This is a genomic window from Pedobacter jejuensis (genome assembly GCF_003725795.1).
In the GTDB taxonomy this organism is placed as follows: Bacteria; Bacteroidota; Bacteroidia; order Sphingobacteriales; family Sphingobacteriaceae; genus Pedobacter; species Pedobacter jejuensis.
This window is the reverse complement of record NZ_RBEE01000006.1, coordinates 1-89,050: the sequence shown is the minus strand read 5'-3', so window position 1 is coordinate 89,050 and position 89,050 is coordinate 1. Positions and strand designations below refer to the sequence as shown.

General features: G+C 34.9%; 60 protein-coding genes and 1 tRNA gene. 25 read left to right on the top strand and 36 right to left on the bottom strand.

Annotated features, from left to right (window positions below; all coding sequences use genetic code 11):
- Window positions 1–269 precede the first annotated feature (269 nt).
- Window positions 270–2,030 (top strand): S8 family peptidase, encoded by a 1,761-nt coding sequence (locus D7004_RS04920; protein WP_123204765.1) that lies wholly within the window; start codon window positions 270–272, stop codon window positions 2,028–2,030.
- Between the two features lie 51 nt (window positions 2,031–2,081).
- Here the strand turns inward: D7004_RS04920 and D7004_RS04915 are convergent, their stop codons facing one another.
- From D7004_RS04915 to D7004_RS04895, 5 genes are all read right to left on the bottom strand, one after another.
- Entirely contained in the window at window positions 2,082–2,858 is a 777-nt protein-coding gene (locus D7004_RS04915; protein ID WP_123204760.1) for a polysaccharide deacetylase family protein, read from the bottom strand.
- Window positions 2,858–3,790, bottom strand: a complete 933-nt coding sequence (locus D7004_RS04910) for a glycosyltransferase family 2 protein (protein WP_123204759.1) — start codon at window positions 3,788–3,790, stop codon at window positions 2,858–2,860. Before D7004_RS04910 ends, D7004_RS04915 begins: the two co-directional genes overlap by 1 nt.
- Window positions 3,791–4,063: 273 nt before the next feature.
- Window positions 4,064–5,275 carry a bifunctional 3,4-dihydroxy-2-butanone-4-phosphate synthase/GTP cyclohydrolase II gene (locus D7004_RS04905; RefSeq protein ID WP_123204758.1) on the bottom strand — a complete coding sequence of 404 codons (1,212 nt, stop codon included), beginning with the start codon at window positions 5,273–5,275 and terminating at the stop codon, window positions 4,064–4,066.
- 127 nt (window positions 5,276–5,402) lie between these two features.
- Window positions 5,403–6,827, bottom strand: coding sequence for an LptF/LptG family permease (locus tag D7004_RS04900; RefSeq protein WP_123204757.1), 1,425 nt, complete (start codon window positions 6,825–6,827; stop codon window positions 5,403–5,405).
- Window positions 6,828–6,857: 30 nt separating this feature from the next.
- On the bottom strand, window positions 6,858–7,238 hold the full coding sequence (locus D7004_RS04895; RefSeq protein WP_123204756.1) for an START-like domain-containing protein: 381 nt from the start codon (window positions 7,236–7,238) through the stop codon (window positions 6,858–6,860).
- A gap of 136 nt (window positions 7,239–7,374) precedes the next feature.
- Between D7004_RS04895 and D7004_RS04890 the strand changes: the two genes are divergently transcribed.
- Window positions 7,375–7,451 (top strand) — tRNA-Met (locus tag D7004_RS04890).
- Here the strand turns inward: D7004_RS04890 and D7004_RS04885 are convergent.
- Together D7004_RS04885 and D7004_RS20565 are read right to left on the bottom strand one after the other, a co-directional pair.
- The gene (locus tag D7004_RS04885; protein WP_123204764.1) at window positions 7,408–8,961 is read right to left on the bottom strand and encodes a recombinase family protein; all 1,554 of its coding nucleotides are present in this window, start codon (window positions 8,959–8,961) and stop codon (window positions 7,408–7,410) included. The two genes, D7004_RS04890 and D7004_RS04885, sit on opposite strands and share 44 nt — an antisense overlap.
- On the bottom strand, window positions 8,958–9,113 hold the full coding sequence (locus D7004_RS20565; protein ID WP_167459416.1) for a hypothetical protein: 156 nt from the start codon (window positions 9,111–9,113) through the stop codon (window positions 8,958–8,960). Before D7004_RS20565 ends, D7004_RS04885 begins: the two co-directional genes overlap by 4 nt.
- A 1,139-nt stretch (window positions 9,114–10,252) precedes the next feature.
- Here D7004_RS20565 and D7004_RS04880 point away from each other — a divergent pair.
- The 9 genes from D7004_RS04880 to D7004_RS04835 all read left to right on the top strand — a co-directional run bounded on the left by D7004_RS04880 (window position 10,253) and on the right by D7004_RS04835 (window position 25,536).
- Window positions 10,253–11,020 carry a hypothetical protein gene (locus D7004_RS04880; protein ID WP_123204755.1) on the top strand — a complete coding sequence of 256 codons (768 nt, stop codon included), beginning with the start codon at window positions 10,253–10,255 and terminating at the stop codon, window positions 11,018–11,020.
- Between the two features lie 995 nt (window positions 11,021–12,015).
- Window positions 12,016–13,578: a vitamin K epoxide reductase family protein gene (locus tag D7004_RS04870; RefSeq protein WP_123204753.1), complete on the top strand. Its 1,563-nt coding sequence runs from the start codon at window positions 12,016–12,018 to the stop codon at window positions 13,576–13,578.
- Between the two features lie 24 nt (window positions 13,579–13,602).
- Window positions 13,603–16,062: a TonB-dependent receptor plug domain-containing protein gene (locus tag D7004_RS04865; protein ID WP_123204752.1), complete on the top strand. Its 2,460-nt coding sequence runs from the start codon at window positions 13,603–13,605 to the stop codon at window positions 16,060–16,062.
- 117 nt (window positions 16,063–16,179) lie between these two features.
- The gene (locus D7004_RS20560; RefSeq protein WP_123204751.1) at window positions 16,180–16,401 is read left to right on the top strand and encodes a hypothetical protein; all 222 of its coding nucleotides are present in this window, start codon (window positions 16,180–16,182) and stop codon (window positions 16,399–16,401) included.
- Between the two features lie 709 nt (window positions 16,402–17,110).
- A complete protein-coding gene (locus D7004_RS04855) occupies window positions 17,111–18,187 on the top strand; it encodes a glycosyltransferase family A protein (protein WP_123204750.1) in 1,077 nt (358 codons plus the stop codon).
- 6 nt (window positions 18,188–18,193) lie between these two features.
- On the top strand, window positions 18,194–19,021 hold the full coding sequence (locus D7004_RS04850) for a hypothetical protein (protein WP_148042760.1): 828 nt from the start codon (window positions 18,194–18,196) through the stop codon (window positions 19,019–19,021).
- 550 nt (window positions 19,022–19,571) lie between these two features.
- Window positions 19,572–21,425 (top strand): glycosyltransferase family 2 protein, encoded by a 1,854-nt coding sequence (locus D7004_RS04845; RefSeq protein ID WP_123204748.1) that lies wholly within the window; start codon window positions 19,572–19,574, stop codon window positions 21,423–21,425.
- Between the two features lie 627 nt (window positions 21,426–22,052).
- The gene (locus D7004_RS04840) at window positions 22,053–24,242 is read left to right on the top strand and encodes a peptidase domain-containing ABC transporter (RefSeq protein WP_123204747.1); all 2,190 of its coding nucleotides are present in this window, start codon (window positions 22,053–22,055) and stop codon (window positions 24,240–24,242) included.
- Window position 24,243: 1 nt separating this feature from the next.
- On the top strand, window positions 24,244–25,536 hold the full coding sequence (locus D7004_RS04835; protein ID WP_123204746.1) for an HlyD family secretion protein: 1,293 nt from the start codon (window positions 24,244–24,246) through the stop codon (window positions 25,534–25,536).
- Between the two features lie 300 nt (window positions 25,537–25,836).
- Here the strand turns inward: D7004_RS04835 and D7004_RS04830 are convergent, their stop codons facing one another.
- The 3 genes from D7004_RS04830 to D7004_RS04815 form a co-directional block, all read right to left on the bottom strand.
- Window positions 25,837–26,484 carry a glycosyltransferase gene (locus D7004_RS04830; RefSeq protein ID WP_123204745.1) on the bottom strand — a complete coding sequence of 216 codons (648 nt, stop codon included), beginning with the start codon at window positions 26,482–26,484 and terminating at the stop codon, window positions 25,837–25,839.
- A gap of 2 nt (window positions 26,485–26,486) precedes the next feature.
- On the bottom strand, window positions 26,487–27,620 hold the full coding sequence (locus D7004_RS04825) for a TlpA disulfide reductase family protein (RefSeq protein ID WP_123204744.1): 1,134 nt from the start codon (window positions 27,618–27,620) through the stop codon (window positions 26,487–26,489).
- A 453-nt stretch (window positions 27,621–28,073) separates the two neighbouring features.
- Window positions 28,074–29,663 carry a cysteine peptidase family C39 domain-containing protein gene (locus D7004_RS04815; protein WP_123204742.1) on the bottom strand — a complete coding sequence of 530 codons (1,590 nt, stop codon included), beginning with the start codon at window positions 29,661–29,663 and terminating at the stop codon, window positions 28,074–28,076.
- 234 nt (window positions 29,664–29,897) lie between these two features.
- On the opposite strand from D7004_RS04815, the gene D7004_RS04810 reads away from it, so the two are divergent.
- Window positions 29,898–30,608, top strand: coding sequence for a LytR/AlgR family response regulator transcription factor (locus D7004_RS04810; RefSeq protein WP_123204741.1), 711 nt, complete (start codon window positions 29,898–29,900; stop codon window positions 30,606–30,608).
- Window positions 30,609–31,536: 928 nt separating this feature from the next.
- Here D7004_RS04810 and D7004_RS04805 read toward each other — a convergent pair.
- Window positions 31,537–32,487, bottom strand: a complete 951-nt coding sequence (locus D7004_RS04805) for a hypothetical protein (protein WP_123204740.1) — start codon at window positions 32,485–32,487, stop codon at window positions 31,537–31,539.
- 207 nt (window positions 32,488–32,694) lie between these two features.
- Here D7004_RS04805 and D7004_RS04800 point away from each other — a divergent pair, with 207 nt between their 5' ends.
- Window positions 32,695–33,120: a MarR family winged helix-turn-helix transcriptional regulator gene (locus D7004_RS04800; RefSeq protein ID WP_123204739.1), complete on the top strand. Its 426-nt coding sequence runs from the start codon at window positions 32,695–32,697 to the stop codon at window positions 33,118–33,120.
- A 12-nt stretch (window positions 33,121–33,132) separates the two neighbouring features.
- A complete protein-coding gene (locus D7004_RS04795; RefSeq protein ID WP_123204738.1) occupies window positions 33,133–33,588 on the top strand; it encodes an organic hydroperoxide resistance protein in 456 nt (151 codons plus the stop codon).
- A gap of 97 nt (window positions 33,589–33,685) precedes the next feature.
- Here D7004_RS04795 and D7004_RS04790 read toward each other — a convergent pair whose 3' ends face one another.
- A complete protein-coding gene (locus tag D7004_RS04790) occupies window positions 33,686–36,226 on the bottom strand; it encodes a membrane or secreted protein (protein ID WP_123204737.1) in 2,541 nt (846 codons plus the stop codon).
- 174 nt (window positions 36,227–36,400) lie between these two features.
- On the opposite strand from D7004_RS04790, the gene pta reads away from it, so the two are divergent.
- Both pta and D7004_RS04780 read left to right on the top strand, forming a co-directional pair.
- A complete protein-coding gene (gene pta / locus D7004_RS04785; RefSeq protein WP_123204736.1) occupies window positions 36,401–38,488 on the top strand; it encodes a phosphate acetyltransferase in 2,088 nt (695 codons plus the stop codon).
- Between the two features lie 8 nt (window positions 38,489–38,496).
- Window positions 38,497–39,696, top strand: coding sequence for an acetate/propionate family kinase (locus D7004_RS04780; RefSeq protein WP_123204735.1), 1,200 nt, complete (start codon window positions 38,497–38,499; stop codon window positions 39,694–39,696).
- A 29-nt stretch (window positions 39,697–39,725) separates the two neighbouring features.
- Here D7004_RS04780 and D7004_RS04775 read toward each other — a convergent pair whose 3' ends face one another.
- Window positions 39,726–44,147, bottom strand: a complete 4,422-nt coding sequence (locus D7004_RS04775) for a translocation/assembly module TamB domain-containing protein (protein ID WP_244214247.1) — start codon at window positions 44,145–44,147, stop codon at window positions 39,726–39,728.
- 77 nt (window positions 44,148–44,224) lie between these two features.
- On the opposite strand from D7004_RS04775, the gene tsaD reads away from it, so the two are divergent.
- Both tsaD and D7004_RS04765 read left to right on the top strand, forming a co-directional pair.
- Window positions 44,225–45,226 (top strand): tRNA (adenosine(37)-N6)-threonylcarbamoyltransferase complex transferase subunit TsaD, encoded by a 1,002-nt coding sequence (gene tsaD / locus D7004_RS04770; protein ID WP_123204733.1) that lies wholly within the window; start codon window positions 44,225–44,227, stop codon window positions 45,224–45,226.
- Between the two features lie 103 nt (window positions 45,227–45,329).
- Window positions 45,330–45,533 (top strand): hypothetical protein, encoded by a 204-nt coding sequence (locus D7004_RS04765; RefSeq protein ID WP_123204732.1) that lies wholly within the window; start codon window positions 45,330–45,332, stop codon window positions 45,531–45,533.
- A gap of 614 nt (window positions 45,534–46,147) precedes the next feature.
- Here the strand turns inward: D7004_RS04765 and recA are convergent.
- The 5 genes from recA to D7004_RS04740 all read right to left on the bottom strand — a co-directional run bounded on the left by recA (window position 46,148) and on the right by D7004_RS04740 (window position 51,571).
- Entirely contained in the window at window positions 46,148–47,161 is a 1,014-nt protein-coding gene (gene recA, locus D7004_RS04760; protein ID WP_123204763.1) for a recombinase RecA, read from the bottom strand.
- 303 nt (window positions 47,162–47,464) lie between these two features.
- Entirely contained in the window at window positions 47,465–48,130 is a 666-nt protein-coding gene (gene nth / locus D7004_RS04755; RefSeq protein ID WP_123204731.1) for an endonuclease III, read from the bottom strand.
- A gap of 1,257 nt (window positions 48,131–49,387) precedes the next feature.
- Window positions 49,388–50,572, bottom strand: a complete 1,185-nt coding sequence (locus D7004_RS04750) for an MFS transporter (RefSeq protein ID WP_123204730.1) — start codon at window positions 50,570–50,572, stop codon at window positions 49,388–49,390.
- Window positions 50,573–50,704: 132 nt separating this feature from the next.
- Window positions 50,705–50,848, bottom strand: coding sequence for a hypothetical protein (locus tag D7004_RS04745; RefSeq protein WP_167459415.1), 144 nt, complete (start codon window positions 50,846–50,848; stop codon window positions 50,705–50,707).
- Window positions 50,849–50,986: 138 nt separating this feature from the next.
- Window positions 50,987–51,571, bottom strand: a complete 585-nt coding sequence (locus D7004_RS04740) for an RNA polymerase sigma factor (RefSeq protein WP_123204728.1) — start codon at window positions 51,569–51,571, stop codon at window positions 50,987–50,989.
- A gap of 260 nt (window positions 51,572–51,831) precedes the next feature.
- Between D7004_RS04740 and uvrA the strand changes: the two genes are divergently transcribed.
- Both uvrA and D7004_RS04730 read left to right on the top strand, forming a co-directional pair.
- A complete protein-coding gene (gene uvrA, locus D7004_RS04735) occupies window positions 51,832–54,645 on the top strand; it encodes an excinuclease ABC subunit UvrA (RefSeq protein WP_123204727.1) in 2,814 nt (937 codons plus the stop codon).
- Between the two features lie 8 nt (window positions 54,646–54,653).
- On the top strand, window positions 54,654–55,307 hold the full coding sequence (locus D7004_RS04730; RefSeq protein WP_123204726.1) for a LysE family transporter: 654 nt from the start codon (window positions 54,654–54,656) through the stop codon (window positions 55,305–55,307).
- On the opposite strand, the gene D7004_RS04725 is transcribed toward D7004_RS04730, so the two are convergent.
- From D7004_RS04725 to D7004_RS04690, 9 genes are all read right to left on the bottom strand, one after another.
- Window positions 55,299–56,333 (bottom strand): DUF2157 domain-containing protein, encoded by a 1,035-nt coding sequence (locus tag D7004_RS04725; RefSeq protein ID WP_123204725.1) that lies wholly within the window; start codon window positions 56,331–56,333, stop codon window positions 55,299–55,301. The genes D7004_RS04730 and D7004_RS04725 overlap by 9 nt on opposite strands.
- A 295-nt stretch (window positions 56,334–56,628) precedes the next feature.
- Complete coding sequence (locus tag D7004_RS20945) at window positions 56,629–56,781, bottom strand: cation:proton antiporter regulatory subunit (protein ID WP_244214246.1); 153 nt, start codon at window positions 56,779–56,781, stop codon at window positions 56,629–56,631.
- Window positions 56,720–58,843, bottom strand: a complete 2,124-nt coding sequence (locus tag D7004_RS04720) for a cation:proton antiporter (protein WP_244214245.1) — start codon at window positions 58,841–58,843, stop codon at window positions 56,720–56,722. The genes D7004_RS20945 and D7004_RS04720 overlap by 62 nt, the downstream gene beginning before the upstream one ends.
- A gap of 206 nt (window positions 58,844–59,049) precedes the next feature.
- Complete coding sequence (locus D7004_RS04715; RefSeq protein ID WP_123204724.1) at window positions 59,050–60,051, bottom strand: bifunctional riboflavin kinase/FAD synthetase; 1,002 nt, start codon at window positions 60,049–60,051, stop codon at window positions 59,050–59,052.
- A 183-nt stretch (window positions 60,052–60,234) separates the two neighbouring features.
- Window positions 60,235–61,095, bottom strand: a complete 861-nt coding sequence (locus tag D7004_RS04710) for a YitT family protein (protein WP_123204723.1) — start codon at window positions 61,093–61,095, stop codon at window positions 60,235–60,237.
- The gene (truB, locus tag D7004_RS04705; RefSeq protein ID WP_123204722.1) at window positions 61,092–61,823 is read right to left on the bottom strand and encodes a tRNA pseudouridine(55) synthase TruB; all 732 of its coding nucleotides are present in this window, start codon (window positions 61,821–61,823) and stop codon (window positions 61,092–61,094) included. Before truB ends, D7004_RS04710 begins: the two co-directional genes overlap by 4 nt.
- A gap of 26 nt (window positions 61,824–61,849) precedes the next feature.
- Window positions 61,850–62,644, bottom strand: coding sequence for an undecaprenyl-diphosphate phosphatase (locus D7004_RS04700; protein ID WP_123204721.1), 795 nt, complete (start codon window positions 62,642–62,644; stop codon window positions 61,850–61,852).
- Between the two features lie 78 nt (window positions 62,645–62,722).
- Window positions 62,723–62,950: a DUF3098 domain-containing protein gene (locus D7004_RS04695; protein WP_123204720.1), complete on the bottom strand. Its 228-nt coding sequence runs from the start codon at window positions 62,948–62,950 to the stop codon at window positions 62,723–62,725.
- Complete coding sequence (locus D7004_RS04690) at window positions 62,950–63,828, bottom strand: cell division protein FtsX (RefSeq protein ID WP_123204762.1); 879 nt, start codon at window positions 63,826–63,828, stop codon at window positions 62,950–62,952. The genes D7004_RS04695 and D7004_RS04690 overlap by 1 nt, the downstream gene beginning before the upstream one ends.
- Before the next feature lie 200 nt (window positions 63,829–64,028).
- On the opposite strand from D7004_RS04690, the gene D7004_RS04685 reads away from it, so the two are divergent.
- Both D7004_RS04685 and D7004_RS20940 read left to right on the top strand, forming a co-directional pair.
- Window positions 64,029–64,433, top strand: coding sequence for a hypothetical protein (locus D7004_RS04685; protein WP_123204719.1), 405 nt, complete (start codon window positions 64,029–64,031; stop codon window positions 64,431–64,433).
- Window positions 64,434–65,097: 664 nt separating this feature from the next.
- A complete protein-coding gene (locus tag D7004_RS20940) occupies window positions 65,098–68,331 on the top strand; it encodes a leucine--tRNA ligase (RefSeq protein WP_244214244.1) in 3,234 nt (1,077 codons plus the stop codon).
- 664 nt (window positions 68,332–68,995) lie between these two features.
- Here the strand turns inward: D7004_RS20940 and D7004_RS04665 are convergent.
- Window positions 68,996–70,297, bottom strand: a complete 1,302-nt coding sequence (locus D7004_RS04665; protein ID WP_123204718.1) for a DEAD/DEAH box helicase — start codon at window positions 70,295–70,297, stop codon at window positions 68,996–68,998.
- 535 nt (window positions 70,298–70,832) lie between these two features.
- Between D7004_RS04665 and D7004_RS04660 the strand changes: the two genes are divergently transcribed.
- Together D7004_RS04660 and D7004_RS04655 are read left to right on the top strand one after the other, a co-directional pair.
- On the top strand, window positions 70,833–74,063 hold the full coding sequence (locus D7004_RS04660) for a SusC/RagA family TonB-linked outer membrane protein (RefSeq protein ID WP_123204717.1): 3,231 nt from the start codon (window positions 70,833–70,835) through the stop codon (window positions 74,061–74,063).
- A 15-nt stretch (window positions 74,064–74,078) separates the two neighbouring features.
- Window positions 74,079–75,791: a RagB/SusD family nutrient uptake outer membrane protein gene (locus D7004_RS04655; RefSeq protein WP_123204716.1), complete on the top strand. Its 1,713-nt coding sequence runs from the start codon at window positions 74,079–74,081 to the stop codon at window positions 75,789–75,791.
- Window positions 75,792–76,023: 232 nt separating this feature from the next.
- Here D7004_RS04655 and D7004_RS04650 read toward each other — a convergent pair whose 3' ends face one another.
- A complete protein-coding gene (locus tag D7004_RS04650; protein ID WP_123204715.1) occupies window positions 76,024–77,358 on the bottom strand; it encodes an MFS transporter in 1,335 nt (444 codons plus the stop codon).
- Between the two features lie 502 nt (window positions 77,359–77,860).
- Here D7004_RS04650 and dnaK point away from each other — a divergent pair.
- Complete coding sequence (gene dnaK / locus D7004_RS04645; RefSeq protein ID WP_123204714.1) at window positions 77,861–79,774, top strand: molecular chaperone DnaK; 1,914 nt, start codon at window positions 77,861–77,863, stop codon at window positions 79,772–79,774.
- A gap of 169 nt (window positions 79,775–79,943) precedes the next feature.
- Here dnaK and D7004_RS04640 read toward each other — a convergent pair whose 3' ends face one another.
- The 7 genes from D7004_RS04640 to D7004_RS04610 form a co-directional block, all read right to left on the bottom strand.
- Window positions 79,944–80,534, bottom strand: a complete 591-nt coding sequence (locus D7004_RS04640) for a fasciclin domain-containing protein (protein WP_123204761.1) — start codon at window positions 80,532–80,534, stop codon at window positions 79,944–79,946.
- 191 nt (window positions 80,535–80,725) lie between these two features.
- Window positions 80,726–81,799: a phosphotransferase enzyme family protein gene (locus D7004_RS04635; protein ID WP_123204713.1), complete on the bottom strand. Its 1,074-nt coding sequence runs from the start codon at window positions 81,797–81,799 to the stop codon at window positions 80,726–80,728.
- Window positions 81,790–82,689 carry a nucleotidyltransferase family protein gene (locus D7004_RS04630; protein WP_123204712.1) on the bottom strand — a complete coding sequence of 300 codons (900 nt, stop codon included), beginning with the start codon at window positions 82,687–82,689 and terminating at the stop codon, window positions 81,790–81,792. The genes D7004_RS04635 and D7004_RS04630 overlap by 10 nt, the downstream gene beginning before the upstream one ends.
- Window positions 82,690–82,964: 275 nt before the next feature.
- Entirely contained in the window at window positions 82,965–84,539 is a 1,575-nt protein-coding gene (locus tag D7004_RS04625; protein ID WP_123204711.1) for a helicase HerA-like domain-containing protein, read from the bottom strand.
- 147 nt (window positions 84,540–84,686) lie between these two features.
- Window positions 84,687–85,568, bottom strand: coding sequence for a DnaJ C-terminal domain-containing protein (locus tag D7004_RS04620; protein ID WP_123204710.1), 882 nt, complete (start codon window positions 85,566–85,568; stop codon window positions 84,687–84,689).
- A gap of 133 nt (window positions 85,569–85,701) precedes the next feature.
- Complete coding sequence (locus D7004_RS04615) at window positions 85,702–88,119, bottom strand: alpha/beta hydrolase family protein (RefSeq protein ID WP_123204709.1); 2,418 nt, start codon at window positions 88,117–88,119, stop codon at window positions 85,702–85,704.
- 173 nt (window positions 88,120–88,292) lie between these two features.
- Complete coding sequence (locus tag D7004_RS04610) at window positions 88,293–88,838, bottom strand: REP-associated tyrosine transposase (protein ID WP_123204708.1); 546 nt, start codon at window positions 88,836–88,838, stop codon at window positions 88,293–88,295.
- Between the last annotated feature and the right edge of the window lie 212 nt (window positions 88,839–89,050).

Here is an 89,050-nt window from a genome sequence, read left to right as displayed (position 1 = left end):
CAACAAAAAGATTGTAGTGAAGAGCAGGATAGGAGGATTTATGAAATGCTCACACTCATTTACAAATCAATATTAAACTTTATAGAAGTATTTATTATTTTATCTTATGCAAAAGGAATGTAATTAGTAGCAGCATAGACAATTCTTTTTAACAAGTTTAGGCAAAAAATTACATTAAAAATCATATTGTTAATTTATGTGAAAATGCATCCTCTAGCCACAATAAAACCGTAATATTGCATTATTTCGTAAGTATAGATATGATGATTATGAACTTGAAAAGGTTGCTGTTATTTTGTTCGTTGATATGTGTTAATACATTAAGTTTTGCACAAAGTAAGAATGTAAAATTACCTGCAAACTGGTTTAACTTAGATTTAGCAGAGAGCGGCTATTTCGGCATCAGTACTGAAAGAGCTTACAAAGAAATTTTAAAAGATAAAAAGCCTAAGGAGAAAATTATTGTAGCAGTAATTGATGGAGGTGTTGATGTAAATCATCAGGATTTGAAAGATGTATTGTGGACTAATAAAAATGAAATTCCGGGTAATGGAATTGACGACGATGGGAATGGCTACATAGATGATGTTCATGGTTGGAACTTCATTGGCTCTAAGAAAGGTAATTTGGAATTTGATAATTTAGAACTTATTCGATTATATCGTATTTATCATCCTAAATATCAATCTACCACTAATTTAACCCCATTAGATAGTGCGCAAAAAGAAGAGTTTAAGATTTATAAGAAGGTAGCGGGAGATTTTGGCAAGAAATATAATGATGCCAGTGAAACATTTTCTGTACTGCTTGCTATAAATAAGGTATTAGATTCCGTATCGAAAACCACAGGCAAAGAGATTCCAGTTTATCAAGATATAGAAAATTACAAAGCGGATGATGAGATAGAGGAACAGGTTAAAACTATTATAAGGAAAGGTTCGAAGGAAGAGGGTAGTTTTGAAAAGTTTTACAAAAGTATCAAGGATGCTTACAAGCAATATGATGCAATGTTAAAATATAATCTAAATCCTAAATATGATAAAAGGGCAGAATTAGTAGGCGACGATTATTCCAATTCGTACCAAAGAAACTATGGAAATAGTGATGTAAAAGGACCTGATGCATTGCATGGAACACATGTTTCTGGTATCATTGGTGCAAATAGACAAAACACGTTGGGAATTTTAGGTGTAGCCAATAATGTGGAGATTATGGCTATAAGAGTAGTGCCAACTGGTGATGAACGAGATAAAGATGTAGCAAATGGGATTCGGTATGCAGTTGATAACGGAGCAAAAGTTATTAATATGAGTTTTGGTAAAGCATACAAATGGGATAAAAAAGTAGTTGATGAGGCTGTTAAGTATGCTGAACTTAAAGGTGTATTATTAGTTCATGCAGCTGGAAACGACAATCAAAATAATGATGTGATAGAAAATTATCCAAACAAATTTTATGAAAGTAAGGAAGCGGAGGCTTATAAACAACAACATAAAAAGCCAAATCCAGATGATTTTACACCACCTAAACCAGTTATGCAAAATAATGGAATGGGAATGCGCCCATCGATTGGCAGACCTGCTACAATTAAACCAATTGCTATTGATTCTACGAAATTTCAACTTCCTCATGCATCCAATTGGATTGAAGTTGGCGCCAGTGCTTACAAAGATGACGATAACTTAAAGGCTGATTTTTCTAATTATGGAAAGTATAATGTTGATGTTTTTGCACCCGGTTTCTTAATAAACTCTACGGTACCAGATAATAAATATGAAGATTTGGACGGTACAAGTATGGCATCCCCTGTGGTTTCTGGCTTAGCAGCTTTAATTTTAAGTTATTATCCTAATTTAAAACCGGAACAGGTTCGGGAGATAATCATTAAATCTGTAACGAAAGTTGAACATAAAGTAAAGTATAAAAATGAAAAGGGCGACAACGTTAGGGTTCCTTTTAGTGAGATTTGTGTTAGCGGAGGAATTGTTAATGCATACAACGCATTAAAATTAGCTGAAAGCTACCAATAGTTTCTAAGTTTATATTTGACTTGTTTGATACTGAAAAATTAGCTTAGCTTTTTATTTGATGCCTTTAATGAATTCTTTAAAAGTTCCGAATCGATAGTTCTTGAATTTTATCCATAAAATTAGATTTTCCATTCTGTTAATCATTTTTTCTCCTGTATTTTTCCTGATGTAAGCTGGAAAACCAAATCGCTCAAAATCGTCTAAATTGGTAAATTCCCAAGGGTGGAAATAAATATTAAGGTATTTATCTTTTCTATAAGTCCAACTTACAAGCATTTTATAAATGCTCAAGGGCAGGTTGTGAAAGGATAGCCAAAATAATGGAAATCTTATTAATGGACTAACTGAGGCTGGAATTTGTAAAACGTTTTCTTTAGTAAAGAATGTTCTTGAAATATTAAAATTATTATATCTGCCAGGGAGGTAGGTTGGGTTGATAGATGTATTGTAAACGTAACCTGCTTTTTCAATTTCCTTTTCATCTACAGGCATCATTCTGGCCATTCGATAGCCTACAATTTCTGCACCCGAAAGTTCTTCGAGCTTTAATTTTGATTGAAGAAGATGTTCTGGCTTGAAATTAGAATGGTAGTATCCGTGAGAAGCCAATTCATGGCCATTATCAATTATGCTTTTAATTAAATCTGGTATGTTTTCTGCAAAAGTTACCGTACAAAAAAATGTTGCTTTTATTTCATATTTATCCAAAATGTCGAGAATCGCAATTGTTCCTGCTCTCGAAATGGCAATTTGGTCTTTAAAGGAGATATCTTTTCCATACTCAAACGGCATATCAAATTCTTCAATATCGAAACTTAAAAGCACCATTATTTTACAGGAATATTAGTTGAACGGATAATATAATTTGGTCGGTTTTTTACTTGCATAAACATTTTACCAACGTAAATGCCAATAATGCCTAATATAATTAATTGCAGGCCACCGAAAAAGACAATAGTCATAATTACAGAAGCCCATCCAGAAACCTCTACATTATTAACAAAAGCATAAATAATATATGGAACATACAGTATTGAAGCGAAAGATAAAATAAAGCCTAAATAAACTGCTGAATATAATGGTTTGATGCTGAACGATGTAACGCCATGCAATGCCAACCTAAACATTTTTTTGAAGGTATATTTGCTTTCACCAGAAAACCTAGCACCAGGATTATATTTTATGGCATATTGTTTAAAGCCTAACCACTTCACTAAGCCACGTAGAAATGGCTCGTTTTCGTTAAAGCTTCTAAATACATTAACTACTTTTTTATCTAATAAACGAAAATCGGCAGCACCAGGTTCCAATTCAATGTCTGATAGCCAATTTAAAATTTTATAAAATAAACCAGATGATTTTCTCTTTCCTTTGGAAAGATTTTTATCGTCTTCTCTAACGGTGTAAACAACTTCAAAACCTTCTTCCCATTTATTTAACATATCAGGAATAAGGTCTGGTGGATGTTGCATATCACAATCCATCGATATCACACAATCACCAAAGGCATTATCCATACCTGCTTTTACAGCTAATTGGTGGCCGAAATTTTTGGAGAATTCGAGAAAAAAAATATTTTCGGATGACGAAGCAAAATTGCGAATGTTTTGAAGCGTATTATCAGCACTTCCATCATCTATTAGTATGATTTCGTAATCATAATTTAGTGTAGAAAATACTTTTTTTATGCTTTCTAAAATTACAAAAATGTTATCAGCTTCATTGTAAGCAGGGATGACAATCGATACTAACTTTTTCATTTATCCGCAACAGAGTGAGATTCAAAATCCTCTTAATCATCACCTGATAAACCATTATAATCAAATGATAGCACAAGATAAAGCTTTGAGTGAATATAGACGAATAATTCTTTAATAGCCTTTTGGGTAATCTATGTTTGAGATATATTTAAAAATGATTATCCATTTGGTTTATCGTGAATAAACCGTGGTTACTAAGTAATTGGAATATATGGCAAATCAAACCACTCAAAAAACTATATTCCTTTACCAAAAATAAATATTGGGGATTGTTTATCCCTTCATAATGGAATGACCCATTTTATCTCTTTTAGTTTTAAGATAGCGTTCGTTGTGTATATTGCTTTCAATTTCGATGGGAATATTTTCTACGATTTCTAATCCGTAGCCAATTAAGCCAGCTCTTTTGGTTGGGTTATTACTCATTAAACGCATTTTAGTTACTCCTTGCGATCTTAGAATTTGGGCTCCAACACCATAATCACGTTCATCGCCCTTAAATCCTAATTTTATGTTGGCTTCAACGGTATCAAAACCGGCATCCTGTAAGTTGTAAGAGCGAAGTTTGTTAATTAACCCAATTCCACGACCTTCTTGATTCATATATACAACTATACCTTTTCCTTCTTTCTCTATCATTTCGAAAGCTTTATGTAGTTGTGGTCCGCAATCGCAGCGGCAAGATCCAAAAATATCTCCTGTTACGCATGAGCTATGAACACGAGCAAGAATAGGCTCATCAGCACCCCATTCACCTTTATAAATGGCAAGATGGGTTGCATTATTATCCAATTGGGTATACGCAGTCATTTTGAAATCTCCCCATTCGGTCGGTAAATCTATGGTTACCTCTTGTTTAACCAGGCTATCAATGCCTAATCTGTAAGCAATTAAATCTTCAATAGAAATAATTTTAAGCTGATGCTGTTCCGCAATTTTAAACAAATCGGGTAAACGAGCCATTTCACCATCTTCTTTTAAAATTTCAACTAAAACACCGGCAGGTTTCATTCCTGCAAGTCTGGCTAAATCTACTGATGCTTCCGTATGGCCTGCTCTTCTGATTACACCACCATCTTTAGCCCTAAGTGGAAAAATATGACCAGGTCTCCCGAGTTCTTCAGGGTTGGTGTTAGGATCAACTAAAGCCATCATGGTTTTTGAGCGATCGCTTGCCGAAATACCAGTTGTGCAACCATGCCCAATTAAATCAACAGAAACTGTAAAATTGGTTTCATGAGTAGCGGTATTTTTGCCAACCATCAAGTTCAGATTTAATTCATCACAGCGTTCTTCAGTTAATGATGCACAAATTAAACCTCGCCCATAAGTTGCCATAAAGTTTATAACCTCGGGTGTTGCATTCTCTGCGGCAGTTAAAAAATCGCCTTCATTTTCCCTATCTTCATCATCTACAACGATAACAACTTTTCCAGCTTTGATATCATCAATAGCTTCTTGTATGGTGTTTAATTTTGTTTGCATTTTAACTTAATTACAATATGATTTAAACATGCTAAATGATGCTTATTAAACCATTAATACAAAGGTACAACCTTATTGAGCATTTTTATTTAAGTATATATCATTTAGAAGTAAAGGAAAACAGCGATTATCGTTGCTTAATTTTCAGCAACTTTATAAACAACTGTTTATAATAATTCACGTCGAACAAGGCAGAATCTACGGTAGCTTTATAAGTTAAAAAAACTGCCAATGGTGTGAGTAGAATGAATGCAATCCACATTCCAAATATTGGATTTATTGAACCTTCACGAGCAGATTTTTCCGCTACAGTTGTTATAATATGATAAATTAAAAAAAAGACAATTGCTATAACAACCGGTAAGCCCATTCCACCTTTTCTTATAATTGCTCCAAGTGGTGCGCCGATAAAAAACAACAAAATGCATGAAGCAGCTAAAGTAAATTTTCGTTGATATTCTACACTGGTAAATACAATTTCGCCTCTCAGATCTTCCTGCCTTGGTGCGCCATTAGCTAGATTCTGAGTAATAACTGATATTGTATTTGCTGCATTTTGCATGCTTTGTAATCGCGAACCGTTCGGGATATCCTTTAAAATATTATCGTTTATCGTTTTCGGGGTGGTTTTAATTTTTGAATATCCAACAGCAATATTGTTTTGCTTAAAATTGTTGCTTAAAGTTCTGGTTGTGTTGATGTGCAGCGTATCCATCTGCTTCTGCAAAGAGTCGCGTTTTCTTTCGATGCCTTTTAGGTTGAGCATTACTGTGCTATTTCCAAATGCATTTTGATCGGTTTTACTCAAATCAAAAGATTTCATGTCAAATTTTGGCTTAGTTTCTTTAAACCTACTGCGTAGCATTACTTGTCGAGGGTTATAAATTCCGCTACTACTGGCTTGTTCTTCGTAAGTTACCCCATCTTTTAAATTAAATACTAAGAATTTTCCGTCGGATGATTTAACCATTTCACCTTCTTTTGCCATAATTACCTTGGGGATTCCATTAGTTCCTTTATGGTCGTAAATCATTATTCCATTCATTTTCCCGCTTTCATCTTTACTATCAACACGTATGGAATAATCAGGAATACTGTTGTTAAAAACACCGGGCTTGATTAGAAACGCCAATTTTTTATTCCTCATATCGTACATTAAAGAATAAAATTTGAGGTTGGCTTTAGGTAAAATGAAATTTGAGAATATGAATGAACCAACGGTAAGCAGCAGAATCAGAACCACAAGTGGTCTCATGGCTTTTTGAAGGGATATTCCTGCTGATTTGATGGCTACCAATTCATAATTTTCACCAAGTGTGCCGAAAGTCATGATGGAAGAAAGCAAAACCGAAAGGGGTAGTGCCATAGAAATTTGAACCATCGATTGGTAGTACATTAATTCTAAAATCGTGTACCATTCGAAGCCTTTGCCAATAAGATCATCTACATATTTAAAAAGAAAAAACATTAAAAGGATAAACATTACTACGAAGAATGTAGCAATAAATGGCCTTATGAATGTTTTAATTACTAAAAGATGTATTTTTTTCACCTAACAAAGGTAAACAAAGCATAATAAATATTACGCACCTAAAACGCTAATGAGGTAATCAATCTGGTTATCCCAAATTAATCTTTTTTCTGCAAGTAACTCATCAGTAGAAAAATCGGTGATGGCAAGCGCAACATCGTTAGTTAATTCATCCTGAACGATTTCCATTTCAAAGTAGCATTGAGGTTCGTCATCAAGCCATTTAAACTTAACGAGTTTATTTTCTTTTATAGAAACAAGCTTAGCTTTTTGCTCTTCATCATCCCATGTAAAAGTATAAACCTGATCGCGAAAATTAACATCATCGGCAAACCACTGCGAAAGGCCATTGGGCTCACTTATAAAACTATACAGTATCCTCGGTGACGATTTAACTTCGTATTCGAGCGTGAATTTTTTCTTATCTGCCATGTCAATTCAAAACCGGTTTAAATTTCCGGACTACTTTTTTTATTTTATTTTTCTAAAGAAAGGTAATTTATTCTATATTTGCAACTCGAAAAAATAACCAAACGAATATTTGTAATATAAGCAAATATTTTTACCCGGCGGGGTAGCTCAGATGGTTAGAGCGCAGGATTCATAACCCTGAGGTCGGCAGTTCGATCCTGCTCCCCGCTACCATAGTGGGCAAATCAAATTTTTCTTTGATTTGCCCCTTTTTTTTGCCCTCGAAAACGGCCTTTAAAGTACCTAGAACGCGTACAGCTTCATTCATTCGAACAGTTCGATGTTGTGTTCCGTCAAAAGTGAGCTTTTGGGGATAGATCGAACTAATTAATCTCCTTTTTCCCTCAGAATCCGCCTCTATATATGTTTCATGAAGGTTTTTGAGCAATCCAGTTGCTTTCCCGATTAATTCACCAATATTCTCTCTGCCCCTGGATAAATCGATGAGTCTATTTTCAAGAATAAGGATATTTCTTTCACAGTCTGATTTTATTTTCCTGTACTCAAAATCAAGAATTACATCATTAAGCATTTTATCCCTAGCCTTCGAAATTCTAATATTAAACTCATCCAGCTGTTTTTTTACATTTGACAATTCATTATTATCTTCACTTGCAAAAGCTTGATAAACCTGCTTCAAAATCATCACATAGGCCTCATGCAACAGTGGATCTATAGTGTATTTTTTTAACTCTTCCACGAAAAGTTTATTGACTTTGTCCGCGTTATATCTCACACCACATTTTGAAAAGCAATGGTAATAGTGATAGTGCTTGCTGTACCCTTTTGAAGCACTACCTGAGAGCATGTAGCCGCACTTTGGACATACCAGAAAGCCACGCAAGGGAAGCGCATCAGGAGATGATATAGTCGTCTTTCTTGGTTTGTTTCTGCCGTTCAAAACATCCATAGCTTTATAAAAGATTCTTTCCGAAACTATCGCTTTATGTTGCCCTATAACTGTATGGGCTTCCTCGTCCTTATATTTCGCAATGGGTATCCTACCGCAGTAAATGGGATTTCTAATAATCTGCCAAAAATTTTTTCTACCTGTCTTCAGCCCTTTATCCGATGCTGCCTTCCAGATTTGATCAATGAACCACTTACCTGTAGATAATTCTTCATATACCCATTTCATTATTGAAGCTTGGGGCTCTATAGGACAAATATACTTACGCCCGTCTTCGGTAACCTTGTTAGTATAACCTATGGGAGCAGGCCCCATCCATCGCCCTTCTTTCCTTGCTCGTCTCATTCCATGAAAAGTATTGAGCGCTCTTCTGTCATTCTCAACCTCTGGAGCAGCGAGATAGAAAGCCAGCATCATTTTATTTTCTGGAATGGAAATATCAAGTGGTTGCTCAATGGCCTGAGGCTCTATACCGAGATCGGCCAAAATTTTTATCAGCTGATAGGCATCACCTGCATTTCTGCTGAATCTGTCCCATTTGGTAAAAAGTACCAAATTCGTTTGTCCTCTCTTCTTTTTTAGATCAGCCAATAATTTTTGCCATGCGGGCCGCACGAAGCTTTTAGCGGAATGGTCTTCGAAAACAACTTTCCTAACTTTGATATCTCTGGAGAAACAATATTTCTGTAGAACCTCCTCCTGGTTGCGCTGCGAATATCCCTTATCAGCCTGTTCATCAGTACTTACTCGAATGTATAAATCTGCTGTAATCATCTTTTTAAAACTTGCTCTACTTCCAAAATAGCTAAAATATATAGCAAATCCAAGATTTCCTTTGTTTGATTTATAGACATTTTTACACCTTTTTTCTTTAGCATTTCCATTAATTTCTCAGGGGTAATTCGCTCTATCGGAAGATGTCTCATATGCTGTGGGTAAACCTAAAATTAATTACACGTTAAATGATCACTTGTATACTACGTTCGGGATCCCGTGCTTTTTTTTGCCATATGTACTACTTTGGAATTATGCAATTTGGATTTACACCTTTTCTTCCACAATAGTGGTTCGGATATTTTTTGAAATGAAAATTTTTCGGTATAAGCAAATTAGTATTACGCTATGGTGGGGTCCACAAGCCACAGATGAGCACTGGCCATTCTAATTTGCTCGAAACTTAGATAACTCCCGACTTTGAAAAGGTTTTTACTACTACCCTTATAATTATAGGGTAAAAAAATCATTTCTATTTTTAGCTTTCTTCGCACTGCATTAGGGATATCTTTCTTATCGATATAAACCTCACATATTCGTAGTGTTCAAAAATGTCTTCCATTTAGTATATCCTAGATTATTGTTTTTTTAGGATGCATTACCAATTTCATATTGCAGATTTTTTGGATGATTTATTAGTGTCATAAGTATTTCCGAGTTCCGAGGAAATACCCGACCTCAAGGGCGCAAGATTTTTTTGTGTATACAAAAATACATCTTGCAAAACACCCTCGTGGTTAAAGTATTTCTAGAGGTAAACTCAAAATGGTAGTTTTGAACTTAAACTTTTTTCTGGACAAAGAGGCTTCTTAGTGACTCAACTAGGTACTAGGATCGAAGCGATAATACGGAGAAGATTTATTTGCAGTTGCCGATAGTAAATGGAAAAGCCGGGTTTAATACTCCTTCTATTTTTCTTTTGAGTGTCCATAGCAAATGCTTTAATAACAAATCTCATTAATAACATTGTAGTATATTGCAACGACCGAACGTAATCTGATTTTTTTTAAACGAGTTAATTATCTAAATTACTGTCCCAATGGACTTCGTTTAAAGAAAAGCCTTAAAATGATAAAAAATGACCAAACAGCAAAAGAAAGTTTTTGTAATTTACGAAACTATTATTAAACGAGTTAATGATAAACAAAGAATTTGTCAATCTCCAGGTTGCTCAGATTATACAATTAACTCACATTTAATGCAGCGTAATGGTGTGCTGTCGCACATTACTGAAAATTCGCATCTAATATAAATAAAACCAAACGATTTTTTTAAGATTGAAAAGAGTGGAATGGTGGATTTTCAAAAAGTAGGAATTAATAAGGTGACCAGTTACCCACTCTTTTGCAACTTTCACGATACCACCATTTTTAAGGAGGTTGAGGGTGTTAACATAGATTTTTTTGATTATAGAACACAGCTTTTATTTTCATACCGTTCTTTATGTGCGGAATTGAGGAAAAAAGAGAAAAATATCGATATTGCTAAATCTATTTTAAATTCGAACACTCTCAAATTGGAACTTGATAGGAGTTTTTTCGAAAATGAAGAGATCAATATTAAAGGCAACGAGATTGCTTTCAACGATCTTAGCATGTATAAGGATGCCTTTGAAGCAGAACTATTGGCGAGCAATAACCTTTTTTATTTCAAAACAATTAAACTTCCAAAATACAAGGTTTGTATTTCAGCACTTTTCAGTTATGTTGATAGTTTTCAAAATATCGTTAAAAGATATAATGATACCGAGCCTTTAAACTCAATTTTTACCAATGCCATACCTCAGGAAGATTGCTTATACGTTTTAGTAGGATATAAAAAAGATAAAGTCGATTCTTGGATGCTGAATTATTTAAAACAATGGGAAGAATCTAATGAAGACTCTTTTGCAAGGTTGTTGTCAGATTTGGCAACAAGAGTTGAAACGTGGACAATGGCAGAAAGTCTCTACTCAAGTTTAGATTATAAAACCATAAAGTCGTTTAAGGACTATTTTCTCGGTTCGATAAAATCCGGCATAGATAACCCAGATTTATATCCGTATCGTTTCTTTGAGTAATCTAATTTCATGATAGACGAATGTCGCCTTTTAGCAGCGAAAAAAAAGCGCAAATGCTAGAAGTTCTATTCTGGATTTAATAGTAAGTCTATCAAATATGTTGTGCTTATACCACCTAGTCCGGTAACCACTCATTTAGAAATATACCACTATAATACAAGTAGTCTAGAGAGCTCAATGTTTCAAAAAAAAAGTTGTATTATAAGATTCTTAAATCTGTTTTGGATTGAACTATATCTTAAAAGCTCTGGTACCAAAAGCCCGTATCACAAAACAAAGTCTATCAAAGTTATCAAGAAAGATTTTAGTGATACAAAAAGAAGATCGAATTCGCGAGAGTCCCTACCAAAGAGCAAATTTTGGTTACGCAAATTAAAGCAATCGCAAAAGCGGGACGTCAATCATTTTAGGGAAACAATTTTCAGAGCATAACGATAGCAGCATCTTGCCGCTACGCTAAAATTCTAGATTCACACATCAATTAGGAAATAAGGAAACCAAAGAGAAAAAACAAACAATTGATATTATAAAAGAGAACTATGGAAACAATTCTGATCATCATACAAATAAATGTTGCTAGCTCAAAGATTATGAGTTTTAAAATAAAATGGATCGGATTGCCTTCCATTTAGATTGGGGTTTTGTTGTTCATCTGGTAAATACTTTTACTGAAATACACACTTTAAGAGATTTTTGCAATTGCACTTTGATGTCGATTAAAAATATAATCTTTTGGTTATTATATTATTATTTGTTGAAATAATTTTTATAAAAATTTACTATATTGCCTATTATAAGGTACCAACTTTTATTAACCAAATATACAATGTCTATAGCTCTCAAATTTTCCAAACTGGAACAATTGTATCCATCATTTTTAAATCCATATTTAGGTAAAAAAAAATTAGCTAATTGTGCTTTTTTTATAGTTGACAAACTTTAAGATTGCTCAAATACAAATCCTCGAATTTTGACCAAATATTGTTTGATAAAACATGGATAAAAACATAGTGCAAGTGTTATTAGGTCTTTTGAAAGCCCTGAAGATATCTGTAACACGTAAATCAGTGATTGAGGAAGTTGCTAATCATCCTGATTCGCCAAGTATTTCAACAATAAGCGATCTTTTTGACAAGTGGCAGATACCAAATGGTGCTTATCAACTCACTGTTGAAGATTTGGTCGAATTTCCTATCCCTTTTATTGCACATCTTAACATTAATAATGGTGAATTTGCTTTAATTACTGCTATAGAAAAAGATTATATTGTTGCTTCAAATGAGAGATGGGAAAATCACAAAATATATATTGACAAGTTCAAAGAAATATTTTCCGGCACTGCATTATTGGCTCAACGTGAAGACAACTCAGGAGAAATCGACTATAAATCTAAACGGGCTGAGCAACGGCTTGATAGTTTAAGACTCCCTGCTTTAATATTAGCAATTATTTTTGTTGTTATGCTTGCACTTAAGAATGGAACTTTGTTATTTCCATCTTTTATCATCTTGTTGATATTAAAGATAGTAGGCATTTTCGTATCCATTTTACTACTTATTCAGCACTTTGATGTCAAAAATCCCTTTATAAGATCATTATGTAAAACGGGAAGGAAAGTTGATTGCAATATGATTCTTTCTTCTAAACAATCTAAACTTTTTGGACTTATCAGTTGGGCGGAGCTCGGGTTTTTTTATTTCACCTCCACTTGGCTTTTTTTGATTTCTGATGTCAACCAATCATCATTTTCTATACTTGCCGTCGTGACCATGGTCACTCTTCCTTATACATTTTATTCAATTTACTTTCAAGCATTTATTGCGAAAAAATGGTGTGTATTGTGCTGTATTATCCAGATTGTGTTTTGGCTAGAACTTTTGGTCACAATCAGTGAAGTATCATTTAAAAATGAAATCCCGATAACCTCCATTATCAGGCTTTCACTTTATTTTTTTCTTGTGATAACCTCCTGGTTATTTATCAAACCTCTTTTGATTAGCGCGCAACAGTTTCCGCTAATTAAATCGCAACTTTTCCATACAAAATATAACCCTGTTTATTTTTGGGCGCTACTTGAAAAGCAGAACAAGGTATCGTTACTTGAACAAAAACAAGCTTTAATAATTGGTAATGCAGAATCAGAATATACTGTAACCATGGCCGCAAATATTAATTGTACTCCATGTGCAGATGCACATAAAATACTGGAAGAATGGTGTATGGAAAAAGATAGTTTTAAGTTGCAAATCGTATTTGTTACGAGTGATTCTATTAAAGATTCAAGAAAAAACGTGGCTGCACACCTAATGGCGTTATATAGGAATGACCGGGATACGATGCGTCATGCGCTCAATGATTGGTATAATAGGATGGATAAAAATTACGAAACTTGGTCTTTGCAGTTTCCAGTGGAAATAATGAATGAAGATTTTAAAGCAGTGGAAATTCAAAATTCATGGTCTCAACTTGCGAAAATTGAATTCACACCAACCTTATTCATTAATGGTAGTAAAGTGCCACCGAATTTTAAAGTTCAAGAGTTGAAATATTTTATATAAAATTACCCTTAGGGTTGCGATATTATGTCTTTACAAATTAGGCTTTTATACTTTGTGATTTTTATAGGCTACAGTTGTTCTGTTTTTGGACAGGCTAAATCTGTTTCAAATCCCCTCATTGACAACCTGAATAATCGTAGCAAGATTCTTCCTCAGGAAAAAGTTCATTTACATTTTGACCGTTCGTTTTATGCCTCAGGTGATACAATCCGTTTTGCTTCATATTTGGTTAATGCCTCAAAAAATATCCCCAGTGATCTTAGTCATATTCTATATGTAGAGTTCATTGGTAAAAATACAAAGGTTATAAAATCATCATCCCATCAATTGATTGCAGGATTTGGTTCAGGTAATTTTGCTTTGCCCGACACTCTTTCAGCTGGTGTGTATCAGGTTCGTGCTTACACAAACTGGATGCGGAATTTTGATCCTGAGTTTTACTTTTCAAAAGAGATCTATGTAATCAATCCTTTTACGAAATATGGAAAAGGAGAATATGGCATAACAGCAGTTGAGAATAAAAGTATAACCAATGCCTCTTCCCAAAATTATGAGGTGAGTTTTTACCCTGAAGGTGGGCAGCTGGTAAATGGCCTTAATTCCAAAGTTGGTTTTAAAATGGTAGCGTCAAATGGAAAGGGTGTTGTAGGAACTGGATCTGTTGTAGATGATACAGGAAAGCATATTCTGAGATTTGCAACCGGGCACGGTGGGCTTGGCGCTTTTAACTTTCTACCGCAGAAAGGTAAAAGTTACACCGCAATTATAAACTTTGCTGATGGCTCAAAACAAACTATTATGATTCCTAAAGCCCAGCAAAGTGGTTATGTGATTGATGCAGATAATAGCAATTCAGATACCCTGTTTGTGAAATTACAGGCTTCAGAAGATTTACTAGGGAAAGAGAAAATGAACTTCATACCGATTTCCAACGGCTCACCTTTGTTTTATATGGAGACGACTTTCCCTAATCAGCAAATTAATGTCAGTATCCCAAAAGATAGAATTCCAGGTGGAATCATACAGTTGAGCTTGCTGAATGCACACAATCAGCCAATATCTGAAAGACTTATATTCAACCAATATACTGATGAGGTAAAATTGGTAATTAATGGACTAAAACCAACATATCAGAAAGGCGAGCAAATTGAACTTGAATTGCAGGCAACAGACCGTTTAGGGAAACCTGTTGTTGCGAGCTTGTCGATGTCTGTTACTACAGGAAACTCGCCCACAGACGGGGATTCAGAGAATACTATATATAGTAATCTCCTGCTAACCTCGGATTTAAAAGGTTACATTGAACAGCCTAATTATTATTTTAGCGATAGGTCTGAGATCAGGGTAAAAGCACTGGATGATCTGATGCTCACTCATGGCTGGAGAAGGTATAGCTGGAAGGAAATTGCTACAAATCAGATTGAACAGACTCTATTTACAGCAGAAAATAAATTAAAGATAAGTGGAAGAATACAAGCAAGTTCTAGAAATTCTAGCATTAAAAATATCCCTGTAACGCTTCTTGCCGGAGAACTCGGCTCTGGGATGTTAATTGATACACTAACTGATAGTGTTGGACGGTTTACTTTCCTTCTCCCTGATTCTATGGGCTATTTCTCATTAAGGATTCAAGCCAAACCAAAGAATGGAGCGAAGTATATTATTACACTAGATGAACACCCCATTCCAGAAATTTTAGATATTTCGGTTGACCATACCAAGCGCGACCTTTTAGAAGCATTCAATATTAGTAAAGAGTACAGTAATTATGCAACTCACCTTAAAGCATCTAGAGAAGGGGATTTTACTTTTAGTGGTACCAATAAGTTGAAAGAGGTGACCATTAAGGATTACAATCCCAAACCTAAAATAAATAATTCACATTCTGCAAACCTAAATGGGCCTGGGAAGGCAGATGTTATTATTCTTTCAGAAACTTTAGATAAAATGACGGATCTAACTTCTCTAGATTTATTATTGCCTGGAGTAAGAGCAATTGGAACTTCAGGCTACAGATTGAACTCTTCAGTTGGGATTTCTAACCTTCCAAATATTCTTGTGTTGGTAGATGGGGTTGATGGTATTTTTAGGGATTTAAGAGAGGTGTCAATAAGAGATATTGAAAGTATAGAGCTTTTGAAGAATCCAGCCTATACAGGAATATATGGAATTAGGGGTGCAGGCGGAGTGATTTTAATTACTACAAAAAAAGGGGGCAATAGTAAAACATCGACCTCATCAATTTCTACTAATACCATTATAATTGACCCAGTTTTTTCACTTAAAAAAGAAACTTACACGGTTAGAAATGATCATTACAAAGAGTTAGGTATAGAACAAACAATCTTTTGGAAACCTGATTTAGTAACGGACAAAAACGGAAAACTCAAAATTTTATATCCTGCAGCGCAAAATAACCAATTGATAATTATTGAAGGAATTAGTCTAAAAGGAAATTTAATACATTTTAATAAATATCAATAATAAGAGCCGAATTATGAAAAAAATATTGTCTTAGCGACAGTGAGGTCCTGACTCTGATATCAGGCGAAGATTGACCTAACTTCGGAATTTTAGGTTATTTACATTTAAAAATTTAAAATGAAAAATTTTAATTTAAAAATCGGCGGCATCAAGGAAATGCTTAGCAAAGACCAGATGAAAAAAATTAGTGGAGGCTACACGGGCTGTGAAAATCAGTCATTCGAAGGCGCTCAGCATTGCTCATCAATGGGAGGAGTTTGGCAAAGGTGCTATAACGATTTGTGTGGTGTATATTACCAGTGTTTAGGACCTAGTAGTAATTCAGGTAATTGCTATTGATTTACTAAGGTCCCAAGAAGCATGCTTTTGCTTCTTGGGACTTTAAACTATTGTAAATTTCAGCTAAAAAATTTGTATCTTAAACATACAATTTTCACTACTATGCAGCTAAATGTCTTTCTCCGAATTTATGTTGATAAGATATTTTTTACTTATTACAGAAAGTAGTCTTCAGATTTTAAATTATCAGATCTTAATCAAGTAAATAATAAACTTTATTTTAAAAATTTTAAGTATAATCAACCAAATGATTAGCAAAGACCACATTCAACAAACTACTTGTTGCCTAATGGCCGTTAAATTCATATGATAGTATTAAGTTTTATTTTGAGCAGATATGGGTAAAAGCAGATTTCTCATAAAAGTTAGCTATTTATAGCCTGAAATTGGTATTACTCACATGGCTTACCTCGCTAGGATAACTGTTGGAAAGGCGATTGCCAACTGTCAAAACTTTTGGTTATGCTTTTCATTCTTTTATTTTGATGTATAAACATTGATGTTATGCCTCACATAATTAAAATGATCAATGCTGCAATTAGTAGCAAGGGATTAATTTTTTCGACATTGCTCAATATGAACTAAACAAAAATCTTTGCATAACTTTTGGTCTTATTAGACTTGTTAATGAAACTGTTGGTTTGTTAGACCTATTCACATTTTAAAAAGTTAGATGAGCTATTAATTGTCATTAATAAAAACATAAGATATGGAAACAAAATATCTAATTTCATTTTGTACTGTCTCAATGAATAGGCTTCATCATCTTAAGCATACCCTTGAAAGGAATATTCTGGCAAATCTAAGCTATAGTAATCTTGAATATATTTTGCTCGATTATAACTCTTCAGATGGGACAAAAACTTGGGTTATGAATAATATGAAAAAATATCTCAAATCAGGTATCCTTAAATATTACCATAACGCTCAACCAATTCAATTTGATAGAAGCCATTCCAGAAATATGGCATTTAGGCTGGCAACTGGTGATCTTTTATGCAATGTTGATGCAGACAACTTTTTGGGTGTCAATTTTGCTCAATTTATAAATCAAAATTTTCAGCACAATAATGAAATCTTTTTAACACCGCAATTCTATTATCGGGATGTTATTGGGCGATTGGTAATAAAAGCAACTGATTTTAAGAAATCTAGGGGTTATCATGAATCCATGTCGGGTTATGGTTTTGAAGATATTGAGTTGTATAGGAGACTATCAATTCGTAAGTTAAAGCATGTTCGTTTTTTTAATAAGGCTTTCTTGGAAGTCATACATCATTCTAACCAAGAACGTTTTGCAAATGAGCACATAGGGCAGAACTGTAAAGATATTTACCTTCGATATATCCAACCCGATAAAACAGAAGTCCTGTACTTTTATATAGACGGAACCTTCGAAATGGGCTGTTTCTTAGATAATGAAGAAAAAAAACAAACTGAATTACAAAATGAATTTGATAATAAAATCTCTCTTGAAAGAGAATGGACTAAAGGGTATTGGAAGCAGCTGCTCAATGGTATTGCGCTTAAAATAGGCGCCGAAAAGAATAAAAATTTTCACAATTACAAAAATAAAGGAGGTTTCTATCATTCAGCTTCGAATAAGCGATATTTTAAGGTAGGAAATATTGAACTTCAGAACCATCTGAAATTACTCAAAAGCGAAATGGAGAACCGATCCCGGCTAAAACAGTTTCTTACTCAGCCGATGGACCATGTGAATGTTGATGGCTACGGCAAAGGGGTGGTGACATTAAACTTTATAGAAACGATTTATTTAAAATAAATGGAGATGAGAACATTACATTTAACTATAAGTTATTCATCTTTGAAATGGCCTATCTTGGTTGCATATATTAGGTCTCTATTAATAAAATTTTCAGTTTTGGATAAACTGTTATTTTTCAATACAGAAAAAGGAGATGTTATCAAGCTTATCTTATTTATTCCAAACAACAATAAAAATTTTGAAACTTATATTGTGAATGAATTAAGTGAATTTTTAAAAAAAAATCCCTCAAAAAGAAACAAATCTAATTTAAAGCCTGGTGAATCTTTGTGGATGAATTATCCCAATAATCAGGTGTTTTTAAGTGATTTTAATGAAGAACGATATTTAATATCAAATGTTGATGATAGAAACATTATATTTTCTTTTGCCTCTCTAATTTCTTCATGGCTGATGAAAAACCCGCCAGCAAAGAAGGAATTAATTTCCGCATTTATGCAATTGATAATTTTATTTAATCGATTATTTATTTTAGAAGATATTCTCAGCAAAATTTGTGTAGTAATTGAGTCTATTGAGGAAAAGTTTGAGCTTAGACAGCAACCAGAGGTTCATATCGAAATTTATAAGCACGTTGATCAAGATTTAGAAACAAATGTGAAGGCTATAAAACAACTAATATTTTGTGATAATTTGTTAGAGTTCTATGATCATAGATTTTTAGAATTTGATTATTCGTTAAGACTTCTACCTTTTAAAACAGAGAGCTTCATGATTTTTTACCCTCAGCTAATTAATCAGATTATTTTACATTTTGGCGTTGATTATCGAGTTCAACTTTACGTCTTGTTGCTAGTTAAAAAATGTTCAATGGAAGTTTCGGTAAGCTAGTTCAGTCTATTCTAAAATGATACTCGTAAACTTCTTTATTAAAAAATCTAAATGATTTAACCTAACAGCCTTTAAAATTTAAATATTATAAACAATTATATTGACGTGACCTAACTTTTCTCCAAATGGTATTAAAGCACAATCGTAAATATTACTAGATGCAAACCTTAAGAAGCTCTTCTTATATTAATTGGGTTAGAAATTCAATGGCAGGATGAAGTAAGTAAGCTGAAAGACTGATTATTAAAACGACTGGATCAAAACTAACACCAGACCAATTGAAAAATATTGCCCCTCTAACTACATTTCATTGGAAAGATAATCATTTTTTGTATCGCTTTTCAAGATCAAAAAAGAAGTTTTCTATATCGCTAATCTAGGGAAAGAATTATTAGAGTGTAAACATGTAGATATTTTAAAGCATGGTTGAGCGGTCATAGAGGAAAAAAACCTTAATAAAATTACCCGGTTTTGGATTTTATAACGATATCAAGCGTTTTTTTAACTATTTTGTACATAACATTATTGCTGTAATTTATAGTCTTAAAAGATGAAAAAAAAATTCTTATGTGCAGTTTCGGTAATAAAGGACGAAGAAAAATTTGTGGATGAATGGTTAGTATATCATAAGTTAATAGGAGTAGAACATTTTTTTTTATTTGACGATCAGGTTGATTCGCCATTAGTCGGATATATAAAAGCTCATGAGAATTATTGCACAGTTATACCGTGGTCTGAGATAAATAAGATTGAGCAAAATAGACAAATTTTAGCATTCAGATATGCGGCCATAAATCTCATTAAAAACTATGAATGGGTTATTTTCCTTGATGTGGATGAGTTTGTGGTTTTAAGACAAGATAAAAATATCCGTCTGTTTCTTTCCCGCTTTCCACATGCCGCAGCAGTTTCCTTAAATTGGCACTTGTTTGGTCATAATGGTTTTTTAAATGATCCAGAAAGACTAATCACCACAAGTTTAACTAAAAGAAAACTGATTCCACATCATGAGGAAAAAACTTTCTCTAGAACTGATTTAATTATAGGTATAAATTCTCCACACTTTTGCACAATGAAGATTGGGGAGAGGGTGGACACCAATGGAAAAAAATTCACTGGTAAAGTTTCCCCCGACAAAACATTGATAGCCCATATTAATCACTACCAATGCCGTTCTTTTTCCAGGTGGATGAAAAGAAAGGATCGTGGAGACGTAAATTATATCGAAAGCACCTGCCCGAATTCAGAGCGGTGGAGGGTAGATGAACAATCACTGTTTGAAAAATTTATCTCAGATATCGCTCGTAATAATAATGAACTGGAAGACTCTTTTTTAAGTAAATACAAATATAAAATTCAAAATGGGTTAAATGACATTCAGCGAAAAAGGATGAACACTAAACTCAATCCACTTTTCAAGGAAAACATTAATCACTTTTTAAAACATGGTATAGAAGTAACAAAAATTTCAGATGAATTGACAACAGGCTTTAGTGACGCAAATGGGCTTATGGCGGTAATCTTTTTATTTCATTATGCAAAATATACAAATGATATCAGATATAAAAATCTTGCTAACAGCATTTTAACAAAAATCATTCATCAGCTTGAACATATTAGTTTTGACAAGCATTTTGATTATTTTCTTGACTTTGGAATTTCAATCGAGTATTTGGTTAAGAACTGTTTTTTGAAAAAGAATACAAATAGTTTTCTATACCAGATTGATCTGATTGCATCCCATAGGCTAATCCAATCGATGGATGTTCCTTTAAATCAAAATAGTATTGTCAAACTATTAAATTATTACATTTCTCGTTTGACCAATCCATTTAATGATCAACATCACCCACAAGAAGTATTGAATAAAGAAAACATAAATAGGCTATATTCTATGATTCGACCAGAAGAATTGAGTTTAAATGAATTAATTAAAGTACTGGAGCGACATACTGCGATAAAAAATAATTTTTTTTTAGATTTGGTACCTGAAGGCTTTTTAGATAGAATGCACAGTCTGGTCGATAGTGTCATTAATAAAAATGTCTTAAGAAATGTTGCCTTTGACAATGATACCAGAAAGAATCTTCTTTCTTTATTTAAGTATGCATCTGAAGAAAATCAAATACGGTTCGATCTGTTTAAAGTAATTTATTCCTTTGAATTAAAATTCAGTAAAAGTTACTTATTGGATAATACAATAAATAGAAATCTAAAGAGTTATTCGGAAAAAAACATCAGCGAACTTCGCAATGCAGGTGAAAAATTTGAATTTCTTCATGATTTTAATTTGTTGGATTTATCAAAAGATTCTAAGCTAGAGCAGGTTAGAATTTTTAGGCAATCTCTCTTTTTTTTAAAAGATTTAAATCAAGTAATAGATTTTCCATATGGTCTTTTTTAAATTCACTAAGATTATTATGTTAATATAATAAGGTCAGAATGAGTTTCATCAATATGCTTAGTTTTAAGGCTTCAAATTGACATCGAAATCTATCTACTTTTGCCAGACATGGTTCCATAGGTTTTGTGATCAGACAACTATTGGCTAGTGGAGCATAATACCTGCTAAAAACTGGAAGTGGTATTCTGCCTGATTCCCTGCCTCGTCTATGAAATCAGGATGTTTTCTGATCAGGGTCTCAAATGACATACGCCAGTTTTTAAGTAATTTCAACTTAATATTTAAGTCTCTTACAGATAGAAATGACAAACGATCCCACAATAAGCTGTTCGGTGGGTAGGCTTTTTAAAGATTTTATCAAACTGCTTGAATACATTGGAGATAATTTAAAGATTGGAGTTCATACTTCATACGCCAACAGTTTATGAAAAATACGAAAGGTAATTTTCTGAGTTTCATATTCGAGTAGTTATACATTTTAAGGGAAGCAGATTGGAAGGAAGAGTTTTTAAAAGAAATATATATAAACATAACAACAATATTTGTAATATTAGCTTTTGCAATTTTACTTGAGGTGCCGGTATGTCGCTTACAGTAAATAAGTGCTGAATTTTCCAATGCTAAATTATGATAAAATCTAAATTCATATTCTATAAACAACCGGATCAGATGGACTGTGGTCCTACCTGTCTTAGAATGGTTGCAAAGCATTATGGAAAAAACTTTAACCTGCAACGCTTAAGGGATATTTGTGGAATGAATAGAGAAGGCGTTTCACTCTTGGGAATTAGTGACGCCGCCGAAAAAATTGGTTTTCGGAGCATGGGCGCGAAGGTTACTATCTCTCAACTCAAAGAATTGGAATTACCAACTATTTTGCATTGGAACCAGAATCATTTTGTGATTCTTTATCGAATAAAGAAGTCTATATTTTATCTAGCCGACCCAGCTAAAGGCCTTATTGCATATAGTGAAAAAGAGTTTCTCCAAAAATGGTTAAGTATCTCCAAAGATGAACATTCAAAAGGAGTAGTACTAATCTTATCACCTACGCCATATTTCTATGAGCAAGAAGGCGATAAAAACAGGGGTCTTGACTGGGGCTATTTACTACGGTACATCTATCAATATAAACAACTGGTTATACAATTATTAGTTGGCTTAGGTGTAGGTAGTTTGTTGCAGTTGATTGTCCCCTTTCTTACTCAATCGATTGTTGATGTAGGGATAGGTACTAGAAACTTAAATTTTATTTACGTCATTCTCATTGCTCAAACTATGTTGTTTTTAGGTAGGATGAGCGTAGAATTTATTAGAAGTTGGATTTTCTTACACATCAGTACTCGCATCAATATATCTATTCTAACTGATTTCTTAATAAAACTCATGAAATTGCCAATGAGTTTTTTCGATACCAAAATGACTGGGGATATCATGCAAAGAATGAACGACCAGAAAAGGATTGAAAGTTTTTTAACGGGAAGTGCACTGAGTACTATATTTTCTTTATTTAACTTATTTATTTTTACCATATTATTGGCCTATTATAATCTGAATATTTTTTTTATTTTTTTAGCTAGCAGCGTATTATATTCGATTTGGATTATTGCCTTCCTTAAAACAAGAAGGAACTTAGATTTTAAACGTTTCGATATTTCATCTACAAACCAGAGTAGTATAGTGCAGTTGATTGGTGGCATGCAAGAAATAAAGCTAAACAACTGTGAGCAGCAAAAACGCTGGGAATGGGAAAATTTACAAGCTAGTTTGTTTAAATACAGCGTCAAAAGCTTGTCACTAGGACAAGTACAACAAGCAGGTGCATTCTTTATTAATGAGGGAAAAAACATTCTAATTACTTTTATCGTCTCGAAAGCTGTTATTGATGGAAACCTCACACTTGGTGGTATGATGGCAATCCAATACATTGTAGGTCAGGTTAACAGCCCGATAGAACAATTATTAGGTTTTATTCAACAATTACAAGACGCCAAAATCAGCCTAGAAAGACTCAATGAGATTCATAGGATGGAAGATGAAGAACCTGTCACACAAAATTTCGTAACGGAATTACCCAGCGATAAAAGCATCCTACTCCAAAATTTAAGTTTTACATACCCTGGTGCAGGAAACGAAGCAGTTCTTCGAGATATAAGCCTGAATATACCTGAAGGTAAAACTACTGCTATCGTGGGGATGAGTGGTAGCGGTAAAACAACGATTCTAAAGCTCTTGTTGCGATTCTACCTGCCGCAAAAAGGAGAGATTAAAGTAGGTGCAACCTCATTCGAGCAGATTGGCTATCGTTATTGGCGTGCCAAATGTGGGGTAGTGATGCAGGATGGATTTATATTTTCAGATACGATTGCTAAGAACATAGCTGTAGCAGATGAGTATCCCCATCCTGAAAAACTTAAGCATGCCATTAAAATGGCTAACATCGAAGATTTAATTGATGGCTTACCCTTAGGTTTGGGTACTAAAATTGGCGCGGAAGGCAATGGCATTAGTCAAGGGCAAAAACAACGCATCCTCATTGCCCGGGCGGTATATAAGGATCCAGAGTACATCTTTTTTGATGAAGCCACAAATGCATTAGATGCTAATAATGAGCGTATTATTATGCAGAATCTAGAAGAATTTTTCAAAGGTAAAACAGTTGTCGTAGTTGCTCACCGCTTAAGTACAGTTAAAAATGCTGATAACATAATAGTGATCGATAAAGGCGTAATTACTGAACAGGGCACACATGGTGAATTAACTACCAATAGAGGAGAGTATTATCAATTGGTAAAAAATCAGCTTGAATTAAATTGATATGGAAGAAGAAAATATTTCCCAAATTGAAACCCATAACGAAGCAATAACAGAAATAATTACCGCGGTACCTTCATGGATTTTGAGAAGGGGTATTACACTTATCTTTATTGTATTATTGATGATTGTTTTGCTTTCGGCATTTATTCGTTACCCAGATATTGTAAAAACTTCTCTAAGAGTTAATTCGCTCAATTCACCCAAACCTGTAATTGCACACCAACAAGGGAAGTTGGTAAAGATTTTAATCAAGGAGGGAGTTTTAGTGAAAGAAAAACAAGCTTTGGCATATATAGAAAGTACTGCAAAACACTCGGACGTAATTAGACTTGCAGAACAACTCCAAAAGCTACAGCAAAAGTTAAATACATCTCAAAGCATCGATCAAGGAGATTTTAAAACCTCCAGCCTTTATCTCGGGGAACTTCAAAGTAGTTACCAAACTTTTTATCAGGAATATTTAGCATTCAATAACACATTAACCGGGGGCTTTTACCTTAAACAACGAAGTTATTTACAACAAGATCTTATAGAAATTCAAAAACTACAAAAGCAAATTGAGCAGCAACAAATTATACAGAAGCAAGAGTATGCAAATGCTGAAGAAGAATATGCTGCCTACCAGAAACTGAAAAGTAAAAATGTAATCTCAAATAATGAATTTAAGCAACAACAAAACAAATATCTTGCAAGCAAGTATCCATTACAACAGTCTACCACTGCTCTACTCACCAACCACAGTAATTACATGGAGAAGCAAAAAGAGATAGCCACCTTGGAGCAAACAATGAAAGAGCAGCAGGCAAAATTTCGTCAAGCTTTAAAAAGCATCCAAAATGAAACCGAGGCTTGGATCATGAGGTATGTGATTACTGCTCCCCTTGAGGGTAGGGTTGGTTTCGCAGGAATAATACAAGAAAATCAGCAAGTTTCCTTGAATCAAGAACTCTTCATAGTCAACCCTGGTAACACAAATTTCTTTGGAGAAGTACAAATACCACAATATAACATGGGTAAAGTGAGCTTAGGGCAACGAACCTTGGTTAAGATGCGTAGTTTCCCTTTTGAAGAATACGGCATAATAGAAGGCAAAATTAGTTATATAACCGATGTTGCCCTAAAGGATAGTGTATTTGTCGCTAAAATTGATTTTACCAGATTCGAACAAAAAGATAAAGATCATCCAATTATACTCAAACCAGGTATGATGGCAGATGCCGAGATTGTTACACGAGAAAGCAGTTTGCTTCAGCGTTTTATGAGGAACATCATTAAAATGCTAAATAGTAATTGAAAAAAATTCTGATGTTTTTTATATAGAGGCGAGATTTAGTAGCTTCATTTAAATTTTCTTTCCTAAATAGAAGGATAGAAATTTAAGCAACGTTCGTTGCATTCTGATTTATTTATGAGTAAAGAAAGTATTTTATTTATAGAGGATAACGATAACCTTCAATTAATAATCTTATCTTAAATATCATCTTTTTAAACACATCATTGCCCAGAATACCGAGAACAGTATGAAAAAAGTATTTAAACAATCTTTTTAACCAGGGTTATATAGATTTAATCTTCGGTCAATTAAGGTAAAGTATTATTCACTTCTTTCAGCCAACCAAGAATGAAGCCAGTAATGAATCAAAGGCTTATCATTATTTCGTTCGGGCATTTTCTGAATTTCGCTGTAATCATAAAGAAATACTTCTTTTACGTCTATAATCGTTTGGCATGTAACAACTGCCTTATCTAAAACAGCTTTCATGCGGAAAGGACCGGAATAGAATAAAGTGTGCTTGCCCATAAACAATCTGTTATCAAATTGGTGCGATATATCCTCCACTAGCTCACTTAAATATTGTTCATTTCTGCAGGCAGAAAAACATTCTGAAGCAATACTTCCGTCCCTCGGGTCTCTCAAAAGAAATCCATTAGGATGGCGCTCCGCCAAGTTTAAAAATTTATCTTTATCTAACAGCTGAATATCCCAATCCATATAGTAACCACCATAATGAAATATAATTATATACCGAGCAATATCCGCAGCTTCAGCATGATTGCGAGCATTTAAAAACATAGGTAGATACCCTGGGTAATATTTTCCCAGAAAAATCTCTATATTTTGATCATTCCAGGTTAAGAACCGGAATTTGTGTCCACGTAATTGTTGCCAAGAAAGGAGGCAGCGATCGACAATCTTATTCGTCTTTGGGCCTACAATTTGATGAATAATATTAGGAACCATATCTATTGATCTTTGAGGCTGATAGTTTGCTCAACATATTTTTCAATCTTTGATAGGTCAGGATCCATGGTATCCGAATTATAGCTAATAATTCCATTTTGATTGACAAGAATATAGGTAGGAACAGCTGAGACATGATATAATTTTCCAATACGTCCCTTCTGGTATTCTGAAGCATCGGAAATATTTATCCATTCTTTTGGATTTTGACGGATGTGTTTCTTCCATTTTTCAAAATCTTTATCCAAAGAAATATATATAATTTTCAGGCCATTTTTGTTATACTTAGAATAAAGAGATTGCAATGCAGGGAGTTGCTTTTGACATGGGATGCACCAGGTTGCTGAGAAGACTATAAGATAAGGATATTTTGTAAATGAATTATTCGTAAACTCATAATTATTAACATCCAAAGCGGTGAATACAGGAGCTAAATGGCCTTCTATTGCGTTTAGTTTTGCCTTTATATCTCCTGTTTTATTGGCGATTAACTCTCTTCCTAAAGCAGAAGATTTAAGTTCAATTGAAAATTCGTTAAAGGTTTCAATAATTTCTTCAGGGTAATCATACATAATAGCAGATTTGCTCAAAATAAAGAGTGAAATAAGACTATAATAGTTATCAGGATATTTTTTTAGTAATGATAGTATTTCGACACATTGACGGTGATTTTCTTCTTTAGGCAGTGCAAAACCACCAGTAATGCCTTCTTTAGTGGCATAGTCCCGATAGCTTTTTCTTTTAATAGAGTCAATCTTATTCTTAATTGCATTGGAAACGGTTTCACTTTGCATAATTCCACGCGATCCTTCATCTATGTTATTCCAAACCGGTTTTATATTATTAATTCCCGAATCAAGAACAAAATCATAAGTATAACTCTTTTTTACTGTTTCTAATCTCAAGGTAGCATTTTGTGAGGGTTCAGAAAGCATGCCGCTAATCTTAAAGCTACCGTTTATAACCGCTGACGAGTCCTTATGTATTATTTTTCTTTGATCATTACTTTTAATTATCAGGTATGCTTTCTTAGCTCCTAACGCTGGTAATACAACTCCAGACACCCTAAAGCTATCTTGTGAATAAATATTTGTAAAGGCAAAGCTAAATATGATCAATAATAATTTTTTATTCATAAAAGTATATTTTGTTTCGGAGAATCAATGTTTCTCCGAAACAAGTTAAATTATCTAACGCAACTAGAGTCTGGAACACTAGATGACCTGTCAAAAGCAATACATCTGCATTGCGAGCCATTGTCAGAGCTACCGCATTCACCATTTACTTCAACTCCACTAGGGCCCATATACCAACAAATCCTGTCATCATATGTTCCGAAACAACGACCTGTGCCATAACCATAGGGATCATCCTCCCCACCTTTTATTTGTCTTAACTCCTCACGGGAAAAAATGTGACTTTTTAGCTGGTTCTCTTCTTGATTTCTTTTTTGGTCTTTCATAATAGTAAATTTTAAATTTTATAATTGATTTTTTTTAGAACAAAACTACCTGGTAGCCTATTCATCAGTTCGTCTAATGTCTTAACCTTCCCGTTATGGGGAAAGGATTATATTTTTTGATTATAATTTAATTAAGTAAATATTTTAGATCCTCAATCCGATAGGGTTCAGGTAATTTGTAGCCATTTATGAAAAAAGTAGGTGTAAAGGTAACATTTGCCAAATCACACCAATTATGTTGAAGCTTCGCTGTCTTTTCTGCCTCATTATCGATTGGGATGGGATATTGCTTAGCCAAAAAAGAATAGTTCTTTTCCGTTGCACTGTACCAGCTATTTAATGCTTGACCGATAGATTCATTCTCAGTTTTCATCAATGAAAATAAATGCTGAGTTATAAGCATTTTGTCACTTTTCTCCCATTCTCTTTTCTGTATAAAAACGATATTTATTCTAATATTAGTTCTTTCAGCTAATAAACTTTCAATTTTTTTATGGGCAGCTGCACATGGGCCACAAAAAGGATTACTAACCATCGTAATAATTGTCTCAGCATTAGGGTTCCCCAATACTATAGGTCTAAGCTCCTCCGAAATTGCGAAACGCGGTTGGTTGGTTAAAGCTTGCTGGAAAAGTTGATTGTTAAATTTAAACTTTTTAAGCTGATACTTTGCTAGGGGAAGTTCCGCTGCCTGAGAAAAAAAAGGTTTCAAAAATGACCACATAAGTATAGGGAAAGCTAAGCACAGAATGAGAATGCTTAAATTTGACAGGAGAGGATTGAACGTTAAATTGAAAACACCAAAGTATAAATTTGACACAAACTCAAGCACTAATAATATTTGCACCATGCAGCACAAAACACACCATTTCTTTACACTATACTGATAGCTAATAGAATAAATGACATACGGCAAAGCCAATGCATTAAGCCAGGCAAGTAAGACTAACGAGGATGAAACAGAAATTAAAGATAATAAAGTGCCCGAAAAATAAAATAAGCCCACCTCGCTCCAACTCAGCCATGAGGTTACCTTAGCTGCTTCCGACTTTAAGATAGCATTGCAATCATCTTTATTACCAGTTAGCCCGCATAAATTCTGTATAAAAGGATTATTTGAGTTTATACTCTGAATAATTAATAAGACACTAATAGATGTGCCGCAAATCTTTAAGAGACTTGATATAATGATTATGGAAGAGAAAGCTATTGTTGAGTAAAAGAGTAGGAAACTGGTAATGATAAAAATCAGAAATCCAGGAATCAATAAACTGTTCAAAATCGACTTCACTCTGTTTTTTTTATAATCCACTTCTCCACTTGTATCATTTTTCTCAGCATATAATACTACTCCGTTCCATCTTTTCAGAAATTCGGATTCCTTTAATTCGGATTTTTTATGGTTCTCATCAGAAAATCTAACAATCCCATTTTCAATGCTATTGATTAATACAAATCGCCCGCCCGCTTCTTGATAGTAGGCAATAAATGGAAAGAGTAGATCATTAACATTATATTCTTCCTTGCGAATGTGATATGTTTTGTTTTGGATATTCCAATCAGTAAGACAGTCACTTATGGATAGCATACTAGGAAAGTCAGGATGAGCTTTGAGGCACTCTGAAATACTTGGTGAAAGCACTTTGGCACTTAAAGCTTTGATTAAGTCATAAGTAACACTTTCTAGATTGGACGTCTTGGTTTTGAACAGGTTCATAGTATATTAATCATAATGCAGTAATTACATAAAAATAGGATTAAGTATCTGATTTACAGTTGTTAATTGTCCTGCCTTAAGCGCTACATGTGAAGTTAAGAAATTTATAATGACATATTAACTACAATTTATTTTTTTATTCGAATACCCCTCAATTTTTATGTGAACGAAAAAATTACAGTTCATAATTGAATTTTATATTTAAAATGGCTAAATCACGAAAAATCTATAACTATGAAACTTACGTGTATTGTAATCGCCAATGAACCGATTGGTAAATCAAAAATCTCTAATTACATCTCCTTGATGCCAGCATTAACGTTGTCTGAATATTACACAAACCCGCACCAAGCTGTAGATGATATCAATCAGTTAGAACACAAAATAGACTTTCTGTTTACAGAGATTGAAATGCCGGCATTGTCTGGATTAGAAGTTTGCAGACAGATTGGCTATAAAATAAGACACATAATATTAGTTAGTGCTATTTCTGAATATTGTATAGATGGTTATGGTGTGGATGCTCGCCGATTTTTGCATTCGCCGTTCACCTTTGAAATATTCGAAGCTAATTTGAAAGAATTAATTAATAGAATGGTGATTGAAGAACCATTTATAATGATAAAGCTAAATGGGAAAAAAAGTTTAATCAAAGTTCGGTTAAACGAAATAATTGCCGTTGAGGGCTATGGAAATTATATAAAGATCCATACTTTAAATGACATTTTGGTTCCATATTGTAAATTAAGTGAGATGGAAAATAGATTAAAGGATAATTCAATATTCAGTAGAATTAACCGTTCATTTATCATATCCGTTCGCCATATTGAAAAAATTGAAGGTAACAGGATCTTTTTATGTAATGGTGTTAATTCCGTTGTGAGTTCATTACATTGGCCTGCTTTAAAAAAAAGTATGGATGAGTTTTATTGCATCCTAAATTAATTGACAACAAATTTGACAATGGCTCTTAACACCAATCATTTATACCGACTAGATTTTCATAACTGTATGTAATCATCTGTCGGGCATATTCTTTAAATTATGATTTATTCACATTTTAAGTTCAGTTAATTTTTATGGATTATTGATTTCCTTCGATAGATATGATATTAATTGAAAGACCAAACACTATGAAACGTTCGTATCAACAGTACAATCTCGCAGCCAGTGGACAGCTCTGTAGGAAACCTTAATAATTAGCAGGTTATTCAAGCCCTTCTGTTTAGGGGAGATTAAAAATTAATAGTTTTTCAAATTTTATCTTTGGTTAAGAGAACTGAAATAAGCGATCAAAATTTTGGTTTTAATAAACTTCCTCATGTCAAAAAGTATACACGAAGCGATCAGTGATTCACAGGTTGTAAGTGACCTTTTAAATTTAAAATGTCACTTCGAATTAAAGCAAATACACGTCAAAATTGAATGGATTAAATTATATATTAGTTAGATCATATTTCATATAAAGATTGATTTTCTGGATATCGATCATTGCCTAATTTTAGTTCGAAAATTGTCTAAGGACGATCCTTTCAAGTTTTGAAATAGTTTGCAACTTTCGCCAATTCCTGCAAATCAGCCAAGAAAAAATTCGAAATCTGTCCATTAACGGCTACCATAGTGGGCAAATCAAATTTTTGTTTGATTTGCCCACTTTTTTTGCCCTAAGAAATCAACTTTAAGGTATCAATATTATCTTTCCCTCTTGATAAATCAATAAAACTGTCGTGCAAAATCAGGAAGGTGTACTCACATTGAGATTTTATTATTCTGCATTCAAAATCAAAGATTACATCATTAGCATTTTATCCCAGATTTCAAATTCTATCATTAACTTCTCAAACAGGCTTTCAACTCTGACAATCTTCTTCATTTACAGCTTACCAGATGAACGAACTCGCGAAGGCAACACCTGCTTTGAGGACGTGTTGGGAAGATTATAACGATATATTACTGCATTTTTTCCTTCGCTGATGCAGTAATAGGCTTTTCCGTCTGGGGTGAAACCAATAGCTTCTCCTTGTCGCTCTAGGATGTATGGAAGTTTTATTGGCATCCGCTTTAACGTTTGGGAAATTGATTCTTTACCGTTTCTCTGCCAATAATAAACGTTAGTATAAGTCTTTACTATAATCTGTCGCCCATCACGGGATATGTCGCCAGAGACAACATACTTTGCCAAACCCTTGCCTGGTAGGAAAAGGCTTCCCTGCTTTTTCATGGTAAGTGTATCTTTGTTTTTGAAGAAAAGAGCAGTTGAATATATTCCAACGGTATCCTGCCGTTTGGAAATGATAATCAATTCTTTCAAAATAGGATCAACCATTAAAGTTTCGGCATCCTGCGGACCATTTGGATATTTGAGGTGCACTGCCTCACTTTCTATCTGCATGGTACTGGAAAACTTGTTCGGCTCCTGGAAACGATATACTGTTACGTAAGGGCGGTTACTACCATTGTCTCCGATATCACCAAGATAAATGTAGCTTTTATCCTTTACAATGCCTGGGCCACCGGCTATATCTTCACAATCATTTACTCCAAAATGCTTTTGCGATGGATCTCCCTTGAAATATAATGTGGAAACCAAATTCCCTTTCACATCAATGGCAAAGAACCGTGAGGTGTCACCACTATCATTATGCACAAAAAGTAGATTATTTTTCGATGTAAATAAGCCTGATATTTCGCTAAGCTCAGCAGGAATGATTTTAACTACAGTATTTTGTGCAGATGCAATGCTACCGAAGCAGAGTAACAGAAAAGTGAAAAATACAATTCTGGCAGGGGGATAGCCTGTTAGTCTATTTGTGTCAATAGTCATTATGGTTCAAGGGTTTAATATTCGAGGGCTAATTTGAACATCCTTTTTGGAACGAACAAGTCAATTACCACAAAATTAAATAGTAAGAAGTTTAGAATTTTCTTCTAACCCTCCAATTTTCAACTCTGCAACAGAATTGTCAAAGAAATTAAATTGTATGCAATTTAATTTTATAAAATATATATTTGTTTTGTTAAATCAATTTCAATGGATTATTTAAAACTAGAGAACCAGGCGTGCTTTCCAATTTATGCTTTATCAAGAGTATTAACTGCTCATTACAAGCCTATTTTAGACGAAGTTGAGCTGACTTACCCTCAATATTTAGTGATGATGGTTTTGTGGGAGCATAAACAATTATCAGTTAAAGAAATTGGCGAAAAATTATTGCTCGACTCTGGAACTTTAACGCCATTGCTAAAGAAGCTGGCATCAAAAAAAATGATTCTACGTGAGCGAAGTAAAACTGATGAAAGAATTGTAAAGGTAAGTTTAACTGATATTGGTTTACAGTTAAAGAATAAGGCTAGTTCTATACCCGAAGCTTTCAAATGCAGTTTGGGTTTAACAACTGAAGAAATTACATCATTACGAACAAGCATAAATACTATATTAAATAAAACTAAAAAATAAATAAAAATTTTCATGTCAGTAAAAGCAATGTACACAGCAGTAGCAACTGCAACAGGCGGTAGAAACGGAAATGTTTCATCATCAGATAACGTTTTAAACCTTGAGGTTAGAATGCCAAAAGAATTAGGCGGTGCTGGTGGTGCGTATACAAACCCAGAGCAATTATTTGCAGCGGGTTATTCGGCTTGTTTTGATAGTGCACTTAATTTAGTAATCAAAAATACAAAAACCGAAACCGGAACAACTGCCGTTAGAGCGCATGTTGGCATCGGCTCAAACAACGCAGGTGGTTTTGCCCTAGTAGTAACTTTAGCAGTAAATATTCCGAATGTTGACCAGCAAACTGCAAATTCATTAGTTGAGAAAGCACATCAGGTTTGCCCTTATTCTAACGCAATTAATGGAAATGTTGATGTTGCGCTTACTACCACCATCCAAAGTGCAGAAGAATTTGCAGCAGCAAATTAACATTAAAAGAAAACACTTATTTACACTGTATCAATTCTTCACTTTAGAAGTTTTGATACAGTTTTTTTTGAATGAATTAATCGCTCTTCTTTAAAGTTTAATTAATTAAATAAATTGAAGCAATCTCCAGGCTAATTGATTTGTCAGTTTGATTTTTGCTTACGGTAACTTCAAGTTTTTCAGCTTTATTAAGTTGAAATGCTGATTGCTTTAATGATTGATAATACAAAGGTAAAAAACCTGGATATGGTCTCGGCAATACAAGTTGTGCATCTGCTTTTAAACTGTTTAAGGGAATTTCTATCAACTTAAAATCTTTACCTACCAATATATCGGTTGAAAAGAAGTTTGCATCGGTATCTATCAAACCTATTTTCATTTTTGCGTTTTCTAAATTTGATTTTACTTTAATTACTAAGGTTTTGAAAGAATTTATTTCAGAAGTTCTGCCTGATATTTCCTCCCTAAAAAAGTGCTGAAAACCCATAGAGGTATTCTTTGGTGCATCCATACTAAGCTTGATGTTTAAAGCCTTTGGGTTTTCATCTGATGTATAATCTATGCGATTATTTTCCCAATTTGGGTTATAAACATCGATTTTTTTGCCATCAATATTAGGATTAAAGATTTCTAAAATCGAACCTTTTTTCGCAACATAAGTTTGATAATAAGCAGATTCTAAACTATCCCAGGCATATGGATTTCCTCTTTTGTTGGCTGGAAATGTAAAATAATCGCCGTTTGCTTTTTTAATGATAACCTGATATTTAACTAAACCCGCCTCTACTAAATTTGCAGGTATTTCAGCAACATAATTATATTCCTTTGTCTTAATTAATGGAACGGTTTTCCATCGATTATAAGAATTACTTAATTGCACAAAGGCAGAATCTTTTGCCTGTAAACCAACAATTTCGGTATTTACTTTAAAAGCAACACCTTGTGATACAGTTTCATAAGCCTGATGCTTAACAAATATATCTTCAGTTGATGATTTCGGTGCAACATATTCTCCTAATAAAATACTTCCAAATTTATATTGAGCAACGAGGTTTGTTTTTTGATTTTGCTTAACCAATAAATAGGTACCTGGAGAGATGTTGAAATTGCCACTATTTGCTTTATCACTGTATGTATTGCCTTGATTTAATCCTTTAACGGTGAAATTACTACCTAAATCTGATAGATTGATATCCATTGATAAATCGGCCCGGTTTATTCTGGTTACTTCTTTCTCTGGTGATGCTTTTGCAAAAGGATCTCTGATTTGAATGGCATCAGGCATCACTTCAAGTCGCCAAACGCCTGCAGATATCTTATCTAAAAAATATGCGCCTTTTCCTTCATAAGCAACAATTTTAGAGCTGCCAACACCAGCTAAATGTATTAATTTCTCGGTGCTTAAAGGTTTCGACAACGTGTTGTTTGTATAATAAAATTCTTGCTCGGTATTCATTTCACTAAGCGAATTTTCATAATCAATGTTAAAAGGTCCGAAGGTATTTCCATTGGTGGCATCTAAACGCTTAGTATTGTGAAAAACCTTCGAAGCAATTAGCAAGCTGATGGCTTTAGATGGTGTAAAAGCAAGATTTAGATAATGCGTTTGATATTCTGTATTGGCATAAGCAGTAGCCATTGGGTCGTAGGCGAATTGTGTTGCCCATTGAAAACCAGCTGCTCTGAAACTTCTAGCCATTGCAGGATACATAATTGGTGCCATAACATCTCCGGCATCAAATTCGTAAACAATTTTTGCCCTATTTTTAAATTCGGGAATGCTATCAAAAGGAATTTCATATTTAGATACATTCGGTAGGTAATTCCCTTGCAAAGTATGCCCGGCTACTAAACCAGTGGGGTACCATTGAAAGCTATGGCCCTGAACGTTAGCTTTTACAACTGCATCTGCATATTTTGGAGATTCGCTAATGTTATAAAAAATGGGCTTAGTCCAGCCACTACTTTTTATAGCTGCAACCATGCGGTTAACGTATTCGGTGGTTCGCTCATTTGGACCGCTATGTTGTGGCTCGTTGTTTACTTCTGTTGCCAAAACATCTACATCTTGCTGGTAGGTAAGGCCTGTATATGGATTTTTGTGTTTGAAAAATTGTTTAAGGTAATTCTCCTGAGCCTTAAAAGCATCCTCATTTACCAATGCTTTTTGCTTTCCATATTTGCTAGAGAAACTTCCTGTGTTTTCATCTTTTTCTGGATAGCCATTGCCCCAGAAAGCAATAGGTGTAATTAATATCTTGATTTTTCTTTTCTTAAGTTCTGCAACTAAAAAATCAAAAAGGCGCAAATGTTCATTATCAATTAAATTACCTTGAGCATCAGAAATTTCAGTATCCCAAACATGCACACGAAAGGCATCTAAACCTAATCTGGACAAATGATAAACATCATCTTTAATGGCTTGTTCGGGCTCAACGCCCATTCTTTTTATTGCCCTATTGCCATAAGCAAACGGAGCAGTATAGTTTACGCCAAAAAAGGCAGCTTCTTTATTATCTTTTTCCCAGCGGATTACACCTTTGCTATCAACATAAATTCCTTGTATATTTTGTGCATTTGATGCAAATACCAGAAATATGAGTGTAGTGAAGACTGAAAATCTTAAAAATTTAAACATCAACAAAACTAAGATAGAAATTCGGTGGTTGCAACAATAGAATTCTTAATTCGTTTTGATATTTTATGAGCTCTGCTTTACTCGTAAAAATTCTATACCATTATTTAAACGGCTTATAAATTTTTCCAACTATATTTAAAGCGATTGATTTATTAAATAAATTATGCCCATTTTATGACTAAAAATATCTTCATAGCATCAGCCGAACCTTATACAGGGAAATCAGTAATTGCTTTTGGAATGATTAATATGCTACTGGCAAAAACTCAAAAAGTTGGGTATTTTAAGCCTATAATTGCACAAGATGATGCATCGAAAAAGGATCTTCATGTAGAAGCCATGCTCGATTATTTTTCGCTGCCAATAAAATATGAAGATGCATTTGCGTTTACCAGGCAAGACATGCTCCATCAATCTGAAAATAGTGGAGAGATCATCAACACCATCATCAGTAAATACAAAAAACTCGAAGATAATTATGATTTTACGGTTATCGAAGGAAGTGATTTTTTAGGTGAGGGTATTGCTTTTGAATTCGAATCGAATGCTTTGATGGCCAAAAATCTTGGTGCACCTGTTTTGATTGTGGTTTCTGGGAAAAATAAAACAGCAAGCCAACTATTTAAAACGGCAATAAATATTTACCGTAATTTTTTGCTTCGCGATGTACAGGTTTTAGGTGTTGTTGCAAATATGGTTAATCCTGATGAGGCCGAACGTATTAAGCAAGCCTTAACAAATCAATTGCCTGCAGAGTTGTTGATTGCGGTAATTCCGATAGAAAATGGTTTGCAAAGCCCAACCATGAAAGAAATTACGGAAGCCTTAGGTGCTGAAATTCTATTCGGTGCAGATTTAATGGATAATCAGGTGGATAATTTTGTTACCGGAGCAATGATGTTGCCCAACTTTTTGCGCCACATTAAAGATAATCTGTTAATCGTTACGCCTGGTGATAGAGGCGATATCATAATCGGTTCATTACAGGCAAATTTATCGGCAAATTATCCGAAGGTTGCGGGTATAGTTTTAACCGCAGGAACATTGCCTGATGAACCCATGATTAAATTAATTGAAGGTTTACAAACCATTATTCCAATTATAGCGGTTCAAAAAGGCACATTTGAAACCACAACCGCTATTGGGGCAATACATTCTAAAATCACAATTGATAATAAAAAGAAGATTGCGTTAGCGATAGAACTTTTCGAAAGATATGTTGATATTAAAGCATTAGACGATAAAATTATAACCTTTAATTACGAAGGCATTACTCCACACATGTTTCAATATCAATTGGTTAAATGGGCCAAAAGTAAAAAGAAGCATATTGTTTTGCCTGAAGGTAATGATGATAGGATTTTGAAAGCGGTAGAAAAGCTTATTGCTCAAGATATTGTTGATATAACGCTTTTGGGCGATCCGGTTGAAATCTCGACATCAATAAAAAGGTTAGGTTTAAATTTAGATTTAAATTCGATTCATATCCATAATCCTGCTCATTCAGCACATTATGATAATTATGTAGAAACTTTATATGATTTGCGTAAGGCAAAGAATGTAAATATGGAAATGGCTAGAGATATGATGACAGATGTTTCATATTTTGGAACCATGATGGTGTATAAAGGAGATGCCGACGGAATGGTTTCGGGAGCAGTGCATACTACCCAACATACCATAAGGCCTGCCTTGCAATTTGTAAAAACAAAACCTGGTGTTTCGGTTGTATCATCAATATTTTTTATGTGTTTGCCCGAGCGTGTTGCCATTTTTGGTGATTGTGCGGTAAACCCAAATCCTACGGCGCAACAGCTTGCAGAAATTGCCATATCATCTGCAGAAAGTAGTGCTAAATTTGGCATCGAACCCAGAATTGCGATGCTTTCGTATTCGTCAGGTACATCGGGAGAAGGTGAGGATGTAGAGCGTGTTCGTGAAGCAACTGCTATTGTTAAAATGAGGCATCCTGAATTGAAAATCGAAGGCCCAATACAATACGATGCTGCCGTAGATCCTTTGGTTGGTAAACAAAAACTACCAGGTTCTGAAGTAGCAGGCCGAGCAAGTGTGCTTATTTTCCCTGATTTAAATACCGGCAATAATACGTATAAAGCCGTTCAACGTGAAACCGGAGCTTTGGCCATCGGACCAATGTTGCAAGGTTTAAACAAACCAATTAATGATTTAAGTCGTGGTTGTACGGTTGACGATATTTTCAATACCGTTGTGATTACAGCCATTCAATGTCAAGATGTTTAATATATTTTATGAATATTTTAGTAATTAATTCAGGAAGTAGCTCGCTTAAATACCAGCTTTTTCAAATGCCATCAAAAAGCCCGGTTTGTAGTGGTTTGGCAGAACGCATTGGTATCGACGGCTCTTTTATAAAGCATACGGTTTATATTAAAGGTGAAAAACACATTACGGAGCAAACCTCCTTTATTGCCAACCATAGTGATGGATTAAAGCAAATTTTGCAATTGCTTACTGTAGGAGAATTTGCCGTTATTGCCTCACCGGATGATATTGCAGCCGTTGGTCATCGGGTTGTTCATGGTGGTGAGCATTTTTCTGGCGCAACCGTAATTGATAATGAAGTTAAAGCACAGATAAAAAAATTATTCTCTTTAGCGCCACTACATAATCCGGTAAATTATAAATGTATTGAAGTAGCCGAAGAAACCTTTCCAAGTGCTAAGCAAATTGCAGTTTTTGATACTGCTTTTCATCAATCCTTACCGGCAGAAGCATATCGATATGCTATTCCCGAATCTTATTATAAAGAACACGGAATTAGAGTTTACGGCTTCCATGGCACAAGCCATAAATATGTAAGTGAGCAGGCAATTGCTTATTTAAACAAGCCAGAATCAAAAATTATTACCATCCATTTGGGTAATGGTTGTAGCATGGCTGCCATTAAAAATGGTAAATCTATTGATGCCAGCATGGGCTTTGGTCCTTTAAGTGGCTTAATAATGGGAACACGTTCTGGAGACATCGATCCATCTGTAATTTTCCATTTGATGGAACATGCTGGCTTTACCTTAGAACAGTTAGGTGCTTTGCTAAATAAACAATCAGGTTTACTGGGTGTTGGAGGCTCCAGCGATATGCGGGATATCAGAAAATTGTTAGGTGAAGGAAACGATTCGGCCAAGCTTGCGTTAGAACTTTATGCATACAGAATTAAAAAGTTTATTGGCGCTTATGCTGCTGTTTTAAATGGAATTGATGCAATTGTTTTTACTGCCGGAGTAGGAGAAAATGACACAGCAATGCGACAAGCCGTTTGTAAAGACCTGAGTTATCTAGGTATAAGTATGGATGATGATAAAAATCTGAAATACAAAGGGGAAATTTTAGCGATAAATGAGCCTGATTCGCGTGTTAAAATTTTAGTGATTCCAACAAACGAAGAATACGAAATTTCTAGTCAGTGCTTTGAATTGCTTAAAGTTTAATAGCATAAAAATTAAAAATAATCTCCGTTTTAGCGGCGGGGATTATTTTTAGTTTCGTTAATAATTGCTTCTTTATTTATGGTTTTCTTAACAGGCTGTTCGGCTTGTTTTTTTCTCAAGTTTCTTCTGTAGGCACCAGTTAATTTCTGTAGAAATTCTTTAAAAGTATCAAACTGCTGCGTGTAAACTAATCCTAACGAGGTTACATTTGCTGTTGCACTAATACCGCTATTTAAGAAAATGCTTTGTTGTGTAGGAGGTTTATTAGCCAGTTTTCCGGTTAAACTTCCATCTTTTTTAATCAAAAATAAGGCTTCAACTTCGCTACCAACATTGTTTTTTGAGAAATCGATAACGGTAAAATCACTCAAACTATTTCTATCAACAATACCCGCATTGATGATAAGCCTATCGTTAAAGAATTTAAATGATGCATTGGCTTCACTTAAAGATTTTACGTTTAAATCAACAAAGTTTAAATTTAAAGATGAAAGTACATTATTAAATTGATTGAAAACCAATTCGGTAGCTGTACTTGAAACGCTTGAACCCAATTGTTTTCCTATTGATTCTCCACCATTTCCTGGCGCAAAACTCCGTCTGATAATTAAACTGAAAGCTTGTAAATTTAAGTTATTCTGATCGCTTAAATACGTTTGTAATTCTTCTTTAATCGCCGGGTTGGAAGGGAAATTTATATCCAATTTAATGTCTGGTTGTAAAAGTAAACCTGTTAAACCCATTTCAACCTCGGTATTAACCCTTTGATTTGCATTTGCACTGGCATCTCTGTTGGCAGCCTTAAACAATTCATTTAAACTTGCTCTCAAAGCATAAACTGCTTTCAAGTTTATTTGGGCAGCAGTCGGATTACCTGTCCACCTAATTGTTCCACCTTGCCTAATTTCGAATTTTTTATTAATTACTTCCTGAGCGGTAAAATCAAAACTTCCTGTTTCAATAATGTAATCACCAGACATTTCAAAATCACCTAAGCTATTAATGTTCAGGTTTAATTCTGCATTTCCTTTTCCACTTAAATTACCAAGGTTAGTAAAAATATTTGCAGTCGTATTTGGGTCGATTGTTAATTTAAAAGTTAACGTTAAACCATCGAAAGTGGTGGTTTTCTTTACTACTTTGGCAGAATCTAAGCTAATAAAATTAATAAAATCTTTATCAGAAACCGTTTCCGAGCTGTTTAGTGGTAAATTAAAAACGGTACCCTTTTCAGTTTTCGCTTTTATATCTATTTTCATTTTACTGGTCGGGCCAATAAATTTAAATACACCGGTTCCGTAGGCCTTTCCATAGTAAACAGAATTATCTTTTGCCGTGGTGTTTAAGGCCATGAAATTGTTGGCTTCGACAATAACATTTAGCGTTGGATCATCAATGTTGTTCAAATCAACTGAACCCCTTGCAACACCCTCATTGCCTTCTATATCAGCAAGTGTAAAGTCACCAAGTTCAATTACACTGTTAACAACATTCACCTCATCAGAAATAACGTATGTTGTTTTTAGGTAATTAACCATAAGTTGGCCTTTATCTAAAGAAAGTGTTCCGTTAATTTTGGGGTTATCCAATTTGCCTTTTACAGTTAAATCAGATGATACATTTCCTTTAAGATTCGAAACCAGTTTTTTGACAAAAGGTTCAAAAATAGTTAGTTTACTATCATCCATTTTAACGCTTAAATCAATATCTTTCTCTTTTAAATCTAGGTTTCCGGTTAATTTAAAGGTTTCAGAACCATCGGCCATTACATTGGTAAAAACATTTATCTTCCTTTCTTCACTACTAAATGACGAGGTATCTGTTAACGTACCAATGTAAATATCATTGAAATTTAGGGAGTCTATTTTTAGATTGTCATTAACTTTTGGCGCTTTCAAAATGCCATATAAATTCGTTTCTCCATTTACATTACCAGCTAGTTTTACACCAAATCCCTTGGTAAATGGATTGATTGTTTTTAAGCTAAAATCTTTAAAGCCTACTTTTAACAAATCTTTAGGATTATCTGATATTAGTCCATCAACGGTTAATTGCTGGTTTCCGTTAGTTAAATCGAAATTTTTAATTTCGGTTTTGCCATTGTTTAGTATAATGCGAACCTTCTCCTGAATGCGCCACTCTTCACTATTAATCTTTAAAATGGATGGTAAAATGCTCAACCTTGCAGTAGTATCCTGGTTTTTAGTAAATTCTACTAAACCGTTTAAATCGAGTTGATTTTCCTCCTGAGCGCTAGACATTTTTAAGTTAAACGCTAAACTGTCATTCCGTAGGATATTTGAAATGTTTACATCTTTTATAAACAAACTATCATTAATTTGAACCCTATCTGATGTGATATTAAGTTGCAATTGCTGCGGAGTGGTATTTTCATCAACAATAATATTATTAACAACAATACCCTGATATTTTAAATTCTTTACAAAACCATTTAGTGTAGCAGTATTATTTCTCGAATCAAAATTTCCAATAAAGTTAGCACCTTCGGCCATTTCCAAACCAGGTGAAACCAGTTGTGCAAGTGGTTCAAACTTCTTAATCTTCAGATTGAATTGAAAAATTTGTTCGTTAAATTTGATGATTTTCGTTTGAAAAGACGGCACATACGTTTTCGCGATGGCTTTGTAGTAAGAGCCGATAGAATTTAAATCATACTTACCATTAATGCTGGCATCTAAAATATCAGATTTGATGGTTAAATTTCTTGCTACACCAGTACCATTTGCTGTTAACTCAACTGAATCAATGCTATACGTACCTTTAGGGTTTTTTAAAGTAATTTCCTGAACAAGCAACCTGCCTTCGATATTGTTAAGGTTTGTGCCCGAAAAATTAGTGTTAAATTTCGCATCAACCCTTAACGAATCTTTCATCAGATTGAGTGCTTTTAGTCTTGCTCCGGTAATTGTTGCGTTAAAATTGAAAACCGGTAATTTCGGGTTTAAGTTTACACCTCCATCGAAAAGCAATTTTATGTTTTTATCATTAATGCTTAGTTTTCCATCAAAATATTTATTCTCAAAAGTACCATCAACTTTTACGTTTCTGTAGCGGTAATTGTTAAAATCGATGTAAGTAATATCACCGTTTAATTTTTCTGTTAAATGGTTTAATTCTGTTCCTCTACCTTTTACATAAAGTGAAGATGTGATTTTTCCTAAACTTTTTTCATCAATTAAATTGCCTAAATTAAAATCGTAAGTTTTTACATTTCCGGTGTACGATGGAATATTATTTTTATCGATTTTCATATTCACATCAGAAACGATTCTTCCGATTTTGGTTTTAAACTCTCCGTAAGCTATAAAGTCGTTTTGAAAGCCCGTGAAACTGCCATTAAAATTGATGTTTCCGAATTTGTTTACTATAACCGGAACCAGTTTCTTTTTACTTCCTGTAATGCCTGCAAGTACCTCATCTAAGTCCGTTTTATTGGTTCCGGCCATTTCGATGTTCAAGTCCATAAAGGTTTCTTTCCACTTAGGTAAACCTTTAATAATAAAATCGCCTTTTATGTAAGTGGCCTTACCCGCTTTAATGGATAGTTTCTTTGCTTTTAAATTATTAACTAAGCCTGTAATTTGCCCATCAACATCTATGTCAAGTGTCATAGAATTCATTTCTGGTGCAAAAAAAGCGATGTCTTTAGATGTGATGTGGCTATCTTTAAAAATCGCTTTCATCCGTACATTATCGATGTATTTGTTAAAATCCTTGAAGTTGTTAAACCTCATCTGAAAATAATTGGATAAACGACTTTGATTAGTAACCAGCATAAGCTGTTTAAGCTCAATGGCATTCGAATCTACAGTAGTTTCTGCGCTTAAATTTTTTAAATAAAAACCGCTTCGTTCTTTAAGGGTAAGGTTCTTAATATTGGTTTTGAACAAATGATTTTTTAAATCCAAGCCCTCTAAAATTACGCTGAGATCCTTAACATCAACGTTATCAAAATTTACACTCTTGCCTTGAGTTAAATCTTTTGCCTTAAAGTTTTTGTATTTAAAATTTAGTTTGTTAATGATAATTCTACCAAAATCAAGTTTGTAAGGTTTTTTCTTTGGATCTTTTACACTTGGCTTACCAGAATCAAAATAATTAATAATGAAATCAAGGTTGGATGAATTATCTTTGAATTCTTTAAAAAAGAACGTTCCATTATTAATTTGGACGGTATTAATATCAATAATTTTGTTTTTAATAGAGAGCTGGTTGATATCAACCATGAAGGTAGGAGCATTTAATAAAGTATCTTTTTGAAGATCTAAAACCAATAATTCTTCAAAAACAACAGATTTGAAAGGCTTTATGTAAAGGCTCTTAATTGAAACAGTTGTATTAAGCTCTTTTGATAAATATGCAGCTGCTCTTTGTGCAAAATAAGTTTGAACAGATTTAAATTGCAACGAAAAGACTAGTAGCGCTAGCAACAAAATTATTGATGCGATTACCCAAAGGAGTATTTTAAATAGTTTTTTAATAATTTTGCAGCTTAAATAAAAATAATTTGTCTGTTATACTTGCTATCGAGTCTTCTTGCGATGATACATCTGTCGCTATATGTAACAACGGCAAAATTACGTCCAATGTTATTGCAAACCAAACAATTCATGAAAATTATGGTGGTGTTATCCCCGAATTGGCTTCAAGGGTACATCAACAGAATATTGTTCCGGCAGTACATCAAGCTTTAATAAAAGCAAATGTTACAAAGCAAGACATAAATGCCGTTGCTTTTACACGCGGTCCAGGGTTATTGGGTTCACTTTTAGTCGGTGTTTCTTTTGCTAAATCTTTCGCATTGGCTTTAAATATACCGCTAATTTCTGTCAATCATATGCATGCACACATATTAGCACATTTTATTGATGACCCTAAACCAAGTTTTCCATTCCTGTGTTTAACGGTTTCTGGTGGTCACACTCAAATTGTTTTGGTGAGGGATTATTTTGACATGGAAATTGTAGGCGAAACTTTAGATGATGCAGCAGGAGAGGCCTTTGATAAGACCGCTAAAATTTTGCAACTGCCTTATCCCGGCGGACCATTAATTGATAAGCATGCACAATCCGGAAACCCAAAAGCGTTTAAATTTGCAGAACCCAAAATTGATGATTTAAATTTTAGTTTTAGTGGTTTTAAAACATCTATACTTTATTTTATCAGGAAGCAAGAACAGGAAAACGCTAATTTTATTGCCGAAAATTTAAATGATATCTGTGCTTCAGTTCAGTTTAGCATTATTCAGATTTTGATGAACAAATTGAAAAAAGCAGCTAAGCAGTTTGGAATTACAGAAATTGCAATTGCTGGTGGTGTTTCTGCTAACTCTGGTTTAAGAAACACATTACAAGAAACTGCTGTTGAATTAGGCTGGAAAGTTTATATTCCTGCTTTTCAATATTGTACAGATAATGCAGGAATGATTGCAATTGCAGGTTACCACAAATTTTTAAAACAAGACTTTGTAGGACAAGACGTTTCTCCAATGGCAAGAATGGAGTTTTAATTTTGGAAGATTGAAATGTTTTTAAGGTTGGACATTATTAGTTTCCGGAAAAACATTCAAAATGCAGGTTTAATTATTTAATTAGTGAAAATTTATAATTTATATGACAGGAGCATCATTACTATTTTGGATAGTTTGTGCAATTCCTTTGATGGGAATTTTGTACTATCTAATTAGGAAAGATAAAAATAAATTAAAAGGGAGTTGGGGGGTAATTGTTTTAGGTGTACTATTAATCGCCGCAGTTTTGGTAATTGTGTATGTAACCAAAGATTTTAATGCAATTTTCACTCAAGACACGAATTAAATTGAGTGAAAAAGTTCAATCGATTATTGTTTTGGAGATTGAAATTAATTGACAAATATTTTCTTCCGATTTAATATGTAGTCTATTCGAACACTTCTTTTTAGTAGTTGATTAGGCTTAATGTCATAAAATTCTTTTACAGAAAGGCTAATGGCTAAAAGCATACAATGTATCCTTTATGGTTTTGTAATAACCACTCTCTGGTTTAAGTGTTCCAAAGGATCACTTAAATCCCTTTTAAAAACCAAGGTCTCCAGACCGAAATGTACTACTGCATTTTCCGTTAAATGAATTGTTGCTATCGTTCAGTTTTTTATTTGTTGTGTAAGAGCTATATTACCAGACAAAATCTTCGTTTTCATTTTAGATTTAAGTGACCGCTGAAAAGCGAACACTTAAACCAGAGTGGGAAATCGATTGACAAATAATTTCTTCCGATTTAATATGTAGTCTATTCGAACACATCTTTTTAGTAGTTGATTAGCTTAAGAATATAAAATTCTTATACAGAAAGGCTAATGGCTAGAAGCATATAATGTATCATTTATGGTTTTGTAATAACCACAGATGATACATATTTAATTTTGAAGAACTTGTGCGGAAAAAATTTAGTACTACTTCTCTTCTAATTTATCAGCAGTTACTTCGGTTTTAATTTTAAGTTCTAATTCTTCTGCTAATTCTGGATTATCGTTTAAAAGTTGTTTTACAGCATCTCTACCTTGACCCAATTTTGTGTCTCCGTAAGAATACCATGAACCTGCTTTTTTAATAATTCCAAAATCCACACCTAAATCTACAATCTCTCCGTTTTTAGAAATACCTTCACCAAACATCACATCAAATTCTGCGATTCGGAAAGGTGGAGCGACTTTGTTTTTAACGATTTTAACTTTTACACGGTTACCAGAAACTTCGTCAGAATCTTTAATTTGAGAAATACGACGAATATCTAAACGAACTGAAGCATAAAATTTTAATGCATTACCACCTGTAGTCGTTTCAGGGTTACCAAACATTACGCCGATTTTATCACGCAACTGGTTAATAAAAATACAGCAACATCCGGTTTTAGAAATTGTTCCTGTTAATTTACGTAAGGCCTGGCTCATCAAACGGGCATGTAAACCCATTTTACTATCACCCATTTCGCCTTCGATTTCACTTTTTGGTACCAATGCAGCAACCGAGTCGATAACGATAACATCAATAGCGCCAGAGCGAATTAAATTATCTGCAATTTCTAATGCCTGCTCTCCATTATCTGGTTGAGAGATTAATAAATTGTCTGTATCAACACCTAATTTTTTTGCGTAAAATTGGTCAAAAGCATGCTCTGCATCAATAAATGCTGCAATGCCACCTTTTTTCTGTGCTTCTGCAATTATATGGGTAGCTAAAGTAGTTTTACCAGATGATTCTGGTCCGTAAATTTCTATTACTCTACCTTTTGGAACGCCACCAATACCTAAAGCGATATCTAAACTAATTGAGCCTGTAGAAATAAAATCTATAGGTTCAATGGCTGTATCGCCAAGTTTCATTATCGTTCCTTTGCCGTAAGATTTCTCTAATTTATCTAAAGTTAATTGTAGGGCTTTTAGTTTGTCAGGATTCGCAGTGCTCATATCTTTTTTCATTTTTTGATTGCGTAAATATAATTGATTATCGGCTAAAGTGCTCATGTGTTAATAATTTATGTTGCTAAAATATTTAGCTAAGTTAATTGTTTTTTAGCTAATATCAATAGTATGTTCATTTTTTTTACTTATTTTTTGCGAGTTACGAGTTATGGATTATGAGTTGCAAGTTGCGTTTACGAATTACAGGTTGTGTTTATCAGTTATCGAGGGTTGTGTTACATTAGCTCAAACTCAAACCTTCAATCTCAGTCTCAACCTTAACTTCAGCCTCAATCTTACCCTCAATCCTCAACCCTTCAATTTATCCCGTTCGTTTTGTGCCATTAGCCTTTCAAAGTATCGACACATATAAGTAATTTCGCATACAGCACATTTAGGATTTCTGGCAACGCAAACATATCTGCCATGTAAAATAAGCCAATGGTGCGCAATGTGGATATCATGTTTAGGTAGGTTTTTTACCAAATCTTTTTCTACAGCTAAAGGAGTTTTTCCATTGGTTAATCCAAGTCGATTGGCCACCCTAAACACATGCGTATCAACTGCCATTGCTGGAGCATTATAAATAACAGATGCAATTACATTCGCTGTTTTACGCCCGACACCAGGCATTTTCTGCAACTCATCAACATCGGATGGTACAACCTCATTAAATTGATTTACCAGAATGTTTGCCATTCCAACCAAATGTTTGGCTTTGTTGTTAGGGTAACTAATACTTTTTATATAATCAAAAACGATATCTGGAGTAACCTCGGCGAGTGCTTTAGCATTTGGGAAACGTTGAAACAAGGCAGGCGTAACCATGTTAATTCGCTTATCGGTACATTGGGCTGAAAGAATTACTGCCACTAAAAGTTGAAAAGGATTATTGTAATGTAACTCTGTTTCTGCATCAGGCTGCTTCGCCGAGAAATGTTCTACAAAAAGTTTATAACGTTCTTTTTTTAGCATCGGCAAATATAATAAGCAGAATTATAATGTTTCTAAAAATCTTCGCCACTATAAAGATTGTAAATGTTAATCAACGATATTTATCATTAATTTCAAACCTGACGGTAGCGGCAACCCTGAAGACCTCCATAAGTACTGCCCTTTCATTTCCAAAATAATTTCAAACTGAATTAAGATATTCCAGGCAGTTATAATTTTTAGTAGCGCAAGGCTTGTACAAGCAACTAAATTTGTTCCCGTTTTACGCTTTACTGCGCTAACAGCCGAAATGGCTGTTGCTACGTGTTCGCTTCAATCGGGGTTATTTTGCAAATGCGGCGTTCCATTTTAACGGTTTGCATGGTGCACAATCTTTGTTTGTAAACCTGATGGTAGCGGCAGCCCGAGCTTTTTTGCGAGGCTACAGCGAACAGCAGGACTGAATACCTCCATAAGAACTGCCCTTTCATTTCCAAAATAATTATCAAACTGGTTTAAAATATTTCAGGCGGTTATTTTTTTTAGCAGCGCAAGGCTTGTACAAGAAACTAAATTTGTTCCCGTTTTGCGCTTTACTCCGCTAACAGCCGAAATGGCTGTTGCTACGTGCTCGCTTCAACCAGGGCTAATTTGCAAATGTGGTATTCCATCTTAACGGTTTGCATGGTGCACAATCTTTTGTTTTTAAACCTGATGATAGCGACAGCCCGAGCTTTTTTGCGAGGCTATAGCGAACAGCAGAGCTGCAGACCTCCATAAGTACTGCCCTTTCATTTCCAAAATAATTTCAAATTGATTTAAAATTCCAGGCGGTTACTTTTTTTCGCAGCGCAAGGCTTGTGCAAGAAACTAAATTTGTTCCCGTTTTTCGCTTTACTCCGCTAACAGCCGAAATGGCTGTTGCTACGTGTTCGCTTCAACCGGGGCTAATTTGCAAGTGTAGTGTTTCGTTTTAACGGTTTGCATGGTGCAGAATCTTTTGTTTTTAAACCTGATGGTAGCGGCAGCCCGAGCTTTTTTGCGAGGCTACAGCGAACAGCAGGACTGAAGACCGCCACAATTACTGCCCTTTCATTTCCAAAATAATTTCAAATTGATTTAAAGTTCCAGGCGGTTATTTTTTTTAGCAGCGCAAGGCTTGTGTAAGCAACTAAATTTGTTCCCATTTTACGCTTTAATCGCTACGCAGCCGAAATGGCTATTGCTACGTGTCCGCTTCACCCGGGGCTAAATATTAAATGGTTTCATTAACTAGTTATAACTTTCGTTTTCAAAAAATTAATGAAATGAAGTTACCGGCATTTTAACCTCATCAGTTGTAGTTTGAGTGCTTTTAATTAACCAAAACGCAAAGAATGAACCAATTAATGCCATTGCGGCACCAACATAAGCAGGTGAAGTATAGTCAAAACCATAAACAAGCGGCAAACCGCCAAAAAATGCACCTAAGGCATTGCCAATATTAAAACTTGCCTGACTAGCAGATGCGGCCAACATTTCAGAACCTTTTGCGCTTTGTATCATTAACATTTGAATTGGGGCAGCCAAGGCAAAGGCAACAGCGCCAGTAATAAATGTCATTATTAACGCCAATGGCTGACTTGCAGATATAAAATGAACAATTGTAAGTGTTACGGCCATGGTGATTAATAGCGCAGCTGATGCTTTGGCTGGTGAAAATTTATCTGCAAGTATTCCGCCAATATAATTTCCAACCATCATACCTAAACCTGCAAGCATTAAAATATAGGTTACTGCATTTGGCGAAAATCCGGCTACGTCTGTCATTAAAGGTGCGATGTAACTATACCAGGTAAATAACCCACCTGTACCAATCGATATCATAAAGATAATTATCCAAGCTTCTCGTTTTTTGAAAAAACTTAGTTCTGCTTTTAAATCTCTGTTTTTTGTTGCTGCCAATGCAGGTAACCAAAGTTTCAGACTTAATAAAGTAACAAGACCAACAAAAACAACAACTGCAAAAGAAATTCGCCAAGAAAAATTATGACCAATAAATGTACCCAAAGGCACACCCACAATGTTAGCAATGGTTAAACCCATAAACATTAAAGATACTGCCTGGGCCGTTTTTCCTTTTTCAGCTATGCGACTAGCAACTACAGAGCCTACACCAAAAAAGGCACCATGTGGCAATCCTGATAGAAAGCGAGCAACAAATAGTGTATTAAAAGTAGGAGCAAAGGCAGAGAAGGCATTAAACACTGTGAACATAACCATTAAAGCAATTAATATCTTTTTGGGTGGATATTTTCCTGCAATCATGATTAGCAATGGTGCACCAATTACAACACCTAATGCATACGCAGAAATTAAATGCCCAGCCTGTGGAATGGTTACATTTAAGTCTTTTGCAATATCCGGTAGTAGGCCCATCATAACAAATTCTGTTATGCCAATGCCTAAACCGCCTAAAGTGAGTGGAAGTAAGTTCTTGTTCATAGCGATGCTTAGTGTTAAAATTACACTAAGCAAAGGTATAGCTTTTGAAAGAAGAATTTGTAATAAAAGTGTAAATGAAAGGCATAAAAAAAGCTGCTTCACTTTGTGAGGCAGCTTTTTAGCTCGTGTAAATTACTTCGTTTTGCTGTAGGCTAAGATTCTGCCTATAGATTCATCGGAAGGATTTTTAATTAATCCATCTAACTTACTTTTGATTTGTTCGTAAAATAAGTCGATTTCCGCATCAGATTCATTATCAATTGTTGACTGAAACATGTTTTGGGTAGGTAAATTTACATTTGTTTTTGATGTAGAGGTTTTTGTCATAAGCAACTAAATGTTATTGTTTTATAAACTTAACGATAGTTAGTATGCTTTATTTTAAAGCCTAAATTTTTTAATGTAAAATAAACGTTACCCTTTGTAGGTCATCTCTTTTGTTTTAAGCATCTTACGTAAATTGCTTAATGCATAACGCATTCTGCCTAAAGCTGTATTGATGCTTACATCAGTTAAATCTGCTATTTCTTTGAAACTCAAATCGGCATAATGACGCATTAAAAGCACTTCTTTTTGCTCATCTGGCAAAAGGTGAATCATTGCTTTTAAATCTTTATGGGTTTGGTCGCGAAGCATTTTTTCTTCCGCACTTTCATCATAAAAGTGTAGCATATTAAACACATCCATTCCATCAGAACTCATAATAATTGGAGTCCTTTTTTCCTTTCTGAAATAATCGATAACTAAATTATGCGCAATACGCATTACCCAAGGTAAGAACTTTCCTTCCTCGTTATATCTTCCAGAGCGCAGTGTGTTTATTACTTTTATAAAAGTATCTTGAAAAATATCTTCTGCTAAGTATTGGTCTTTAACCAACAAGTAGATAGAAGTATAAATTTTGCTTTTATGTCTTCGTAAAAGTTCCTGCAATCCATTCTCGTTCCCGGTAACGTATAACTTTACCAGGTCCTGGTCATTGTATGATTGTAAATTCATAGGTTTACCTACACTAAATCCCGTACTATTTGCTAAAAATTAATTTGTAGAAGTTTAATTTCTATAGCTGCTCTCCTATGTTTTTTGAATGTGTTAGTTTGGTTTTGAGGTCGTTAATGTTCAAAGAAAGTGTTTTTTTTATCAAAAAACAAAAAATAAAATGTTAAAAAATAAATTAACCATCTCAGTACCCTATTTTTGTATATTATTTAAAACCCGATAGTATCTGTTAGGGTTGTAATTCATATCTGTTACCATACATGAGCAAAAAAGAAGCCGAAAAAGATCCGCATAAAAATATAATTATAAAAGGAGCCCGCGTACATAATTTAAAGAACATAGATGTAGCTATTCCCAAAAATAAATTGGTGGTAATTACCGGTATGTCGGGTTCGGGCAAATCATCACTAGCTTTCGATACTTTGTATGCTGAAGGTCAGCGTCGTTACGTAGAAAGTTTATCATCGTATGCCCGCCAGTTTATGGGGCGAATGAATAAGCCTGATGTAGATTACATTAAAGGTATCGCTCCTGCAATTGCCATCGAGCAGAAGGTAATTACATCCAATCCCCGCTCTACGGTGGGTACATCAACAGAGATTTATGATTATTTGAAATTACTTTTTTCCCGTATTGGGAAAACAATTTCCCCAATTTCGGGGAAAGAAGTAAAAAAGGATTCGGTGAGTACTGTGGTAGATTATGTTAGTGCTTTACCTTTAGATACAACGGTTACCATTTTTTGTCCTTTATATCCACACAACAACCGCACAATTAAAGAAGAACTGGCCATTTTATTGCAAAAGGGATTTTTAAGGGTTCTTATTGATAATAAAATTGAAAAAATAGAATCTGTTTTGGATGATGCTGATTTCAAGGATGCAGAATTAACAGACGATAAAACCGTTCAGATATTAATCGATAGGATTGTAACCGATAACGAAGAAGAAACCCTTAGCCGATTGGCAGATTCAGTGCAAACCGCATTTTTTGAAGGAAAGGGCGATAGTTATGTGGAGGCGGAAGGTAAAACCAAGCATTTTACAGATAGGTTTGAACTTGATGGAATGCGGTTTGAAGAACCCACCCCAAATTTTTTCTCATTTAACAATCCTTATGGTGCATGCAAGCGCTGCGAAGGCTACGGAAATGTAATTGGTATTGATGAAGATTTGGTTATTCCGGATAAAAACAAAAGTGTTTACGATAATGCAATTGCGCCATGGCGGGGAGAAAAAATGAATGTTTGGTTGCAAAATTTTATTAAAGCGGCACCAAAATTTGATTTCCCGATACATCGCTCATACAGCGGATTAACAGAAAAAGAACAACAATTATTGTGGAGCGGTAACAAGCACTTCGCAGGTTTAAATGCTTTTTTTAAAGAGTTAGAAGAGCAAACGTATAAAATTCAATACCGCGTAATGCTATCTCGCTATCGCGGAAAAACCATATGTCCGGATTGTAAAGGCTCTCGGTTACGTAAAGATGCATCTTATGTAAAAATTGCCGAAAAATCTATCATTGATGTGGTATTAATGCCATTATCGAAAGCCTTGGTATTTTTTAATGAGTTGAAACTTAATGCAAATGATGCGAAGATTGCAAAACGTTTATTGGCAGAAATTGATAATCGCTTCCTTTATTTAAATAATGTTGGTTTGGGGTATCTTACTTTAAATCGTTTATCAAATACATTATCTGGTGGAGAATCGCAAAGAATTAACCTAGCCACATCGTTAGGGAGTAGTTTGGTTGGATCTATTTATGTTTTAGATGAACCAAGTATAGGTTTACATCCACGAGATACCAATAAACTGATTGAAGTTTTAATTTCCCTTCGTAACGTTGGTAATACGGTAATCGTTGTAGAGCATGAAGAGGAAATGATGCGAGCTGCCGATTATATTATTGATATCGGACCAGAAGCTGGAACCCACGGTGGAAACTTAGTGTTTAGTGGTGATTACGAAGAGATTTTAAAAGATACAAAAAGCTTAACCGGTAGGTATTTGGCGGGATTGGAGAAAATTGCCATTCCTGAAAAAAGGCGCAAGTGGAAAGACCATATTTTAATTAAGGGTGCAAGAGAAAACAACCTTCAAAATATCGATGTAAAATTTCCTCTCGGTGTTTTTACAGCTGTAAGTGGTGTTTCAGGCTCAGGAAAAACCAGTTTAGTGAAGAAGATTCTATATCCGGCTTTGCAGAAAGCAATCGGAAATTATGCTGGAGAACAAACGGGTAGTTACGACGGAATTTTTGGCAATACAGATTTAATCAGCCAGGTTGAAATGGTCGATCAGAATCCCATAGGTCGTTCAAGCCGCTCTAATCCGGTAACTTATGTAAAAGCATGGGATGATATCCGTGCCTTATTCTCGGGCTTGGCAGCTGCCAAAGCTGCTGGCTTAAAACCTGCAGCCTTTTCTTTTAACGTAGAAGGTGGCCGCTGTGATGTTTGTCAGGGTGAAGGTGAAGTTAAAATAGAGATGCAGTTTATGGCCGATATTTATCTGCCTTGCGAAGCCTGTAGCGGTAAACGATTTAAACAGCAGGTTTTGGATATTACCTACAAAGAAAAAAACGTATCCGAAATTTTGGAAATGACGATTGACGAGGCTGTCGATTTTTTCAAGGATGAGCAAAAAATCCTTAATAAATTAAACCCGTTGGTAGATGTTGGCTTAGGTTATGTCCATTTGGGTCAATCATCGAATACGTTATCAGGCGGAGAAGCGCAAAGAATTAAACTTGCATCGTTTTTAATTAAGGGTAACAATGCAAATAAAACCTTATTCATATTTGATGAACCTACTACCGGTTTACACTTTCACGATATTAAAAAACTATTAAAAGCACTGAATACATTAATCGAACAGGGCAATACCATTTTAGTTATCGAGCATAATATGGATATGATAAAATGTGCCGATTGGGTGATTGATATTGGCCCAGAAGGCGGAGATGGTGGTGGTAAATTGGTTTTTGAAGGTGTGCCAGAAGATTTGGTAAAAGCAAAAAATTCCTACACCGGAAAATATTTAGCATCGCATTTAAATTTTAATCCATAATTTTAACGATGTTTTTTATAACGTTCTTCTTAGGCATTATTGTTAATGCTATGGGCTATATTCCACCAGGGAATATTAATTTAACTGTAGCACAACTTGCCGTAAATAAAGGCATGCGCCAGGTTTGGTATTTTATCTTGTCATTTTCTTGTGTAGAAATTTGTTTCACATTTGGTATGATGCGTTTTGCCCGCTGGGCAATGAGCGACATTAACCCAAACTCTGCCGTAAGTGAAGTAAGATTAGGAACATTGGTAGAGGGTTTTATGATACTGATGTTTATTGTAATGGGTACCATAACCTGGAAAAATAGAAAAAAAGTGCCCAAAACAACTGCGAAAAAAGATGATAAGCGAAGTGGAAGTGTTTTATATGGATTAATACTGGGCGTTTTAAATCCTGTTCAAATTCCATTTTGGCTGTTTTTTGGCAACTATGTTATTTTACACGAATGGATAAAAACTGATTATTTATCGTTGATAATTTTTAGCGTTGGTTCGGGCTTTGGATCTGCCGGAGCATTATATTTATACGCACATTTCGCAACTTTTATTCAAGAGAAATTTGCGCTAAGTAGTCTAATAATTAACAAAGCTATCGCGATATTTTTATTTGCTTTAGCTGCTTACTTAATTGTGAAGCAATCGATTATCTTATTTTAGAAATTCTACGTTCCAGATTTTTTCTGCTTTCCTGCCAATTAACCAAAAAGATGCTGCTAAAACGGAAAAGAATAGAGCTTTATGCCAGCTATCCCAAAAGTATTCAAAATACCGTGTGTAGAGGTTAAGAAATAGAAAAGTTATTCCGAATTCTCGGGCAACGTCATCGTTGTATTTTAAACCAAATAACGTACTTGCTACGCAAACCGCGGCTGATATTAATGCCCAATAAAATAGACTCAGCTGCCTAACCGTGTACCATTCTTCTAAACTTGCAAAGTTGCCAAAAACGGATAATGCCCAAAGCGACACGAATAAATAAACCATTCCTGCAATATAAGTTACTTGAAAGAAGTGCTGGGTTTTAGGTAAAACTTTCATGATGAAAGAAGCTGCAGTTAATGCTGCGCCAAATATCACAAAACGTAATGGATAATTCATCCCTAGGAAATAGTAGTTCCAGCGACTTAAGTAACCAGTTTCTGTTCCGAACCAGGCACCCAACGATATTAAAGCGAAAATCCAGATTAACCTTGAATTAAAAACATAACCCAGAGTACCATAAATAAAAACTGAAATTAAGATTAAAATGGTGAAATTTCCGGAACCATTATCAATTGATTTCCCAAAATAAGCAACAGCATTTGCAGTAAGCAGAATTGCAGAAAATACGATTGCCTCGTTGCTAAATTTTAAATGGGAAAGCTTCTTTTTCCTTCGAAATCCTAATATGTATAACCAGCCCGCTAATCCTCCAGAAATAATAGCAATAACAATATTCGGTGTGTTGTAAACTCTTTTTAAATAATTTAGGATGGTATTATCAATCAGAAGCGAACCCAATGCGATGAAACCACATGCTAAAGCAACCCAGAAAGCATATTGAGCCAAACGAAGCCAATCGAAATTTTTAGCTACATAACTTTTCCTGAGTTTATTTCCAGTTTCTTCATTGATTAAGCCTTCGCTTTGCCATTGCTCAATCATATCATCTAAAAACTCACTCTTTTCTCTGTCAACTTTCATAGTTAGGCTTGTACACGAAGATATAAAATTAGTATCAAGATGTTGGTATCAAGTATTAGTGCGAATTTATTAACCTTCGATTATTTTCCTTCTCATTATTTATAAGCTACTTTTTTTTAGTTTGCGTCACCCTGAATTTATTTCAGGGTCTTATTTGCAGGCAAGATGCTGAAATAAATTAAGCAAGACGTGCCGTAAAAGCAATACGGTGATAAAACAGTAAAATATTAAGTTTAAAAATCGGACGAAAGTGATTAAATAAATCTTTTCAACTTCAGACGTCCAACCTCGTATATTAAATAACTTCTTTGATTTTTTTATTATTTCCTACAATCCAGATTACATCTCCACTATCAAAAACAAAATCAGATGATGGATTTAAAATTCTATCTGCACCGCGTTCTATTCCAACAATTAAAGCTTGTGCTTTTTCGCGAATACCCTGCATTTCTGATGCTCAAGCCATAAACCGGCGATTCTGAATGAACTACAACTTTTTGCAAAGACATTTCTTTATCCGGGAAACTTTTCTCTTGTTCAGTTTCTGGTAAATCTACCTCTAAAATGGCTTTTACAGCGGCTAGTTGGTCATCAGCGCCAATTAACAGCAATTTATCGTTAGGATACAACCGCTCTTCTCTGCCTGGAGTTGGTATCGCATTTCTGCCGCGTTCTATCATTGCAATATTAACACCATATTTTTCACGAATCATTAGTTCAGATAAGGTTTTGCCCACAACTTCCGATTCTGGCGATACCATTAGTTCTGCCAGGTGTGTATCCCAAGGTAAAATATCAGGTTTTTGATTTTCACGAGCATTTAAATTCAACATAAAACGCTTTTCGAGTTTATCATAAAATGATTGCAATCGTCGAGAGAAGATTACCATCCCCAAAATAATTAATACTAAGGCTATTACTGCTGCCGTCCACGTATCAAAAAACTCGTACATTAAAAATCCAACGAAAAATATTCCTAATGCAATTCTGAAAAATTCTATCGCAATTAATGGTCCGCGGGTGTATTTTTTATTTAGCCAAAGGTGAGAATATGCAGTTCGTTGGATTCTTCGAATGGATAACGCCCATAAAAAGGGAGCCATTAAGACAAAAGAGACCACAATGCTAATAATAATTGATGTTAAACTATTGGCAATGTTCTTAACAATAAAAGGCTGGATGTAGCGATACGTAAGAAAAATTATTGCAATGATAATAACAGAGTGAATTATGGTATTGAATATGTAGGAACGAAGCAATATCTTCCAGTCGCTTAACTTGGTAATTCCTTCTGTACTAGAGCTATATCTGTCTATTCCATCAAGCCATTTTTGTGGTAAAACACGTTTTAGAAATTCGTAGAATGGTTCAGAAAGTTTGATAAGATAAGGCGAAGTAAAGGTTGTTATGGCGGCAGCAGCAACCGCAATTGGGTAAAGAAAATCGCTGGTTACTTTTAATGTTAAGCCCAATGAAGCGATGATGAATGAAAACTCCCCAATTTGTGCCAAACTCATACCAGATTGAACGGAAGTTTTTAACGGCTGACCCGATAATAAAGCACCTAAAATGGTAAAAAGAATTTTGCCGAAGATAATTACTGCTGTTGATACCAATATCGGAACCGCGTATTTAACCAACATTGCCGGGTCGATAAGCATCCCAACGGAAACAAAAAATACTGCTGCGAATAAGTCTTTTACAGATTTGGTTAAATGTTCTATCCTTTCTGCTTGTGTAGTTTCTGCCAAGATAGAACCCATGATAAATGCACCAAGGGCAGGAGAGAAGCCCACTTTGTCGGCCAGTAGAACCATAACTAGACATAATCCTAATGAAACTACTAACATGGTTTCATCGTTCATTAGCTTTTTAGTTGCTTTTAAAAATGATGGGATAAGAAATATTCCACCTAGAAACCATAATACCAGGAAAAATGCAAGCTTTAAAATAGAAAAAAGCATTTCGGTTCCGGCAGATTGCTGACTTACCGCTAACGTTGAAAATAATACCAATAGTAAAATAGCTACTAAATCTTCAACGATTAAAACTCCAAAAACCAAGCCTGCAAATTTTTTATGCTTTAACCCAAGTTCTTCGAAAGCTTTAATGGCAATCATTGTTGATGATATGGATAGAATTCCACCGAAAAAAAGGCTGTCCATATCTTTCCAGCCCATCGCTTTACCAGCTAAATAGCCTGCCAAGATTATGAATAATACCTTAACGATAGCTGTGATGGATGCTGAACCACCAACTTTAACTAGCTTTTTGAAACTAAATTCTAATCCTAAACTAAAAAGAAGAAAGATAACGCCAATCTCACCCCAAATGTTAATGCTTTTGGTATCAGTAACTGATGGGAAAAAGCTTAAATGAGAGCCAACCAGCAAGCCAGCCAAAATATAACCTAATACAAGTGGCTGTTTAATTTTTTTGAATATGAGCGTGGTTATTCCTGCTGAGGCTAGGATTAACCCTAAATCGGCTATTAAATCGGGTAGGTGCATGTAGTAAAATTTGGTGCTGAGGTATTAATATACAAAACTATAGTTGAGCTATAGATTTTTTTTTGAGATAGATTCGTTACACCTCAATAAATAGTACTTAAATTTTACCAGACTGGATATTTTTAGATTTAAGCAAATTTATCACACCAAATTTAAAAACAGGTTTTATCTTAAATCATTTTGCAACAATATTATCTAAAAAGGATTTACTCTGATTCAAACGATTTGAAGTAGCCAAGCGTATTATTTTTGTCTTTCTGCAGTTGTAGTTTCAACGCATCCAAACCGGTAAATTTTACATCATGACGAAGAAACTTCAAAAAGTTCATCTTAATATCCTGACCATAAATTTCCTGATTAAAATCAAAAATATTAACCTCAATATTTCTGGTCATACCGTTTATTGTAGGTCGCTGGCCAATATAAGCCATACCTTTAAATGTTGACGAAGTATTTTTAATAGATGAAGCACTATTTTCTAAATCTGAATTTTTTTCCTCAGATTCGAAATTCATTGTTACAGTAACAGCATAAATTCCATCGCCTGGAATCAGTTTATAGGTTTCCTCTACAAAAATATTAGCAGTTGGAAAACCTATCGTTCTTCCAATTTTATCACCTTTAATAACTCTACCGAAAATAGAAAATGGGTAACCTAAATAATCAGCTGCTAAACTAACATCACCAGCCAAAAGTGCCTGGCGAATTTTTGATGAGCTTACCGCAACATCGTGAATATCCTGTTCCATAATTTCTTCTACCGTAAAACCAAAGTGTGATCCTGCAGCTTTTAAATCGCTTAAATCCCCTAAACGATCTTTCCCAAAACGATGATCGTAACCAATAATGATATGTTTTGTGCCGATGGTATTAACCAAAATATTTCTAATGTAATCTTCAGGCAGTTGATTTGAAAAATCTCTGGTAAAAGGTGTAATAATTAAATGATCTACGCCTAGGGTTTTTAAAATTTCGGCCTTTTCATTTATGGTACTAATCATTTTCAAGTCTTGATTTTCGGGGTCGATAATCATCCTTGGGTGTGGGAAAAATGTTAAAATAACACTTTCACCTCCATCAGCTTTCGCTTTTTCTACCAGTTGTTTTATAATTTTTTGATGACCAAAATGTACACCATCAAAAGTACCGATAGTTACAATGGCATTGTTTAATTTATTAAAATCGCTAAGGTTATGGTATATATTCAATGGTAATATTTTTTAATGAAATTTGGGTTTGTATGAGGGATGGAAGCGGTATCCCCGATTTAAGCATTGTTGTTTATTGTTTTGCGGCATGCTTGCATGTTTCACAGGTTTCATCGGGGATTTAGCGTACAGCCCGACCCCTTGCGTAGCTTGGGGGCATGCCTTGATTGTATAAATTATTTATTAATGTAATGCATGTCGTTTAACAACACCACCTTTAATATCGGCAATTTGCTGTTGTATTATAAACGCATCGGCATCAATTTGTCTTATTGCTGTTTGTAATTTACTCATTTCCAGTTTGGTAACAACCGTAAATACTATATCTATGTCTTTTTTATCACCATAACCGCCTTCACCCTTATAAATGGTTACACCACGTTTCATATCGGTAATTATGTAAGCTTTAATGGCTTCCTGATGTTCGGATATTATGGTTACACCTGTATATTGCTCGATACCATTTACTATAAAATCGATTGTGCTGGAGGCCGATAAATATGTTAAAATTGCATATAAAGCTGTTTCGATATTTAAAAAATAGGCGGCAAAAGCAAAAATTATGATGTTTAAAATAAGTATAATATTTCCTACTGTTAGAATGCTATTTTTACTGATGTAAAGTGCTAATACTTCAGTTCCGTCAATCACGCAGCCTCCCCGCATGGCAAGCCCGATGCCGCCACCAAGAAACAATCCGCCAAAAAATGCGATTAGTAATTTATCGTGTGTTATTGGTTGAAATGGTAATACAATTAAAGCGATTGAAAGGGCTGTAATGGCTATAGTGGTTTTAAAAGCAAAGCCTTTTCCAATTTGTTTATAACCTAAAAAAATAAATGGAATATTAATAATTACGATTAGGTAAGATAAATTCCACCCGGTTAAAGTACTTAACAATAAGGAAATTCCTGTAACACCTCCATCAATAAAATGGCTTGGCATTAAAAAACTCTTTAAACCGAAACAAGCAGAAGTAACACCAGCGATTATTAAGAAAATTTCTTTTATATACCTGGCATTTCTGTTTTTGATTTTGCTCATTCTTGTGTATGCGTTTTTGCTTCCTCTTTCTTACTGCGAATATAATTAACAAGTTCTAATACCTCAAACGCATTGCTTAGTAAAAAGTTTCCGCTGCGGGTTCTGGTGAGTTTAGAAAGATAGGCGCCACTATTTAATTGCTTTCCAAAATCAGAAATTATAGAACGGATGTAAGTTCCTTTACTGCAAACAATTTTAAAGTCAATTTCAGGTAATTCAATTCTGGTAATTTCAAATTCGGGTACGTTAACAAAGCGTTTCCTAAGCTCTACTTCTTCGCCTAACCTGGCCTTAACGTATAACCTTTCACCATTGATTTTGACAGCCGAATGTGCTGGCGGATATTGTTCTATATCGCCAGTGAAGGGTTTAGTAGCTGCATAAATTTCTGTTTCTGCTATTTTACTTATGTCGAATGTTTCATCAACCTCAGTTTCCATGTCAAATGATGGCGTGGTCGCACCTAATATCATGGTGCCGGTGTATTCTTTTTCTTCGGCTTGGAAGGTATCAATTTGCTTGGTTAATTTGCCTGTGCAAATAATTAATAAACCTGTGGCCAACGGATCTAATGTGCCGGCATGCCCAACTTTAAGCTTTAATGGTTTTAGAGAATTTCTGATTTTTCCAACCACATCAAATGAGGTCCATTTGTATGGTTTGTTAATTAATAGCAGTTCACCTTCTGCGAAATTGAAATCTTTAAATTTTGAATTTTCTGTACTCACAAATCTTTTTTGCGCAAAGATACAGATTATATAATTTGTAGGTTATGGCCAGATAATAACAGAATGATAATGATTAAACCCGCAGCAATTCTATAATATCCAAAAACCTTAAAACCATGTTTATTTAAATAACCAATAAAGCTTTTTATAGCCAAAAGCGCCACGATAAAAGCTACTACATTGCCTATAATCAATAAGTTAGTTTGTTCGTGTGTTATGGTATTTCCTTCTTTATAAAAATCGAATAATTTTTTTGCCGTAGCAGCAAACATCGTTGGAACTGCTAAAAAGAACGAGAATTCTGCAGCAACTTTTCTACTTAATTTTTGTGTCATACCGCCAACAATCGTTGCTCCTGAACGGGATACGCCAGGAATCATGGCAATGCATTGAAAAAAACCTATTTTTAAAGCAGTTAAATAAGTAATGTTTTCTTCTTCATTTATAGTCGGTTTATTAAACCATTTATCAACAAATAATAAAATTATACCGCCAACTAAAAGGGATATACCAACAGCCATCGGACTTTCTAAAAGCTCATCTATTTTCTTACTTAATAAAAGACCAAAAACAGCTGCGGGAATAAAAGCAACCAAAAGTTTGATGTAGAAATTAATAGATTTAAAGAACCTTTTAAAGTAGAGCACAACTACCGAAAGAATGGCACCCAATTGTATTGCAATGGTAAAAAGCTTAACAAAAGGATCTGCCGCTATACCCATAAAAGATGATGCGATAATCATGTGACCGGTGCTTGATACTGGCAAAAACTCGGTTAATCCTTCGATAATTGCTAGGATAATGGCTTCAAAAGAATTCATATTTGCTATGGAATGGTATAAAACGGAGAAAACGCTCAATTAAAATTAAAGCGTTCTCTTATAATCGTAGTGAAAAAACTATTTCTTTAAAATAGCATAAATGCCAAATGCAAAACCTGCCAACACAACAAGCGGTGCCAATAAAGTTCTTCTAGAATCGTAAATGTCTCCGGTTGTACCCATCATTAAAATGAACCCAACAGCAACTATTGCAATGCTGATTAATAACAATTGATAATTCTTTTTGGTAAAAACCAATTCACTTTTTACGTCCTTAACTATCGGACTTGTTTTTTTTTCTGCCATTATCTGTAAAGATGATAAGATTTTAAACGTAAATACCTACTTACTGCAAACCAAGTGCTTATGCCTGTTATAAAAATTCCGATGATTAATAAGCTTACAAATACAAATCCAAACTCTTTGTAATTATTAAGGATAATAATTTCAGGAACCTCTTTTCTAGCATAAATTAACGTAGCCAACAAGATAATAATTGCTATAAAAGCCGCTATTAAACCATGCAAAGCTGCAAATAATAAGAAAGGACGTCTGATAAAGTTTTTCGTTGCACCAACCAACTGCATACTTTTAATTAAAAAGCGTTGAGAGTAAATGGCTAGTCGTATTGTGTTGTTTATCAACGCGATAGAAATAACTAAAAGTACAACAGCAAAAGCTAAAATAATTAAGCCAATTGTACTAATGTTCTTGTTTACCATATCGATAAGGGAACTTTGATACACCACCTCTTTTACAACAGGGTTTTTAGATATATTTGCTTTCAAAGCATCTATGCCTTTGTTATTCGCATATTCTGCTTTTAAATACACGTCGAAGGTAGAAGTTAATGGGTTGTAACCTAAAAAGTTAACAAAATCCTCACCTAAGTCTTGAGTTAAGTTTCTAGCAGCAAGTTCTTTATTTACATATTGTGTTTGCTTAACTGCCGGATTAGCGTTAAGTTCTTTTTGGAAAACTAATATATCTGCCTCTTTTGCACCTTCATCAACAATAATATTTAGAACAATGTTCTCTTTAACGTAATTAGACAGGTTTTTGGCATGTACAAGTACCAACCCAAGTAGCCCCAGCATTAATAAAACCAATGCAATACTAAATATAGTAGAGATGTATACGGTTTTGGTTTTCTTAGATGCATCACTTACTTCGAATTCTTCCATGTATTTCAATTTTGTTTCTGCGAAAATATAAATTATACCTGATAAACACCAATATAAAGCTTTTCTAATCAATAATAACGCTCTAAAACTACATTTAGTTCGATATTTAAATTGCAAATAAAGCATCAGCATTTTCTTATTTGGTACCAAACTTAAAGAAGCTGCGTTTATAAACTGACTTAAAACTAAATCTACCTAAAATGAAAAGACAGATTACAACGCTTTGCCTAATCCTTATTTCGTCTATAATTCTATTTTCTTGCAAGAAAGATAATACATCAGTAAAAGCAAGAATTACCGGAAAATGGACTGTGAATAAAATCGAAGTTAGCGGCAATTCTAATGAAAGTTTAAATGGTACTTTCAATTATACTATTAACGATTATATGGATTTCAAAGCAAATAATGATGATCAGGTGGAGTTGGGTTTGAGTAACCAGCGTACAATTGGCTCGTATATAATATCATTAGGTTCTGAGTTTCAATTGGTATTTCCTGAAGGAACATATTATTGTACGGTAAGTACTCTGAGTGGTTCGCAGTTTCAGTTTACAGCAAAAATGGATAAAACTAACATTAGTAAAGTTTTTTATCTAACTAGATAGCAGCTTGAATTTAAAATCTTTGCTAAAGGTATTATCACATGTGCAAATTTTAAACTGAAGTTTCGTATCCTATTTACCTCACCCTATCAAAGTTTTTGGTTTGGCTCATATTGTGTTATCCCTCTCCTTGAAGAGAGGGATTTAATGGTTTGGTTGGTGAAACCAAATGGTTCAACGTACAATCTTACCTTTCTTTCTCCTTGAATAGAGAGATTTAATGGTTTGGTTGGTGAAACCCGATGGTTCAACATACAATCTTACCTTTCCCTCTCTTCAAGGAGAGGGATGCATTGTCTAACCAATAATCTGCGACTTTTATAGGGTGAGGTTAGGAATCAAAATATCTTTTATTTAGTATCCTATTTACCTCACCCTATCGAAGTTTTTGGTTTGGCTCATATTGTGTTTTTTCTTTCCTTGAAGAGAGAGATTTAATGTTTTGGTGAGTGAAACCCAATCGTTCAACGTACAATCTTACCTTTCCCTCTCTTCAAGGAGAGGGATGCAATGTCTATACAGTAACCTGCGACTTTCATAGGGTGAGGTTAGGTATCGAAATATTTATTTAACTGAAGCCCTAAAACCTGTATTTTACCAATAAATTATGTTTCACTAAACCCCTTAATTTCCGTAATTTCGCCCCTTTAAAAATTTAAAACCTGCAATGGATTACCAATTCAAAGAAATAGAACAAAAGTGGCAGAAATTTTGGGCCGATAATCAAACATTTAAAGCCGAAAGCAATTCTGATAAACCAAAATATTATGTGTTAGATATGTTTCCTTACCCATCGGGAGCAGGTTTACACGTTGGTCATCCACTAGGTTACATTGCTTCAGATATTTTTTCGAGATACAAACGCCTTAAAGGTTTTAACGTATTGCACCCAATGGGATACGATTCATTCGGATTACCTGCTGAGCAATATGCCATACAAACTGGTCAGCACCCGGCAATAACCACAGAAGCAAATATTGCAACTTATCGCAGCCAGTTAGATCAAATAGGTTTCTCTTTTGATTGGAGCCGAGAAGTAAGAACCAGCGAACCATCTTATTATAAATGGACGCAATGGATTTTTATGCAGTTGTTCAATTCCTGGTATAACATCGAAAATGATAAAGCGGAAGACATTTCTACTTTAATTGAGAAATTTAATACCGCCGGAACAGCCGATGTAAAAGCGGTTTGCGATGATGATGTAAAATCGTTTTTACCGAGCGATTGGGCAACTTTTACTGAGGAAGAGAAACAACAAGAATTATTAAAATATAGGTTAACTTATTTAAGAGAAAGCACGGTTAACTGGTGCCCTGCTTTGGGTACCGTTTTAGCTAACGATGAAGTAAAGGATGGTTTTTCTGAGCGTGGCGGTTTCCCTGTTGAGCAAAAGAAAATGATGCAGTGGAGCATGAGAATCACGGCTTATTCTGATCGGCTTTTGCAAGGATTGGACACTATCGACTGGCCTGAACCAATAAAAGAAATGCAACGCAACTGGATTGGTAAGAGCGTTGGTGCATCGGTCAAATTCCAGGTTGAAGGCAACGATAAACAAATTGAAGTTTTTACAACACGTGTTGATACCATTTTCGGTGTTTCGTATTTGGTATTGGCACCAGAGCACGAATGGGTTGCAGAATTAACAACGCCACAACAAAAACAAGACATTGAGAATTACATTGCTCAAACTAAAAAGAAATCGGAGTTAGACCGCATGGCGGATACAAAAACCGTTTCTGGTGCTTTTACAGGGACTTATGTAATTAACCCGATGAATGGCGAACGTGTTCAACTATGGATTGCAGATTACGTGCTTGCAGGTTATGGAACAGGTGCCGTTATGGGTGTACCAAGCGGCGACCAACGTGATTGGTTATTTGCAACACATTTCAATTTGCCTATTATCCAGATTTTGGATGGTCAGAAAGATATTGATATTCAAGCCGACCCAACAAAAGAAGGGAAATACATCAATTCAGGTTTCATTAATGGATTAACTTACAAAGAAGCTGTTCCATTTTTAAACAATTGGTTAGAAGAAGAGAAAGTTGGAAAAGCAAAAGTAAATTTCCGTCAGCGTGATGCGATTTTCGGTCGCCAGCGTTATTGGGGAGAACCAATTCCGATTTATTTTAAAGATGGCTTGCCGTACTTATTAAAAGAGGAAGAATTGCCTTTAATTTTGCCAGAAATTGATAAATATTTACCTACCGAAACTGGAGAACCTCCTTTGGCGAGAGCTGAAGGTTGGAGATATCAAGCCCCACCCCAACCCTCCCCAGAGGGGAGGGAGCTGAAAGACGCTTACCGTGCGAAAGCCGACCCAATGCTTTATGGAAGTTTAAAAGAAAATGCTAAGCAGCATCGTTCTGAGCCAACCGAGGCTGAAAATATTTTATGGCAATTTTTAAGAGATAATCAAACTGGTGTTAAATTTAGAAGACAACACCCGGTAGATAAATACATTGTTGATTTTATCTCACTTAAAAAAGGCTTAGTTATTGAAGTTGATGGGAAATATCATGAGGGAATAATTGAGGAAGATAAACAAAGAACAAAAGCTTTAGCGCTTTATAATTATGAAGTAATTCGATTTACAAACGAAGAAGTTATTGGAAATCCTGAGAGCGTTATAGCTCAAATCGAGCAGAAACTTGCCACACTGGAAGATACTAAAGTCCTCCCTACCGGGGAGGATTTAGGTGGGGCTGGATATTCTTACGAATTAAGCACCATGCCGGGCTGGGCAGGAAGTAGCTGGTATTGGTACCGTTATATGGATGCCAATAACGATAGTGATTTCGCATCTAAAGAAGCGGTTGAATATTGGAAAGACGTTGATTTATATATTGGTGGTTCTGAACATGCCACCGGACACTTATTATATAGCCGTTTCTGGAACAAGTTTTTGAAAGATTTGGGTTATACCAAAGAAGAAGAGCCTTTCAAAAAGCTGATAAACCAAGGCATGATTCAAGGCAGAAGTAATTTCGTTTATCGTGTTAACGATGAAAATGGAAAACCTACAAATACTTTTGTTTCGGCTGGTTTAAGAAAGGAATACAAAACTTCGGCATTACACGTTGATGTGAACATTGTAGAAAATGACACTCTAGATTTGAACAAATTCAAAGCCTGGAGAGAAGAATATGTTAACGCAGAATTCATTCTTGAAAGTGGAAAATATATCTGCGGCGTTGAGGTGGAAAAAATGTCGAAATCAAAATTCAATGTGGTTAACCCCGATGATTTGATTGAGCGTTACGGAGCAGACACTTTACGTATGTACGAAATGTTTTTGGGTCCTTTGGAGCAAAGTAAACCATGGAATACCAATGGCATTGAAGGTGTATTTAAATTCTTGCGTAAGTTTTGGCGGTTATTCCACAATGAGGCCTGGGAATTTACAGTTTCTGATGCCGAACCGACCAAAGCTGAATTGAAATCGTTGCACAAAATTATCAAGAAAGTTCAGGATGATATTGAGCGTTTTTCTTTCAATACTTCGGTTTCGAGTTTTATGATAGCCGTTAATGAATTGACAGATTTAAAATCGAATAAGCGCAGTATTTTGCAAGATATGGTGATTTTGCTTTCACCATATGCACCGCACATTTGTGAAGAACTTTGGGTGCAGTTGGGTAACGAAGCAGGAAGTTTATCATACACGAAATTTCCAACTTTCAATCCAGAACATTTGGTAGAAGATGAGTTTGCTTACCCGGTTTCCATCAATGGTAAAATGAAAATGAATTTGAATTTAAGTTTAAGCTTGGCTCAAGCAGAAGCAGAAGCTATTTTAATGGCTGATGAACAGTTCATAAAATATTTAGATGGGAAAGCACCTAAGAAAGTAATTTTTGTAAAAGGAAAGATTATAAATGTAGTGGTTTAAGTAAGGTTGAGGGTGGAAGGTATAAGGTATAGGGTCTTCCTTTCTCCTCTATAATAAAGATGCAAACCTTGAATTGATTTTCTCAATTCAGGGTTTTCCTTTTTGAAGCTATTTCATTTCCAATTTTATTAGGAATGACGACCGTTCTTGTAAAGCGTATCAGCATGAAAGATTCTGAAACAAGTTCAGAATGACGACCGTTCATAGATAGTGCGCTAAGCGATTCGCCTATTCATTGCCATCTGGCTCTAGCTTACGGATAATAGATAAGAATTAAGGGTTTTTGCTGTTTAAAGCTATAATCATTTCCAATTTTATTTGGAATAACGACCGTTCTTGTAAAGCGTATCAGCATGAAAGATTCTGAAACAAGTTCAGAATGACGACCGTTCATAGATAGTGCGCTAAGCAGTTTGCCTATTCATTGCCGTCTGGCTTTAGCTACTGTTTCATAGATATAGCACTAATCAATTCAGCCAATTCATTGCTGCCCAGCTTAATCAACTGTACATAGACAGTGTACTAAGCAGTTTGCCCATTCATTGCCGTCTGGCTTTAGCCGACGGAAAACAGAAAAAAACCCGAGATGTAATTTACAACTCGGGTTTTTTTAATATTAATAGCAAAGCTTTCGTATTTCTGCTTTGTTCTTTCAGCTTAAAAACTAAGCTTTTGCTTTATTTCTGTTTCCACCAAATCTGCGGTTATTGCTGGCATTACGAGGTTTGCCGCTCATATTTCCATCACTTCGTTTTGCGCCACCACCGCCACCTTTCGATTGAGCCTGTGGTTTACGTTTAATTTGGTTTTTAGCCATCATATTTTCCCAACTCAATGGATATGGATGATCATCAACAACGGGAAGCGTAATTTTTATCAGTTTCTGGATATCCAATAGATATTCATTTTCTTCTGCATCGCAAAAAGAAATCGCAATACCATTTGCACCAGCACGGCCTGTACGACCGATTCTGTGTACGTAAGATTCAGGGATGTTAGGCAGTTCGTAATTTACTACGTGAGATAATTGATCGATGTCGATACCACGGGCAGCAATATCTGTAGCTACTAAAACGCGTATTTTTCTATCCTTAAATTCGGTTAAAGCTCTTTGTCTTGCATTTTGAGATTTATTACCGTGTATTGCAGCAGCTTTAATACCGGCAAAGCCTAAATCTTTTACAATTCTATCTGCACCATGTTTGGTACGCGTAAAAACCAATGCCGTTTCAATTTTTTTATCATCCAAAAGATGGATCAATAATTTCTTTTTATCTGGTTTATCTACAAAATAAACCGATTGAACAATCGTTTCGGCAGTTGATGATATAGGTGTAACTTCTACTTTAGTTGGGTTTGATAAAATCGTGTTCGCTAACTTTTGAATTTCATCGGGCATGGTAGCTGAGAAAAACAAGGTTTGGCGTTTTGCTGGTAATTTAGCAACTACTCTTTTTACATCGTGGATAAAACCCATATCCAACATACGGTCGGCTTCATCTAAAACAAAAAGTTCGATGGTGTTTAAGCTGATAAAACCTTGATTCATCAAATCTAATAAGCGGCCGGGTGTAGCCACTAAAATATCAACACCTCTTCTTAAAGATTCTACCTGGTTGTGCTGACTAACACCACCAAAAATTACCAAATGGCGAAGATTTAGGTTGCGGCCATAGGCTTTGAAACTTTCTTCAATTTGAATGGCAAGTTCGCGGGTGGGCGTTAAAATTAAGGCTTTAATGTTTTTTGTAGCCTTGGTATTAATGTGTTTTTCGTGCAGGAGTTGCAGCATTGGTATTGCAAACGCGGCAGTTTTACCTGTACCGGTTTGTGCGCAACCTAATAAGTCTTTTCCTTTTAATATTGTTGGGATAGATTGCTCTTGTATTGGAGTGGGTTGTGTATAACCTTCGGTCTCAAGGGCCTTTAAAATTGGCTCAATGAGGTTTAATTCTTTGAATAACATGTATTTTTTTGTGTAATATTTATCGAAGAAGCTAGAACGATCATTTCATGAAGGACTAACTTGCGGAGAGAATATGCCATAAAGAATGGCAAGCCCTTATTCCTGCTTCGCTGCAAAGATACTATTATAATCGGGGAAATAAAAAAGGTAGGTAGTTTATCAATTTATATCAGCTAAAAATTACGTTCGTGCTTTAAAATTAAAAGCCTTTGAAATATTAAAAAATCACTTTGGTCAACAATTTTTTTATTTATCTAAAATATTTTATATATTTAATTTAATAATTAAGTATTATAATCTGCTTTAGGTCGGCTTGTAATTCTTAAATCATTCTAACCAAATTAACTATGAAGACCCAATCAAATCATTTTAAAAGATCGATTTCTCCCCACAACTGCGCAAAATTTAAAAAGGATTTAGTCCTCTAAATAGCCACTAATTTTCACCATTTTATATTAATGCAATACGCCTGTATTTAGTAATTAAACTTTGCTGAATTATAGGTTTATTAACAATCAATTCTAACCATCAACGTATGAAAAAAAATCTATCTTTTATCAAGAGGAGTTCTCTTCTCTTGTGCATGGGCTTGCTGTTTGCAATTTTTGCAAAGGCTCAAACGAAAGTTACCGGGAGGGTTACTTCCAGTGACGAAAAACTCCCGGTAATTGGCGCAACCATTAAAGTAAAAAATGCTACAACCGGCACTACAACAGATGCAAACGGTGCATTTTCTATTACCGTAAATCCAACTGATGTTTTAGTTTTCTCTTTTGTTGGATATTTATCTAAAGAAGTACCTGTTGGTACACAAACCAATATGTCTGTTGTATTACAAGCTGAAGATAATAACCTTTCTGAGGTTGTTGTAACAGGATATTCATCACAACGGAAGAAAGATTTAACTGGTGCAGTAGCTGTGGTAAGTATGGATTTATTAAAATCGCAACCTGCTGCAAGTGCTGTTGAAGCTTTACAAGGAAAGGCTACTGGTGTACAAATTATAAATGATGGAGCGCCAGGCTCTACTCCTCAAATTCGTATTCGTGGTACGAGTACCATTAATAATAACGAACCACTTTATGTTATCGATGGTGTTCCTTTTGAAGGTAAACTATCTTGGCTTAACCAGAACGATATCGAAAGTATGCAGGTTTTAAAAGATGCATCTTCGGCTTCAATTTATGGTTCAAGAGCAAACAATGGTGTAGTAATCATCACTACAAAAAAAGGTGTTGCAGGTGCACCAAGAATTACTTTCGATTCTTATTATGGAACACAATCGCCACGGAAAAGCAGTTTTCCTGAAATGATGAATCCACAACAATACGCACAATACGTTTTTGATGGCTATACAAATGCTGGAAAAGCAATCGCTGCGGGTAGAAATTATGGCTCTGGTCCAACACCAGTGTTGCCAGAATACCTGGTAGCAGGTTCTAAACTTGGGCAAGATGTAACGGCCGCAGATGCTGATCCATCTAAATATAATTACAGTCGCGACCCAAATCTGTTTTATCAAATAACAAGAGCAAATAAACAAGGTACCAATTGGTTTGATGAAATTACCGATGCGGCACCTGTTCAAAATTATCAGCTTAGTGCTACTGGTGGAGGAGAAAATGCAACTTATACATTTTCTGGAGGTTACCTAAATCAAAAGGGTACCATAAAATACACCGGTTTTAAACGTTATAATTTTAGATCGAATACAACTATATCTGCCTTTAATAAGCATGTGCGATTTGGAGAAAACGCTCAATACAGTTACTCTGAAGGTTATGGATTTGGTGTAAATCCAAATACACCGGGTGGTTATCAGGATCAAGGAAGTGCGTTGGGCTGGGCTTATCGTATTCCAACCATTATTCCTGTTTATGATATCAATGGAAATTTTGCTGGTAGCCGTGGTAGTCAGTTGGGTAATGCTGAAAACCCACTTGCATTCTTATATCGTGCAAAAGATAATTTGAATAAGAGTAATTTCTTTTTTGGTAATGCCTTTGCAGAAGCTGATATTCTTCCGGGTTTAGTTTTTAAAACTAATTTTGGTTTACGCTACGAAAACTTTAATGGTTTATCAATGCGTTATCCAAATTTAGAATTCTCAGAAGGTAACAACTCTAATAATTTAAACGAATACCAAGGTTACAACACAGAGTGGACATGGACCAACACGTTAAACTATAGTAAAGTATTCAACGAAAAGCACCGTGTTAATATATTGGCAGGTACTGAAGCCATTAAGTCTCGCTCAAGACAGTTAAATGCTGGTAGAAATGATTTCTTTATTTTAGGTAATCAAGATTATTATTACCTAAGCACAGGTTCTTCAAACATTAGCAATAATAGTTTTGGTTCGGTTGGTTCTCTATTCTCTTTATTTGGTAAAGTAGATTATTCATTTAACGACCGCTATTTGGCTAGTATCACGCTTCGCCGAGATGGTTCTTCTAATTTTGGTGATGCCAATAAATATGGTTTCTATCCAGCAGCTAGTGCAGCCTGGAGGTTATCAGAAGAAGAATTTATGAAAAGTGTTAAGTGGATTAGCGATTTAAAACTTCGTGTTGGATACGGACAAACTGGTAACCAAAGAATACCTCCTTATCAATACATCAACCGTTTCCAAAGTTCAATCATTAATTCTGCATATGCAGTTGGTGGCGCAAATAGTTTAACAACTGGTGTATGGCAAAATGCCTATCAAAATGCAGATGTGAAATGGGAATCTTTAAAAGCTTTAAACGTAGGTTTGGATTTTACATTATTAAACGGTGCTTTCGATGGTTCGGTTGATTGGTACAGCAAAAAAACATCTGACATGCTTTACAATCTTCCTTTACCTTCTAGCACAGTTGGTTTAGGTAGTTCGCCATTTGTAAATATTGGCGATATGAGCAACAAAGGTGTAGAATTTAATGTTGCTTATCATTATGGCAGAGAAGCAGAAAGCCCACTTAAGTTTGATATTGGTTTAAACTTTTCTAAAAACGTTAATAAAATCGTAAGACTGGCTCCTGGAATTTTCAACCAGGTTTATGGAAACTACAGAAGCTTACAAACAAGTGTATTACAAGAAGGTGCTCCATTTGGTTCATTCTTTGGATACAAAACTGCAGGTATTTATCAAAGTGCAGCTGATATTCAAAATAACCCATCTTACACAGGTGCACGAGTTGGAGGTTTACGCTACCAGGATATTAATGGCGATGGTGTAATCGACCCAAAAGATCGTACCATTATCGGCGATCCAAATCCTGATTTCACTTTAGGGTTAAATTTAAATGTATCATACAAAAACTTTGATGTATCAGCATTTATTTATGGTGTACAAGGAAACGATATTTTTCAAGCCACTCGTTATTTTACCGATTTCCCATCATTTGATGGAGCTAAAAGCACAAGGTTGTTAGATGCATGGAGTCCGTCAAATACTTCAAGTCTTACACCATCTGCTTATGCAGGAGCATCTGATTTAGAGTTTGCATCTTCTAGCTACTACATTCAAAATGGAAGTTTTGTACGGTTGAAAAATTTACAGATCGGTTATTCAATTCCTACTGCTAAAACGTTCGGTTCGAAGGTTGCGATTAATAGATTTAGAGTTTATGTAAGTGCAACCAACTTATTTACCATTACTAAATACACTGGTATGGACCCAGAGGTAAGTCAAATTACAGATACTTTCTCTGCCCCAGGTGTAGATCAAGGTGTTTATCCTACTCCTCGTCAGTTCTTAATTGGTATTAATGTTGGATTTTAATTAAAAGATATAAAGATGAAACAGATAAAATATATATTCCTTTCGCTATTAATTTGCAGTACGTTTTCCTGCAAGAAGGAATTCTTAACGGTTCAGCCTCAAGGTGAACTTACAGAATCGCAATTAACCACACAAGATGGGGTAGAAGGTTTGCTTGTTGGTGCTTACGGCTTATTAAATGGTAATGTGAATGGTACCTACGGAAATTACGGTGCAGCACCAAGCCAATGGTTATTTGGTGAGGTAGCATCTGATAACGCACATAAGGGTAGTAGTGTTGGTGATCAGCCAAATATGAACGCAATTGAACAACATGCACCAACCAGTACCAACGATAATTTGGCCAACCTTTGGGATAGATGTTTCGAAGGTATTCAACGTTGTAACAATACGCTTAAAATTTTAGGCAACTTACAAGGTGGTCAGGGTACAGTTAAATTCAGCGATGCTCGTGCTAAAGAAATTCAAGGAGAGGCTCGTTTATTACGTGCTCATTATTATTTCTTTTTGGTAAGAGTTTTCAAATCAGTGCCTTATGTAACAGAGGCTACTAGTGGTACTTTTGTGCCTAATGATAAAGATATCTATCCTAACATTGTTGATGATCTTACTTTCGCTGTAGCCAATTTGAGTACTACTAAGCCGAGAAATCAAAAAGGACGTGTAGATAAATATGCTGCTCAGGCCTATTTAGGTAAAGTTTATTTATATCAGAAGAAATATACTGAAGCATATGATTTATTAAATGCAGTTATTTTGGCTAAGCCAGATTTAACAACCCTACCATATTCTGATAATTTCGATATTACTAAAGAAGGTGGTCCGGAAGCAATTATGTCTGTTGAGCATTCAGTTGGTACTGATGGTACCGGTGGTGATAATGGAAATGTTGGTGATATTTTAAATTTCCCTTATGGAAATACACCAATTAACTGCTGCGGTTTCTTTCAACCAACCATTGATTTAGCAAATTCATTTAAAGTTGATGCAAACGGTTTGCCTTTACTTGATGGAAGTTACAGAACCAATGCTTATAAATCTGACTTCGGTTTAGTTGGTGCTGCAAAAGATAATTATGTTCTTGATAAAACCCTTCCTTTAGATCCTCGTATAGAAGCCACTATTGGCAGACGTGGTGTACCTTATCGCGATTGGGGAATCATGGCAGGCGATACTTGGATTCGTGATGCGAGTAATGGTGGTCCGTTCGTTGCCGTTAAAAACACAATTGAATCCGCTCAAATTGCAAGTGGTACTGCTCCTGGTACAACAAATGTTACCGGTTTAAATGTAAACTTGATACGTTTGGCAGATGTTTATTTGATGGCTGCTGAATGCGCTGTAGAGAATAATAATTTGCCAAGGGCTTTAGCGCTTGTTAATGCGGTTAGACAAAGAGCTGCAAAAATAACACCTCAGCAAGTTAATGGAACACCAGCTGCAGCTTATAGAGTAAGTCAATACACAACTTTCCCTACTGCTGCTTACGCTAGAAATGCAGTTCGTTTCGAACGTAGATTAGAATTGGCTATGGAAGGTCATAGATTTTTTGATTTAGTTCGTTGGGGTATTGTAAAACAAACTTTAGAAAGCTATTTTGCCTTCGAAGGTGGTTTCTTTGATTATCTAAAAGGAATAAATATTGAAACCCGAGATGATTATTTTCCTTTGCCTCAAGATCAAATTGATAGGAGTAAGGGAACACTTAAACAAAGTCCTGGTTACTAAGGGTTAGCGCTTAATACTATAAATGCATGAATAAAAGTGAGATTTAAATCCTCATTTTTATTCACGCATTTTTTTTGTTCGTTCAGGATTAATAATTCAAAACACTTCTTAAAGTCTTAATTACCTTAATTTACCTATTCCCATTAAATAATCTTAATTATCTTATTTTCTTAATGTTCAAAATTATATTTCTAATTTTTTTTGATATTAATTTACTTTAAAAAAAATCGAATTACCTGCTCTCTTTAAACCTACTAAAAAATAATAAAGCAATTAGACAGAGCGCAAACCCAACTATTCCGTTTAAGCGTAATCCAAAATCGTTTCCTGGGTCTTTACCATAAATGGTTAACATAGCAAAAATAGCGATACCCATTGTTTGTCCAAGTTTTACAAATAAATATTTTACTGCGAAAAACATTCCTTCATGGTTTTCGCCTGTTTCTAATGTGTCTTTTTGTGCAATATCGGCTAGTATTGCAGTAGGTAAAATACCCAATGCAGCAAGAGGAAACGAAGCAGATAATACAAGTATGTAAATTTGTGTATAAGCACCGAATGGCAACTTACCAAGAAAAAATATCGTAACAAAGATTAGGCAAAGTACACCAAAAGCCAACAATACAAATGGCTTTTTACCAATCTTTGCAGATCCAAAAGTTACAATTGGGTAGAAAAGTAAAGATGCCAACACCATCGCACCCATAAATTTCCCGCCTTCAGATTCATCAAGACCTAAAAGTACGGTACAGAAAAACAATAAACCACTCGAAATTATGCTCAGAGCGGTGTAAAAAGCAAAATCAGATATAAGATAATATTTAAAATTGCTGTTTCTAAAAGTGTTTTTAATTGCGGGCCACAATGGTACATGCGTTGGTTTAGCTACCGAAAATTCTTTTTCGTTAATAAAAAATATAGGCAGCAACATCACCAGGCCAGAAAAAATACATAAACCCCAAATTGCGATTTGAACCGCTTGGCTACGATTTGCAAGGTGGAAACCATCTTGTGCTAAATCTGCAAAGTTATTGGTGCATGCAGACAAAATAATTCCTATAACAAAACCAACTTGCTGATAGCTGGATAATTTTACCTTTTGCCTTGGTGTATTAGTTACTTCGGCCAATAACGCGTTGTAAGGAATAATGTAGGTGGTAACCGAAACAAAAAACAAACACAACATTATGGTTAGCCACCATGCATTGTGCAAACTTTCTCCTTTAGCAATAGGATAAAAAACCAATCCACAAAAAATCATTGAAGGCACAATTGCCCATTTCATAAAAGGCATCCTTCTTCCATTAGGATTATTACTTGCGTCGCTTTTGGAAGCGATAAATGGATCAAAAACTGCATCAACCAACCTACCCGAGGCAGCAATGATAGATAGGATATTAAAAGCACCTAAAAAAACAAGTTGTGGCACTAAAGGCGGCAATCCCGAATTGCTTGGCGGTAAATAAAAATACGGCAACATCACAATGATAATATTTGTCATCGTACTCCAACCAATCATACCAGCTGCATAAGCAACTTCTTGTTTTAAGGAAAGTGTTTTATTCATTAATTAAATAAATGTTACGCCTAATTTTTTGAAAATCTTGTTTCTGTTGTCTTTGGTTAGTGCAGTTATGCTTTTCATTTTATTTCGTAGCAACTTGAAAAATGTTGCAACTTATGCTCAATCAATCAGGTTATAATGCCCTTCTTGCTTTGAAATTTAATACTACGTACCAAGTTAATATCTGCCAGTGGTATTTTTGCCGCGACTGCAATTTAAGTTTTTAATTTTACGATACATAGATAATTTGGTTAGCGGACTAATGGTAATCAATTTTATCTTTTTAAATATCCAAAAGCTATTCATCAACATCTTTAAATAGCGTGTTTAAGCTTTTAATCACAAATTACCCAACTGTTTCTGTCATGCTGTCAGTCATGAGTCGCATAATTTTTTACATTTTATCAGTCTTTTACAGATATTAACTGCCAAATGCCAATTGGCACAAGCATTGTTTAATAGCTGTTGAAATTATAATACTTTAAAGAAAGAAATACAAAATACAATGGGAAAAATTATTGGAATAGACTTAGGAACAACAAACTCTTGCGTAAGCGTAATGGAGGGCAACGAGCCTGTAGTTATTGCGAACAGTGAGGGAAAACGTACTACACCGTCTATTGTTGCTTTTGCAGAAAACGGCGAACGTAAAGTTGGCGAGCCAGCTAAACGTCAGGCTATAACTAACCCAACAAAAACGATTTATTCAATTAAACGCTTTATGGGTAGCAGCTACGACGAAAGTGCGAAAGAAGCTGGACGTGTACCTTATAAAGTGGTTAAAGGCGATAATAACACACCACGTGTTGAAATTGACGATAGAAAATATACACCACAAGAAATTTCTGCAATGATTTTGCAGAAAATGAAAAAAACTGCCGAAGATTTCTTGGGTCAAGAAGTTACAGAAGCGGTGATTACTGTACCTGCTTATTTTAACGATGCACAGCGTCAGGCTACTAAAGAAGCTGGTGAAATTGCTGGTTTAACAGTGAAACGTATCATTAACGAGCCAACTGCAGCTGCTTTAGCTTATGGTTTAGATAAAGCACACAAAGACATGAAAATTGTTGTGTTTGACTGTGGTGGTGGTACACATGACGTTTCTGTTTTAGAATTAGGTGATGGTGTTTTTGAAGTAAAATCAACTGATGGTGATACACACTTAGGTGGTGATGACTTTGACCACATTATTATCGATTGGTTAACTAGCGAATTTAAAGCTGAAAACAGCATGGATTTAGCTAAAGACCCAATGGCGTTACAACGTTTGAAAGAAGCTGCTGAAAAAGCTAAAATTGAGTTATCAAGCACTACTTCAACTGAAATTAACTTACCATATATCACTGCTGATGCTAGCGGACCAAAACACTTAGTACGTACATTATCTCGTGCTAAATTTGAGCAATTGGCTGGCGATTTAATTAAACGTACTATCGACCCATGTAAATCGGCTTTGAAAAATGCTGGTTTAAGCACAAGCGATATCGACGAAATTATCTTAGTAGGTGGTTCAACTCGTATTCCTGCAATTCAGGATGCTGTTAAAGCTTTCTTTGGTAAAGAACCAAGTAAAGGTGTTAACCCTGATGAGGTTGTGGCTATCGGTGCTGCTATTCAAGGTGGTGTTTTAACTGGTGATGTTAAAGATGTATTGTTATTAGACGTTACGCCTTTATCATTAGGTATCGAAACTATGGGTGGTGTAATGACTAAATTAATCGAGTCTAACACAACCATTCCAACTAAAAAATCAGAAACTTTCTCAACTGCAGCTGATAATCAGCCATCAGTAGAAATCCATATTTTACAAGGTGAGCGTCCTATGGCAGCTCAAAACCGTACAATTGGTCGTTTCATTTTAGATGGTATTCCACCAGCACCTCGTGGTGTGCCTCAGGTAGAAGTTGCTTTTGATATCGATGCTAACGGTATTTTACACGTAAGTGCAAAAGATAAAGCGAGCGGTAAAGAGCAAAAAATCCGTATCGAAGCATCATCTGGTTTAACTGATGCTGAGATTAAAAAAATGAAAGAAGAGGCAGAAGCTAATGCAGCAGATGATGCTAAGCAGAAAGAAGAAGCTGATAAAATTAACGGTGCTGATGCATTAATGTTCTCTACTGAAAAACAATTAAAAGAGTTTGGTGATAAATTATCAGCTGATAAAAAAGCACCAATCGAAGCTGGTTTAGAAAAATTAAAAGCAGCACATTTGTCTCGTAACTTTGCAGATATCGATGCAGCACAAGCTGAATTGCAAAATGCATGGAATGTAGCTTCAGAAGAAATGTACAAAGCTGGTGAGCAGCCTCAAGGTGGTGGCGAACAACCACAAGCTGATGGTCAACCTCAAGCTGGTGGCGATAACGTTACTGATGTTGATTTCGAAGAAGTGAAAGACGAAGAGAAAAAATAGTCAGAAAGTCTGAAGACCGAAAGTCCGAAGATTTAAAATACAAAAGCGTCCCGATTTTACATCGGGACGCTTTTTTTGTGTAGTGGTTTTTTGTATAACCTTCTTTCAAAAGTTCTCCAGCATATTAATGCTATGAATTAATGAAAGGTGATAACAAAAATAATCTGGATTATTTTGGCATTAAAACGCCATCAATAACGTGGGTAATTCCGTTGCTTGAAACAACATCTGCAATAGTAACGTTTGCACCGTTAATCATTACTTTACCATCTTTAACAGATACTTTAAGTTTGCCACCTTGTACAGTAGTTAACTCTTCACCATCTTTCAAATCTGCTGCTTTTAACGCACCAGGAACTACGTGGTAAGTTAAAATTTTAGTCAAATCTGCTTTCATTTCTGGTTTCATTAAACCATCTAAAGTAGCTTTTGGAACTGCTGCAAATGCTTCGTTTGTTGGAGCAAATACAGTAAATGGTCCTGTACCGCTTAAAGTTTCAACTAAACCTGCTTGTTTTACCGCTGCTACCAATGTAGTGTGATCTTTAGATTCAATTGCGTTTTCTACAATGTTTTTTGAAGGTACCATCATTGCACCGCCAACTTCAACACCAGTTTCTTTTGCGGTAGTATCCATCGCCATTGAACTAGAATCTACTACTGTACTGTCTGCAGATGAATCTGTTTTAGGAGAACTACAAGCTACGATAGAAGCTAAAAATGTTACACCCATTGCCAGACTTAAAAATTGCTTTTTCATGCTATTTGTTTTTTGTTTAAGTTTATAATTGGGGTACTTACGATAGAAACTGGCAAGCGGTTTTTCCTTAAGAACAAAGGTGAGTAACATTTAGGTTGCAGAAATTAATCCTTCAAAAAACATACAATCACGTTTTCCAATTATCCTGTTTAAAAAGAGAATCAAAAATTTAAGCTTTCAAAATCAGTCACTTACAAATTTCCATCGATAATATCCTGCAACTCTTTTTCGTTTGCAGAAATTTCTTGCAATAGCCTGAACTGATTTCTTGCTCTATCTAAATTTTGAGTAGGATAGTTGGTCTGGTAATAAGCGTTTCCGCTTAAAAAATCAGTTAAAAAGCGTAAAGCTTGCATGTAAATCATATATCTTCCAGAAAATAAAATCAATTCTTTTTCTGTATCGGTAAGGATATTTTTCATTTCAGATAAATAACCTTTAACGGTGGCTTCAAAATAATTTATGCGTATTTTAACTTTACTTAAATCGATTTCATTTTCTGAAAAAGCACAAAGATAGGTGCGTAACATGTCGCCTAAATCTGAGATGAATTTACCTGGCATTATGGTATCTAAATCGATTACACAAACACCTTCAAAGGTTTCGGCATTCAATAATACATTACTGATTTTAGTATCATGATGCATAACCCTATCCGGGAAATCAGCTCTGTGAGAATAGGATTTAAAAAAATCGAGTAGGTATTTATACCTCAAAGCATCATCAATTTCGGCTTTAGCTAGCTCTTTCAGTTCCATCGAAGCTTCGATAATCGCTTCTGTAAATTGTTTAAATCGCAGGCCTAGATCATGAAATCCCGGTATGGTTGGCTCCAAAGTAGAAGCATCGAAATCATCTAATAAACGACTTAATTTTCCGAATTGCTTTGCTGCTTCATAAGCTTGGTTTTCATCAACTAAGACATCTAATGAAACCGTATCTTCTACAAAAGGTAATAACCTCCAGTACTCTTCATTTATAAAGGCCATTTCCGCTCCATCAATGGTAGAAATTGGTTTTACAAATAGATATTCCGGGAATTTTGTAAGCAGATAGTTTGCTATTGCTTTTAAATTATCAGCCACTGCCTGTGGATTGACAAAAACTAACGTATTTATATTTTGAAGAATGTACTGTTTGGTTGTGCCAGAAGGAGAAAGCAAATAGGTACGGTTGATTAGACCAGTACCTATTTGAGTAATTTTGATATTTTCTTTGTTAAAACCGTATGCTTTTAAAACTTCAGAATCTAAATTTAATTCCATAGTTTTTCTGGGTATGTTCCGTTTTTAACCAATTGGTTAATACTATCTTGAACATAAGGTTTATCTTCTTTGTAGGTTACGCCAAACCATTTGTTAGAAGTTGGTACGACTTGAAATGTAGCTTCTCCGCTTTTAACAAGGTTTTCGCCGATTAAAGGAATAAAAAATTCTGCTTTCGGTTTATCTTTATTTGCCATTGCAAACTCTACAAATAATTTCTCAGTTATTTTGAAAACAGCGGGAGTGAAGCCCCAAAAATTCATCGATACCGGTGTTTCGAAACTTAACGGAAATTCTTCTCCATCTTCTTCATAAAAGATATTTCCATCTTTTGGATAAACTTTAGTACGCTCGATAATTTCTTCTAAATTACCAGCAGCATCTACTTTACAAACGCCACGAGAAACTGCACCAAATTCTGAAAGTGTTTTACCAACTTCATATCCAATGATAGAAAAATTACTGTCTGATGCTTCATCTGACAAGAAATCTACCATTTTTTTAAAGGCATCGTAACCATAATAATCATCAGCGTTGATTACACAGAATGGCTCTTTAACTACATTTCTGGCGGCAAGTATTGCATGAGCAGTACCCCATGGTTTTTCTCTATATATTTCTTCTTCTATACCAAATTGCTTTAAATCGAAATTTTGAAAAACATAATCTATCTCAATTTTTCCGTTTAATTTTGGTTCGAAAATAGACTTAAAATTATCTACAAATTCTTCTTTAATGATGAAAACAACTTTGCCAAAACCAGCATTAATTGCGTCATAAATAGAATAATCAATAATGGTTTCACCGTTCGGGCCAAATCCATCAATCTGTTTCATGCTTCCATAGCGACTTGCCATTCCGGCAGCCAGTATTAATAGGGTAGGTTTCATATTACGAAAATAATAATACTAATCGTTTTTCAATTAGTTTAAGCGTTAATTTTTTAAGTGTAAAATTAAATTTATTAAGATAAATCCTTTACGTCAATCTTTATTATTAGAATTGGCAATTTCACTTTGATAAATACGAAATAAAGCGAAAATAGTTTTTGTTTTAGCTTGTATTTCGGCGAAAGCATCCCATTCTATTGCAACGCCTTAAAAACTTCATTTAAATTTCTTGAATATTATTTAGAAGGTTTTCAGATTGATGCCAAAATATATGTTTAAAATCCAAATAAACCACCGCCACTTTTGCTGCGTGTTTTTTTTCCAGTTAGCATGCCAAATAATCCTCGGACAATTTCTCTACCAATTTGGCGGGTAATAGTGGCACCCATAACTTTTTCTACTAAACTTTTTTCTCCGGGTTTTGGCTTGCTTTCTATTTCTGCTTGTTTTTGTGCTTCCGCTGCTTGTTTTTGTTGCTCTGCTGCTGCGGTTTGCTCATTAATTCTTTTTGTTAAAATATCATAAGCACTTTCAGGGTCAATGGCATCTTTATATTTTGCATACATCTGGCTTCCAGAAACAACTTTTTCGAAATCAGCAGCGGTAAGTGGCCCCATTACTGCTCTTGGTGGTGTTAGCATTGTAGCCGAAACTTCTGTAGGAATTCCTTTTTCATTGAGTACGGTTACTAAGGCTTGTCCGGTTCCTAATGAAGTTAATACTTTGTCTATTTCATAGAATTCTGACTTTGGATATGTATTAACAGTCTTTTTTAACGCATCAACATCATTAGGCGTAAAAGCTCGTAATGCATGTTGCACTCTATTTCCCAGTTGTCCTAAAACACTTTCCGGAACATCCGTTGGTGATTGTGTGCAAAAGAAAACGCCTACACCTTTTGAACGTATTAATCTGATTATCGTTTCAATTTGCTCTAAAAATGTTTTCGATGAATTGTTAAAAAGCAAGTGTGCTTCATCAAAAAAGAAAACCAATTTGGGTTTGTCCAAATCTCCAACCTCTGGTAACGTATTAAACAATTCGGCAAGCAAGCTTAGTAAAAAAGTAGAGTATAAAACAGGCTGGTTTTGAACATCGGCGATGTTTAATAAACTGATAACACCTTTGCCATCTACCCGTTCAAATAAATCATCGGCATCGAAAGATTTTTCTCCAAACATTCCTGCTAAGCCCTGTTGTTCGATGGCAACAATCTTTCTTAAAATAGTACCTGAAGTCGCGGTTGAAATACTACCATAACTTTCTTTAATCTCTGCTGCGCCAGCACCTTCTGACAGATATGAGATGAGCTTTTTTAAATCGTTAAGATCGATGATGGGCATTTTGTTATCATCAGCATATTTGAAAATAACAGCCATAACACCCGATTGAGTATCGTTCAAATCTAAAACTTTTGATAAAAGTGTCGGACCGAACTCTAAAACGGTTGCCCTCATTTGCGCACCAAGTTTGCCTGATAGCGAATATATTTCAACAGGGAAGCCGGTTGGCGTAAAAGGTTTATTTAGTTGAGCAGAACGCTCCTCTATTTTCGGATTTATGCTGCCTGGCTGATTTAAACCTGATAAATCTCCTTTAACATCAAGCATAAACACGGGCACTCCTGCATCAGAAAGTTGTTCGGCAAGCAATTGAAGTGTTCGGGTTTTACCAGTTCCTGTTGCACCAGCAATTAAACCGTGTCTGTTCATCATTTTTAATGATAAATTTACTTCGGCATCGCCGTAAACCTGGCCTTCTAAAATGCCAGCACCAAGGTAAATTGATGAGCCAGTTGGTGAATAAGCGGCTTTTATTTTTTCAATAAATTTTACAGAAGAATCACTCATTGTTTTAGTTTTAATGCCACAATTTAATAAACTAATGTTAAATAATAGTTTTTTATCTTGAAGGAGAAAGACAATTTATCAACATGAATGATTTTATTGTATATGAGAGCGTTTTAGTATATCCTAAATTTCCAGGTAGATTATCAATTAGAGTTTTGATAACTGCTCAAATAATTCCTTTTGCTTGGCGTTTAAATTGGTGGGTATTTTAATTTGCCACTTAACATACAAATCGCCGAATTGATTTTCTTTTTTATATACCGGATATCCTTTCCCTTTTAAGCGTAAATTGGTGTCAGGTTGTGTTCCTGCGGGGATATTAAGTTTTACTTTACCACTTAAAGTTTCTACAATTGCTTCACCACCCAAAACTGCAGTATATAAATCTACATCTTGTTGTATGTAAATATCATTACCTTTTCGTTTGAATTTATGGTGTTCTGCTATATTAAAAGTGATGTATAAATCTCCTGCTGGTCCATTATTCGGGCCTGGAGCACCATAGCCCGGAAGTTTGATTTTTTGTCCGTTTTCTATTCCGGCAGGAATTGTGATGCGAACTTGTTTGCCATTAACGGTAAGCGTTTGTTTGTGCGTAGTGTAAGCATCTAACAAATTTAGGTTTAGTTCTGCCGTAAAATCCTGACCTTTAAAAGGGGAGCGCCCACTGCTTCGTTGTCCGCCACCTCCAAACATCGAAGAGAAGAAATCAGAGAAGTCATCGCCACCAAAGCTTCCAGAAAACCCACGACCAAAACCTCCACCTTGCGGTCTTTGTTGCCGCTGCGAATTAAACTGATCTGCATGTTGCCAATCTTTACCGTGTCTATCGTACTTCTTCCGTTTTTCCGGGTCGCTTAAAACTTCGTTAGCCTCATTTACTTGCTGAAATTTTTTATTTGCTTCTTCATTATTTGGGTTTAAATCTGGATGATATTTCCTGGCTTGCTTTCTGTACGCTTTTTTAATATCATCTGTTGTAGCATCCTTCTTAATTTCCAGAACTTTATAGTAATCTATGTAATCCATAATTTATTGCAAATAGTATTTATAGAGGGCGACTTTAATTTAACATGTAAAATTACTTAATAACCGTAAACAACACTAATGTTAAACAAAAAATGCTCCGTTATCGGAGCATTTAAATAATTTTTAATAAATTTTATTTTTTGTTTTTAACGTATTTTTCTAGCCATTGGTCTTGCTCCCAAAGGGCATGTAAAATATTTTCTTTACCACGGTAACCATGTGCTTCATAAGGTAAAAATACAAATCGAACGGTACCACCTGCACCTTTTATGGCTGCAAATAAGCGCTCGCTGTTTATTGGAAATGTGCCTGTATTATCGTCAGAATCACCATGTATCAACAACAGCGGTGTTTTAATTTTATCAGCATAACTAAATGGACTCATTTCATAATACAATTGTGGTGCCTTCCAATACGTACGTTCTTCATTCTGGAAACCAAAGGGAGTTAATGTACGGTTGTAGGCGCCGCTTCTGGCAATACCAGCTGCAAATAAATTGGTGTGCGCTAAAAGATTGGCAGTCATAAACGCACCATAGCTATGTCCGCCAACGGCCATACGTTTCCTATCACCAACACCTAAATCAGATAACTTATTAATGGCAGCTTCGGCATTTAAACTTAATTGATCTACAAAGGTATCATTAGGCTTTTTGCCATCTTTTGCAACAATAGGCATTTCGGCATTATCTAGCACGGCATAACCTCTTGTAACCCAATAAATAGGTGAGCCCCATGCAATTGCGGTAAATTTATCTTTCGAGCCACGGATTTGTGCGGCATCGGCAGCAGAGTTAAATTCACGAGGATAAGCCCAGATAATGGTTGGCAACGGACCATCTTTTTCCTTGTTGTAACCTTTAGGCAAATATAAATCTCCGGTTAAATCAACTCCATCGGCTCGTTTATAAGAAATCTTTTCTTTAACAACGCCATCTAAAGATGGATATGGATTTGAAAATGCGGTAACTGGTCTGTCGGCTATACGAAGCACTAAATTTTTGATGTAATAATTTGGCACAAGTTTCTGACTTTCTTTTCTGGTTAACAAAACCAATTTTTCAGCATCAATTACATCGCTTACATATTCAAAAGTTCCTTCTGCACTACGCCAAATAATGTCATTTTTCTTGGTCGCTAAATCAAATTTTGCTAAGAAAGGTAAATCACCTTTATCTGATGAACCAACCGTGTTATTCATCAATAATTTTGTGCCATTATCAACAGTATGAATTACCGAGCGACCGTATTTATTTTTTGTGGTAACAGGTGTTCCTGGATTGCCGTATGCATCGGTTTGGTTGCGACTATACAATTCTTCTAAAGCGCCTATTGATGGATTGTATCTACTTACTTTACTGGTTTGTTTGCTTCTTAAACCTTCCATTACCAAAGCTAAATTTGCATCACCCCACTGTACACCGCGAAAACGAGTTTGAGTTTTAAAAAGCTCTTTTTCGGTGCTAGAAAAGGGAGCACTCAAAGCATAAACAGCATCGTGAAAAGGAACATTTTTCTTAATCAAACCACTATCTAAAGGTTTAGACCAAGTTATTGTTGCTGGTTCATCATCTCTCCAAGAAAAACCGCGAGGAACGTTTTGCGTGTTATCATAACCCGATGGCGTGCCTTCTGATGATGGCAATTCTGCCAGAACTTTAACCGCTTTACCAGCTAAATCGGTAATCGTCACGGTTGATGGAAAACCGTTTGCCGTAACCAGATAAGAAAATGGCTTGCTAATGGTTTCAATAAGCATAAATGTTTTATCAGGTGATAAGCTTACTGAGCTATAAATAGCAGGCTTTCCGATTGGGGTTTCTACACCAGCTGTGTTTTTTACCAATTGTGATGTGCCGTAGAATTCGAAAAGCTGCTCATCGAACGGCGATTTGATTAAATCCTGATAAGTAGGACTTGGTGCTGCCTTACCCAAATTTTGCTGAACAGTTGGACCTTGAGGCATTAAAGGTTTTACAGGGGCTGCGCTTGCAGGTTTCGTTATAGCTCTGTAGATAATTGTGTTATCATTTAACCAGGTTAAACCACTTCCTAAAACCACATTTAAGAAAGCTTTGTTGGTTTTAACTGCTTTTTTTGTGGCAACATCAATAATGTATAAATCAACTCCTTTTTGAGTTGTATTTGTAAAAGCAATTTTATTTTGAGCCGGGTTCCAGTTGATGTTACTCGCATATAATGGCGAAGGCAAACCCGAAACCGGAAAAGTTTTGTCGGTTTTAATGTTTTTTAAGCTAAAATTATTGATGTATGTAATCCTACTTGGCGAATAATTATTTGGATTTAAACGTAAGCCAGCAATGCGATATTCTGGCATTGCCAATTCTTCTACAGAAGGATATGAATTCCGTTCGCTAAATAAAATCCACTCGGCTTTATCATCAATACTTACGCCAGGTGTAGGTTTGGCAAGCAATAAATCAGCAATTTCTTTTGGTGGAAGCTGATAACTTACGGCATCTTGTGCGGTTGCATTTAATGAAATGCAAATACCAGCTATTAAAAAATAGAAGTGTAGTTTTTTAAACATAATCCGGTTTGGTTATTTGATATGGAAACTCAAATATTGCAAAATAAACCGACCAAAAAGGTAGCGTAACTGCTTATTTACACGCTTAAAAATTAATTAGAAAATCAAATTCAGTAATTCTTTTGTTGCATCAGTCCTGCTTTCACTCATAGTCGTGCATATGCTCTAATAACTCATAAATACTCAATTTTAATTAATCCTTTACCTCCGCTATAATCTACGGCACTACTGTATTTCCAATGCCAAGCCTCATTAACAAAACCTGCTACAACTGGATTATCATGCAGATAATCCGCTTTTTGTTCAATTACTTCTGTACTCCATAATTCAATTGGCTTATTATTATGTTGCCAAAACTGGTTTCCTTTTACATTGCTACTTTTTAATCCTGCACGCTCGAACATCCAAAGCATCCATTCCTTTCTACTTTCCTGACTGTTTTCTTTTATCGCTTTTACCAATGTTTTAGAAGTGTGCTCCTTAATCCTTCCTAGTACTTTATCAGGATTGTTATCTTTTGCTTTAAAAATTAAATGCACATGGCTTGGCATAATACACCAGCAATATAATTCTAAACCCAGATTTGTTATACTATAATTCAAACTCTCTACTAAAACATCGTTATATAATGGTCTCACGAATACATCTATCCAATATACAGTTGCAAAACTTACAAAGTATAATCCTTCTTTATTGTAGAATTTGTACTTACGGCTCATTGTTGTTTTTTATCTTTCTTACTTATGTCTCGTCCTGAAATAGGTTTACACAATTGTAAACAAAATGGAGAGATATTCAAAAACCCACAAGAGTAAATGGCAGAGCCAGTATAGCGAGGAATTCAAGCTGAAGGTCTGTAACGAGTACATCAATGGCAATGATGGCATACGTTTTCTGGAGAAGAAGCACGGACTTGGCAATTCTAGGTTTA

Coding starts and splice junctions, on each gene's coding strand:
- D7004_RS04780 (WP_123204735.1), top strand. CDS start 38,497: ATGAATATTTTAGTAATTAATTCAGGAAGTAGCTCGCTTAAATACCAG.
- D7004_RS04690 (WP_123204762.1), bottom strand. CDS start 63,828: ATGGAAGAATTCGAAGTAAGTGATGCATCTAAGAAAACCAAAACCGTA.
- D7004_RS04685 (WP_123204719.1), top strand. CDS start 64,029: ATGAAAAGACAGATTACAACGCTTTGCCTAATCCTTATTTCGTCTATA.
- D7004_RS04730 (WP_123204726.1), top strand. CDS start 54,654: ATGTTTTTTATAACGTTCTTCTTAGGCATTATTGTTAATGCTATGGGC.
- D7004_RS04610 (WP_123204708.1), bottom strand. CDS start 88,838: ATGAGCCGTAAGTACAAATTCTACAATAAAGAAGGATTATACTTTGTA.
- D7004_RS04835 (WP_123204746.1), top strand. CDS start 24,244: ATGGAAGAAGAAAATATTTCCCAAATTGAAACCCATAACGAAGCAATA.
- D7004_RS04825 (WP_123204744.1), bottom strand. CDS start 27,620: ATGAATAAAAAATTATTATTGATCATATTTAGCTTTGCCTTTACAAAT.
- D7004_RS04830 (WP_123204745.1), bottom strand. CDS start 26,484: ATGGTTCCTAATATTATTCATCAAATTGTAGGCCCAAAGACGAATAAG.
- D7004_RS04665 (WP_123204718.1), bottom strand. CDS start 70,297: ATGTTATTCAAAGAATTAAACCTCATTGAGCCAATTTTAAAGGCCCTT.
- D7004_RS04630 (WP_123204712.1), bottom strand. CDS start 82,689: ATGAAACCTACCCTATTAATACTGGCTGCCGGAATGGCAAGTCGCTAT.
- pta (WP_123204736.1), top strand. CDS start 36,401: ATGACTAAAAATATCTTCATAGCATCAGCCGAACCTTATACAGGGAAA.
- D7004_RS04720 (WP_244214245.1), bottom strand. CDS start 58,843: ATGCACCTACCCGATTTAATAGCCGATTTAGGGTTAATCCTAGCCTCA.
- D7004_RS04810 (WP_123204741.1), top strand. CDS start 29,898: ATGAAACTTACGTGTATTGTAATCGCCAATGAACCGATTGGTAAATCA.
- D7004_RS04640 (WP_123204761.1), bottom strand. CDS start 80,534: ATGAAAAAGCAATTTTTAAGTCTGGCAATGGGTGTAACATTTTTAGCT.
- D7004_RS20565 (WP_167459416.1), bottom strand. CDS start 9,113: ATGAGACATCTTCCGATAGAGCGAATTACCCCTGAGAAATTAATGGAA.
- D7004_RS04880 (WP_123204755.1), top strand. CDS start 10,253: ATGGTGGATTTTCAAAAAGTAGGAATTAATAAGGTGACCAGTTACCCA.
- D7004_RS04700 (WP_123204721.1), bottom strand. CDS start 62,644: ATGAATTCTTTTGAAGCCATTATCCTAGCAATTATCGAAGGATTAACC.
- D7004_RS20940 (WP_244214244.1), top strand. CDS start 65,098: ATGGATTACCAATTCAAAGAAATAGAACAAAAGTGGCAGAAATTTTGG.
- D7004_RS20945 (WP_244214246.1), bottom strand. CDS start 56,781: ATGCAGGGTATTCGCGAAAAAGCACAAGCTTTAATTGTTGGAATAGAA.
- D7004_RS04845 (WP_123204748.1), top strand. CDS start 19,572: ATGAAAAAAAAATTCTTATGTGCAGTTTCGGTAATAAAGGACGAAGAA.
- D7004_RS04625 (WP_123204711.1), bottom strand. CDS start 84,539: ATGAGTGATTCTTCTGTAAAATTTATTGAAAAAATAAAAGCCGCTTAT.
- D7004_RS04620 (WP_123204710.1), bottom strand. CDS start 85,568: ATGGATTACATAGATTACTATAAAGTTCTGGAAATTAAGAAGGATGCT.
- D7004_RS04850 (WP_148042760.1), top strand. CDS start 18,194: ATGAGAACATTACATTTAACTATAAGTTATTCATCTTTGAAATGGCCT.
- D7004_RS04655 (WP_123204716.1), top strand. CDS start 74,079: ATGAAACAGATAAAATATATATTCCTTTCGCTATTAATTTGCAGTACG.
- D7004_RS04855 (WP_123204750.1), top strand. CDS start 17,111: ATGGAAACAAAATATCTAATTTCATTTTGTACTGTCTCAATGAATAGG.
- D7004_RS20560 (WP_123204751.1), top strand. CDS start 16,180: ATGAAAAATTTTAATTTAAAAATCGGCGGCATCAAGGAAATGCTTAGC.
- D7004_RS04840 (WP_123204747.1), top strand. CDS start 22,053: ATGATAAAATCTAAATTCATATTCTATAAACAACCGGATCAGATGGAC.
- D7004_RS04895 (WP_123204756.1), bottom strand. CDS start 7,238: ATGGCAGATAAGAAAAAATTCACGCTCGAATACGAAGTTAAATCGTCA.
- D7004_RS04800 (WP_123204739.1), top strand. CDS start 32,695: ATGGATTATTTAAAACTAGAGAACCAGGCGTGCTTTCCAATTTATGCT.
- D7004_RS04695 (WP_123204720.1), bottom strand. CDS start 62,950: ATGGCAGAAAAAAAAACAAGTCCGATAGTTAAGGACGTAAAAAGTGAA.
- D7004_RS04815 (WP_123204742.1), bottom strand. CDS start 29,663: ATGAACCTGTTCAAAACCAAGACGTCCAATCTAGAAAGTGTTACTTAT.
- D7004_RS04910 (WP_123204759.1), bottom strand. CDS start 3,790: ATGAAAAAGTTAGTATCGATTGTCATCCCTGCTTACAATGAAGCTGAT.
- D7004_RS04615 (WP_123204709.1), bottom strand. CDS start 88,119: ATGTTTAAAAAACTACACTTCTATTTTTTAATAGCTGGTATTTGCATT.
- nth (WP_123204731.1), bottom strand. CDS start 48,130: ATGCTAAAAAAAGAACGTTATAAACTTTTTGTAGAACATTTCTCGGCG.
- D7004_RS04885 (WP_123204764.1), bottom strand. CDS start 8,961: ATGATTACAGCAGATTTATACATTCGAGTAAGTACTGATGAACAGGCT.
- D7004_RS04745 (WP_167459415.1), bottom strand. CDS start 50,848: ATGTTTCAGTCAACAATTGATAATGAATCTGATGCGGAAATCGACTTA.
- D7004_RS04790 (WP_123204737.1), bottom strand. CDS start 36,226: ATGTTTAAATTTTTAAGATTTTCAGTCTTCACTACACTCATATTTCTG.
- D7004_RS04650 (WP_123204715.1), bottom strand. CDS start 77,358: ATGAATAAAACACTTTCCTTAAAACAAGAAGTTGCTTATGCAGCTGGT.
- D7004_RS04870 (WP_123204753.1), top strand. CDS start 12,016: ATGGATAAAAACATAGTGCAAGTGTTATTAGGTCTTTTGAAAGCCCTG.
- D7004_RS04915 (WP_123204760.1), bottom strand. CDS start 2,858: ATGGTGCTTTTAAGTTTCGATATTGAAGAATTTGATATGCCGTTTGAG.
- D7004_RS04750 (WP_123204730.1), bottom strand. CDS start 50,572: ATGAACAAGAACTTACTTCCACTCACTTTAGGCGGTTTAGGCATTGGC.
- D7004_RS04740 (WP_123204728.1), bottom strand. CDS start 51,571: ATGAATTTACAATCATACAATGACCAGGACCTGGTAAAGTTATACGTT.
- D7004_RS04710 (WP_123204723.1), bottom strand. CDS start 61,095: ATGAGCAAAATCAAAAACAGAAATGCCAGGTATATAAAAGAAATTTTC.
- D7004_RS04865 (WP_123204752.1), top strand. CDS start 13,603: ATGTCTTTACAAATTAGGCTTTTATACTTTGTGATTTTTATAGGCTAC.
- D7004_RS04905 (WP_123204758.1), bottom strand. CDS start 5,275: ATGCAAACAAAATTAAACACCATACAAGAAGCTATTGATGATATCAAA.
- D7004_RS04805 (WP_123204740.1), bottom strand. CDS start 32,487: ATGACTATTGACACAAATAGACTAACAGGCTATCCCCCTGCCAGAATT.
- D7004_RS04660 (WP_123204717.1), top strand. CDS start 70,833: ATGAAAAAAAATCTATCTTTTATCAAGAGGAGTTCTCTTCTCTTGTGC.
- recA (WP_123204763.1), bottom strand. CDS start 47,161: ATGAGCACTGCGAATCCTGACAAACTAAAAGCCCTACAATTAACTTTA.
- D7004_RS04725 (WP_123204725.1), bottom strand. CDS start 56,333: ATGAAAGTTGACAGAGAAAAGAGTGAGTTTTTAGATGATATGATTGAG.
- dnaK (WP_123204714.1), top strand. CDS start 77,861: ATGGGAAAAATTATTGGAATAGACTTAGGAACAACAAACTCTTGCGTA.
- D7004_RS04635 (WP_123204713.1), bottom strand. CDS start 81,799: ATGGAATTAAATTTAGATTCTGAAGTTTTAAAAGCATACGGTTTTAAC.
- D7004_RS04920 (WP_123204765.1), top strand. CDS start 270: ATGAACTTGAAAAGGTTGCTGTTATTTTGTTCGTTGATATGTGTTAAT.
- D7004_RS04765 (WP_123204732.1), top strand. CDS start 45,330: ATGACAGGAGCATCATTACTATTTTGGATAGTTTGTGCAATTCCTTTG.
- D7004_RS04795 (WP_123204738.1), top strand. CDS start 33,133: ATGTCAGTAAAAGCAATGTACACAGCAGTAGCAACTGCAACAGGCGGT.
- uvrA (WP_123204727.1), top strand. CDS start 51,832: ATGAGCAAAAAAGAAGCCGAAAAAGATCCGCATAAAAATATAATTATA.